Source organism: Gilliamella sp. X-57, from assembly GCF_057063565.1.
Map to the genome: position 1 here is coordinate 1 of NZ_JBXSQI010000012.1, position 87367 is coordinate 87367.

Here is an 87367-nt window from a genome sequence, read left to right on the forward strand (position 1 = left end):
TAGCACAAGCAAGGAGAATAACCGAAGAATGGTTAACGATTTATAATACCGAAAGACCGCATGAGGCGTTAAATAACATGACACCGATTGAGTATAAAACACTAAAACAAGCAGCATGATTTTCTACGTGAGTTGTGTACTAGGTTTGGGGTATTTACAGTTAATACATGATTCATAAATCATTAACCCATCTTCAGATATATCAAGATGAAATTGATTCACGGTTCCTGACGGATTTATATGCTCTAATAAATACATTTTTCTCTCTAAACTTTATATAATCATAATATACTTTTGAACTCATCAAGTTCACTTTGTGTTAATCTTTGCTACAGGTTAGTATTTTAATTCATTCAATGTTGAACGTTTTTCTTAGTGTTAGACATGTTATCAACAAATAAATTTTAATTTAATGATTTATTATAATTTATCTTAGTTTTATTTATTAGTAGTTCGCTTTATTACTAGATCAATCCATGGATTTGTGTTTTTTAACAATTGCTTATCTATAGAAAAATCGGCACTTGATTCAATAAGATGTAATAATGTCCACGCTAACCCATAACTTTCATCCTTACCAAAGAGTATAATTAGTTTAGTGGCTTCTTCGTTTGATAAGGGTGGTTGAATGCTATGTAAAATATTCTGATATTTCTGAATAAAGTCAATATCAGAACACGTTTCTGAAGGCAAAGGTCCCATTTTAATAAGTTCATTAACAGATTGTCTCATAAAGGTTCTAACCATGTTTTCATTAATTTTAGAAAGTTTATTTTGTAGTCTTTAAGAATATCTTTAATAAGTTTATCGATTTAGAACTAACTATGTCGCTTATATCTTTAATATAATTTTGCTTGCTTGCCTGAATAATAATCCAAAATCTTGTATTGTTGTTGTCGCAGCTTTGTATTCATAAGTTATTGGTAAATAGTTTCATGAAGATGATGTTGACCAGCTATATTTTGCTTGCAATGCCCGCCATTATCAATAACAGAAAACAATAAGCTAAATTGTGACATCCAAAGGTTGAATTTAATCAACAACTGAAATAAGGTAGCCCAAATAAAAAATGCTCTATATCATGTCAATCAAAGTCTAAAAATGCATCACTTTTATAATAAAACATGTAAGGCCTAAATAAATCATCTTTAGAATATTTTGGCTATAAGTTATGTGTGTAGATTGACATATTCCTCAAAAAAAATGCTGAATGACGGTGCAAGGATATCTGATATTTTTTTTGAGAAAAGATCATAATTAACTATTTGCCCATAAGTATCTTTTCTACAATCAACACACCAACATACATCGTCATCTTTAAAATAAATAACCGCCATATCTGATGGTAAGGTGTATTCATTGCGACACTGATAAGTATCATAACAAATTGCTCCTCCAGACTCAGCCAAGGCATCATTATCAACTATGCCTGATATTTCTTCTCCAACAATACCACCGCCACCTACTAATAAAATAAACTCTTTTAATTCATATGGTAACGATAATTTTAGCTTGTTTTCGAGTATATTAATTTGTGATGCATCACAAGCTCCAAGCCAATATACTTCGTCTTGAGCTTCATCATTTAAGCGCTTAATAAGACTGTTAATATCACTCATATAATTACCTCACACAAAATGCAATACACTATTACAGCATTACACAATTAGTTAAATTTTATAATAAGAAAAAACATATTAGGGAAATGCATTGTTATAGTAAAACACTTTGGAAAACTTAGATAGACACAAAAGCGCTAGTCAAGAAAGAGCAACAAGAGGATTTATTTTGCTCACCATACTCGCATTCAGGTAAAATGAATGCTGATAAATAATTTGTCTGTTAGGTTAATTTTGAACTACCTTTTTGTGTATTGCCAATGATTACGGCTATTTCAAATAGAAAAATTCAATGTTTGTTGCCCAAAATAAATATTAAACGGTATTTACAACTATTACTTTAGTTCATTTTTATATTTTCTTTTATTTATATGGTGACATGAGTCTATTGACTTCCTCAACTGTTAAACTAAAACAATCTATAGTATTCATGTGGATATTTATATTTAACTGTTTATTTATTCGTTTCAACCAATGGTAAAAATCAATAAAAATATTTTCATTATTTTTTGTTAATTCCATAAAACCTGAGTCTCCATGGGATAGCTCTAATGATTCTACGATACATCGAAAAATATCCTTATTTTTGATTAAATCATCAGCTTTAAGGTTCATTAATTCTTTTATTATTGATATTTCTGCTGAAATACCCATTATTGTAGGAAGAGATAAAATCTTGTGATTTATTTCTTTTAAATTCATATTAATTACCTTAATAAAATAATCCATCAAGGGAGAACATGCGCACTGTTAGTTTATGTGCTAGTTTATTTGTTTTATCTGTAATCTATCCTTTGTTCCTAGCTTGTATAGCTGTAACAAAAAATATCACTGATATATAATCTTTATTTGTATTGACTAAATCTTTCTATCCAGCCATTTTCTGTTAAAAGTTCACCAGATAAACCATCACTAATGTTAACAATGTTTTTTTCATTTTTACCATTTTTAGATATTAATAATCTCATATTTTCTTCATTTTGTTCTAGCATATTTAATGTATTGTAAATAACACTATCAATAACAATAACAGCAACTTTTTTTAAAATATCAATTTGATTTCTATCAAATATTTTTAGTTCATTATTTAATTTAACCATATTTTCAGATTTGATTTTACCCTGAACCATTGCTTCAAATTCGAAAATGGCTTGATCTCTAACATAACTAATAATCTTTTGACCAAAAATATCAAGTAATTCTTTATCTAACATATTAATCCTCCTTTTATATAGGCGCACCAAATCAGACAGTTCACAATCACAGTTTTTGTTTGACGCAAACAATTAACCCTTTGTTACAATTTATAGTAAAGCGTTAATCACTGGGATATTTGTCTAAATACCCCCGACTTGATGGATATTTTGTAAAAAAAGAAATTTTATTTTTATCGATAAATTGAATATCAAAAATTCTAGAACAATTTTTTTCCAAACCAATATCATACAAATATAATTTTTTCTCAATTTCATCCAAAAGTGATATTGCCATATCATTAATAATTGCATGACATTCATTAATAAAAAAAATTACTTCTTCCGGAAAATTAGACTCAATAATCACGCCTTCATAATAATAATCAAACTTGTCAATTTTGTTATATTCGATAAGAGCATATCTCTGTTTATCTCTAAATGAAATAATATAGTCTTTCATTATTACCCTCTAAATCCGTTGAAAATGCCGAACAGTTTATTTTGTTAGCATTAAAACTATTCATACTTTTTGAACGAATTAATATTGCATTATTTATTTCCAACTTCTCTTTAAATGGAGCATGAATAATAGCAAATCTGATTTTTTAAGATCTGTGATTTTGGTTTTATTTCATCTGTTAGTAATTGAATCAGCACGGTTAACTACAAGACAGAAGCATTTGGCAGATATTAATTTTGTTATAATAGAATAAGTTGCTATTCATAATATTTATTGCAAAATAGCGCCATTGTTCTCCGGTGAAAAATATTTTGGCCAAATGGTATACTTGTCATATATTGCCCCTATAAAACTTGCTTCATTTATTCTCATTGCATTTACATTTGCTCTTTTTAAATTACTTCCATTGAAATTTGCATTAAATAAATCAGCGCCTGATAAATTAGCTCTTTGTAAATTAGCATTTAGTAAAAAAGCGCCATTTAACTTGCAGTTCGACATCTGAGCATTTAATAATGATGCATTGATTAAATTTGAATTCATTAATAATGCATTGGCAAAATCAGCATTATCTAAAATACAATTTGAAAAATTTACACTCCGTAAATTAGCATATTTAAAATTAACATCACGCAATGAATATCCCGTAAATATAGCTGTATGTAATATCGAATTACTAAAATCAAAACCATCAAATGTTGTTACATCAAATTCTTGTGTGCTGCCAGATTCAAAATGAATGGTAATCATTAATAATTCTCCTAGTTACAGAGGTTAACTTTTGTTATAGACATAGATTTAATTTTTAGGATATTACTTGGTGCAAGCATTCCTTACCATAATACCTGAAAGTATGGTAATGTAAGCTGGTTTCTTATAGGATTTTTCGGTTTTAATGACAAGCGTAATTGAGTTGTTGTGTATAGCCGTTTAGATCGGTCTGCTCGATTAATCAGCCAATGTTGCTGTATTGGAAAAAAGCTAGGAGCAATTTAAGAAAGAGTAACCATTTCAACTTTTCCATCTGGTAATAAACAGATCACGATTCCTTTTCCTTCAAGTCGAACTCCATCACAAAATTGAGTTACATTCCAATCTTTTATTTTAGACAGTGCTAGCCAATCATCAAGTTTCCAGCTATTTATGCTACCAAGGATGACCATCTTTTTTCTAAAACCATGCATGTCAATATTTATACTTATTACCGTGTTATTTTCAGATAAAATACTGACATTGCCATATAGGTGATTAAATATTTTTGATTTTCTGTTTAGTCTTGCTACAGGTAATTCTGGTTCTCCCATCGTTTCATCAATAAGAGAATCAGATGAGCCGACATGCAATTTTTTGATGTGTAAGCTGTTAATAATATCTATTAACTCTATTTGTAAGATCGGTTCCCATTCTTTATTCATTATTAACAACCTATTCCCTATTCACCATAATCAATAAGCGTTTTAATTTCGTCTAATTCTTCGACGGTAAAACTTTTACACAGCAAAGAAATTAATTCAAAAAAATGGGATTCTATTTTCTGATATTCAATATCCATTAGCGATAAATCCTTGAAAAGACTTTATTCGCAATTGTTTAATAAAGTCTAGCATCTGAACGTGGTTCAATTTCTCTTTTTCCGAGTTTGTTTATTTTTTCTAAGATCAAGTCATAGCAATAAAAGGTATCGCCATTTTTTTTAAAAGTTACGCCTTCCAAACAAACTTTATATATTCCCTTCGGAATATCTGCATTATGCCAACCTGTATATTCTTCCCATTCCCAAAAAACAGACATGTCGGCAATATATAAGTTTCCAGTAACATTAAGATAAAAATATTTATCGCTGAATATAACCCGTCTATCCTCGTTATAGGGAGATTCATTTAAAAACAAACGAACAACATAACCACCATCATCAATGCCCATGATAGGTAACGCAATTCCCTTATCAAGCACAAAGTCGCCTTTGTCTGTTGTTGTAAATGTTTTAAGTATATTTTGCCCATTGTCTATTTTCCCACCAAAAGGGATCTGTATTCCTGGGTAGTCAAAAATAATTATACCGTTAAAATCAACATCAACGAATATTGTCTTAATCACATTTGCCTCCTACACCCATTTTAACAAATTGGATACTGAAAATTACCAAATAATCACGAAACGGTATAGAATCCTGAATATTTTTTACAAAAATATAACCCAAAGAGTGAACACCGCATTTTCATTAAAGTCCTTATCGCTTTCCGCTTCCATTCATTTGCGGGCAGATAGGTTTTGTACATGTTTGATTGATACGATGATTATCACCCATTTTAACCAATAGATATTGCAAATTATCAAATAATCATGAAACGGTATAGAATCCTGAATATTTTTTACAAAAAATATAACCCAACAAGTAAAAAGATAACCATTGCCAAATTACGGTAAGCAATGCAAATCATTCTACCCATAAACTATTTCAAGAATTTTATATCTTTTTGCGGTCACATTTCTTGCTACAATTTTACCCATTGATGAAGTGATTAGATAACCTTTTATATGAAAACAGAATCTAAATAGAAAATCACAAAGTACAAGTTTATTATAGAATATGAAGATAAGATCAACATCAAATTTTAACGGGAAAATGTACAAAATTTAGGATTTGCATATGTATAATAAAAATAAGTTTAGCGCGCTTGATATCAATCATTTTTTAGATCTAAATGAATATTATATCAAAGAAGATTTTTCATATGCTGAGATACCCGGAACGGCTAATATTTGTGGTTATCACATTATATTTTTTTATATTGACGATAAGATTGAGGTTTTATCCATTGATTCTGACGTTATGGATAATACTTTCCTGCTTGATAAAGCCAATCAAATTCTAAATTTTCTGGGTTTTGATTTTAAATTAGGATGTCCGTTTGTTTTAACTGATATGTTTAATCATAACTATATTTTTAAAGATCATATCTATGAAGATCATATGCGTTACTATTATGAAGTGGATGAACAATTAATTGTCCTTGGCATTACTTTTGCAGGAATTTTAGTGTCATTTGAGATAGTGAATACTCAGCGTATTATTGATAATCGTCTTGAATATCTAAAATCTTAAATATAATTTTTATATTTAAATCAATGACTAATATTAAAATATAATACTGTAAGTATCCGATATCTTATTTTTAATGCTCTTAATTCATGTTATTCCATTAAAAAAGAAAATAATATCTATTATTCTCCATTAAACTTATTTTTATCGACAAGATCCTTATCTTGCATCATGATAGGCATAGTTATATTATGGGTATAATGTAATATTATTTAAGGAATAAATTATGCTAAAGTCAATTGATCCAACTACTACCCATTCTTGGAAATCCCTTCAAGCTAGTTACCAAACAAATAAAGATAAAACCATTGCTCAACTTTTAAAAGAGGAGCCTAACCGAGTTGAAAAACTGAGTATTCCTTTTGACGATGAGTTTTTGGTTGATTTATCAAAAAACAGAGTAACACAAGAAACCCTAGAATTACTGTATAAACTTGCTGATGAATGTGATTTAACTGGTGCGATTAATGCTATGTATAGTGGTGAAAAAATTAATCGTACAGAAAATCGAGCAGTATTACATGTTGCATTGCGTAATGTATCAAATACCCCCATTTATGTTGATGGTAAGAATGTGATGGATGATGTTAATGCGGTCTTAGCTAAGATGGAATCATTCAGTAACAAAATCATTAGTGGCGAATGGAAAGGTTATACAGGTAAAGCGATTACTGATGTTGTTAATATTGGCATTGGCGGTTCAGATCTGGGGCCTCATATGATCACCGAAGCGCTACGTCCTTATAAAAACCATTTAAATATGCATTTTGTTTCTAATGTTGATGGTACACATATTGTTGAAGCACTTAAAGGTTTAAATCCTGAAACCACTTTATTTTTAGTGGCGTCTAAAACCTTTACTACACAAGAAACCATGACTAATGCACAAACGGCACGATCATGGTTACTTAATACGGCAAAAGACGATAAAGCGGTTGCTTTGCACTTTGTTGCACTATCAACTAATGCAAAGGAAGTTGAAAAGTTTGGTATTGATACCGCCAATATGTTTGAATTTTGGGATTGGGTCGGTGGACGTTATTCATCTTGGTCAGCAATTGGTTTATCAATAGTGTTATCAATCGGTTTTGATAATTTCAAACAATTTTTAGCCGGTGGGCATGCTATGGATAAACACTTCCAAAGTGCGCCAATTGATAAAAATATCCCAACTTTACTTGCGTTAATTGGTATTTGGTACAACAATTTTTGTGGTGCAGAAACCGAAGCGATTTTACCTTATGATCAATATATGCACCGTTTTGCGGCTTATTTTCAACAAGGTAATATGGAGTCAAATGGTAAGAGTGTGGATAGAAGCGGCAATAAAACACCTTATACTACCGGTCCAATTATTTGGGGTGAGCCGGGAACCAATGGTCAACATGCGTTTTATCAATTAATTCACCAAGGTACTAAACTTATTCCTTGTGATTTTATTGCACCAGCTATTAGTCATAATCCAGTTGGCGATCATCATCCTAAATTGTTATCTAACTTTTTTGCACAAACCGAAGCTTTAGCTTTTGGTAAAACAAAAGAGCAAGTTGAACAAGAATTTATTGCCGCTGGTAAAAACCTTGACGAAGTGAAGTCTGTGGTACCATTTAAAGCCTTTGATGGCAATAAGCCAACTAATTCAATATTAGTGAAAAAAATCACCCCTTATACCCTTGGTGCGTTAGTTGCCATGTATGAACATAAGATTTTTACTCAGGGGATTATTTTAAATATCTTTAGTTTTGATCAATGGGGAGTAGAACTAGGTAAGCAATTAGCGGGTCGGATTTTACCTGAATTGGCAGATGATAAACCAGTGAGTTCTCATGATGAATCTACAAACAACTTAATTAACCAATACAAAAAATGGCGTTAAGATGTTTTAGAAAATACCTATAGGTGAGTATAAAACAAAAACCTTCAGCTTAAGCTGAAGGTTTTTTTATAAGCAATATTTATTACTTTTTAATTCGCATTATTGGCGTTTTACCTGCTTCTACTGCACCTGATAGTTTGGTGAGTTCCACAATTGTTTCCATATTAGAAATAACCACAGGTGTTAATACGGATTTTGCTTTACTTTCAAGTAGTGGTAGGTCAATTTCAATAATGGTATCGCCTGCTTTAACTTGTTGGCCTTCTTCGGCAATTCGAGTAAAACCTTCACCTTTTAGTTCCACAGTATCAATACCAAAATGAACAAAAAGTTCAATGCCTTCATCTGATTCTAAAGCAAAAGCATGATTAGTTTCGAAGATTTTGCCGATTTTACCACTTAATGGTGCAACAATTTTATTGCCAGAAGGTTTAATTGCTACTCCATCACCAACGATTTTTTCAGCAAAAACCACATCTGGTACATCTTCGATTTTGACAATTTCGCCACTTAAAGGAGCAATAATCTCGATGCTATTTTTACTATCATCGGATACAAATTGTTTAATTTTATCGAATAGACCCATCATTGTCTCCTAACAAATTTGCTTTTCAGCAGTGTAATTTTCAATTAAATCAATAATTTCTTTAGCGGTTGCTTTTTCTAGCGCAGCATCAGCAAATTTCTTTGCCTCTTCATAATTCGTATTACGAATTAATTTCTTAATTTTAGGAATAGATACAGCACTCATACTAAATTCATCAAGTCCCATACCAAGTAATAAGATTGTCGCTCTTTCATCACCAGCAAGCTCACCACACATCCCTGTCCATTTACCTTCTTTATGAGAGGCATCGATCACTTTTTTAATCAATGTTAATACTGAAGGTGAAAGAGGGTTATAAAGGTGAGAGATCAGCTCGTTACCACGATCAACAGCAAGCGTATATTGTGTTAAGTCATTGGTTCCGATACTAAAGAAATCAACTTCTTTGGCTAAGTGATGTGCAATCACAGCCGCTGCTGGCGTTTCAATCATTACACCAATTTCAATATTTTTATCAAACGCTTTGCCTTCGGCATTTAATTGTTCTTTAAGAATATTGATTTCAGATTTTAATATACGAATTTCTTCCACAGAAATAATCATTGGGAACATAATACGCAATTTACCAAATGCTGAAGCGCGTAAAATTGCGCGTAATTGTGCATGAAGAACTTCTTTACGATCTAAACTGATACGAATTGCACGCCAGCCTAAGAATGGATTTTCTTCTTTTGGTAAGTGCATATATGGCACATCTTTATCGCCACCGATATCCATAGTACGGACAATTACCGATAAACCATTGGTTGATTCGGCTACTTCTTTATAAGCTTTAAATTGCTCTTCTTCATCAGGATAAGCTTCGCGATCCATAAATAAGAATTCAGTGCGGTATAGACCAACACCTTCGTAACCATTACGTTCAGCACCTGCAATATCACGCACTGTACCAATGTTGCCACAAATTTCTACTTGGTGACCATCAAGGGTTACAGCCGGTAGATCTTTTAATTTAGCCAATTCTTCTTTATCACTAATATATTTAGTTTGAACTTGTTTTAACTTTTCTTGAGTTGTGTGATCTGGATTGATATAAATAGCATTATTGATCGCATCTAAAATAACAAAATCACCTTGTTTGATTGCTTGAGTAGCATTTGATGTTCCAACAATAGCAGGGATTTCTAAAGAACGAGCCATGATAGAGGTATGTGAAGTACGCCCCCCTGCATCAGTAATAAAACCTAATACCATTTCTAAGTTTAGCTGAGCTGTTTCAGACGGCGTTAAGTCGGTTGCAACTAAAATACAAGGTTGGCTAATAGCACTCAAGTCAACAATTTCAATACCTAAAATATTTTTGAGTAATCGTTTACCGATATCACGAATATCTGCAGCACGTTCTTTTAGATATTCATCATCTAAATTTTCTAGTTCTTTAGCTTGAGTTTCAAAAACAGATTGAACAGCGGCATCTGCGCTTGAATGTTTACTTTGGATGCGCAAAATCACTTCTTGTTCAAGATCCTCATCTTCAAGAAGCATAATATGCCCTTCAAAAATAGCGGCTTTATCTTCGCCTAATGTGGATTTTGCGCGCTCCATAATTGCATGTAATTGCTCGCTTGATTTTTCTCGAGCTTCTTTAAACCGCGCAATTTCAGCGTCAATCTTGCTATCAAGAATCTGTCTATTGCTAATAACAATAGGTTCTTCTTTTAATAATAGCGCTTTAGCAAAAGCGATACCAGGGGAAACAAGTATACCTGAGACCATAACATTTAATCCTTATTCAATTTTAAAACCTTTCATAGCTAATCGGGAGTTATTATTCCAATTCAGGAATTAATTTTACTAAATGATCAACTGCGTCTTTTTCATCTTCACCTTCGGCAGCAATGGTAATGGTTGTGCCTTGTGATAAACCTAATGTTTGTAATTTAAATAGGCTTTTAGCGCTTGCACTTTTTCCATTAGATGTGACAGTAATTTCTGCATTAAAGTTTTTGGCTTCTTTCACAAATTGCGCTGCAGGGCGAGTATGAAGACCGTTAGATGCAGTAATGGTTACATCTTGTTTATACATATTATTTGACTCCCAAATATTTTTATTTCAGCGACCAATATAAATAAAAACCGCCTGAAAGGCTAGTAAGATTTCATATATCTTTTATATTAGGTCAATTGTATTAACTTTAATTGATAAAGATAGCCATATTTTGTCAGTATCGGTAGATACGGGTGACTTTATCGCTACACTTTTTAAATTCTACCTGTCCATGGATTCCATGTTTAATGTTTTCAAAAACGATTTCTTCACTGCCATCAAGCTTTGATGCGCGGATCTCTTCTCTACAGAAAGTTTCAAATCGCTGTAATTCTTGTTCACTATTACCTAATTTATAAGCTTTAGGTAAATTTTGACTGGTTACATCGGTGTGTATTTTATCTTGCACATCAAGGATAATGACGCCTTTATTCGATAACAATGAGCTACAGGCGGTTAATGATAATAATCCTGCAAGAAATAATAATTGCAAAGGCAATTTCACGATTAATCCCACAATGTTCAAAATAATTCCTTTATAAAGCACAGTAACCTGTTTATTATTTACAAGTGAATACGAATTATATACTAATAATCAGAGAAAGTGCAGGGTGCATTTTTTCCTGATGTAATAAGATTAGGGTGAAGTTTATGTCAAATATTATCAATTACGACGAATTTAATCGTCAACTAATCCAAAATAAAATCGGTATTACCGCAGCTGAGCTGCATGGTTTTTTGTCGGGTATATTAGCTGGCGGTAATTATGATGAAAGCTGGCGTCCATTGGTTGAAGATATGTTAAATAATGGTCAAAAAATGCCTGCATCATTAGATGAGAAAATTAGTCAACTTTACACGCATATCAAACAACAATTTTTTGATGAAGATTTTAGCTTTCAATTATTGCTTAGTGACAAAGATTTATATTCACAGCTTGATGATTTAGTTGGCTGGATAAATCATTTCTTACTTGGTATTGGCCTTGTGCAACCTAAAATCAATCATATCAAAGGTGATGTTGGTGAAGCGATTTATGACCTACGGCAAATTGTTACACTGGGTTATGATGAAAATGAAGATCAACAAGAGCTTGGTTTTGCTTTTGAAGAGATTAAAGAGTATGTTCGCATCACTTCTATGCTATGTTTTGATGAATTTAATGAGCCAGATATCATCCCAACAATCCATTAATAATTATACATTTTCAAGGTCATTACAATGATAAACACTGATATCAAAACAGAACTTTTGGCACGTCGAGAAAGATTATTAGCTCAAATGGTGCCAAATAGTATTGCACTTTTTTTTGCAGCTCCTGAAGCCGCGCGTAGTAATGACACCCATTATCCATATCGGCAAAATAGCGATTTTTGGTATTTTACGCTTTTTGCCGAGCCAGAAGCGGTTTTTGCTGTTGTTAAACAAAATGATAATACACCTAGATATGTATTATTTAATCGTAAAAAAGATACGCTTGCAGAAACATGGACAGGTTACCGTTTAGGTCAACAAGCCGCATTAGGCGCAATTTGGGTTGATAAGGCGCATCCCTTTGATGAGATAGATACAATATTACCTGATTTATTAAATGGCAAAACGGCGATTTATTATGCTGATCAACAGTATGCCTATGCCGATAAAATTGTTGATCGTGCCATGCGTATTTTACGACAAGGTAGTCGAATTAATCTTTCTGCCCCCAACAGCATGATTGATTGGCGACCAATAGTCCATGAAATGCGTATGTTTAAATCAGATTTTGAAATCAAAATTTTACGCCAAGCTTGTGAAATTAGTGCACAAGCCCATATTAGAGCAATGCAAAAGTGCAAACCATTAATGTTTGAATATCAACTAGAGGCTGAAATCTTACACGAATTTGCTTGGCATGGTGCACGCTTTCCATCTTATAACACTATTGTTGGCGGTGGTAATAATGGTTGTATTTTACATTATGAAAATAATAGTGAGCAGCTAAAGGATGGAGATTTAGTTTTAATTGATGCTGGGTGTGAATACCAATACTATGCAGGTGATATTACTCGTACTTTTCCTGTTAATGGTCAATTTAGCCAAGCTCAACATGAGATTTATGACATAGTGTTAGCAGCGCAATATCAAGCGATTGAATTATTTAAGCCCGGCACATCAATCATGGAAGTGAATAATCATGTGGTCAGAACGATGGTAGCAGGTTTAGTTAAATTAGGCATTATGCATGGTGATGTTGAAACGTTAATTGCCAATAAAGCTTATACCGCATTTTATATGCATGGTTTAGGACACTGGTTAGGCATAGATGTGCATGATGTGGGTAGTGGTCGCGATCGCATTTTAGCGCCAGGGATGGTATTAACCGTTGAACCTGGACTCTATATTAATCAAGACGCAGATGTACCAGCACAATATAAAGGTATTGGTATTCGCATTGAAGATAATATTTTAATTACTGAGACAGGAAATGATGTGTTGACCAGTAATGTGCCTAAAGATCCGCATCAAATTGAACAGTTGATGACAAACACACTTACTCATTAGTCACGCTATTGCCGTAATTTCTTCAACAGAAATTATGGCTCTTTTATTGCTGTCTATATCACTTGTTATTAGTTCAAACTAATTGATTTATCGCGGTTAAAAATAATTTTTATTTTCAAGTCTTTGGCCGCAATTGGCTTATATTTCCATGTTTTCATGGCATTAATCACGGAACGATTAAAGATATTATTAGGCTTTGCTTCTATAATTCGAATATTTTCAACTCGCCCATCACTGTTTACATCAAATAGCGCAACTACATAACCCTCTAAACGCATATCCAGTGCTCGGCGTGGATATTCAGGTTGGTTGCGCCGAATTGGCGAAGGATTACCAGAATATTGACGATTATCTGAAATCTGCGGTGCTACAGCAGTATTAGCAACGTTGTCGCTAATCACTTCTTGTCTCACTTGTTGACGTGATGCTTTTTGAGCAGGAGGGCGCTTTTTCTTTTGTTTTGGTTCTTTTTTGACGACAATTTCCTTTTTGGGCTCAACAGTAGTGTTATCGGGGATTTTTTCGAGAATAGGTTCAGGCTGTTCTTCTTTAACAACTTCAGGCTCAATAACAGGTTCAACGGGAATTTCTTCGATTGGTTTGTTATCGATCCGTTCGCTATTTTCCACGCCTTGAATTTCGGGGGTATTTTCTACTAATGATTGCTTTGGTGCAGCCAATTGCGAGATATCGACCATAATAGCTTTAATTGAATTATCACCTTCATCAACAACAATATTTTTAGCAAACAAGGCGGAACTAAAGATCAGTGCAAATAAGACAAGATGTGACAGTATAGATACCGATGTACATGCATAGGCATTTATAGGTTGTTTTTTCGTCGGACACAAAGGGACCTTGGCATTATCGATGTCTATATCAAAGTTAATCTTCATAATAATAATCATTTTTAACTTAAGGTCAGTATTCTAAATGAAAATGCTTATCATTTGTAGTGTTTTTTGAAATATGATAGATCACACCTTGTTGCATCATGATATTTATCAGATAATAGAAAGTAAATATCTGTTATTTATAATGGTTAGGCTGATGAATACTGCATCAATGAATCAAATACTCGATCTTGTTAAAGAAGATTTAATCAAAGTGAATCAAGCAATACAAGCAGAACTCAGTTCTGATGTGGCTTTGATAAATCAGTTAGGCAATTACATCATTAGCAGTGGTGGAAAGCGCATACGTCCAGTAATCGCGTTGTTAATTGCCAAAGCGCTCAACTATCAAGGTGATAAACATATTATTACCGCGGCTTTTATTGAATTTATTCATACAGCGACCTTATTGCATGATGATGTTGTTGATGAATCAGATTTACGCCGTGGCAAATCAACCGCTAATGCACTTTTTGGCAATGCCGCAAGCGTACTGGTTGGCGATTATATATATACGCGCTCTTTTCAAATGATGGTGCGTACCGAATCTTTTAAAGTATTGACCATTATGTCGGCGGCAACCAATGTGATTGCTGAAGGCGAAGTACAACAGTTAATTAATTGTAACGATCCTGATATCACCAAAGAACAATATTTAGAGGTGATTTATCGCAAAACAGCACGTTTATTTGAGGCAACCTCGCATTCGGCTGCGGTTCTAGCTGGAGCTAATGCGCAGCAAGAACTCGCTTTACAAGAATATGGCAAATTTTTAGGGACCGCCTTTCAAATCATCGATGATTTGCTTGATTATAGTGGCGATAGTAATGAAAAATTAGGTAAAAATTTAGGAGATGATCTCAATGAAGGTAAACCTACTTTACCGCTATTACATGCTATGCACCACACTAAAAATGCCCAAGATGCAGCATTAATTCGTCAAGCCATAGAGCAAGGTAATGGTCGACAATTATTAGATCGCATTTTGCAAATTATGGATGAATGTGGTTCGCTCGATTTTACGTTACAAACCGCTCAAAAAGAAGCGCAAAAAGCATTTGACGTTATTGCAATTTTACCTGATTCACCTTATAAACAAGCGTTACAAGATCTTGCCTTATTATCAGTAAAAAGAGAAAACTAATTCACCAATGAGCCAATAAATCAATAAAACCATGTGTTTTTTATACTCAAACACATGGTTTCCTGAAACTTCTTGTCATGAGTTTTATATACAACAACTTCAAACTTCAATTAAGGTAATTATTTATGCTAAAAAGGTCTTGGCCTGTTTTGTTAATTTTTATTTCGATGATTTCGGTTCAAGGCAGTGCGTCTATAGCCAAATATCTATTTCCGGTGTTAGGGCCAGAGGGAATGACAGCGTGGCGATTATTTTTTTCGGCAATTATGTTAGTGTTAATCTTCAAACCGTGGCGTAAAGCAATGACAAAACAAGCCCTGAAATATATATTTTTATATGGTATTTCAATTGGTTGCATGAATTTAGCGTTTTATAACGCAATCTCTAGAATTCCGCTTGGTATTGCTGTTGCCATTGAACTGACCGGACCGATTATGGTGGCGATGTGCGCTTCACAAAAAGTGCTTGATTTTATTTGGTTAGGTATTGCAATTATGGGGCTAGCTATGCTTTTACCACTAACTCAAGCATCAAGTAATTTAGATCCAATGGGTATTTTATTTGCGCTATTCGCGGGAAGTGGTTGGGCATGTTATATTTTATTTGGACGCAAAGCGAGTGATATTTATGGTCCAGCAAGTGTAGCGATTGGATCGGTTATTGCTTCGTGTTTTTTATTTCCTATCGGCATCTGGCAAACTGGCAGTGCCCTGTTCTCGTTGGAATTACTACCACTGATTTTTGTGGTTTCGCTATTAGCATCGGCCATTCCTTATGGTTTGGATATGATTGCACTACCCAAATTACCGGCGCAGACATTTAGTACATTAATGAGTTTATCACCTGTTTTTGCCGCACTTTCTGGATTCATTGTTTTGCATGAACAGTTAACCCACTATCAGTGGCTAGCCATTGTGTTTATTATTATATCATCGATAGGTACAGTACTTACAATGAGCAGACCAACAAAGGTTAAATCGATTAAACCAAGCAATTAAATTTGTCAATGGGAAATATTATCGCGCTGTTTATAAGCGCGATAATATTGCGGAAAAGTGATAGTGATAGATTGCTATCACTTATTTTAGTTGAAACAGGCTGTGATGATTTAACGAGGAGGGAATCCCATACCTCCGCCCATTAATCCTTTCATTTGACGCATCATCTTCATCATGCCACCGCCTTTCATTTTCTTCATCATCTTTTGCATATCTTCAAACTGTTTTAAGAGTTTGTTGACATCTTGCACTTGAGTGCCTGAACCTTTTGCAATACGGCGTTTGCGTGATCCTTTAATGATTTCAGGATTAGCGCGTTCTTTTAATGTCATTGAGCCAATGATAGCTTCCATTTTGATGGTGATTTTATCATCCATCTGCGCTTTGATATGATCAGGAAGTTGCCCAATACCTGGTAATTTAGCAAGCATTGCACCCATTCCGCCCATATTACGCATCTGCTTGAGTTGTTCTTGAAAGTCATTAAAATCGAACTTATCGCCTTTTTTCAGTTTTTTGGCGATTTTCTCTGCTTTTTCGCGATCAACATTATGCTGTAATTCTTCAATCAAAGAGAGCACATCACCCATACCTAAGATGCGCGAAGCAATGCGATCGGGGTAAAACGGCTCTAAAGCGTCAGTTTTTTCCCCCATTCCTAAGAATTTTATCGGCTTACCAGTAATATGCCGAATGGATAGCGCCGCACCACCACGCGCATCACCATCAACTTTGGTTAAAATTACACCGGTAAGTGGCAAAGCATCATTGAATGCTTTAGCCGTATTGGCTGCATCTTGCCCGGTCATGGCGTCGACCACAAATAATGTCTCAATTGGATTAATGGCTTGATGAAGCGCTTTGATTTCATCCATCATGTCGTTATCAACATGCAAACGACCCGCAGTATCGACAATAAGTACATCAAAGAATTGTAATTTTGCATGAGAAATAGCTTTATTTACAATACTGACCGGTTTTTCAGTAATATCAGATGGAAAAAACTCAACATCAATCGCTTTAGCCAGTGTTTCTAACTGTTTAATTGCAGCAGGTCGATAAACATCGGCAGACACTACTAGCACTTTCTTTTTCTGTTTTTCTTTTAGAAATTTAGCCAGTTTAGCAACACTGGTTGTTTTACCGGCACCTTGTAACCCTGCCATTAACATCACTGCTGGTGGTTGGGTTGCCAAATTGAGTGAACTATTGACTTCCCCCATTGCACTTGTGAGTTCATCTTGAACTATTTTGATAAATTCTTGACCTGGTGTTAGACTCTTGCTGACATCTAATCCAACAGCTTTTTCTTTAACTTGATTAATAAATTCACGAACCACAGGCAGGGCAACATCAGCTTCGAGTAATGCCATACGCACATCGCGCAACGCATCTTTAATATTGTCTTCAGATAGTCGTCCACGACCACTGATATTGCGGAATGTCTGTGATAAACGGTCGGTTAAATTCTCGAACATATTAACTCTCGTAATAAATAAAAAATTGTAATTATCATATCAGAAAATTTCAATAAGTCCCACGATCATAATTTTGCGCCGACTTGACACTAATTAATGTTCCTGTTCAAATGAGGAAAGATAGACAGTGCACACATTGACCATTTTGGTAATTAAAACAGCATAGATTAAAAAGGAGAACATTGAATATGGCAAAAATAATTAGTACTGATAAAGCGCCAGCCGCTATTGGGCCTTATGTTCAGGCCATCGATTTAGGTAATATGTTATTTGCCTCAGGACAAATCCCACTCGATCCTGCCACAGGTGACATACCAAGTTGTGTGAAAGAACAAGCCAAACAAAGTTTAGCCAATGTTAAAGCGATTGTCACAGCGGCAGGTTATCAAGTCAGTAATATCGTAAAAACAACTATTTTTTTAGCTGATATGAATGATTTTGCTGCGGTAAATGCGGTATACGAAGCATTTTTTACTGAAAATAATGCCTCTTTCCCTGCTCGCTCTTGCGTGCAAGTTGCTCGAATTCCTAAAGATGCTAAAGTCGAAATTGAAGTCATTGCTGCTAAATAAATTTGCTTACCTGATTAGCACCAAAAGGTGCTAATTTTTGTCAAAAAGTTTCAGGAAACCCTACGTTTTAATATAAAAAACAGGTTAAAACACATTATATTTTTAGTTATCTCATCTATTACTTTTTACTATCAAAAATACAGCCACTTTCTAACCAAAAATCAAATTAATTATTTATTGTTAAACTGTTATTTAATGATTGATTGCCAATAAAGTTGGTGTAATAATCTACAAATATTTATTGTTGTTTTTTGTGCCAAATGGATTGTGAACATGTTTGAAAAAGTAGAATCGTATGCAGGGGATCCCATTTTATCGTTAGTCGCTGAGTTTATGAATGATAGCCGAGATAATAAAACGAATTTAAGTATTGGTTATTATTATGATGAAAATAGCGTGGTTCCCCAATTGCAGTGTATAAAAACTGCTCGTGATGATATTTATCATCTCAATCAAGGTGCACAGCTATATTTGCCAATGAGTGGTTTGCCTGCGTATTGCCAATCAATTCAGTCTCTATTATTTGGTGAAGATCATTCGGCTTATAAAGATAAACGTATCGCAACGATACAAACGTTAGGTGGTTCAGGTGCTCTTAAAATAGGGGCTGATTTTTTATTTCGCTATTTCCCAAAATCTGAAGTATGGGTCAGCGATCCAACATGGGAAAATCATATCGCTATTTTTAGCGGTGCCGGGTTTAAGGTAAACAAATATCCCTATTTTGATGAGCAAACTTGTGGCGTAAAATTTGAAGCAATGCTTGAAACATTAAATCAACTACCGGCTAAAAGCATTGTGTTACTTCATCCTTGCTGCCATAACCCAACAGGGGCTGATTTAACACATACGCAGTGGGATAAAGTGATCGAGGTGTTAAAGGCCCGTGATCTTATTCCATTTATGGATATTGCTTATCAAGGTTTTGGCGAAAGTATTGACGATGATGCCTATGCGATTCGAAAAATGGCAGACACCGGATTGTGTGGATTTGTCAGTAACTCATTTTCGAAAACATTTTCACTCTATGGTGAACGTGTTGGTGGATTATCTGTTTTATGTGATAACAGTCAAGTCGCTGGGTGCGTATTAGGACAGTTACAAGCTACCGTTCGCCAGAATTATTCAAGTCCATCAGCTTATGGTGCGCAGTTAGTTAGTTATGTATTAAATCATCCTGAGCTTAAAGCGCAATGGTTTAAAGAAGTCGAATCAATGAAAAATCGCATTGTAACCATGCGATCAACTTTGGTTGAATTATTAAAAAAAGCTGTACCTGATCGTAATTTTGATTATTTGGTTAAACAGCGAGGCATGTTCAGTTATACCGGTTTTAATAAAGAGCAAGTTACACAATTGAAAGATAATTTTGCTGTTTATTTGGTGGGCAGCGGAAGGATGTGTGTAGCGGGTTTAAATCACCATAATATCTACCGTGTGGCAGAAGCATTTGCTACATTAAAATAAACATGTTACTAAAAGGAGTATATTTTATGTTCCATAAAGTGTTAATGTTAATATTAGGTATAGTAATGACAACTTTAGTTGTTGGGTGTAACACCGTTAAAGGTGTTGGTCAAGATGTTGAATCTGGCGGAAAGGCCATTTCACATACTGCCGAAAAAGTGAGTGATAAAATGTAACTAAGGTTATATATGTCTAGCAATATTTTCGCTTTTTAACTATTTTTAGAGTAAAAATGTTACGTATTTTGTCTATAGTTACATTGTTTTTACTTATTGGGTGCGGTTCGTTAAACTATCGAACTGCACCTTTAACGCTGGAAAATTGCCAGTATTCAAACCTATCAGGTCTTGAATTTTTATTAAATAAACTCCCCTCAAATACACAAAATTATCAACATGTTTATATTGCCCAGAGCCGAGCAAGCAAACATTTACCAAGTCATTATGCTGGAATAAAAGGTAAATTAACTGATCAAATTTTGGTGCGAGATTATCCCAAAGAAACATTTTGGCGAACACCAAATTTGTTCGAAAGGGCTTCTTTATATGATGATGGATACGATGACCTTTATATCAGTAAAGCTCAAAAAGAAGCGCGAGACCGTAAAGCCAAATTCGTAGTAAGACAAGCCGTGTTACACAATTGCCAAATCGTTTATATCGCTATTGATTCTTTAGCCAAAGATAGGGATAATCCTTTGCTAATTGAATCTAACGATTTATCAATTATTAGACAGGCACAAAAATGAGTGGCTGAATTACTCATATATAAAAGTCAGTGCGAGTCAAAAATACATTTGTTAATGGTCACCGTAGTAACGGTGCCTATAGCTCCATTATTAGTTAATTGTGTTAAGGAAATAAAATGACACCAAATTTAGAAAGTTCAACAAGTAGAAAAGTCAAAAAAGCGGTTATTCCTGTTGCTGGTTTGGGAACGCGCATGTTACCTGCAACTAAAGCAATTCCTAAAGAGATGCTCCCTATTGTTGACAAACCACTTATTCAATATGTGGTTAAAGAGTGTATTGCAGCTGGCATAACTGAGATTATTTTTGTAACCCACTCATCAAAAAACTCAATTGAAAACCATTTCGATACCAGTTTTGAATTAGAAGCCATGTTAGAAGCGCGTGTTAAACGCCAATTATTGCAAGAAGTACAAGGCATTTTACCTAAACATGTCACAATAACTAGCGTCCGCCAAGGTTTGGCTAAAGGGCTTGGTCATGCGGTATTATGTGCTTATCCTTTAGTTGGCGATGAACCGTTTGCTGTTGTTTTACCTGATGTGATTATTGATGAATACCAAAGTGACCTTACCAGCGATAATTTAGCCGCAATGATCAAAAATTACCATGAAACCAAACATAGCCAAATCATGGTTGAGCCAGTGCCAAAAGAATTAGTTTCTTCTTACGGTATTGTTGATTGTCGTGGTGAAGCGCTATCTGCAGGTAATGTTACACAAATGTACAGCGTTGTTGAAAAACCATCAGTTGAAGAAGCGCCATCAAACCAATCTGTGGTTGGACGTTATGTTCTATCTGAAAAAATTTGGCCCCTACTTGCCAAAACCCCATTAGGTGCGGGAGGTGAAATACAATTGACCGACGCAATTGCTATGTTACTTGAAGAAGATTGCGTTGATGCCTATTGCATCAAAGGTTGTAGCCACGACTGTGGTAATAAACTCGGTTATGTACAAACCTTTGTTCAATACGCAATGCGCCACAAAATCTTAGGTAGCGATGTTAAAGCGTGGTTAAAGACGCTCTAGTTTTAACAAATTAAACAATAATAAAAAGGGCGCAGTGTGCGTTCTTTTTATTAGTATGCTCTTATTCTATTTGTAGGCCATATAAATCCCCATCGGTAGTAAACTTTCCAATCAGAAAATTAGGCTGATATTTTTGTGTTATATTCAATTAACGTCAGGTTATTTAATGCTTGATAACATACGTTAGTAGTATCAGTGGTTAACTATTCTTCTATTATTTCTATTATTTCTTTTATTTGTTCCCGATTATTAAAAAACATAAATAGAATTGGTATAAAGTGTTTTCGAATATTTGTTATTTAATTTTAAATTTTATTTAAAATAATTTTTACAAAAAAGGGTAGCTAAATTTTTTTTTAACGTTATACTTCTGCCCTTACAATTAATTACCCCCAATTTATGGGAAAATGACTATAAAAAAATGATTTATCAAGAAAAAACTTGATGTATAGGATGTTATGCAGTACAACTTTTTTTATCAAATGTGGCAACATTATGCTTTAACTATTTCTAAATACTCTTCAGGCATTATTTGTACCCCCAACTCACTTAATAGATACACACAAGATTGTCGTAAATACTTGTTAATAGTTAACAAGTGGCTATGCTTCACCCTAAAGCAACGATTATTATTAACTAAACGCTCATTATCTTGTTTATCTACCTTGTCATTGCTATTGTCGTATTCATTAAATACACAGGCGTTATCGGCTGTTACAACAAATATAATTCAAGGTTCAGCACCTTATTTAACGTTTGATGGCGGAAAAACTAAAGCCACTACGACCGAAGATCTGTTAAGTATTACGTTATCTGATGGCACAACAATTACGCCTGCAAATAATACTTCAACTGCGAAAAAACCGATAGTCTTACCCAATGCAGAAGAAACTTTAGCGAATGTTGGCATGTTTGTACCAGCATCAAAAGACTCAATAGAATTAAAAGAACTAATTAATTCCTCCTATAACTTCTGGGGTGATGATGATGGTGATGGACAGGGAGAAAATGGTGTAACTGCAACTGGTAGCTTAAGTATTAGCTTCACAGATAGATATAACCAAAAAGTTAGTCGCAGTCATGTCTTAGATATTTGCGGAGCACCTTATAAAGTGGTGTTAAGTAGTACTGGTGGCATGTTAAAGACACAGTATGGCGTGCCTAATAGCAGCACTTTCGGCAAAAGTACAGTAAGTTACTTTATCACTCCAGTCTTAACTCCTAAAGTTTGCTACATTAAGGCGGGTGATCTAAGGTTAGACGTACATCAGTTCGCAGGTCCGGCCGGTATGTGGAATCCAGATAAAGGCTTTATCGCATCTGGTAACTTCCCGACCACAGGTATTAATGGTATATTTTTCGATTTATACATAGAAGGTAGTGGTCCACTGACTTGGCCAACTATCACTCAGGCAGGTATAACCGCCAAAATGAGACCCAATTCGGCAGGTAGCAGTGTGCGAATCACACTAACCGGTCCAAAGGTGAACGGAAATCGAAACGCAATTAGCAAACCAGACTTACCTCAGAAATTTGAATTAGTCGGTTACGATAGCAGTGGCAAATCAGTGATTAAATATGGATTTGAATTACAAAAGTGGTTTGTCAATCGCGGAGATAGATTTAATTTATTCTCATCACATGAAAACTGGTGTAAGACATTAGGTTATAGGGTTATGCAGGTGAAAGATGTCACCAATGCAAACTGTACAGGTTTACACAGCAGTTGCCAAGGCGCTAAACCATCATCGGCTAGAAACCATTACCATCGACGAATTGGTGGTGGCTTGCTTAGCGAGTGGGGTTACATGACAGAATACATGGATTTAGTAGGTTTACCTTCTGATAATGCATATTGGACAAGCGATGTAGTAGAGGGTAAAAAGCTTGTTGTTACCGCGGTTGGAGGTCAGGTTAAAACTAGAAATTCTAACGAAACTGCGTACGGAATGTGTGTCTATCCTTAAATTTTTAGCACTTAATCCTTGAACTACAGATGGAATAATATGTATTTAATTTACGTTAAGTAATTAAAGACAAATTGCCCCAGCTTGGGGGCAACCGATCAGTTTATATTAACGGATAATGCGCTTTTGCTGCTCAATAGCAATAAAAGCCTATCCATTCAACATAAAAAATAAAGCTAAAAGCATCTAAAAACCACCGCAATAATAAAAAACACTCAAAAAATGATTGAGTTACTTAAAATTATCGTAATAATCTCAATCAGATATCTTCGTGTTTTTATAGAAAAATACGCTATTTTTATAGCTTCAAAAAGTCAATATAACCATTAATCCCGCCGACTCCTCGGTGAGATTAAGCACGCCACATAAGGAAATTTGGCGTGCTTATGTTTTGTCAAGAACAAATTTGAACATTTGAGCAAAGCGAAGATGCGAGTATCAGGATGATAAGATTAAATATAAGTAGGCCTCATTCTGTAGCCAAGCGCGAGATTACTAAGGGGATTTGCTGATCCTCCATAGCTTGGACATTGTCAATGTTGCTATTTATTCCCCCAAAAATCTAACTACATATTTTAATTAAATAAATCTACCCTATAGAAATTCACTTCAACCGAGAGTTGAATTTAAGCACCATTAACAAAACTTTACAGAAACTTAAAAAAACTAGCCAAGAGTTCTTTAAACGGCTATAATTTCGCCGGTTTTAAGGGAGTAGCTTATTTAATGAACGGATGAACAGAAAAAAACGAAGTAAAATATAAATTTATTTGGCAGGTGAATCGTAATGCACTACTATATTAGGCATCAGTCGCCAAGCACTAGGCACTGGCAAACCTATGTTTTAAATTTACCCAATAATCCCATTAGACGAGTTTTTACACGAACCTCGTTTATATCTTCAAAGTTATCACTTAAATTATTATCGAAATTATCTCGAAAAGTCTCGCTGGCGTTGGTGCTGTTATTATTGTCGTATTCATGGAGTTTGCAGGCATTACCCGCTAATAATAGGCGAGCGGGTAATCGTAGTGATGCCATAATACTGCCACCGTCGCCATTAGAAGTTATCAAATTCGTAAGACCAGTTATTAAATATGGTGCAGATGGGTACGCCGGTCCTGCTGACATATGGAATCCCCATTATGGATTCCTAGTTCAATCAACCAATCCCGCATCATACGGGCTTAATTTCCCAACTACGGGCGCTGATGGATTATATTTTGATTTAATCATAATAGGAGAAGCAAATGACTTAAGATGGGAATCGCCAATTAGAGGGAGGGGGATCACAGTTACTGTGGCGAGAAGACCAATATTTAATAGCGATGGAGATGTCGAATATCGCGTTACGCTAAACGGTCAACATGCAAGAGCTCATATAAACAATCCTCATCCCCGTAGAATAATCGATGAAATAGTGTTGCCGCAGACCTTTGAGTTAGTGGGTAAAAATAGAAGTGGCGAGGAGATCGTAAGATATGGATTTGTGTTACAGAAGTGGTATGTCAACCGTGGACGTAAATTCGATACTTTTCAAAATCAATTATCTTGGTGTAGTAGTTTGGGTTATCGTATGGTACAGGTTAAGGACTTGACTAATTCAGCCTGTCGTGGTTCTGGCTCAGGTCCCCATTGCAGAGGGGCTATTAGTGCCACACCACACTCAACTGGTAATCATTACCAGCGTCGAATAGGCGCTGGTTTCTCCGCGGAGTGGGGAGATACGGGGATTTACACCCGCGCGGGCTTTGAGAACCACTTCTACTGGACAAGTGACACTGCTGGAGCTGACTACCAGTTCACTGTGTTCATGGGCGGCGGTTATATTGGTAACCACAGTTCTTTGCCGAATAACACTAATTACTATGGACTTTGTACCACTCCTTAGTATTTGATGCTTAGTTCTTAATCCTTAGAATGTGCTTGAGCTTATGATGCAAATAAAGGACAATCCATCCAAGCATCAAGAACCAAGCCCCCCGCGTGTTAGGCGGGGTATTGAGGAGACAGAGCGTACGAGTTTTCGCTTTTGCAAATAGATAGCAAAAAGCTTTTTCCTAAAATGAAAAACAAAATCTACCAATAACAAAATGAAAAACCATCCAATAAGCGTTTGAAGTTAATCCAAACATTAAAAAATAAATAAAATCGAAACTTTAAATGATCTATTTTTATAGGGGGATCTGTTGTTTTGACGGTGTTATTTTAGAAAAGCGTTACCGTTTTTAAATGTTCAATAAATAGATACTTTATAAAAATCAATTTGCTCATAGTCAAAAAATATAGCCTATGCTAGACTGAACCAAACTCTGAAGCTCTTTTGCCTAAGTGATATTTCAATTCATATGGTGGATTAGCCGCGGTATAGCACAGAAATGGCTATGCTTCCCGATTTGGATAAGGTGTTTAATATATATGCAATTAGTTGATAATTATCAGCGTCGATTTCAATATCTGCGTTTGTCGATTACCGAGCTGTGTAATTTTCAGTGTCAGTACTGTTTACCCAATGGTTATCGACCCAACAAGGCTCATAAATTTTTGTCGCTCAGTGAGATTAATAATGTTGTTGCAACATTTACTGAACTTGGTGTGCGTAAAATTCGGTTAACAGGTGGCGAGCCCACTTTGCGTCGTGATTTTATGGATATTTTGTCGATGATCTCTGCTTACCCCAGTGTGAAAGAACTCGCCATTACAACCAATGGTTCTCGTTTATTAAAAAATATTCATCATTGGCATCAAGCAGGTTTGAATGCGATCAATATTAGTATTGATAGTCTGTCTCCGCATTTATTTAAATTAATTACCGGTCAAGATAAGCTTAAAGAACTAATACAATGTGTGGACAGATCATTAGAAGTGGGTATAAAAAAAGTAAAAATTAATACCGTTTTGATGAAAAACAGGAATGATAATTTAGATGATTATTTGTCGTGGATTAAATGTCGCCCAGTAGAGTTACGTTTTATTGAGCTTATGGAAACGGGCGAAAGCCTTGATGTGTTTAATCGTTATCACCAGTCTGGTAGTTTGATTGAAACACAGCTAATTGCACAGGGTTGGCAATTGCAATCTAAAAATCCGCTATCAGGTCCAGCTAAAGTTTATGTCCATGGCGACTATCAAGGTAAAATTGGGCTGATTATGCCGTATTCAACAGATTTTTGTAAAAACTGTAATCGATTACGTGTATCATCAATAGGTAAGTTGCATTATTGTTTGTTTGGTGATGCAGCCGTTGATTTGCGTGATTTGCTCCAAAGTCCAGCGCAAAAGCAACAATTAATCGCAAGAATCTTTTCTTCGCTAATGATCAAACCAGAAAAACATCTGTTACATGCTCATAATGTCGGTATTACGCCTAATTTATCCTATATTGGTGGATAATTGGATATTTTGTTTTGGTACATTCATCAGTTGCCAATGCTGTATTGCCCAATCTAAAAGTTGCTGTTGTGTGGCATCTTGCCAATCTTTTGGCACACATTGCCCTAAAAATTGCAGAGCTTGAACGGTTAATGCTTTAAGATTGTTTAAATCAATCGGGTTGGCATGGTTTTGTTTTGATAGTTTATTGCCGTTGTTATCCAGTACTAGCGGTAAATGGCAGTAGCTTGGCACAGGAAAGCCGAACAGTTGATACAGTGAGATTTGTTTAGCGGTGACCGGTAATAAATCTGATCCACGCACAATTTCAGTAATGCCTTGCTGATGATCATCTAATACCACCACTAAATTATAGGCAAATAAGCCATCTTTACGACGAATAATAAAATCTTCTTGTGCGTTAGCTTTTTCAACGGTTTGTAGGCCACGAATTTGATCTGTAAATTGAAAAATAGGGTGATTTTGTTTTAAACGAATCGCAAATTGCTGTTTATTCTTAATAGATAAATGCCGTTCACGACAAAAACCATCATAAATACCATGGGTCAGACTTTGAATTCGCTGTCTAGTACAATCACAATAATAGGCTTGTTGATTATCGATTAGCGTTTGTAAAATAGCTTGGTAACGTTCACTGCACGATGATTGGTATAAAACTGCATCATCCCAATATAAATTTAGTGCTTCAAGAGTTTTTAATATTAGTGATGATGCCCCTTTGACTTCTCGTGGTGGGTCGATATCTTCAATACGAACCAGCCATTTACCGAGGCAAGATTTAGCTTGGAGATAACTTCCCAGCGCCGTTACCAATGAACCAAAATGTAATGGTCCTGATGGTGAAGGGGCAAAACGACCGATGTAATGCATAGGTCTAATTTGAGAATGATAGATGAAACAGGCGTTACATGCCCATCTGTTTTTCGCGAAGTTCCGCAAGCGTTTTACAATCGATACATAAATCTGCTGTTGGTCTTGCTTCTAAACGACGAATGCCAATTTCAACGCCACAAGATTCACAATAACCAAAGTCGTCTGATTCAATTTTCTTTAATGTTTTTTCAATTTTTTTAATCAGTCTTCTTTCTCTATCTCGAGCGCGTAATTCAAGGCTGAATTCTTCTTCTTGCGTTGCTCGGTCAGCTGGATCTGGAAAGTTCGCAGCTTCATCTTGCATGTGAGTAACTGTTTTACCCATTTCACCTTGTAGTTGAGCAAGCCAAGCTTCTAAAATAAGTTTAAAATGTTTTAATTGCTTAGGGTTCATGTACTCCTCGCCTTGTGCCTCTTTATAAGGCTCAAGCCCAGCAATTGAAAGCAGGCTAAGAGAAGATGTATTTACTTTTTGTTCCTTTTTCACAGCAATCCCCTTAAGTACAGATTATTTGAAAGCGCTAAACTATAGCAATAATTCAGCCATTGGCAAATTTTTTTTATCATTTTTTTTTACTTTAAATAAAAAAATAATGTAACCAATTGTTATTGATAAAATTAATTAAATATTCCACATTTTTAAATCATTTTTTGGGCATTTGGCAACTAAATCTTTTAACTTATCGTTGTCAGGTAAAATTAGGTTAGGAGCAATATCAAATAAAGGATAGAGCACAAACTCTCTATTTTTCATATGATAATGAGGGATTGTTAGCCTTTCACTCTGCATGACTAAATCATCATACAATAAAATATCGAGATCTAAGGTTCTTGCTCCCCAACGGTTGTCTTTGCGTACCCGTCCTTGCGCTTTTTCAATGGTTTGCAGTTCATCCAGCAGGGCAATTGGCGATAGGCTTGTCGTCAGTTTAATGACGGCATTAAGATAATCATTTTGATCTTGTGGGCCAAGTGGTTTGCTGCGATAAAAAGGGGAAATATCCATAACTGTCGTGTTAGGTAGCTGCTTTAATGCCGCAATTGCACGATTGGCTTGTGCCAATGGATCTTCAAGGTTACTGCCTAAGGCGATATAACAAGTTGACATAATGAGATGTTAAATTTTTGATTTGATTGTTTTTGTTGAAACCATTTTAACATATAAAATAATCGCTCCAAATGATTATATTAATGACTGACGCATTATGATTTTGGGTTATTAGAATATAACTACATAGTCTTTAACTTATAGCTGATGATAGGTTATTTTAGTTGTCTCGAAGTAAACTAATTTCCCTAATCGCTTATCGTATTTGCTTAGTTTGAGAGTTTTGCATGAATTTAGGTCAACAGTTAAGTTTTTTAATCCAAAATACGCCAATAATCAGTGACCCTCAAGTTATTGATTGTGCTATCAATGGGGTAACGGATTATTTTGCTTGCGCTTTACAAGCTTGCCATGAAGATGATGTTTATAAATTGCTAGCATGGATAGCGGATGAAGGTGGAAATGCGAGAGCTTGGTTAATTGGCCAAAAAAAGTTGGCTAGCGCAAGGCAAGCAGCACTTTTTAATGGCTTTCAAGCGCATTGTTTAGATTATGATGATGTACATTCAGATGTTCGAGGTCACCCATCTGCCGTTATTTTATCCGCACTCATTGCAAGTGTTCGATTAGATAATACTGAACAAAAGATTGATGGTAGGCGTTTTTTAACGGCTTATGTGATTGGTATTGAAGTGATGGCTTTATTGGGGCAAAGTGTCAATCCACAGCATTATGAAAAAGGTTGGCATACAACTATTACTTTGGGTGGGATTGCTGCGACTGCGGCTATTTGTTATCTCTATGATGAGCCTTTTTTATCACAAGCATTAACGTTAGCTGCGACTCAAGCATCGGGAATGCGTTTATTAATGGGTACGCCGATTAAGTTTTTGCATGCTGGGATCGCAGCCGAGCATGCCATACAAGCGGTTGAATGGTTAAGAGCGGGTATACATGCCGATCAGGATTTTTTAGATGATAAATTAGGTTTTTTGGCTATTTATGGGCAAGGTAATACGCGTTTTGATTTAAGTCATTGGGGCAAAACTTGGAAGATTGTAGATCCTGGATTATGGTTTAAAAATTATTCTTATTGTTCGGCTGCAGCTTATATTGCTGATGCGGGGCAATTGCTTTATCGGAATGCTAACTTTAGTGTTGATAAGATTGAGAGTATTACTATCTTTTTTTCTCCACCACAAAGTGATGCTGCTTTAATTTATCAAATGCCTTTGCTTGCTGAACAAGGGCGTTTTTCGGCTGAGTATGTTTTAGCATTAACCCTTTTAGGATTGCCACTTAGTTTTGAACAGTTTTCAGCAAAGCCTATTTCAAATGGCATAAAACAATTGATGCAGAAGATGAAACGCAGTTATCAAATACAACTTATACCCCATCCACAGGCGTATAATAAACGTTATGTTGTTGTTGAAATTATTAATTGCACCGGCGAAAAGTTGATTCAACGAATTGATATTCCAAAAGGTTCGCCAAACAATCCATATAGTCAGCGCGAATTATCATTGAAGATGGTCAAAGCCGTAGGCGACCAAAAGACAGCGGATAATTTATTGAAAGATATTCGTGCGCTTGCAATCGGTTTAGATTTGCATACATTTTTATTGTCGCATCTTTTTACGCTTTAACGATTAAAAACTAATGTTGTGGTTAAGTCAGTTTTTAATCGTTAAATTTCAAAATCAATTTCATCGGTCAATTGGCGCAAAAAACGTTGTGTTATTTCATTTTTTGGATTATCAATTATTGATTTTGCTGGTCCTTGTTCAACAATTACGCCATCTGCCATAAAGATAACTCGGTCTGCAACATACTTAGCAAACTCCATTTCGTGGGTGACGATAATCATTGTGATATGTTCTTTGGCTAGCTGTAGCATCACTTGTAATACTTCGTGTACACGCTCGGGATCGAGTGCGGATGTTGGTTCATCAAATAATAATACTTTGGGTCTGACCGCAAGTGCTCTTGCGATAGCAACACGCTGTTGTTGACCACCAGATAAGGTGATGGGATATTGTGTGGCGTAGGGTAACATACCAACGCGTTCTAATAATGATAAGCCAAGTTGTTCGGCCTCTTTTTTATCTTTCTTTTGTCCAACAATTAATGGATAGGTGATATTTTCTAATGCGGTTTTATTTTTAAATAAATTGTAGTGTTGAAAGACCATTGCAGATTGCTTGCGTAAATGGATTTCTTCTTTATTACTATAATGTTTAGCATCTAGCATTGCTGTGCCAATTTGAATGGTACCGTTGTTCGGTTTTTCTAATAAATTTAAGCAACGTAATAAAGTCGATTTACCTGATCCCGAAGGTCCAATAATTGCAACCACTTCGCCTTGTTTGATGTTTAGGTTGATCTCTTTTAACACTTCATTATTAGCAAAGCGTTTAGATAAATGTGATACCGTAATCATAACACTTCTCCTTAACGATGATAGGGGGCAGTGAGTTTCTGTTCTAACTGTTTTTGTATCCAAGAATAGATAACAACAGTCAACCAGTAAACAATACCTACAGCTAAATAGGTTTCAAAGTAGAGGAATGAGTTAGCGGTTAACATTTTTCCGGCTGCTAATAGTTCTTGCACGCCAACAAAAAAAGCGACAGACGAATCTTTAAGTAATGAGATAAACATATTACCGGTGTTGGGTAAAGCATTCACCATGGCTTGAGGCAGTATAATACCGCGATAAACTTGTATTTTACTTAATCCCACTGTTAGTCCCGCTTCTTTCTGCCCGTGATCAACCGACTCTAAACTTGCTCGGAAAATTTCGGCTAAATAGGATGAATATTTTAAACTAAAGCAGATAATGGCTGCCGTTGTTGCGCCCATTTGTTTTAAAACAGGAAAAATCTGCGGTAACCCATAATAAATAATAAACAGTAAAACAACGGATGGTATTCCTCGAAATAGTGAAATAAACAGTGCAAAAATCGAATCGATAATGATTATTTTATTGCTACGCAGTAATGCAATTGCCAGCCCTAATATAATGGCAAACATAATCGATACGATGGTAATAAAAAGGGTAACCGGCAGATAAGGCAATATCTGCGGAAACACATTTAAAAAATAGTTTACATTAAAATTCATAAGGTAATATCTTCGCCAAAATATTTAATTGCCAAATTTTTCAATATGCCATTAGTGCGTAACTTTTCGAGGGCTTGATTGAATTTTTCACGCAGTACTTGACCTTTTTCATCTTTACTAAATGGAAATGCGACTTGCTCAATAGTAATGGGTTCACCAACTAATTTGAACGGTAGATTTTTACGCTTAATTTCAGCTAGTAATATCGGTTTTGAATTGACATAGCCATCAACTCGTTGATACTCCGTGTCATACATTGCTCCATCTCGTGTTTCATAGGTTTTGATAGTGATTTCATTGTTAGGAAAGGCTTTTTTTAGATTGTTTATATGATTTGAGCCTAGCACACCAGCAATGGTTTTGCCTTTAAAATCAGATAATTGATTGATATCATTGTTATCTTTGTGAGTTACAATTTGGCTACCATAAAAGCTATAGGTGTTGGAAAAATCATATTTGGCTTGACGAGCAGGTGTAATTGCAACCGCATTGGCAATAGTATCTAACCGCCCAGAATCAAATTGTCCCATCAATCCACCAAATTCCGCAATGACCCATTCGACTTTATAGCCTAATTCTTTGGCAATCGCTTCGGTAACCTCAACATCAAATCCGACTAAATTGCCATCTTGTTTATAACCGTTTGGGTAGCTTTGTCCTGTAGAACCTACTTTAATAATATTTTGATCTGTGACTTGATGGTTGGATTGATTATCACAACCCATTAAGGTTAGACTAGTTAATAATAGAGCGGATAGTAACGAGGTTATTTTTTTCATTGTTTATTACTCCTTTTTTTCCATTCGGTATAGCTTTTATGATTTAAGATTTTTTCAAAATAGAGCGTGGTATGATCAGGCGTTAAATCCGCTTGCCCTATTTTTTTATAGCCTTTATTTATATATATTTGAGCAAGCCATGGATGATTTGCAGCAGTGCCTAACGTGACGGCGGGTAACTTTAGTTGGTTAATTAAAATTTGCTGTTCAACAAAATCCCATAATGCATTACCATAACCTTGGCCTTTATAACGTGGATCGGTTGCAAACCAACCTAAATGGGGTAACCCATAAGGTCCTGGGTTATTGCCCCACGGAAAGCGAATGCTTAAGGTTGATAGTAGTTCATCTTCTTTTTCAAATAGATACACGGCATTCGATGCAATATGCTCAGCAATCTGCGGTTGCGTGACTGTCGCTGCGGCAAAATGAATGCCTAATTGAGTTGTAGCTTGATAAGCACTATGCAGTAGTGCCTGATAAGCTGGAATATCTTTATCAGTCATTAAGCGAAAACTCATGCTAATACTCCACACTGTTGAGCATATTGAATGACTTGTGCGACTTTTTCAGGAGCAGAGCCAAGATAGTTAATTGGATCTAACCAAGTATCAAGTTCCGATTCGGTCAATGTTTGGTTCAAGCTTGGATCTTCTAATAATATCTCTTTAAATGGTCGATTTTGTTCAAACGCTTTCATAGCGCTTTGATAAACCAGCTGATGAGCGGTTTGTTTGCCTAATCGCTTACCAATTTCGAACATCACTTTTTCTGATAACAACAAGCCATTTTGCAGTGATAAATTGGCCAACATCTGATCAGCATTGACTTTAAGACCCTTAAGCACGGCAAGGGCTGTTTGCAGTTGCGCTGAAATGTAAAGGTTAATTTCGGGTAGTGCGATCCATTCGGCACGCCAGCTCATGGCATCGCGTTCATGTTCAACTTTCATTGATTCGTGAATTAACGCGACGCTTTTTAAAAGTGGAGCTGTCAAACTGGCTAGACCTTCTAATGCTGCTGGGTTGCGTTTATGTGGCATGGTGGTTGAGCCAATTTTTCCTGTCGAGAAAGGTTCTTCGACTTCGTTAATCTCAGTACGCATCAAGTTATAAAATTCATTACCTATTTTGCCTAATGTGCCACTGATTAGCGCGATGACTGATGCATATTCAGAAAAACGGTCACGAGCTGCTTGCCAACCGATATTAGGGGTATTTAGTCCGAGTAACGTTAATGCTCGCGATTCTACTTGTGGTCCTAGCTTGCCCATTGATGCATAAGTACAAATTGCGCCACTAATATTACCGACTAATACCCGTTGTTTGATTTCACTTAAACGTTGTAAGTGCCGAATAAATTCATCTAACCATACCGCAAGTTTAAAACCAAAGGTTGTAGGGAGTGCTTGCATGCCATGTGTACGGCCAACCATGGGTAAATATTGATACTGTTTGGCCAAACGTTTTAGCTCAAGTGCCACTAGTTTACTATCGCGTTCAATGATTGCAAATGATTGTTTTAATTGTAAAACAGTTGCGGTATCGACAATATCTTGTGTGGTTGCTCCGTAATGAATATATTGACCAGCATCACCGACTTGTTTTTGTAGTGCGTTAATGGTCGACATTAACGAGTGTTTGGCTTTAGCTGCTTCTTCGGCAATGTGTTCAATTGATAGTTTAGATGCATCAGCTTTGGCTATGATTGCATTGGCTGCTTCGGTTGGAATAACGCCTAGCTCGCCTTCCGCTTTAGCTAAAGCGACTTCGACGTCTACTTGTTTTTGCAAGCGATTTTGCTCTGACCAAATCGCTCTCATTTCGCTTGTACCAAAGTTATTGCCTAAAATTAAAAAATCTAAAATATGTGACGCCACCAAACTATCCTCAATCATGGTTATTATCCTGTTAAATAATTATTAGTAATTATTGAGAGATCGTCTAATAATCTGTTTGTCTATGGATATAACTAATTGGAATAAAAGGTTAATGGAAATGGGCATTTTGGTAATTTGAGTGATAATCAGGATACTTTTTGAGTCGTAAGGATGGGGTGCGCTAAACAACTTTATCTTTTTGTAAAACACTATAAAACAATTGATTTTGTTTTTTTGTTTTGTTCGCTTCATATTGTTAGCTATCGTTATTAATAATAGTTAAAAATAAAAGTAAAAAATTAGGATAAGCTAAGAAAAAATAACCAAAATAAAAACTTTTATTTTCTGTTTTTTGAATCGCTAATTATTTGCCAATTATGCTACATCGCCATTAAGGTACGTATCACGCTCGCGACTTACCCATTTATTTTAGGGCTGGCAACTTTGGTGAATTGTTAATTGAGACGATGGCGATCACTCGTTTTTATAAATTGAGATGCTGAAAATTCTCTGTTCATCACGAAACGGTATAGAATCCTGAATATTTTTTACAAAAAATATAGCCTAAAACGTGAATAGCTTTATGAATACCGCATAGCGAGCACACAACTTACCTAGAAAATGACGCTAACCATTTTCGTGTTTTATATTTAATGGTAGTTATGTTATTTAATGCTTAATCAGGTTTTTCGGTGCGATAAATGGGACTGACCTTAAAGCGGTTAGTTAAATTGGTGACGGTGATTTTTCTTTATAATGTAGGCGTCATACTGTTTATCTGGGATACGGCGTTATATATATACATTACAGTCGCTTTTCAAATTACAGTAAACAACGCAAGTAATTCTTACTGTTTATCTTTTATATAGACAAGGGATTTGAAAAAATATCAAAAATAAAAAACAAATAAAATCAATGATTTTTATGAATGCTTTTTAATAATCAAAATCATCTCAAATTTAAAAAACCAAAGAAAAACACTCTGGTTATTTTAGTGTTTTTCTTGTGACTTAAACAAATAGCATTAACAATATTCTGGTATTTGTTTATTACAATTTTTATAGCACTTGAACAATCGATTCACAAAGTCTGGACATGTTATCTAAAGTCATACCTGCCACATTGATACGCCCTGAATTAACAATATAGATACCATAATCATGGCGTAATTTGAGCACCTGTTCTTCGTTCAAACCACTGAACGAGAACATACCGTTTTGTTTGGCGATGAAGCTAAAATCTTGATTAGCCCCTTTATCTTGTAATGTTTTTACAAATAGTTGCCGCATGCGGTGAATGCGTTGTCGCATACCAGTTAATTCATCGATCCACTCTTCTTTTAATTCTTCATTGTTTAAAATGTAAGAGACAATTTTAGCACCATGGGCAGGTGGATTAGAGTAATTAGCTCGAATAATTGTTTTGACTTGACTAAAGGCACGATCGGCAATTTCAGCATTTGCAGCAATTAACGTGAATGCACCTACGCGTTCGTTATAGAGACCAAAATTTTTTGAATATGAGCTCGCAATCAGTAATTCAGGGTGGCTTTGCGTAAATAATCTTAATCCGTAAACGTCTTCTTCGACACCTGTTCCAAAGCCTTGATAAGCTAAATCAAATAGTGGTAACCAGCCATTTTTTAAGGCTAAATCCGAAATTGCTTGCCATTGTTCTGGGGTTGGATCGATACCCGTTGGGTTATGACAGCAGCCATGGAACAATACCGCTTCGCCAGCGACAACTTGGTTTAAGCTACTTATCATGGCATCAAAATCAAGAGTGTGTGTTTGTGCACTATAATAATGGTATTCACGGACTTCAAGGCCAGCAGCTTGAAATACACTACGGTGATTTGGCCAAGTTGGATTACTTACCCAAACACGTTTTACTTTGGTCCGGCGAGCTAAAAAATCCGCCATGATGCGTAAAGCCCCTGTTCCTCCAGGTGCTTGTGCGGTTCTTGCTCTTTCATTTTCGCGACCAAAAAGCAGAATTTGTGTTGCAAGATTGAAAGCGTTGACGCCATCAATAGCTAAGTAACTTTTGGTTGTTTCGTCATTTAATAAAAAATGTTCTGCTTTTTTCACACTTTCTAAAATAGGTGTTTTGGTGGTTTCATCTTTGTAAATACCAACACTTAAATTAATTTTATTGGTGCGTTCATCCTTATTATAAAGATCGGCTAACCCTAAAATGGGATCGGCTGGAGCTGCTGTTAAATATTCAAACATAATTCACCTATCTGATCTAATGACTTTCAACGCATTATATACACATTATTTTGTAAGATACAATTTTGATAATCGTTACTTTTGCAAAAGGTGTATACAAGTATTGTATTATTGCTAAACGACTATTGTTTAACATGTAACAATTAGCTTATCTAAAAAAGTGGTTAAATCGTGCGCTAGGATAGTTAATTCACCGGTAATCAAATCCTCTTTTACAATTTCGCCTGTTAAGTTATTGATGGCAATTATTTCGGTACTTTCATTCGTCGATGCGATAAAAATGGTTGGTATGCGTTTTAATTTTTTTTGTTGAGATAAATGAGCAATTAAATTTTGTTCTAACGTTGCAAAATCATCATCATTCCATGCTTGAATTAAGGTCAAATGGGTATTGGCAAATTGAGCTGTCATATTGCCAGCATATTGTGTGCCATAAAAAAAATGAGCGCAGGCGTGTAATGTGATGCCAATGACTTGTTCAGCAATTGTGAGATCTCTTGGTGGCTCCAATAAAAATGGTTGCCAATATACCGTAAGCTGTTGCGTTTTTAAAATGCAAGGCGAGGGGATAGCATGTAATTCTACGCTTGCTGGTGCGAAGGTGAATTGGTTAATCCAACGAGTAGTAAAATTAAGTAAAGCGATTTTGTCTGTAGAGCTCATAAACAAATATATCTCATATTCAAATTATCATGTTATTTAATCGTCATTATACTGATTAAGTTTTGCTATGCATAATCGCATCAACGTTTTATTTTTGTGAATTGGGTAATTTATAAGAAAGCTTGTAAAGCTGTTTTAGGTAAATAGACGTTTTAGTATAAAAATTTAAGCAAATCAATTGAGTTATTTATTATGTGGGCACAACAGTTGAAAATGTGAAAAATGACCGCTTAACTGTTTGTAAAACAGCCAGTTTAATTTGCTTGCTATCCTTGGCTGAAACGTTAATAATAGAGAGGGATAATTTTATCCTTGTAATGCAGCAATGGCGTTAGACATTACAGTTTGTCAAAATAAAATAGCGTAAGTAGAATCATTATAATTAGATAATATGTTTATTTTAAACAATTACATAAAGATTTAGTTTGTTTGCCAAAATCGGTAAAATACTGTGGGTTGCAAATTAACCATGTTCATAGCGTCAATAAATTATACAATTAGGTTTTTTGTAAAGTATTTAGTGCTTTTTAATTTAATATTTTGCTTAATGTATTATATTGATGTGGTGTAAGCGGTATCGGGTTCACATAAAATAATAACAAAAATAACATAAATAAAATAATGAATGCTGTATACGAATATTTAGTTAAGTACCATTATTCATCATTGTTAAAATAATCACTTATCAATAATAAGATTCTACCTACAGTTAATTAAGATTAATTAAGAGTGTAGAATAATGAAAAGAATGTTAATCAACGCAACCCAGCAAGAAGAGCTGCGTGTTGCGCTTGTTGATGGTCAGCGCTTATATGATTTAGATATCGAAAGCCTTGGTCATGAACAAAAGAAAGCCAATATTTATAAAGGTAAAATTACTAAAATCAATCCAAGCTTAGAAGCAGCTTTTGTTTCTTATGGTGGTGAACGTGATGGATTTTTACCTTTAAAAGAGATTGCGGAAAGCTATTTCCCATCTAATATTAGTGGTCGTCGTAGTATTAAACATCTACAAGAAGGTCAAGAAGTTCTTATCCAAATTGAAAAAGAGATTCGCGGCAAAAAAGGTGCAGCTTTAACAACCTATATCAGCTTAGCTGGTAGTTATTTAGTTTTGATGCCGAATGATCCTCGTGCTGGTGGCGTTTCGCGTCGTATAGAAGGTGAAGAACGAGCCGATCTTAAACGTATTATTGATGCTATCGAAAAACCTAAAGGTATGGGCGTGATAGCTCGAACCGCTGGAGTGGGTAAAAGCCAAGAAGAGTTACAACAAGATTTAGACGCATTAGTCAACTATTGGACTGCCATTCAAAATGAGGCCAAAAAGCATCCTGCGCCAAGTTTAATTCATAAAGAAAGCGATATTATTACGCGAGCATTTCGTGATTATTTGCGTGATGATGTCGGCGATATTTTAATTGATAATCCTAAAGTCCTTGAAATGGCTAAAAAACGATTAGCTGATTTAGGACGTGTTGAGTACGTTAGTCGCTTAAAACTTTATGAAGGGGATGTTCCATTATTTAATCATTTCCAAATTGAAGGTCAAATTGAGTCGGCATTCCAGCGTGAAGTTCGCTTGCCTTCTGGCGGTTCAATTGTGATTGATGCGACAGAAGCGCTCACCGCTATTGATATTAATTCAGCTAAATCAATTCGTGGTAGCGATATTGAAGAAACCGCATTTAATACTAACCTTGAAGCAGCCGAAGAAATCGCGCGCCAACTGCGTTTACGCGATTTAGGTGGTTTGATTGTTATCGATTTTATTGATATGACACCAATTCGCAATCAGCGTGAAGTAGAAAATCGCCTTAAAGAAGCGATGAAGACTGACCGTGCGCGTATCCAAACGACCCGTATTTCTCGTTTTGGTTTGCTCGAAATGTCTCGCCAACGTTTAAGCCCGTCATTACGCGAAGCAACTCATCATATTTGTCCGCGTTGTCAAGGAACGGGTACGGTTCGTGATAGTAATTCATTGTCTTTATCGATTCTTCGATTAATTCAAGAAGAAGCGATGAAAGATAATACTGTACAAATCGATGTCATTGTTCCAGTACCAATAGCAAGCTATTTACTCAATGAAAAACGTCGCGCTATCACTAATATTGAAAGCATGCATCCTGATGTCAAAATTGTGATTGCCGGTGATGAAGAGATGGAAACACCGCTTTATAAAGTGATTCGTAAGCGTAGAGGCGAAGAAACGGATGTACTAAGTTATAATCTTCCAAAACTGATTCGTGAACTTGAAGAAGAGGAAGATGAACAGCAAGCTGTGGAAGTTATTGTTGAACAAGCCGTATTATCAGGTCCTAAAGTTGAAGCATGTGTAGCGCCAAAAGAAAAAGTCGAGCCAAAAACGAAAAAATCAGGCAGTTTGTTTAGTGGATTCTTTGGTAAGCTACGTAAATTGTTTGTGACAGAAAAACCAGAACCTCAACCAGAGGTTAAACCCAAAACGGTAAAAAGACGAGATAATCAACGTTCCAACAATCGACGTCAACGCAATAACAGAAACAATAATGTAGCAGGCAATACTGTAGGCTCTACAGAGGAGAGCAAAGAGTCAAGTCGAAATAATCGCCGAGCTAAACAAAATAATAATGCAAATACTCATTTGTCAAACTCAGAAAATAATATTAAGGCAGATAGAGTTGCGGGTGAGGCGGTACAACCGAAGCAACGTGAAGCGAAACCAAGACGCCAACAACGCGCTTTAACTAAAAGTGTTCGTGTCAAAAATGCTGATACTACGATGCAAGTTGAACAAGAAAGAGTTATTATTCCTTCTTTGTTATTACCAATTATTGTCTCTGAACCCTCTAAAGACACTATTATTTCGGAATCTCAACCGAAGCGTCAACGCCGTGCGTCAAGACATTTACGAATGAATGGTCAACGTAATAATAAACGCCGTGTTCGTAATGTCGACCTAAAACAGTCGCCAATGCCGTTACCATTTGCTGCTGCGTCATTAGAATTAGCCTTAGGTCGAGTTGCTGTTGATTACAGTCAAATAACGAATGACGAACCAAATATTGTGGTACCTGTCATCCCTTCACTTTTACTTCCTGTCATTGTTAAAAATGAAGCGAGCCTAAATGACGCTGTTACTGTGGATGATGCATCAAAAAGTTCGTCATTGATTGATGCTAAAGAAGATTTTCAAGGTAGTCAGCAAAATAGTCATAATATTGATTTTGTCATTACTAATTCACAATCAATAGGTTATTCTTCTTCAGTAATGACTAAAGCACCCGCGCCAGAATATGTGACTTCTGCTATTGCCATAAAATCACGCGAAGAGTTAAATTATCGTTTTGAAGGTAAAGGTAATGCCGGTGGCCTAAGTGCTCAAGATCATGCTTATGCCGCAGCAAGTAAACCGGTGATTCCGGATAACCAATAAATAGATTAAAACGCGGTGATGTGATTATGTCGCCGTGTTTTATTTACTTATAATATCGATAAAGATAAACAATGATTATCTATATTTTCAAAAAAATAGTCACGTTTTTGTTTATTATCTGCGTGTTGGCTCAGATTAGCTTTTGTTTAGTCTATTTTACCCCTCATTCAACGTTTAACTTTAACAACCTAAGTTTTATTGATGCCTACAGTGTTTTTTTTAAGCAGTTGCTACAAGGCCAATTCAGATTATTAACTGGTGAAACGGTCCCGTTTTTTCATACATTATTGGCTACATTTGAACTTTGTATTCTCGCGTTATTTGTTGCTTTACTGATTGGATTACCTTTGGGTATTTTTCTTGGGCTTAGTAATTTTACTTGGTTAAATAGTACGATTCGCTTAGGATCTTTATTATTATATTCTTGTCCTATTGTTATGTTTGTAATTATCGTCATGTATTGGTTATCACCAACTTGGTCGGTATCGATGAATTTCGATGTGTCACCAGCAGTTGCCGGTACTTCGTTATTGGATATTTTTATTTCATCAAAGGCATTTCAATGGCAGGTATTATTTGAGCAGCTTCACTATTTGCTTTTGCCGATCATGATTTTAGCCATTCAACCAAGCATTATGACTATTCAATTAGTCAGTCAAAATGTAAAAAGTACCGCCCGGCAGAATTTTATCAAAATGGCAATTATTAGAGAAAGATCACCATTTAAAATTTTACGTCGGCACTTATTACCTAATGCTATTCCTGCGACCATTCCACAATTGACGTATAATACGACAACACTGTTGTTTTCAACTATGGTTATTGAAATTTTATTTAATCGAGTAGGACTAGGGCAATGGGTGATGATTGCTTATCACCATCATAATTATTTTATTATTTCTATTGCCATTCTAGCTTGTGGCACTGTTATCAGTTTATTAGCGCTATTAGGTGAAATTTCGGCAGTTGTTATTTATCCTTTGCGTCATAAGGAACATTATGTCTAGGCTAGCTAGGTTAATAAAAGGTCTAAAGTTAAGCTTTAGTCGGTTGCACAGCAATCTTTACTTAATTGTTGGCTTTTATGGCATATTGGCGATTACATTTGTAGCCTTATCAACTCAATGGTTTTTTCATGCTCATTTAAACCCTAGTTACCCAGCTTTATTGCCACCTGCTTGGTGGTCTAGTGGTGATATCAATCATATACTCGGTACTAACGCGAAAGGACAAGATATTTTTAATTATTTGTTAATTGGTTATCGTTCAACCATGTCAATGACATTAAAAGCAGTATTTTATGTGGTTGCCATTGGTGGGGTAATTAATTATTTAATGTTTTTTATATCATTTATACGCCCTTTTGTATTGTTTGTTTTTAAATTCTGTATGGTTGTACCGCCGTTACTTGGTGTGATTGTGATTAGCTTATTATTAAAAGATGATATTACCAATATGTTATTGGTGATTGGGTTATCTTATTCCCCACGCTTTATTTACAATATTCATCAACGTGTTATCAACGAATGGAATAAAACGTATATTACGGCCTATAGACTTGATGGACTATCTTCGTTTTCAATTTTAAATCATTATATCCTACCTAACATTTTACCTATTTATGTGACCGAAATTGTTTCCTTATTTGGATCGGTTATTTTGTCAGTTACTACAATAACTTTTTTAGGCTTTGCTAATGATGTTTCCCGACCGGATTTGGGAATGATGATGTTTCAAATGAAAGATATCATTGCTATTAATTATTTGGCCTTTTTATCTCCAGGAATTGCAGTTTCAGCTACAATTATTTTGGTGTATTTATTCAACTTTGGATTATATGGCCGGCGAGCAGGAACTTAATTATGGCATTATTAGATATTCGAAATTTAACTATTGAGTTTATTACGCCAGAGGGTCTTTTGCGTGCAATTGATCGGGTTAATTTGAAGTTGTCAGAAGGTGAAATACGAGGCTTAGTTGGTGAATCAGGCTCAGGAAAAAGCCTTATCGCTAAAGCTATTTTAGGGGTAACTAATCATAACTGGAAGATTTCAGCTGATCGTATTTATTTTAATGATATTGATTTACTTAAACTCACGCCGAGACAACGCCGAAAAGTGATTAGTGCCAATATCTCAATGATATTTCAAGAACCACAATCTTGTTTAGATCCCTCTATGAAAGTTGGGCAACAGTTAATCAGTGCAATTCCAAGAAGAACATTTAAAGGGCATTGGTGGCAGCGATTATTTTGGCGTAAACATCGAGCGATTGAGTTATTGCATCGGGTAGGAATTAAGAATCATAAGGAGATATTAAAGTCCTATCCATTTGAATTAACCGAAGGCGAATGTCAGAAAGTCATGATAGCTATTGCGTTGGCTAATCAGCCAAAGCTACTTATTGCTGATGAACCAACCAATGCAATGGAAGCCACTACCGAAGCACAAATTTTTAGGTTGCTCGCTAGTATGAATCAAAATATGGGGACTACTATCTTGCTTATCAGCCATGATTTGCAAATGGTAACCAGATGGACTGACCGTATCAATGTCCTATATTGTGGACAAACCGTTGAAGTTGCTAATAGCGAAGATTTAATTAAATCACCTTATCATCCTTATACTCAGGCGCTGATTTATGCAATCCCTGATTTTGGCAAAGCAATGCCACATAAAAGTCCGTTAAATACTTTACCCGGTGTGATTCCATCATTGGAGCATTTACCAATAGGCTGTCGATTAGGACCACGATGTCCTTATGCACAAAAAAAATGTATTCAAGCACCCGAATTACTACCGATAAAAGATCGTTCTGTTGCTTGCCATTTTCCGTTAAATATTGATGAGTTACCATAAATAATAGGCATAAAAATGAATCCAATATTAAAAGTACGTAACTTATCAAAGCAATTTAAAATAGCTAAAGGGCTTTTTGGTCATTTACAAATTAATGCGGTTAATCCAATATCATTTTCATTAAATGAAGGTAAGACTTTGGCGATTATTGGGCAGAATGGATCAGGAAAATCGACCTTGGCTAAAATGTTAGTTGGTATGATAAAACCCGATAGTGGTGATATCTGGATTGCTGGTAATAAAGTTGAATACGGCGATTATAGTCATCGTTGTCAACTGATTCGAATGATTTTTCAGCATGTTGAAAGTTCATTTGATCCAAGGCTGCGTATTGGACAATTGTTAGAAATTCCACTTAAATATAATACCGATTATGATGCTCATGAGCGTGAAAAGCTAATTAGTAGTGTATTAAAGCAAGTTGGATTATTGCCCGAACATGCCTCTTATTATCCTTCTGTGATGGCAGCAGGTCAAAAGCAACGTGTAGCATTAGCAAGAGCTCTAATTTTAAAGCCTAAGGTCATTATTCTTGATGAGGCTTTGGCCGCGTTAGATATTTCGATGCGCTCGCAAATTGTTAATTTAATGCTGTCATTACAAGCTCAACAAAATATATCTTATGTCTATGTAACACAAGATATTGGTATGATGAAACATATTAGTGATGATATTTTAGTTATGCACAATGGCGATCTTGTTGAGTCTGGCAATACTGCTGAAGTATTGGCTTCACCATTAAGTGATATTACCCAAAAATTGATAAATAGTTATTTTGGTGAGGCGTTGACTGCTGATACATGGCGGACTGATACGCGCACTTTTTAGCTCATAAAGTTAGCTATTATTTGTATTTTAGCGTGTGAGGTAATGATCACTTTCTTTGGATTATGCACCTGTTTTTAATCTGATTATTATAATGATTTTGTTAAATAAAAAATCTCGACAAATAAACTAAAAGGCACTATATTTAGCTATATAGATTTCTAGACGTCTATTTTGTGTTAAAACTAATTTATCGTTTTTAGGAGCTTGTGTTATGCCTATTTGTATTCCTGACTCATTACCCGCTGTTGATGTGTTACGTAATGAAAATATATTTGTTATGACCTCATCACGAGCTAATAATCAAGAAATTCGTCCACTAAAGCTTCTTTTTCTAAACCTCATGCCTAAAAAAATAGAGACTGAAAATCAATTTTTACGCTTACTTTCTAATTCATCTTTACAAGTTGATATTCAGTTATTGCGTATTGATCAACGTGAGTCAAAAAATACACCCGTTGAACATTTAAACAGTTTTTATTGTGATTTTGATGATATTCGTGAACAGAATTTTGATGGACTAATTATAACCGGTGCTCCACTAGGAAAAGTGGCTTTTTCGGATGTTGTATATTGGCCTAAATTAACCGAAATTATTGCTTGGGCAAAAGATCATGTCACCTCAACAATGTTTGTTTGCTGGGCGGTTCAAGCTGCATTAAATGTCTTATACGATTTACCTAAATTCACTCGAGCACATAAGTTATCAGGTGTTTATCAGCATCAAATTGTTCAACCTAATGCAATTTTAACGCGTGGTTTTGATGATACCTTTTTAGCACCTCATTCGCGTTATGCTGATTTCCCAATTGATAAAATTAGAAATTACACAGATTTATCCATTTTGGCAACGTCTGATATGACAGGACCTTACTTAATGGCAACTCCTGATAAACGTATGGCTTTTGTGACAGGGCATCCTGAATATGATTCATTTACATTAGCTAATGAATATTTTCGTGACTTGAAGTCAGGTATTAATCCAGATATCCCGTATAATTATTTTCCTGATAATAACCCCGATGTTGAGCCAAAAGCAACGTGGCGTAGCCATGCTTATCTATTATTTAGTAATTGGCTTAATTATTATGTTTATCAATTAACACCATATGATTTGACCACCCGTAATTTGACCATTGATGATTAATTCATCCACTGCTTTTTTCTATCTCATTATTGTCGGATGTGATAAGTTTAGCGGATAACTTAATAGCCAATAATAATATTGATAATATTATTATTGGTGTGATATAAGGCTGAACTATGCTGATAGGCTTGATAAATAGGATTTCTGAATGTAACCAATAGTGGGTATAAAAAATTGCAATAATTGATGACAGATGATCAGAATGTCTTTTCAGTTATAGAATCAAACTTGTAACCAAAATGTCACAGGACCATCATTAATTAATGATACTTGCATGTCGGCGGCAAATTCACCCGTTTGAGTGGTTATTTTTTGTTGACATTGCTTGACAAAAAACTGATAAAGTCTTTTTGCTTCATCAGGTTTAGCGCCTTTAGTAAAACTTGGGCGCATCCCTTTTTTGGTATTGGCAGCTAAAGTGAATTGAGACACAACTAATACTTCGCCATTAGCTTGGTTCACATTTAGATTCATTTTTCCGTCATTATCACTGAAAATGCGATAGCCTAATACTTTTTCACATAAACGAATTGCTTTTTGCTCATCATCATCTTGTTCAACACCGAGTAAAATCAGCAACCCCTGATTAATCTGTCCAATAATGTTATTATCTACTGCAACACTTGCTTGTTTTACTCGTTGAATTAAGGCGATCATAAATTAATTACTCCGGTAAAGGGGGATTATCAACAACAGGCTTTTTTCGTCGATTATAGTCAGTTAAGGTTGCTGCAAACTCGGCACCGAACAAAACAATACACCAAGAAAAGTAGATCCAAACTAACATAATGGGAATGGATGATACTACACCGTAAATGATTTGATAAGTAGGGAATGAAGTAACATATAACGCAAATGCTCGTTTACCTAATTCAAATAATATTGCAGCGATAATAGCACCAATCATTGATTCTTTAAAAGGTACAGATTCGGTAGGAATAATGCTATAGAGTAACCAAAACCCAACCACAGAAATAAAAAATGGTAAACAATTAAGTAGTATATTACCCGTTGCTGCCGTTGATAACCATTGCATTGAAAAGATGTAAGAGCTTACGGCCACACTAGATCCAACTAAAATAGGACCTAAGGTTAGTATCGTCCAATACATAGTTAGATTGTACATGAAAGCGCGTTTTCGTTTGGTTTTCCAGATACGATTAAGTGCTGTATTAATTGAGTTGATAAGCAATAGTGAGGTCACAATCAACCCTATTATGCCAACAAATGTCATTTGTTTAGTATTGGTGATGAATTGCTCTAGATAATTTTGGATAGTATCACTGGCGGTAGGGACAAGATTATTATAAATTAATTGTTTTAATGAATGACTAATTTCATTAAACATTGGAAACGCAGACAATAAAGAAAAAATAACGGTAATAAGCGGTACTAGCGCAAGTATCGTCGTATAAGCAAGTCCTGCAGAAGAGGTTGTTAGACGATCTTGGTTAATACGAGTCCATAACATTTTCGTAAAAAGTTGTATTTGCTGAAGTGCTTTCATTGTCTTTTTTCTAGTTAGAAATAACACAATCATTAATCCCATTACTATTTAATGAGTTTAATACCTTATTTGCTTCTTGTTTACTGCTATATGGCCCTACTGTGACTCGATATAATTGACCTGAAGATATATTGCCACTAAAGCCTGTCATTGCAAGTTTAGCTTTTAGTGTATCAGCATTGGATTTATCCTTAAATGCGCCACATTGTAGTAGCCATTTAGTCATAGTTTGTGATGTGGCATTTGATGACTGATTTTTCGTCGCTGTATTTTCTTGCGAGGAAGGTGTAATTGTACGAGTGCTATTGACAAAGCTATCTAAGATTTGTTGTCTTTCTCTAGCAATTGAACTTGATGTGGAACCATAGTTTGCATTAGGCGTTTCTAATTCTTTAAGATATGTCCAACGCTCTTGGGGTTGTTCGGGTAATGTTATCACTGGAGGCTGAGTTTTTGCTTTTGGTGGTTTAACATTTTTTTTAGGGGCATTATTTACAACAAAATAGAGAATCGCGGAAAATAGAATAATGACAATAATCGCCAAGAATATCATCAAATTAGGCTTGTTTCGTGACTTATTTTTTTTAGGTTGGCTCTTTTTTCTCACATAATCACGCTGAACCACAATAGACTCTCTTCTATTATTTTATTAACATTGCATAAACAGTTAGTATACAAATAAAAAAAGTGGCTTACACCACTTTTTGTCATTTTCTTTAACTATGATAGTTAACAGATAAAACTGTTAAGCTAATGCTTTAATGTGTTTAATTAAATTCGCTTTATGACGTGCTGCTTTATTTTTGTGGATTAAGCCACGAGCCGCTTGACGGTCAACAACTGCTTGCATGTCTTTGAATGCTACTTCAGCTGTTTGTTTATCACCAGCTGCAACAGCGGCGTAAACTTTTTTAATATAAGTACGCATCATTGAACGGTTACTAGCATTATGTTTACGACGTTTTTCGGATTGAACCGCACGTTTCTTAGCTGATTTGATATTAGCCAAAGTCAACTCCCAAGTTTGTATAAAAATTACATATTAATAAGGTGGCAAAATATGCCTGATTTTCTCTCTTTTGTCAATGCTGTTGCATAAAAAATATGATCGGTAATTTTTATCTCTATAATAAATGTTTACTATTCGACCAATAAAGCCTATAACCTAAAAAGAAATTTTATGTTAGAATATCGAAAGTTTTATTTTTATTCTATTTTATAAGAGGAAGTATCATGTCTATTATTAGAATGCAAGATCTTGATCTAAAAGGAAAACGTTTATTCATTCGCTCAGATCTTAATGTGCCGGTTAAAAATGGTAAGGTCACTTCCGATGCGCGTATCAAAGCATCATTACCTACTATTGAAGATGCCATCAAAAAAGGTGCTAAGGTAATGGTTACCTCTCATATCGGTCGACCAACAGAAGGCGAATATAACCCTGATTTCTCTTTACAACCTGTTGTTGATTATTTAAAAGAGCATGTGTCATTCCCTGTTCGTTTAGTAAAAGATTACCTAGATGGTGTTGATGTTAAAGAAGGTGAATTAGTTGTTCTTGAAAACGTCCGTTTTAATGTTGGCGAAAGCAAAGATGATGAAACTTTATCTAAAAAATATGCCGCTCTTTGTGATATTTATGTGATGGATGCATTTGGTACTGCTCACCGCGCTCAGGCATCTACTCATGGCGCGGGTAAATTTGCTCCAGTTGCTTGTGCCGGACCATTACTAGCGGCAGAACTTGATGCTTTAGGTAAAGCCCTTGATAATCCTGCTCGCCCAATGGTTGCGATTGTTGCTGGTTCAAAAGTATCAACTAAATTAACTGTGCTTGATTCGCTATCAAAAATTGCTGACCAAATTATTGTGGGCGGTGGTATTGCGAACACCTTTATTGCCGCAGAAGGTTATAATGTAGGTAAATCTCTTTATGAAGCAGACTTAATCCCAGAAGCTAAAAAATTAATGGCTAATTGTGAAATTCCAGTTCCAACCGATGTGCGTGTTGCAACTGAATTTAGTGAAACAGCAGTAGCTACTGAAAAATCAGTTCAAGATGTTAAAGAAAATGAACAAATTCTTGATTTAGGTGATAAATCAGCAGAGGTATTAGCAAATATCATCAAAAATGCAAAAACCATTTTATGGAATGGCCCTGTCGGTGTTTTTGAATTTGCTAACTTCCGTCGTGGAACTGAAATTGTTGCCAAAGCGATTGCTGATAGCGAAGGATTTTCAATCGCTGGTGGTGGTGATACATTAGCTGCAATTGATCTATTTGGTATTGAAGACAAGATTTCTTATATTTCAACTGGTGGCGGTGCTTTCCTTGAGTTTGTTGAAGGTAAAAAGCTACCTGCTGTTGCAATGTTGGAAGCGAGAGCGAAAGCGTAGTATTTAAGTTCAGTAAAAGGATGAGTCAATTACTCATCCTTTAATTTTTTTAAATAAATTTATAGGTAATAAAATGGCTACTAAGATTTCTGATGTTGTTAAACCTGGTGTTGTGACTGGTGATGATGTTCAAAAAGTGTTTCAAATCGCTCGCGATAATAACTTTGCATTACCAGCAGTAAACTGTGTTGATACAAATACAATCAATGCGGTTATTGAAACTGCTGCTAAAGTTGGATCACCAGTCATTGTTCAATTTTCAAATGGTGGCGCTCAGTTTATTGCAGGTAAAGGTCTAAAACTTGAAGGACAAGAATGTGCAGTCTTAGGTGCGATTTCTGGTGCAAAACATGTTCACCTTATGGCTGAAAAGTATGGTGTGCCAGTTATTGTACATACTGATCATTGTGCTAAAAAATTACTACCATGGGTAGATGGATTACTTGACGCTGGTGAAACGCACTTTGCAAAAACAGGTAAACCACTGTTTTCTTCCCATATGATTGATCTTTCAGAAGAGTCACTAAAAGATAACATTGATATTTGTTGTCAATATCTTGCTCGTATGTCTGCAATGAAAATGACATTGGAGTTAGAATTAGGATGTACTGGCGGCGAAGAAGATGGTGTTGATAATAGTCATATGGATAGCTCAGCGCTTTATACTCAACCAGAAGATGTGGCTTATGCTTATGAGCGTTTAAGTGCGATTAGTCCTCGTTTTACTATTGCTGCGTCATTTGGTAATGTGCATGGTGTTTATAAACCAGGTAATGTTAAATTAACACCAAAAATTCTAGATAACTCACAAAAATATGTATCAGAAAAGTTTAACTTACCTGCAAAATCATTGAATTTTGTTTTCCATGGCGGTTCAGGTTCAACGCCAGAAGAAATTGCTGAAGCAGTCAGTTATGGTGTAATCAAAATGAATATTGATACAGATACCCAATGGGCTAACTGGGCAGGTGTTTTAGATTACTACAAAGCAAATGAGGCATATTTACAAGGTCAATTAGGCAATCCAGAAGGTATTGATGCTCCAAATAAAAAATACTACGATCCGCGTGTATGGCTACGCAAAGGTCAAGATTCTTTAATTGCTCGTTTAGAACTTGCATTCAAAGAGCTTAACGCAGTTAACGTTCTTTAACATTATTGGTATTAAGACTAAAAGCAAGGTATTTGCCTTGCTTTTAATTTATCTGTTCTTAAATAAATCTTGCTTTTTTATTTGGGTTATAGGATAATCTTGCCCTCATTTAACTTAGGGGAGCTGTCTATTTATTAATAGTTATTATTAATAGAGGCGTTTGCACCCGAGCAAAGGAAACTAAAAATGGCAAAAAAAGTACAAGCTTACATCAAGTTGCAAGTTGCAGCTGGTGCAGCGAATCCTAGTCCACCAGTTGGTCCAGCTCTTGGTCAGCACGGTGTTAATATCATGGAATTCTGTAAAGCGTTTAATGCAAAAACAGAAAGCATGGAAAAAGGATTACCAATCCCTGTTGTAATTACAGTATATTCAGACCGTTCATTTACATTTGTAACTAAAACGCCTCCAGCTGCAGTTTTATTAAAGAAAGCCGCTAAAATCAAATCTGGTTCAGGCGAACCTAACAAGAAGAAAGTAGGTAAAGTGACAAGTGCGCAAATTCGCGAAATCGCTGAATTAAAAGCTGCAGATATGAATGGTGCTACCATTGAAACGATGATGCGTTCTATTGAAGGAACAGCTCGTTCAATGGGTTTGGAAGTGGAGGGTTAATCAATGGCTAAATTATCTAAGAAAGCTAAACTTATCCGCGAAAAAGTGAATGCGACTAAGCAATATGAAATTAATGAAGCTATCGCGTTATTAAAAGAACTCGCTACCGCTAAATTTACAGAAAGTGTTGACGTTGCCGTTAATTTAGGTATTGATTCACGTAAATCAGACCAAAATGTTCGTGGTGCAATTGTACTGCCACATGGTACTGGACGCAGTGTGCGCGTTGCTGTCTTTACTCAAGGCGCAAATGCAGAAGCAGCTAAAGAAGCGGGTGCTGAATTAGTAGGTATGGACGATCTTGCTGATCAAATTAAAAAAGGCGAAATGGATTTTGATGTTGTTATTGCATCACCTGACGCTATGCGTGTTGTTGGTCAATTAGGTCAAATTTTAGGACCTCGCGGTTTAATGCCAAATCCTAAAGTTGGGACTGTTACCCCTAACGTTGCTGAAGCTGTAAAAAATGCTAAAGCGGGTCAGATTCGTTACCGTAATGATAAAAATGGTATTATCCATACAACTATCGGTAAAGCTGATTTTGATGCAGATAAGCTTAAAGAAAATTTAGAAGCATTACTTGTTGCGTTAAAACGTGCAAAACCAGCATCTTCTAAAGGTGTATTTGTTAAGAAAGTGAGTCTTTCAACTACAATGGGCGCTGGTGTTGCTATTGATCAAGCAACATTAAATGCAACTGTTTAATCATTTTTATCGTTAAACAAAGAAATCGGTTGGTGTCTGGCCTTAACCAGACCCCGTCCAAGACCGTAGGTGTAGTTGAAGTTTAACTACTTAATTTTCCTACGTAGACGGTGACAGAACCTGATAAGATATATATAGAAGGATTCTGCTCATCGTGGTTGTGCTAGTTACATTTGTAGCTAGTGAAAATTAGTCTAGGCTTTTGCCTAGTATAATCCAGGAGCAATACCAATGGCACTAAATCTTCAAAATAAACAAGAAATTGTTGCTGAAGTTAATGAAATCGCCAAAGGTGCGCTATCTGCAGTTGTCGCTGATTCTCGTGGCGTGACTGTAGAAAAAATGACTGCATTACGTAAATCTGCTCGTGAAGCGGGTGTTTATATGCGTGTTGTTCGTAATACGCTATTGCGCCGTATTGTTGAGGGTACTCAATACGAGTGTTTAAAAGATACGTTTGTTGGTCCAACTCTAATTGCATTTTCAAATGAGCACCCAGGTGCTGCAGCGCGTCTTTTTAAGGCGTTTGCGAAAGAAAATGACAAATTTGAGATTAAAGCCGCAGCCTTTGAAGGTGAGTTAATTACTGCAGCGAACATTGATCGCTTAGCAACATTACCTACTTATGAAGAAGCATTAGCTCGCTTGATGTCAACCATGAAAGAAGCCGCAGCTGGCAAATTGGTTCGCACTCTTGCGGCGGTTCGTGATCAAAAAGAAGCTGCTTAATTGTCAGTTTGATTATGAATATTATCAATTAAAAAAATGTAAATTTAGGAAACTATATTATGTCTATCACTAAAGAACAAATTTTAGATGCAGTTGCTGAAATGTCTGTTATGGACGTTGTTGAACTTGTATCAATGATGGAAGAAAAATTTGGCGTTTCTGCAGCTGCAGCAGTTGCAGTTGCAGCGGCAGGTCCAGCTGAAGCAGCAGAAGAAAAAACTGAATTTGATGTAATCTTAAAAGATGTTGGTGCTAATAAAGTAGCTGTTATCAAAGCTGTTCGTGGTGCAACAGGTTTAGGCTTAAAAGAAGCTAAAGATCTTGTTGAATCAGCTCCAGCAACAGTTAAAGAAGGCGTTAGCAAAGCTGATGCAGATGAACTTAAAAAGGCACTTGAAGAATCTGGTGCAGTTGTCGAACTTAAATAAGTTTATCGATAATACGATAAATGGCTGGGGGTTTTATACCTCCAGCCTTTTTGCGCTATAATAAGTTAAAGAATTTTATTTGAAGATTATCAATAAAAGTAATATAGAAATAGTATATTTATTAAGCCTAATCAATTGATATTTATAGATATTTTCGATGAGGTGTCAGGTGCCATCAGTTAGCGATAGTACGCCTGATGAATATTTAATCATGCTAGAATAGCAGATAAGCAAGTTGAGGAACTAATGGTTTACTCTTATACCGAGAAAAAACGAATTCGTAAGAATTTTGGTAAGCGTCCACAAGTCTTGGATATACCGTATCTTCTTTCTATTCAACTTGATTCGTTCCAGAAATTTATTGAGCAAGATCCAGAGGGTCAATATGGCTTAGAAGCTGCGTTCCGTTCAATATTTCCGATAAAAAGTTATAGTGGTAACGCTGAGTTGCAATACGTGAGCTTTAAGATGGGCGAACCTGTGTTTGATGTTAAAGAATGTCAAATTAGAGGGATCACTTACTCAGCACCGTTGCGCGTAAAATTACGTTTAGTTATTTATGATAAAGATGCGCCAGAAGGAACAGTTAAAGATATTAAAGAGCAAGATGTCTACATGGGTGAAATCCCTTTAATGACGGACAATGGTACATTTGTGATTAACGGTACAGAGCGTGTAATCGTATCACAATTACATCGTAGTCCTGGTGTGTTCTTTGATAGTGATAAAGGTAAAACACACTCTTCTGGTAAAGTTTTATATAATGCTCGAATTATTCCTTATCGTGGCTCTTGGCTTGATTTTGAATTTGATCCAAAAGATAATCTTTTTGCTCGTATTGACCGTCGTCGTAAACTTCCAGCAACAATTATTTTGCGTGCGTTAGGTTATGAAACAGAAGAAATTTTAGATATCTTCTTTGAAAAAACTATTTTTGAAGTTAGCAAATCTAAGTTAAAGATGGATCTTGTTCCAGAGCGTTTACGTGGCGATACAGCGCTATTTGATATTGAATCAAAAGGTAAAATTTATGCTGAAAAAGGCCGACGTATTACAGCTCGTCACATTCGTGAATTAGAAAAAGACAAAGTTAGCAAAATTGATGTACCAGTTGAATATATCGTTAATAAAGTTCTTGCTAAAAATTATGTTGACGAAGCTACGGGAGAGGTTATTGCTTTTGCTAATACACCAATCTCATTAGAGCTATTACTTCAATTAACCAATGCTGGATATAAAAAAATAGAAACCTTATTCACCAATGATTTAGATCATGGTGCATTTATTTCTGAAACATTAAATGTGGATTCAACTCGTGATCGACTAGGTGCGTTAGTTGAAATTTATCGCATGATGCGTCCGGGTGAACCGCCAACAAAAGAAGCTGCTGAAGGGCTATTTGATAATTTATTCTTCTCTGACGAACGTTATGATTTATCCGCTGTTGGGCGTATGAAGTTCAACCGTTCTTTAGGGCGTGATGATATTGAAGGCGAAAGCGTTTTAACGAAAGATGATATCGTTGACGTAATGAAGAAATTAATCGCTATTCGTAACGGTCACGGTGAAGTTGATGATATCGACCATTTAGGTAATCGTCGTATTCGTAGTGTTGGCGAAATGGCAGAAAACCAATTCCGTATTGGTTTAGTTCGTGTTGAGCGAGCAGTGAAAGAGCGCTTATCTTTAGGTGATCTTGATTCACTAATGCCACAAGATATGATTAATGCTAAACCAATTTCAGCAGCGATTCGTGAATTTTTTGGTTCAAGTCAGCTATCTCAATTTATGGATCAAAACAATCCATTATCTGAAATTACGCATAAACGTCGTATTTCAGCATTAGGTCCAGGTGGTTTAACACGTGAACGAGCAGGGTTCGAAGTACGTGACGTACATCCAACGCATTATGGTCGTGTATGTCCAATCGAAACGCCTGAAGGTCCAAATATCGGTTTAATTAACTCATTAGCGGTTTATGCTCGTACCAATGAGTATGGATTTTTAGAAACACCATACCGTCGAGTGATTGAAGGTGTCGTAACTGACGAAATTAATTATTTATCAGCGATTGATGAAAGTGAATTTGTAATCGCTCAGGCAAACTCAAACCTTGATGAAGATGGCCGTTTTAAAGAAGATTTAGTAACTTGTCGTTTAAATGGTGAATCAGGCTTGTATAGTCCAGAACAAGTTCATTATATGGACGTATCAACCCAGCAAATCGTATCAGTTGGTGCATCATTAATTCCATTCCTTGAACATGATGATGCGAACCGTGCCTTAATGGGTGCGAACATGCAACGTCAGGCAGTACCAACGTTAAAAGCGGAAAAACCGTTTGTTGGAACGGGAATGGAACGTGCAGTGGCTGTTGACTCAGGGGTAACGGCTGTTGCTCGCCGTGGTGGTACAGTTCAATATGTTGATGCTTCACGTATTGTGGTTAATGTTAACGCTGATGAAATATATGCGGGTGAAACCGGTATTGATATTTATAACTTAACTAAATATACCCGTTCTAACCAAAACACTTGTATCAATCAAATTCCATGTGTGGAACTAGGCGAAAAAGTTGAACGTGGTGATGTGCTTGCCGATGGTCCATCAACTGACTTAGGTGAATTGGCATTAGGTCAAAACATGCGAGTGGCTTTCATGCCATGGAATGGTTACAACTTTGAGGATTCTATTTTAGTTTCTGAAAAAGTGGTACAAGATGACCGTTTTACATCAATTCATATTCAAGAATTATCTTGTATTTCTCGTGATACGAAGTTAGGCGCAGAAGAGATTACTGCGGATATTCCAAATGTTGGTGAAGCAGCATTATCTAAACTTGATGAATCAGGTATTGTTTATATCGGTGCTGAAGTTCAAGGTGGCGATATTCTGGTCGGTAAAGTAACTCCTAAAGGTGAAACACAATTAACGCCAGAAGAAAAATTGCTTCGTGCAATTTTTGGTGAAAAAGCATCTGATGTTAAAGATACTTCATTGCGCGTACCGAATGGTGTTTCAGGTACAGTTATTGATGTTCAAGTGTTTACTCGTGACGGTGTACAAAAAGATAAACGTGCGCTTGAAATCGAAGAGATGCAACTTAAACAGGCAAGAAAAGATTTAACTGAAGAACTTAAAATCTTAGAAGCTGCATTGTTTGCTCGTATTCGTGATGTACTAATTTCGGGTGGAATTAAAGCTGATAAATTAGATGCTTTACCACGTGAAAAATGGTTAACAATCGGTATTGCAAATGAAGATAAACAAGCTCAATTAGAACAGCTTGCTGAACAGCACGAAGAAATCAAAGCTGAATTTAATAAAAAACTTGAAGCTAAACGCATGAAGATCACACAAGGTGATGATTTACAACCGGGTGTGCTCAAAATTGTTAAAGTTTACTTAGCGGTTAAACGTCAAATTCAGCCAGGTGATAAGATGGCTGGTCGTCATGGTAACAAAGGGGTTATCTCTAAAATTAACCCAATTGAAGATATGCCATATGATGACAAAGGTCGTCCTGTTGATATCGTATTAAATCCACTAGGTGTTCCGTCTCGTATGAATATTGGACAGATCCTAGAAACTCACTTGGGTATGGCAGCTAAAGGTATTGGTCAGAAGATTGATGCGATGTTAAAAGAACAGCAAGAGTTAGCTAAATTACGTGAGTTTATTCAAAAAGCGTATGATCTTGGCTTAGGGGCTGCACAAAAAGTTAATGTAGCAGAATTTACTGATCAAGAAGTCATGAATTTAGCGCAAAACTTGCGTAATGGTATGCCTCTAGCAACACCAGTGTTTGATGGTGCCAAAGAGCAAGAAATTAAAGCCTTACTAGAGCTGGGTGATTTGCCAACTTCTGGTCAAATTACGTTGTATGATGGTCGTACAGGTGAACAATTTGAACGTCCAGTTACTGTAGGTTATATGTACATGCTTAAATTGAATCACTTAGTTGATGACAAAATGCATGCCCGCTCTACTGGTTCATACAGTCTGGTTACTCAACAACCATTGGGTGGTAAAGCTCAATTTGGTGGTCAACGTTTTGGTGAGATGGAAGTATGGGCACTTGAAGCATATGGTGCAGCTTATACCTTACAAGAAATGTTAACCGTTAAATCAGATGACGTAAACGGCCGTACTAAGATGTATAAAAATATTGTAGATGGTGATCATCGTATGGAGCCTGCGATCCCAGAATCATTTAATGTACTATTAAAAGAGATCCGTTCGCTAGGTATTAATATCGAGTTAGATGAAGAATAATTTTTGCTAACTTAAATGATTTCTATTTATAGGGATAACTTATTAGCAATAATAAGTTATCTAATTGGTTTAACTCCATAGGAGTCAATTGTGAAAGACTTACTAAAGTTTCTAAAAGCACAAACAAAAACAGAAGATTTTGATGCTATCAAGATAGGCCTTGCTTCTCCTGATATGATTCGTTCATGGTCTTTTGGTGAAGTTAAAAAACCTGAAACAATTAATTATCGTACGTTCAAACCTGAGCGCGATGGATTGTTTTGTGCGCGTATTTTTGGACCAGTAAAAGATTATGAGTGTTTATGTGGAAAATATAAACGTTTAAAACACCGTGGTGTAATTTGTGAAAAATGTGGAGTTGAAGTAACTCAAGCTAAAGTACGTCGTGAACGTATGGGGCACATTGAACTAGCATCACCAACTGCCCATATCTGGTTTTTAAAATCATTACCATCTCGTATCGGTTTATTACTTGATATGCCTCTTCGCGATATTGAGCGAGTGCTTTATTTTGAATCATTTATGGTTCTTGATGGTGGTATGACGAACCTTGAACGTGGTCAGATTTTAACTGAAGAACAATATTTAGATGCGTTAGAAGAGTTTGGTGACGAATTTGATGCTCGCATGGGGGCAGAAGCTATCCAAGAGTTATTACGTAATATTGATGTGCAAGCAGAATGTGAAGCACTACGTGATGAACTCGCTACCACTAATTCTGAAACTAAGCGTAAAAAGCTGACAAAACGTATTAAGATTATTGAAGCATTTATTCAATCAGAAAATAAACCTGAATGGATGATTCTGAACGTATTACCTGTATTGCCACCAGATTTACGCCCATTGGTTCCACTTGATGGCGGACGTTTTGCAACATCAGATCTAAATGATCTTTATCGTCGAGTTATTAATCGTAATAACCGTTTAAAACGTTTATTGGACTTGGCTGCACCGGATATCATTGTACGTAATGAAAAACGTATGTTACAAGAATCTGTCGATGCGTTATTAGATAATGGTCGTCGTGGTCGTGCAATTACTGGTTCAAACAAACGCCCATTGAAGTCACTTGCTGATATGATTAAAGGTAAGCAAGGTCGTTTCCGTCAAAACTTATTAGGTAAACGTGTTGACTATTCTGGTCGTTCTGTAATTACTGTAGGTCCATACTTACATTTGCATCAGTGTGGTTTACCGAAGAAGATGGCTCTTGAATTATTCAAACCATTTATTTACGGTAAATTAGAGCGTCGCGGTTATGCAACAACCATTAAAGCAGCGAAGAAAATGGTTGAGCGTGAAGATGCAATTGTATGGGATATCTTAGATGAAGTTATCCGTGAACATCCAGTATTACTAAACCGTGCACCAACATTGCATAGATTAGGTATTCAAGCATTTGAGCCGATTCTAATTGAAGGTAAAGCCATTCAATTACACCCATTAGTTTGTGCTGCGTTTAATGCTGACTTCGATGGTGACCAGATGGCGGTTCACGTTCCATTAACGTTAGAAGCACAATTAGAAGCTCGTGCGTTAATGATGTCAACCAACAATATTCTTTCGCCGGCAAGTGGTGAGCCTATCATCGTTCCTTCACAGGACGTGGTTTTAGGTCTTTACTATATGACTCGTGATAAAGTCAATGCCAAAGGTGAAGGCATGATATTAACCGGTCCTAAAGAAGCTGAAAAGCTATATCGTTTAGGTCTAGTTGAATTGCATGCCAAGGTTAAAGTCCGTATTACTGAAAGCCAACGTAACAGTGTAGGAGAGTGGGAAGATACTACCTCGGTTGTTGATACAACGGTTGGTCGTGCAATTTTATGGTTAATTATGCCAAAAGGGATGAGCTTCTCTGTTATCAATCAACCTTTGGGTAAAAAAGCCATCTCTAAAATTTTAAATATCTGTTATCGCCAATTAGGCATGAAAGATACGGTTATTTTAGCTGACCAAATCATGTACACTGGATTTGCTTATGCGGCGCGTTCAGGTGTATCAGTTGGTATTGATGATATGGAAATTCCAGCGAAGAAATCACAAATCATCAACGAAGCTGAAATCGAAGTTGCTGAAATTCAAGAGCAATTCCAATCTGGTTTAGTAACTGCAGGTGAACGTTATAACAAAGTTATCGATATTTGGGCTGCCGCTAATGAACGCGTTGCTAAAGCGATGATGGATAACTTATCAACTGAAAAAGTAATTAACCGTGAAGGCGAAGAAGAAGTTCAATCTTCTTTCAATAGCATTTACATGATGGCCGACTCTGGTGCGCGTGGTTCTGCAGCACAGATTCGTCAGCTTGCTGGTATGCGTGGCTTGATGGCAAAACCAGATGGTTCGATTATCGAAACGCCTATCACTGCGAACTTCCGTGAAGGATTAAACGTACTTCAATACTTTATCTCTACGCATGGTGCGCGTAAAGGTCTTGCGGATACTGCTTTAAAAACAGCGAACTCAGGTTATTTAACTCGACGTTTAGTTGATGTGGCACAAGATTTAGTGGTGATTGAAGATGACTGTGGCACCTTAGAGGGTGTGGTGATGACACCTGTTATTGAAGGCGGTGATGTTAAAGAGCCACTTCGTGAACGAGTGTTAGGTCGAGTCGCGGCTGAAGATGTATTAAAACCTGGTAGTGCAGATATCTTAATCCCACGTAACACATTGCTTGATGAAAGTAAATGTGACTTACTTGAAGCAGAATCTGTTGATAGCGTTAAAGTGCGTTCAGTGGTTTCGTGTGATACTGATTTTGGTGTGTGTGCAAAATGTTATGGTCGTGACTTAGCACGCGGTCACTTGGTCAATAAAGGTGAAGCGATCGGTGTTATTGCGGCGCAATCAATCGGTGAGCCAGGTACACAGTTAACCATGCGTACGTTCCACATTGGTGGTGCGGCATCGCGAGCGGCTGCTGAATCAAGTGTTCAAGTTAAAAACAAAGGTAGCATTAAATTAACTAATGCTAAATTTGTAACTAACCCAGACAAGAAACTGGTAATTACCTCACGTAATGCTGAATTAACCATTATTGATGACTTAGGTCGAATGAAAGAAACCTACAAAGTGCCTTATGGTTCGATTTTAAGTAAAGGTAATGGTGTTGCGGTTGATGCGGGTGAAACAGTGGCTAACTGGGATCCACATACTATGCCAGTTATCTCTGAAACTAAAGGTTTTGTTCGTTTTGTGGATATGGTTGATGGTCAAACTATTACTCGTCAAACTGATGAATTAACTGGTTTATCATCTATTGCAATATTAGATGTAGCAGAACGTACAGGTGTAGGTAAAGATTTACGTCCAGCCATCAAAATTGTTGATGCTAAAGGTGATGATATCTATCTTGCTGGTACAGAAATGCTTGCGCAATACTTTTTACCTGGTAAAGCATTAGTACAGTTAGAAGATGGTGCTGAAATCAATATTGGTGATACACTTGCTCGTATTCCACAAGCATCTGTTGGTACCAAAGATATCACCGGTGGTTTACCTCGTGTTGCTGATTTATTTGAAGCACGTAAGCCAAAAGAACCGGCTATCTTGGCTGAAATTGACGGTATCATTTCATTCGGTAAAGAGACAAAAGGTAAACGTCGCTTAATTATCACGCCATTAGATGGTAGTGAACCATATGAAGAGATGATTCCAAAATGGCGTCAACTTAACGTGTTTGAAGGCGAACAAGTTGGCCGTGGTGATGTGATTTCTGATGGTCCTGAATCTGCGCATGATATTTTACGTCTACGTGGCGTTAATGCGGTAACTCGATATATTGTTAACGAAGTTCAAGAAGTTTATCGTCTACAAGGTGTAAAAATTAACGATAAACACATTGAAGTTATCGTACGCCAAATGTTACGTAAAGCAACGGTTATTCATCCGGGTGGCTCACGCCTACTTGAAGGTGAACAACTTGAAGTTTCACGTTTGAAGATTATCAACCGTGAACTTGAAGCGCAAGGTAAAGAACCAATTGTTTATTTACACGATTTACTTGGTATTACTAAAGCATCACTAACGACTGAGTCGTTTATTTCTGCGGCTTCGTTCCAAGAAACAACTCGCGTCTTAACCGAAGCAGCTGTGGCTGGTAAAAATGACGAATTACGTGGTTTAAAAGAAAACGTAATTGTAGGTCGATTAATTCCAGCTGGTACGGGTTATGCTTACCATAAAGAACGCTTACGTAAACGCGCAATGCCATCAACTGATGAGGTTCAAACAACAATTTCAGCGGAAGAAGCAACTGCTAATTTAGCTGAATTACTAAACTCTGCTGAAGAGAATCAATAGTCTCATTAGGTTTAATTTACAAAATAGCACGCATGGCGTGCTATTTTTTTGCTATGCTTAAAACTATAAAAGGAGATTGGTATGTATATTGTAATGAACCGTTTTAAAATTAAACGGGGTCGCGAAGATACATTTATTGAAATATGGCGAAATCGTGATAGCCATCTGAAAGAAATGAAAGGGTTTAACCGTTTTTACTTTTTACAAGGAAAAACAGAAGAAAATTATACACTATTTTCTTCATTTACTGAGTGGCAATCTAAGGCTGATTTTGAAGCTTGGGTTAATTCTGAACACTTTAAGCATACCCACCGTAATACGAATAACCGACCAAATAGCAGTGATATTTACTTAGAACCGGCACAATTAGAGTGTTTCGAAGTCATACTTGAATAAATGCGATATTAAGTATGATGAAAAAGCAATAAAGCTAAATATTCATCACTCAATAATTCATAAGTATTGTGAGCAATAATAAAACGATTTGAACGTAAAGAGCATAATAACAAAAATACAAGATATCTGGAATTTGGCTGAGTTAAAAAAATAATTACCGCATAATGGATTGATTTTATTTAAAATATAAGCATAAGAATTAAATAATATTAATAACCTATCAGAGTGTTTTTTGCAGAAAATAAACAGTTCTTTTTTAACATCCTCAGTTTACCGTTATCATCATTCTCGATATAAACGCAACTATCGTTCATCTCTATGAGTAAAATAAAAGTTAAAGAAATAGGCATTATGCTCTTTGAATAATGGCATCATCTGTAGGAATTACTCGCACTATTTACAGTAATTTGAGGAGTAACGCTAATGAATATACATAAAATACATAACTAACATCTTATCACTAGCAAGAGAGGGCTATGACATCATAAAGAAAATAACCGTCATCAATTTAGTTAAATACTATAACAAAACCTATCGGGGAAAAATGTTATAGGTAGAGACGAAAAATTCACCGTTACTTACAAATGAAAGAAGATAGCATACTATAGAATGTTTATTCGTCGGTATTGATGATTTTTTACGACAGCTGCGAGTATTTATCCAAATAAATCACAATTTAGCTCGGTACAGTTTCTACAAAACGCAGCATTATCCCAATGTCTTTACGCCATTGAATGTGCCTATTGAGATAACGGATACGAATATTAAGGTATAGACAAACATCTATTTGTTAAAGCAGTACAATAAAAATATTATAAATTAATTTTTTAAAAAAATACTTCAAAAAAATGGTAAAACAGAAAAAGTGATGCGCACTTTAATGGATATGCGGCATAATCAGCAAATATTCAAAGATTAAAAATAAATAAAACAAAAGTTTTGGTGATTTATTAACGTTTATTATATGGTTAAACTGCATAAAACGCTTTTGTATAAAGCACCTTATGAATTTTTAGAAGTTTATTTTAATTATCAAGTGTCAACAAATTGGCGTTTACCTACACATCATCTAATTAAAAAATTTATAGCAATAATTTTTATTTAATATATTTATCAGGATCGAATATTATGATCTAACTCACAAAATTGAATATGGATTATAACTAATACCCCCTTGTATTGATAACCACGCTCTCAATTTGTTAATGCGTTTAACTCATTTTATAACAAATTTCCTCTTGCTGATGGAAAAATTCTCTATCCACATTACCTCTTGTTTGATTTACGCTTAAAACATCTAATTCAAAACAATAAGAGATGAGTATTTGCTATGACTCAAATAAAATTTCGAATGATTGAAGATAATCTTGAACCAGAGTTAGTCACAAAACAAACCATTAACCTTATCAATAGCTGGTTAGCACAGCATCAAATTACTCAAAATGATGTTCAAAAAGCGATGCTGTTTTCACATGTAAAAGCAATGGTTGAGCGGGCAAAAACGTTAGAAAAATTACCTGAAGTTGACCCTGCATTATTTGATGAGCTTTCAGAAGAATCTTTAGCGCTCGCACGCAAAACAGTGAATTTATTTGATAATTTACCGATAGAGGAATCGTATTTATTGGCAATTCATTATGAAGTTGCTAAAGCAAATTAAAAGTTTATTAGACAAGTAAAAAACAATAATTAACAGGAGAAATATTATGGCTGACGTAGTCATTGTTATTGGCGATAGAATGGGAAAAGGGCAAAAAATTGCAGAAGGCATTAATTCTGTAGAGGGGTGTCGTGCAATTGTCATTTCTGGTATGGCAGCAGATATGAAGCTAGGCGATGTAATGAATAGCGAAAATGCCGATTTAGGGCTTTCTTTTTGCGGTAGTGGTGGAGCTGGTGCTATTACGGCACAAAATAAATATGGTTATTCACAACGGCATGGTATGCGATCAATTGAAGAGGGCGAAACAGCCATCAATGATGGGTGTAAAGTTCTCGGTTTTGGCTTTATGGACACAGAAGAGCTAGGGCAACGTGTTGCAAAAGCATTTCTGAAAAAATATCCACGCTCATAAGCGGAAAATCAGCATGAAAAAAAAAGAGCAGATACTTGTAAGAGTTAAAGGTCATGGTGATGCTAAGCAGCAAGCATTTGCTATTGCGTTAAGTCAGGTTCAGAAAGAGGTATTTAAAAATACCAATAATATTATGTTGCGAATTGATCCGATTGATATTCAAGTTGTATCAGCAATAGAAAAGACAACCATAGAACGTTTTTTGTTTGTTTTTTTGCCAAGAAAAAAGACTTTTTATGAAATCACACTTGATGTGTCTGTTAATGTAACTTTTGTTGATTTAAGTGATATTAAATTTCTCACTGAATAACATAATGTGAAAGGGAAGTTATGGAAATCTTAATTATTGCATTTAAGTCTATTATCATCGGTGGACTTTGTGGTTTTGGGGTTGGTGCAGGGGCTGCTCGAATGTTTCATGCGCCAACGTATCAAGGTATGGGAGCGTTTCGTACATTAGGTGAGCTTAACGCGTGTGAAGGTGATCCTGCGGCGCACTTTTCATTTGGTTTAGGGTTCTTTTTTAATGCATGGGCTTCATCAGTTGCTGCCGGCTCTTTCACCCAAGATGTCGATCATCGAATTATTCCAAACTGGGGGGCTGCTTTATTGATGATAAAAAATCGTCATCTTGCTGAAACTTTGCATGATCCTAAAAAAATGGCATTTGCTTGCGCATTTATCGGCGTGATTGTTGTATTGTTTTTAAATACAACTACGTCAGTGATCCCCGATTCGCTAAAAATTACTGCAACTAAAGTACTTGTTCCAGCGGCAAATTTACTGGTTGCAACTGTGATGCCTGTTATTTTTTGGTTAGCTGCATTAGATGCAGGGCGTCGTAGTGGCTTTTGGGGCACGTTATTTGGTGGGCTTGCGCAGTTGATTATGGGCAATGCGGTGCCTGGATTAGTATTAGGTATATTGATTGGAAAAGGCGTAGATGATAGTGGCTGGAATCGTGTGATGAAAATCATGTTAGCGGCTGTCATTATTCTCTTTGTAATAAGTGGATATTTCCGTGGTTTTGATATGAAGATGATTAACTCATTTAGGAATGGTCTATCTTATTGGTGTAAATAAATAGGGAACACATTATGAATACACAAGCAATAATCAATAAAAGTTTTTGGTATGGCGATTGGTCATTCCCTATTATTTGTGGACTGCTATCTGCCGGTATTTTTGCAGGAACGCATACTTTTTATGTGTATGGTATTGGCGCATTTAACGAAATCGCATTCGTTGCCATGCTTAAATCAGGTATGACGACTGGTGATTATGGTGCTGTTGCGGCCTTTGGTGCTAGCTTTTTATTTGCCCGCGTTATTGAAGGTTCATTAGTTGGTATATTGGATATTGGTGGTGCACTACAAACCGGTATTGGACTAGGTGTACCTGCGTTATTACTTGCCGGTGGCTATACATTACCTGTTGAAAACTTTTTTGTTGCATTAATTACTGGTTTAGTATTGGGAATACTAATTGGTTTAATGATTATTTTGATCCGTAAATTTACAGTTAATAGCGGTACAGGTTCAACTTTTGGTGCAGACGTTATGATGGGCGCAGGCAATGCTTCAGGAAGATTCCTTGGTCCAATGATTATTTTATCTGCTATGGTTGCTTCAATTCCTATTGGTATCGGTTCGTTATTGGGAGCATTACTTTTTTATGTATGGAAAAAGCCAATCACAGGTGGGGCTATTTTAGGCGCTATGATTTTTGGTGGTTTGTTCCCAATTCTATAATATTAATTACCCTATATAATTTAATAAATTACATAGGGAGTGGAATAACTTATGTATGATTTAATTATAAAAAATGCCAAACTCATTGATGAATCAGTCACCGATATTGCTATTGAGCAAGGCAAGCTTATTGCGATTGCCAATACTATTACGGGGCAATCTCGACGTGTTTTGGATCTAAAAACTAAACATTATGTTAGTTCAGGATGGATTGATTCTCATACGCATTGTTTTGCTCATTCGCCCATTTATCATGATGAACCAGATTTGATTGGGGTTAAAGCTGGTGTTACCGCTGTTGTGGATGCCGGTAGCGTTGGGGCTATTGATGCTGATGAGTTTTATCAATTAGCTCAGCAAGCTAATACGCATGTTTATTCTTTTTTAAATATTTCTAAAATCGGGCTATTAAGACAAAACGAGCTTGCTGACATACAAAATATTGATATGCCTTTATTTGATGCAACACTAGCTAAGTATCCCGATTTTATTATTGGCATCAAAGTGCGAATGAGTCGTAGTGTGGTGGGTGACAATGGCATCGAACCATTAGTGAAAGCCAAAGAAATACAAAAAAATAGTGGGTTACCTTTGATGATTCATGTTGGTAATAATCCCCCAGAGCTTGATGAAATTGCCAATTTGTTAACTAAAGGTGACATTATTACACATTGTTTTAATGGTAAACCTAATCAGATCTTGGATAAAGAGAATAATCTGCGAGAATCAATCAAACGAGCAATCGAGCGAGGGGTAATTTTGGATATTGGTCATGGCGGTGAAAGTTTCAGTTTTGCCGTGGCAGAACGCGCTAAATGTTTAGGTGTTTATCCTAACACGATCAGTTCTGATATCTATTCTAAAAATCGACTACAAGGTCCCGTTTTTAGTTTGGCCAATGTGATGACAAAGTTTATCTGCCTTGGTTATAGTCGAAAAAGAATTATTGATAGTGTAACACAAAATGCGGCACAGATTTTGCATCTTAAAAATAAAGGCGTTTTATCGGTTGGTTATGATGCGGATTTGACTATTTTTGATATCAAACAGCAGGCTGTTTCGTTATTAGATTCAGAAGGTGGAATTAGGAAAAGTGATGAGCAGTTTATCCCTTTGGCATCGATTGTGGCTGATGCTGCAAAACATTCAATAAGCATTGAAATAACAGAAGAAGGTAGTAAAAATGAGCTCAGAATCTCAAACTGAAAAAGATGTTTACAGTAAATATAACTTAAAAAGGGTAATTAATGCGTCAGGGCGAATGACAATTTTAGGTGTCTCAACGCCAAGACCAGAAGTGATTGACACAGTATTACATGGACTAAATGAATATTTTGAAATTAAAGATCTGGTGGATAAAACGGGACAATATATTGCTAAATTACTCAAAGTCGAAAATGCAGTAGTAGTATCGTGCGCTTCTGCTGGCATTGTACAAGCGGTTGCAGGTTTAATTATCAAAGATGATCGTGAACTGTTATTTAATTTACATTCATCAGACAAATATGTTCCTCGTGAAATTATTGTTCCTAAAGGTCATAACGTTAATTTTGGTGCACCAATTGGTACAATGATTGCTTTAGGTGGTGGGACTATGGTTGAAGCTGGATATGCCAATGAGTGTAAACCTGAGCATATTGAATCACTAATTAATTCAGATACTGCCGCAATTTTATATGTTAAGTCACATCATTGTGTACAAAAAAGTATGTTATCAGTCGCACAAACGGCTGTAATTGCTAAAAAATATAATATTCCATTGATTGTTGATGCAGCAGCGGAAGAAGATTTACAAATTTATTATCAACAAGGTGCTGATTTAGTTATTTATAGTGGAGCTAAAGCCATTGAAGGACCAACTAGTGGTTTAGTCATTGGTCGTCATCAAGCGGTGGAGTGGTTAAAACTACAGTCACAAGGTATTGGCCGCCCTATGAAAGTAGGTAAAGAAGGCATTTTAGGATTAACTCAAGCTATTGAGCTTTATGTTCGCAGCCCCAAACCGGAAACAGGACAACAGATGGTGACTAAAATGACACCATTTATTGAAAGTCTAAATACACTTGATGGCATATCGGCCAAAGTCGTTTGGGATGGAGCAGGACGTGATATTGCGCGCGCAGAAATAGTGTTTGATGCAAGCGTGATAGGTAAAACCGCCATTGAAATGATTGACCTGATGAAACAAGGCGAAATTGCAGTGTACTTTAGAGAATATAAAGCCAATGAAGGCAAAGTCGATGCCGATGTGCGTAGTGTGACATCAGCACAACTTGATATTATTTACAATAAAATTAAAAATATTATTCAAGGAGCAAAATAATGCAACTGAGTCCAAATTATTATAATGAGCGTGTTTGTTTAAATGTACTAGCGAATTCAATAGACAATGCAAAAGCAATTTATGAAGCTGCGCAAACCCATGTGGTTGTGGGTATTTTATCTAAAAACTATTCTGATAATAAAGCAGCGATTGCTGATATGAAAAAATATGCAGCAGCTATTGATAATGCTATCTCTGTGGGACTTGGTGCGGGTGATCCTAATCAATCAACAATGGTTTCAGAGATATCAGCCGTGCTTCAGCCACAACATGTTAATCAAGTGTTTACTGGAGTTGCGGCAAGTCGCGCATTATTAGGTCAAAAAGAAACTATCATTAATGGATTAGTTTCGCCAACGGGGGAAGTAGGTTTAGTGAATATTGCAACTGGTTCTATAAGTTCAAAGTTGCCAGCAGCTATCGTTCCTGTTGAAACCGCAATTGCTTTATTGAAAGATATGGGAGGAAGTTCAATAAAATATTTCCCTATGAGCGGTTTAAAGCATAAAGATGAATTTGAGTATGTGGCTAAATGTTGTGCTGAGCATGATTTCTATCTTGAACCAACAGGCGGTATTGACTTAGACAATTATGAGGCAATCTTAAAAATTGCTTTAGATGCAGGTGTGAAGAGAATTATTCCACATATCTATAGTTCTATCATTGATAAAGCAACAGGTGCAACACGTATCAGTGATGTCAAACAACTGTTAGCTATTACACAAAAACTAGTGGATAAATAATGGCATCTAAAGTGCTTTTTTATTATCGGCGATTAGCGTATTTATTTGATACCATAAAAAACGAAACACTACCTCAACGAGAGCTAGCCAATCGTTTTTCGGTTTCTACTCGCACAATTCGTACCGATATTTCAGCACTTAACGATATTTTAGGTGATTATGGTGCCCAAGTTGATTATACCAAAAATGTTGGTTACCAACTTGTGGTAACTGATCCTATTCGTTATGCCACATTACCTATCACTCAAGTGATTGAACAAGTTCCACGAACTAGTAAAGAAAGAGTTTTGGCTTTATTGATTGCTTTTTTAACTCAATCTAATTCTGTAAAGTTAGATGATATAGCCGGCGAATGGTTTTTAAGCCGTAGTACATTGCAAAATGATATTATTGAAGTTAAACAATATTTAGATAAATATAATTTATTTCTCGAAAATAGACCTTATTATGGCATGCGGCTAATTGGCGAAGAGTCGTCTATACGTGCATGTTTAACCGATATTTTATGGCAACGCTATATGGCTGAAGATCTCATTACAGTTAATAGATTGCGCAAAACGATTTTAAATAATATTGATTTAGAGTATCTTGAAAAAATTCTTCGAAATCAACTTGAACGTTTTGAATTAAAATTGAGTGCAGAAGGGCGAGGGTATTTACTTTATAGTTGTGCTGTTTCAATTACACGAATTACCCAAGGGCATGAGTTACTTGAGTATCAAGTTGATAAAATTAATACCACTGTTATCAGCGCAGTGAGTGAAATATCTGAAGATATTTCCTATTTTTTAGGTGGCGTGCTTTCTGATGCGGAATTTAATTATTTATGTGCTCAGATTTATTCTCGCACTATTATGGATTCGCCAAATCAGTCAAAAAGCTTGGCATTGATTAATCATATATTATCTTATATTAATAATACTTATCATTATAATTTATGGGAAGATAAAAAGTTACGTCAAGATATATTAATTCATATTTCATCAATGTTGTCGCGAATTAAATATCAAATCCGCACAACGAATCCTTTATTACGGGAGATAAAACAATATTATCCTTTTGCTTATGATATTACGTTATCTGCGCTTACTAACACTGAACAATATACTGAATCCAAAATGACGGAAGACGAAATTAGTTATTTAGCTGTACATATTGGTGTAGCCTTAGAGCGTAATTATAGTGCAGGACATGAAAGATATGCACAAATTTTACTTGTAAGTGAACTTGGTAATGCAGCTTTGCGTATGATTGAATCAAAAATTAAACGGGATTTTCCACATATTAAAATAAATCGAATCCTTTCTTATAGAGAATACGAGCAACTGGCAAATATTAAAGAAGATTTTGTTGTTTCAACCATTCGTTTAACAGAAAAAAATAAGCAAATAGTTAAAATTTCACCATTTCCGACGCCTTATCAGCTTGAACAATTGGGGCGGTTGGCAATGATTGATAGAACAATGCCTTATATTATTGAGCATTTTTTTAATGAAAAGTTTTTTTTCATTATTGAACAATCAATGACACAAAAAGACCTTTTAAAAAATGTTTGTAAAAAACTTAAGCAAGCGGGGTATGTAGATGTAGATTTCTATCCGTCAGTCATTGAACGAGAGTCAATAGTGTCCACACTATTAGGTGAAAATATTGCTATTCCCCACTCTGTCGGGTTGCTGGCTAAAAAAACCATAGTAACGACTATATTAGCTCCACAAGGTATCGTATGGGATAAGAATAAAATTGCTCATGTTATTTTTTTATTGGCAATCAGTAAAGATGAATATGAAAATGCAATGCGCATTTATAATTTATTTGTAAACTTTGTCAAAGAAAGATCAACTAAGCGTTTATTAGATAGCAAAACGTTTGATGATTTTTGTGCAATCGTTAAAGATAGCTTTGGTCGACTGCCATAATTGGTAGATAAGCATATTTATTGTTTTTAGACGTAAATCTTATTTTTACCGAAACTTTTTTACAAAAGTAAAAAAATATTCAGAATGAATATTAAGGTAATAATCAATGAGTAAAACGAATTATCTTGTTTGTGCCCATTGACGAAATCATGATTTAAAGGTAATATGCGCGCCTTACGGCATTGTGTAGTTTTTAGCTACACTACATAAATTTTTAAGGTAGCATGCATATTTTATGCAAAATAAATTGCCATTAACAATTGATCCAATTAAAGCGGCACAAAAAAGGCTTGATTATATTGGATATTATCCAGCTAAAAGTGTAACAAGGGTTGAAAGTCCGCAAAGTGATCTAGAGTGCAGCTTGTCTTTTGAATTTGATGAGCAACGGCTTTGTATTATTACAATTGATGCAAAAATGACGTTAGAACAAGTTTGTCAACGTTGTTTTAAACCTTTTATCACTGAAGTTCATGTGATGAATAAATTTAGTCCTGTTAAGAGCGATGCTCAAGCAGAGGCGCTACCGGAACATTATGAACCCGTTTTAATCAACGAGTTTGGCGAAGTAGATATATTAGCGTTACTTGAGGACGAAATTATTCTTTCGTTGCCAATTGCGCCGGTACATGATAGTAAACACTGCGAAGTGTCAGAGGCTGATATGGTATTTGGTGACATTCCAAGTGAGAATGAAAAACCGAATCCATTTGCAATTTTAGTTAGTTTAAAGAATAAGGGGTAAATCCATGGCTGTTCAACAGAATCGTAAAACTCGTGCAAAACGTGGTATGCGTCGTTCTCATGATGCATTAACTGTTGCTAATATCTCAGTTGATGAATCAGGTAAAACACATTTACGTCATCATGTAACCGCAGATGGTTATTATCGTGGTCGTAAAGTGATTTCTAAATAATTATTACCTAATTAGAAATCCTCAGGTGACATTTTGGATAATCTAACCATTGCGTTAGATGCTATGAGCGGGGACTTCGGTCCTCGTGTTGTTGTTCCTGCTACAATACAAGCGCTAAATTGTTATCCAAACCTTTCTATTTTTCTGGTGGGCGATCCAGCAGAAATTAGTCTTTTTTTGTCAAAAGAAAATGTAAAACTTGTCTCTCAATATCAGCAAAAGGGGCGGTTAATTTTGACCGAATCGACTACCGTTATAGCTAATGATATGAAGCCTGCTTATGCGATTCGCCATAGTCAAGGGTCATCAATGAGAATAGCGCTTGAACTGGTTAAAGATAACAAGGCTCAAGCCTGTGTAAGTGCTGGCAATACTGGCGCATTGATGGGGTTGTCTAAACTTTTATTGCACTCTTTAACCGGCATTGATCGCCCTGCCTTAGTTGCCACTATTCCTGCATTAAATAATCAAAGTACGGTGGTGCTGGATTTAGGTGCTAATGCTGAATGTGATAGTGATATGCTAGTACAATTTGCCATAATGGGTGAAATATTAGCTAAAACAGTACTAAAAATTGAAACGCCTCGGGTTGCCTTACTTAATATAGGTGAAGAAGACATCAAAGGATTGGATAAAATACGTGCAGCTGCTTCTATTTTAAAATCAAATGATCAGATTAATTATATCGGCTATTTAGAAGGTAATGAGCTTCTAACCGGAAAAACAGATGTATTAGTATGTGATGGCTTTGTTGGCAATGTGACGTTAAAAACAGTCGAAGGCTTAGTTAAAATTTTCATGTCTTCATTTAAGTTGTCCCTTGGTAATAATTCATTATTAATGAAACTATTAAGTAAATGGTTACAGAGAAAGTTCTCAAAAAATTTTGGTTATTTGGAACCTGGACGATATAATGGTGCTTGTTTGCTTGGACTTCGAAGTATTGTGATCAAAAGTCATGGTAGTGCCAATCAAAAATCATTTTTTGCAGCAATTGAACAAGCTATTTTGGCTATACAAACAAATATACCTGAGAAGATAGCAATGAGCCTTTCTTCCGCACTACCCAAGAGCGAATAATTAGATGTATACAAAGATATTAGGAACTGGAAGTTATCTTCCAAAACAGATAAGAACTAATGCAGATCTTGAAAAAATGGTCGATACTAGTGATGAATGGATCACAACACGTACTGGTATCAAAGAAAGACGGATTGCAGAGCTAAATGAAACTGTAACGAGTATGGCTTATGAAGCTGCTATAAATGCAATTGAAATGGCCAATATCGCTAAAGAAGAAATTGGTATGATTATTGTTGCAACGGCAACTTCGGCCAATGCATTTCCAAGTTCAGCAACAGAATTACAAGCGAAATTAGGTATTAGTGATGTTGTTGCATTCGATGTATCTGCCGCTTGCTCTGGATTTGTTTATGCGCTTGATATTGCCGATAAATATATTAAAAGTGGTACAATTAAGAATGCCTTAGTTGTTGGTTCAGACATGTTAACTCGTGGTGTTGATCCAAATGACCGAGGGACTATTATCATTTTTGGTGATGGTGCAGGAGCGGTTGTTGTTGGTGCATCAGAAGAGCCGGGTATTATTGCTTCACATCTTCATGCTGATGGTCGTTATGGTGACTTATTAAAATATCCATATGTTGATCGCCGTGATATAAATGATCCAGTTTACATGACCATGCATGGCAATGAAGTGTTTAAAGTGGCGGTTAAAGAGCTTTCAAATTTGGTTGATGAACTTTTAACTGAGAATGCGTTTAACAAAGCTGATTTAGATTGGTTAGTACCACATCAAGCTAATTTAAGAATTATTTCAGCAACTGCAAAACGCCTAGATATGGATATGAGTAAGGTCATTGTCACATTGGATAAGCAGGGTAACACCTCTGCCGCTTCTGTGCCTTGTGCTTTAGATGCTGGCGTGCGAGATGGTCGAATTCAACGGGGTCACCTAATTTTATTAGAAGCCTTTGGCGGTGGATTTGTTTGGGGTTCTGCGCTAGTTAGATTTTAGTTTACAATGTATTTTTAATGATCAAGGATTTAAATAATGACCAAATTTGCAATGGTATTTCCAGGACAAGGCTCACAAGCTGTCGGCATGTTAAAAGATTTTGCTGATGATTTCTCGATTGTGAAATCCACATTTGATGAAGCTTCTGAAATGCTTGCTTATGATTTGTGGGATTTAGTACAAAAAGGTCCAACAGAAGAGTTAAATAAAACTTGGCAAACGCAACCAGCGCTACTTGCTTCATCTGTTGCAATATTTAGAGTGTGGCAAAGTGTTAATGGTGCTCAACCTGATTTTATGGCAGGTCATAGTTTGGGTGAATATTCGGCATTAGTTTGCGCTGGTGTGATTGATTTCAAAGATGCAATTAAATTGGTTGAATTACGTGGAAAGCTGATGCAAGAAGCAGTACCAAGTGGTACGGGGGCAATGTATGCCATTATTGGATTGGATAACGCATCCATTAGCAAAGCATGTGAACAAGCAGCACAAGATCAAATAGTTGCTCCTGTAAATTTTAATTCTCCGGGGCAAGTTGTTATTGCAGGTAATAAAGAAGCCGTTGAACGTGCTGGCGCATTATGTAAAGAAGCTGGTGCAAAACGTGCATTACCACTTGCTGTCAGTGTGCCATCACACTGCGCATTGATGAAACCAGCTGCTGATAAATTAGCAACGACGTTAAACGAGATATCATTTAGCACGCCAAAGTTTGCGGTTATTAATAATGTCGATGTTAAAGTTGAAACATCAGCAGAAAAAATCAAAACGGCATTGATTTCTCAGCTTTATAGCCCTGTACGTTGGACAGAAACTGTTGAATATATAGCAAAACAAGATGTAACACTTTTAGTTGAAATGGGGCCAGGTAAGGTGTTAACAGGCTTAACTAAACGTATTGTAGATACACTTTCTGGTTTGGCAGTTAATGATAAAGCATCATTAGAAATGGCATTAGAAAACACAAAGTAAAGGATAAAAGAGGTAGTTATGAATCTATCAGGAAAAATTGCTTTAGTTACCGGTGCAAGTCGAGGAATTGGTAAAGCAATAGCAGAAAAATTAGTTTCATGTGGTGCAACGGTTATAGGTACAGCCACAACTGAAAAAGGTGCTGAAGCGATTGGCCAATACTTAGGAAAAAATGGAAAAGGCTTTACTTTAAATGTAACAGATGAAACATCAATTGAATCTGTGATTAGTGCAATAAAAGCTGAATTTGGTGATATTGACATTCTAGTCAATAACGCAGGTATTACGCGTGATAATTTATTAATGCGAATGAAAGAAGATGAATGGCAAGATATTTTAGATACTAATTTAACATCCGTTTTTCGTTTATCTAAAGCATTAATGCGTGCAATGATGAAAAAACGCTATGGCAGAATTGTTACTATTGGCTCAGTAGTTGGTACAATGGGGAATGCCGGCCAAGCTAACTATGCGGCTGCGAAAGCAGGATTAATTGGTTTTAGTAAATCATTAGCTCGCGAAGTGGCATCTCGTGGTATTACGGTTAATGTTGTTGCACCTGGTTTTATTGCAACTGATATGACTGATGCATTGACTGAGGAACAAAAAGCGTTAACATTAGCGCAAGTTCCTGCAGGGCGTTTAGGTGAGCCAACAGAAATCGCTAATGCGGTTGCCTTTTTGGTTTCAGATGAAGCATCTTACATTACTGGTGAAACTTTACATGTCAATGGTGGCATGTATATGGTGTAATTGGCTAGAATAGTGTAAAATGGGTCAACACTTTGATGTTTTGAATAAGAAATAAGCAATTGGGTTGAAAAATGATTGGCATCTTTTTCAACATTTTATAAACTTACATTCACCGCCACTTTCGGCGATTTTTATAGGAAAAAAAAGAGTATGAGCACTATTGAAGAGCGAGTTAAGAAAATTATTGTTGAGCAACTTGGTGTAAAAGAGGAAGAAGTTAAAAACGAATCTTCTTTCATTGAAGATCTTGGCGCTGACTCTCTTGATACGGTTGAATTAGTTATGGCTTTAGAAGAAGAATTTGATACTGAAATTCCTGATGAAGAAGCTGAAAAAATTACAACTGTTCAATCAGCAATCGATTATATTACTGCAAATCAATAAGGTTAGCAGAGTTTTCATAATAGGCGGTCAAATGATCGCCTAGTTTGTATTTGTGTTTATAATTTTTAAACTAAAGAAAACTTGATATAAATCCTTAGAAAACTCGAAATAAAATTTTCAATGATTCAAATTTCATTTCAATCCTTTCCTGGAGGACAATGTGTCTAAACGCAGAGTTGTTGTTACTGGAATGGGCATGATATCTCCTGTAGGTAATACAGTTGAATCCACTTGGCAAGCTTTATTAGCTGGACAAAGTGGCGTTGAACTCATAGAGCACTTTGATACTGCCCCTTTCGCAACGCGCTTCGCAGCGATGGTTAAAAACTTTAATGGCGAAGATTATAATATTTCACGCAAAGATGCGCGTAAAATGGATTATTTTATCCAATATGGTATCGCTGCTGGTATGCAAGCAATGCAAGATGCTGGCATTGAGATCACGGAAGAAAACGCAAAACGTATTGGCTGTGCTATAGGTTCAGGTATTGGTGGACTTGGATTGATTGAAGAGAACCACAGTGCATTAGTCAATGGTGGACCGCGTAAAATCAGTCCTTTTTTTGTACCATCAACAATTGTTAATATGATTGCTGGTCATTTATCCATTATTTATGGATTAAAAGGGCCAAGTATTACTATAGCAACAGCATGTTCTTCTGGTGTGCACAATATTGGTCATGCTGCACGTATGATTGCTTATGGTGATGCAGATGCGATGTTAGCTGGTGGGGGAGAAAAAGCTAGTACTCCACTTGGTATTGGTGGTTTTGGTGCTGCTCGTGCATTATCGACCAATAATGATGATCCTAAAGGTGCAAGTCGTCCATGGGATAAAGATCGTGATGGTTTTGTGCTTGGTGATGGTGCTGGTATTATGTTCTTAGAAGAATATGAACACGCCAAAAAGCGAGGAGCTAAAATCTATGCTGAACTGGTTGGATTTGGTATGAGTGGTGATGCTTATCATATGACTTCACCTCCAGCTGATGGCAGTGGTGCGGCTTTAGCAATGCAATGTGCACTGCGTGATGCAGGCATTAACCATGAGCAGGTTGGCTATATCAATGCTCATGGTACATCGACACCCGCTGGCGATAAAGCTGAAACTGAAGCCGTAAAAAGTATTTTTAAAGAAAATGCCAACAAAGTTATGGTTAGTTCAACTAAATCAATGATAGGTCATTTATTGGGTGCTGCTGGAGCGGTTGAATCTATTTTCACTGTACTTGCACTGCGTGATCAAGCTGTGCCACCAACAATTAACCTTGATAATCCTGATGAGGGTTGTGATCTTGATTATGTTCCGCATACAGCACGTCAAGTTAAGAATTTAGAATACGCACTTTGTAATTCTTTTGGTTTTGGTGGAACCAATGGTTCAGTATTATTTAAGAAAATCTAATTTCTTGTTATCCGCCGATAATATCTATTGGCGGAATATCTTTAATAAATGGTTTTTCACTTATAAATCTTATCATGAAAAGAACCTTTATCTTTTCTCAGTTTGAACTAACAATTAAAGAGAATAAGAATATCCCTCTTGCTTGTGTTATAATTTCATAATAACTTTATAGCTTCACTTCTGGTAATTATGGCGGAACCTAAATTTATTCATCTTCATTTGCATAGTGATTTCTCGATGGTTGATGGAATTGCGAAAGTTGGCACATTAGTAAATGAAGTGAGCAAGTTACAGATGCCGGCTTTTGCGATCACAGATTTTACTAATCTTTGTGGATTAGTTAAGTTTTATGGTTCAGCAATGTCAAAAGGTATTAAACCGATCATTGGTGCAGATCTTGCTATTAGAAGTTCTCAAATGCCTGATGATATTTATCGTTTAACTCTTTTAGCAGCTAATAATCAAGGATATCAAAATCTTACTTTGTTGATTTCTAAAGCTTATCAGCGAGGATATGTCGGTGATTTGCCAGTTGTTGATAATGACTGGCTAATTGAGCATCGAGCTGGATTAATTGTATTAGCAGGGCGAGAAAGTGATATTGGGATCGGTATTGTTCGTAATAATCAAATAATCGTTGATAATGCTATTAATTTTTATCTTGAAAATTTTGGTGAGCATTTTTATTTTGAATTAGTACGCACTAAACGAACCAATGAAGAGCTATTTATTCATCGAGCTGTGAATTTGGCTGAACAATATTCGTTACCCGTTGTTGCAACTAATGATGTTCGATTTTTGAAATCTTCTGATTTTGATGCTCACGAGATTCGTGTCGCTATTCATGATGGTAATACGCTAGAAGATCCTTCTAGACCTAAAAACTATTCGGCAGAGCAATATCTACGTTCAGAACAGGAAATGTGCGAACTATTTTCTGATATTCCTGAAGCACTGGAAAATAGTGTTGAAATAGCTAAACGCTGTAATGTTTCTATCCGATTAGGCGAATATTTTTTACCTAAATTTCCAACCGGAGATATGTCTACTGAAGACTTTTTAGTGCATAAATCACGTGAAGGGTTAGAAGAAAGGCTAGCGTTTTTATTTCCCGATCCAGCAATTAGAAAGCAAAGACGACCAGAATATGACGAGCGCTTAGAAACCGAATTAACAGTAATTAACCAAATGGGTTTTCCTGGTTACTTTCTGATTGTCATGGAGTTTATACAATGGTCAAAAGATAATGATATTCCAGTAGGGCCAGGGCGAGGCTCTGGTGCTGGCTCGCTAGTTGCGTATGCTTTGAAAATTACCGATTTGGATCCACTTGAGTTTGATTTACTTTTTGAACGTTTTTTAAATCCAGAACGTGTTTCAATGCCAGACTTTGATGTTGATTTCTGTATGGAAAAACGCGATCTGGTTATTGATCATGTCGCTGATATGTATGGACGAGATGCGGTTTCTCAAATTATAACCTTTGGTACCATGGCAGCTAAAGCAGTAATCCGAGATGTTGGAAGAGTGCTTGGGCATCCTTATGGGTTTGTCGATCGTATTTCAAAATTAATACCTTTAGATCCAGGTATGACATTAGCCAAAGCTTTTGAAATTGAGCCTCAGTTACAAGAGTTATATGATAATAATGAAGAAGTCAAATCATTAATCGACATCGCACGGCAATTGGAAGGTGTAACCCGAAATGCTGGTAAGCATGCCGGTGGTGTTGTGATCTCACCAACTAAGATTACTGATTTTTCACCAATTTATTGTGATCCAGAAGGCCATCATCCAGTTACTCAATTTGATAAAAATGATGTGGAATATGCAGGTCTTGTGAAATTTGACTTTCTAGGCTTACGGACATTAACCATTATTGATTGGGCAATCAAAATGATTAATGAACGTCAGCTGCGAGAGGGTAAAGAAAAAGTAGATATTACTCGAATTCCTTTAGATGATGAAAAATCTTTCGAATTATTATTAAAAGCTGAAACTACAGCGGTGTTCCAACTTGAATCCCGTGGCATGAAAGATTTAATAAGACGTTTAAAGCCTGACTGTTTTGAGGATATGATCGCTTTAGTCGCATTATTCCGTCCAGGTCCCCTACAATCAGGTATGGTCGACAATTTTATTGACCGAAAACACGGACGAGAAGAGGTTTCTTACCCTGATATTAAGTACCAACACGACTCATTAAAACCTATTTTAGAACCCACTTATGGTATTATTTTATATCAAGAACAAGTTATGCAAATCGCACAGACTCTTTCAGGTTATACACTGGGAGGTGCTGATTTATTGCGCCGAGCTATGGGTAAGAAAAAACCTGAAGAGATGGCAAAGCAACGTTCTATTTTTAAAGAAGGTGCTGAAAAACAAGGCGTTGATGGTGAGCTGTCGATGCGAATATTTGATTTGGTTGAAAAATTTGCCGGATATGGTTTTAATAAATCTCACTCGGCAGCTTATGCACTTGTTTCTTATCAAACTTTATGGTTAAAAACTCACTATCCTGCCGAATTTATGGCTGCGGTTATGACTGCCGATATGGATAATACTGATAAAATTGTTGGTTTGGTTGATGAATGTTTACGGATGGGGTTAAAAGTCAATCCTCCTGATATCAATAGTGGCCTGTATCACTTTCATGTAAATGATAAAGGTGAGATTGTTTACGGTATTGGAGCTATAAAAGGTGTCGGTGAAGGGCCTATTGAGGCAATTGTTGAAGCACGTAACAGTGGGGGATATTTCAAAAATATTTTCGAACTTTGTGCTCGAACTGATATGAAGAAGATCAATCGTCGAGTACTTGAAAAACTCACTATGGCAGGAGCTTTTGATAAATTAGGACCGCATCGAGCGGCTATATTGCATAGCATTAATGATGCAATGCAAGCGGCAGATCAATATGCTAAAGCGCAAGATATTGGTCAAGAAGATATGTTTGGTGTTTTGGCGGAAGAGCCTGAACAAGTTGAGCATGCTTATGCTGCAGTTCCCGAATTACCCGATCAAGTTTTGCTTGATGGCGAACGTGAAGCGTTAGGACTTTATTTAACGGGGCATCCAGTAACACAATATTTAAAAGAATTAAACCGTTATACCGGAGGACTGAGAATTAGTGAAGCTTCTCCAACGGGTTGGGGTAAGATGGTTACTTTTGCTGGTATTGTTACTGATGCTCGGGTTCGCATTACTAAAAAAGGTAAAAAAATCGGTTTGTTCACCTTGGACGATCGTTCTGGGCGTATTGACGGTATGCTTTTTGCGGAGTCTTTAGATAATTTCGGGCATTTACTTGTAAAAGATAAGATCTTAATTGTTACCGGTCAAGTTAGTAATGATGATTTTAATGGTGGTTTTAAAATATCAGTGCGCGATATTGCTGATCTAAAAGATGCTCGAGCTAAATATGTAAAAGGATTGTCGATTACTTTAACTGAAAGCGAAACAAATCAAGCAATATTGCAGCGTTTACAACAATTGTTTGAACCTTATCGGCATGGCAGTGTGCCAGTTAACTTATATTATCATCGAGATGATTTAGTTGTTAGGATTCAATTTGGCACGACATGGAGGATCATTCCTGAAGATGCTTTGATAGTTGAGTTAAAGACATTACTTGGTATTGACCGTATTGAATTTGATTTTGAATAATTTAAATAAACTTATGAATAGCAGTTTGATTATTAACATTGGTGAATAAAAAAACTGCTTCTATTAAGTTTATGTAGCTAAATTTTGGAAAAGTTGAAGCCTATTAATATAAATATAGGTGACTTCAATGAGTATTACATAGTAGAATTGGTTTAATTTTATCTTCAGAATTAGTCAGTATACTATTGAATAGTGTATTTTTTAAAGTACCGAATGAATTAAGAGGCAATTACAAACGTTATGAACAATTTTTTGGAATTTGAAAAGCCGATCGCGGAATTAGAAGCAAAAATTAATTCCTTAAAGAATATTGATTCACAACAAGTTGAATTAGATATTAATTTAGATAAAGAGATTAAGCAATTACATAAAAAAAGCCGTGAATTAACAAAAAAAATATTTGCTAATTTAACCCCTTGGGAAATTGCACAACTAGCTAGACATCCAAATCGTCCTTATACATTGGATTATATAAAAGAAATTTTTACTGATTTTGATGAATTAGCCGGTGATAGGGCTTATGCTGATGATAAAGCAATTGTTGGTGGCATTGCACGTATCGATGGGCGGACAGTGGTAGTTATTGGTCATCAAAAAGGTCGTGAAACTAAACAGAAGATTTATCGAAACTTTGGTATGCCAGCCCCAGAGGGTTATCGTAAAGCTTTACGGTTAATGCAATTAGCCGAACGTTTTAAATTACCAATTATCACTTTTATTGATACTCCTGGGGCGTATCCTGGTATTGGTGCTGAAGAACGGGGTCAAGCAGAAGCTATTGCACGTAATTTAAGAGAAATGTCACGCCTTAAAGTGCCCACCATTTGTACAGTCATTGGTGAAGGTGGATCTGGGGGAGCACTAGCGATTGGTGTAGCAGATAAAGTAAACATGCTTCAATATAGTACTTATTCTGTGATCTCACCAGAAGGCTGTGCTTCTATTTTGTGGAAAAGTGCTGATAAAGCTCCTGTTGCTGCTGAAGCCATGAATATGACAGCAGATAATTTATTAAAGTTAAATTTGATTGATTCAATCGTGCCTGAGCCACTTGGTGGGGCTCACCGAGATTATACCGCTATATCTGTTTCACTCAAAACCCAGCTACTTAGTGATCTTGATGAACTTGAAAGTATGGATTTATCTGTATTACTAGAAAGAAGATTTCAACGTTTGATGAACTATGGTTATGTAAGATAATTTAAATCAGGGACAGTATAATGAAAAAATCGACAGGATTACTTCGTATCTTTAATGCGACGAAATACTCTTTAAAAGGTTTAAAATCAGCCATTAAACATGAGGCTGCATTTCGTCAAGAGTTAATTGTATTGGGTTTGGCTTATGTCATTGTAATGCTGGTTGATTTTTCTATTTATGAACGCATCTTATTACTTGGTTCGATCGGTGTTGTGATGATCACCGAGTTAATTAATAGTGCAATTGAGTGTGTTGTTGATCGTATCGGCCATGAAAGACATGAGCTATCTGGCCGAGCGAAGGATTATGGTTCAGCAGCTGTATTTTTATCGTTATTATTGACTGTGATCTTATGGATTTATTTATTTTCTTGTCACTTTTTTCCGTGATTTTTTATTGAAACATATACTTTCCTGAAAGTTTTTGACAATAGATAACTAATAAAACTATTCAGAAACGAGTTCTTTAATAATAAAACTTCCAGTCTTTTCACTATCTAACGTTGTTTTTAGCCATGGCATAACTATACTCATTTGTTCATGTAATTTCCATGGTGGGTTAATTACTATCATCCCTGATGCGGTCATGCCTTTTTGGTTATTGTCTGGTTTTATTGCTAGCTCAAACTGTGAAATTCGTTTAATACCTAAATTCACAATGCCATCAATCATTTTTTGCGTTTGACTACGAGATACTACAGGATACCAAATTAAATAGATACCAGTAGCAAAACGCTTATAGGCTTCAAACAGTGCTGTAGGTATTCTTTGATAATCGTCTTTTATTTCATAGGAAGGATCGATCAATATTATCCCACGGCGTGAATTTGGTGGTAACTTCGATTTTAATTGAGAAAAGCCATCTTCACGTAATACTCTTGTTCGTTTATCTTTATTAAATTCTTGTTTTAATAAAGGATAATCGGTTGGATGTAATTCGGTGAGATTGAGCTTGTCTTGCTCACGTAATAATTGCTTAGCAATTAATGGTGAGCCAGGATAATATTTTAATTCATCAAAAGGATTATATCGTCTTAGTACCGATATATAGGTATTGAGCAATTGAGGGATATTTGATTGTTGCCAAATCAAATTAATTCCTAATAAATATTCACCTGTTTTTGCAGCATGTTCACTCTTTAATAGGTATCGGCCAGCGCCTGAATGTGTATCTAAATATAAAAAAGGTTTTTCTTTTTCTTTTAATGATTCAATACAGAATGTTAAAACAACATGTTTTAATACATCCGCATGATTACCAGCATGATAACTATGACGATAGCTTAACATTATAAATTCTCCTTCTTTTGTTCATTTTTTTGCATATAAAAGGTCGTTAAAGCTAAACAAAGAAGGCAGGGGATTTCCATTAATTCTTCTATTAAATCTTTTCGATCCCTTGTTATAACTAATAATTCATGGCCAATGCGGCGGTGTTCTGCAATATCAGCTATACCCAAGAATAAAAAAGCTAAAAATATATGCCAAACTGGAATTTTTTCGAATTTGTAGCGACGAACAATTTCTCGGCGAATTGTAGGTAAAAATATACTGAGTATTGGAAGTGCTATTAAAAAACTAGCAATAATTTTATAGTAAAAACGCGGTACTTCAGGAAAAAAGTCTCGCCCCCAACTAATTCCCCGACCAAAAAGCATCAACCACCAAAATATTGTCCAAATCCAAAATTTATATAGCTCTGAATGTTCAGCTATTTTTTTTGCATAACAATAGGTATAGCAGCACATAAATAATAAAAAGAGTGATTGAACATGTTCAATAAGAGTAACGGTAAGTCCATTATATAAAGGTATAAAGAAATTACCTATAATATAAAGAATAATACCAAGAATAACAATCGATAAGGAACTTTTGTAAAAATGGAAATCTAATTTACACATATAATATTTTAATATTAATTAGCACGTTTAAGTTTGAGTATAGTACCGCATTTACGACATAAATAACTAGCTTTATTATTTTGAATTTTATTGTGTCTTATAGATGTTAGGTGATGTTGTTGACACTTGCAGTTGTATAAATAAGTATTGCGTTGAACTGTAAAATGATGAGTTGTAGTTGGGATTTTGCCTAATATTTTGGACATAATATATTGCCATTGTTTACCGTGTGGCTTTACTTTTCCAAATTCCTTAAAAACAATTAGATGTGCCAATTCATGAGGTACAACTTCCTCAATAAAATGTGTACCATTTTCTAACAACATTATTGAATTAAGTTGAATTTCCCAACGTATTAAAAAGGCACTACCTGCAATGCTACCTTTGGGCTTATAGACAATTTTAGGTTCTTTATATTGAGTATGTAGAAGTTGATTGGCTTGTATTAAGTGAGTTCTTAAACAAGCCATTACCTGATTATGTAAATAAATTGGGATGCGTTTATAATCCTGCTGCATCTCGAAGTAGTGCTGCTTTATCGGTTTTTTCCCAAGGGAAGATATCTCGCCCAAAATGACCATAACTTGCAGTTTGTTGGTAAATTGGCTGAATGAGGTCAAGCATCTGAATCAATCCATAAGGTCTTAAGTCAAAAAATTCTTTGATAAGTGAAACAATTTTATGGTGCTCGATTTTTTCAGTGCCAAAAGTATTAATATAAATTGATGTAGGATTGGCAATACCAATTGCATAAGATATCTGTAATTCACATCTGTCAGCAAGTCCAGCCGCAACAATATTTTTGGCAACATAGCGTGCAGCATAAGCTGCTGAACGGTCAACTTTTGACGGATCTTTTCCTGAAAAAGCACCACCGCCATGATGTGCGGCTCCGCCATAAGTATCTACAATAATTTTGCGGCCAGTTAACCCACAATCTCCCATTGGACCGCCAATAACGAAGCGTCCAGTTGGATTAATAAAGTATTTTGTCCTTGAAGTTAACCATTCGGTTGGTAATGTAGGTTTAATGATTTCTTCCATAACAGCTTCATGTAATGCTTTTTGTTCAATGGCTTCTGAATGCTGTGTAGATAAAACGATAGTATCAACCCCTTTTATTTGACCGTCTTGGTAAATTAATGTGACTTGGCTTTTTGCATCGGGCCTTAACCAAGGAAGTGTGCCATTTTTTCTGACTTCCGCTTGGCGGCGCATTAAATCATGAGCATAACTTATGGCTGCAGGCATAAAATTTGGCATTTCATTGGTCGCATAACCAAACATAATGCCTTGGTCGCCCGCCCCTTGTTCTAGTGGATCTTTTCTATCGACACCTTGATTGATGTCAGGAGATTGTTTGCCAATAGCATTCAGCACCGCACATGAATTTGCATCAAATCCCATTTCAGAACTGGTATAACCAATATCATTAATGGTTTTTCGAGTTAATTCCTCAATATCTACCCAAGCTGAAGTCGTGATTTCACCACCAACTAAAGCCATACCCGTTTTTACATATGTTTCACAAGCAACACGCGCTTTTGGGTCTTGCTTTAATATTGCATCAAGTACGGCATCAGATATTTGATCGGCAATTTTATCTGGATGACCTTCTGAAACAGATTCTGAAGTAAATAAAAATTCTGACATGGATACTTTCCTTAAATTAATTTTGCATAATGATTGAAATATAAAATTCAACTTTAATGTATTTATTTTAGCAGTTTTACCATCTAGACGTCTAGCTTATAATTTATCGAAAAAAATGCAGCATTGTGGTTTAGCTAAAATTACTTGCTTTAATTTTTAATCAATTTACGATATTGCGCGTTTCTAATTTATTATTTAATAACCTATAGCTAAAAATGAGCATCACAAAACAATTTCCTTCAGTTTTAGTATTTGATTCAGGTATTGGTGGTTTATCTGTTTATAATGAAATCTATAATAAAATACCTAATGTACATTATATTTATGCATTCGATAATGAAATGTTTCCTTATGGAGATAAATCGTCAGAATTGTTAATTAATAGAGTAAATTCGGTCATTGAAGCTGTTACTCAATTTTACTCAATTGATTTAGCGGTCATTGCCTGTAATACTGCTAGCACTATCTGTTTGCCTAGTTTGCGCTCTAAATTTTCGTTTCCTATCATTGGTGTTGTACCTGCGATTAAACCAGCTAGTTTGCTTACTAAAAATAAATGTATAGGGTTATTAGCAACCAAAGCTACAATTAAAAGAACGTATATAATAGATTTAATCCGGCAATTTGCAACGCATTGTACTGTTCAGTTGTTAGGCCTCTCAGAATTAGCACTTATAGCCGAAAATAAATTACAAGGTGGTACTGTAGATATGCAACAACTGAAAGAATTAATGCAACCTTGGCTTGAATTACAAACAATCCCCGATACAATAGTGCTTGGTTGTACGCATTATCCTTTTATTAAAAAAGAATTACAGATGATTTTTCCTCAAGCTACCTTTATAGATTCAGGCAATGCGATTGCAACAAGAGTTTATAATTTGTTAAATGATAAATACGTTCTGAATCAAAAACCTTTATCTGCATCTGAAAATATTGTACTGAGTACCAACTATAATCAGTCTGTAGAAAAATTGATTAAAAAATTATCTGATTATAATCTTAATAAATATCATACTATTAAAGTTTCTGATGTTTGAATATTGCGCTAACGAATAAATATTTAATCTTTTTTGCTTGCTAAAAAAAAAGAAGCCTCTATAATGCGCATCCACTGACACGCAGTCAGCGACAAGCAGGCGGTGAGTGAGTTAAAAATAAGATCGAAAATTTGAAAAAAGATCTTGACGAATAAAAAAGTGTAGCGTAATATACGCAGCCCTTG

Annotated in this window: 84 protein-coding genes, 1 pseudogene and 1 riboswitch; of the genes and pseudogenes, 53 read left to right on the forward strand and 32 right to left on the reverse strand. The window is 35.8% G+C overall.

Annotated features, from left to right (window positions below; translation table 11 throughout):
* Positions 1-119, forward strand: a 119-nt coding sequence (locus ACYIAL_RS06620) for an integrase core domain-containing protein (RefSeq protein ID WP_483750756.1), incomplete at its 5' end; no start/stop codon positions are given.
* Between the two features lie 319 nt (positions 120-438).
* On the opposite strand, the gene ACYIAL_RS06625 is transcribed toward ACYIAL_RS06620, so the two are convergent.
* The 8 genes from ACYIAL_RS06625 to ACYIAL_RS06660 all read right to left on the reverse strand — a co-directional run bounded on the left by ACYIAL_RS06625 (position 439) and on the right by ACYIAL_RS06660 (position 5372).
* The gene (locus ACYIAL_RS06625; RefSeq protein ID WP_483751275.1) at positions 439-732 is read right to left on the reverse strand and encodes a hypothetical protein; all 294 of its coding nucleotides are present in this window, start codon (positions 730-732) and stop codon (positions 439-441) included.
* Positions 733-1169: 437 nt separating this feature from the next.
* On the reverse strand, positions 1170-1619 hold the full coding sequence (locus tag ACYIAL_RS06630) for an SMI1/KNR4 family protein (protein WP_483751276.1): 450 nt from the start codon (positions 1617-1619) through the stop codon (positions 1170-1172).
* Positions 1620-1982: 363 nt separating this feature from the next.
* Positions 1983-2321 (reverse strand): hypothetical protein, encoded by a 339-nt coding sequence (locus tag ACYIAL_RS06635; RefSeq protein ID WP_160430434.1) that lies wholly within the window; start codon positions 2319-2321, stop codon positions 1983-1985.
* A 143-nt stretch (positions 2322-2464) separates the two neighbouring features.
* Complete coding sequence (locus tag ACYIAL_RS06640; protein WP_483751277.1) at positions 2465-2833, reverse strand: hypothetical protein; 369 nt, start codon at positions 2831-2833, stop codon at positions 2465-2467.
* Between the two features lie 103 nt (positions 2834-2936).
* The gene (locus tag ACYIAL_RS06645) at positions 2937-3275 is read right to left on the reverse strand and encodes a hypothetical protein (RefSeq protein ID WP_174797563.1); all 339 of its coding nucleotides are present in this window, start codon (positions 3273-3275) and stop codon (positions 2937-2939) included.
* A 270-nt stretch (positions 3276-3545) separates the two neighbouring features.
* Positions 3546-4025, reverse strand: a complete 480-nt coding sequence (locus tag ACYIAL_RS06650) for a pentapeptide repeat-containing protein (protein ID WP_065639011.1) — start codon at positions 4023-4025, stop codon at positions 3546-3548.
* 242 nt (positions 4026-4267) lie between these two features.
* A complete protein-coding gene (locus ACYIAL_RS06655) occupies positions 4268-4699 on the reverse strand; it encodes a hypothetical protein (RefSeq protein ID WP_483751278.1) in 432 nt (143 codons plus the stop codon).
* A gap of 166 nt (positions 4700-4865) precedes the next feature.
* On the reverse strand, positions 4866-5372 hold the full coding sequence (locus ACYIAL_RS06660; protein WP_483751279.1) for a hypothetical protein: 507 nt from the start codon (positions 5370-5372) through the stop codon (positions 4866-4868).
* Between the two features lie 553 nt (positions 5373-5925).
* On the opposite strand from ACYIAL_RS06660, the gene ACYIAL_RS06665 reads away from it, so the two are divergent.
* Together ACYIAL_RS06665 and pgi are read left to right on the forward strand one after the other, a co-directional pair.
* Positions 5926-6381, forward strand: coding sequence for a hypothetical protein (locus tag ACYIAL_RS06665; protein ID WP_483751280.1), 456 nt, complete (start codon positions 5926-5928; stop codon positions 6379-6381).
* A 223-nt stretch (positions 6382-6604) separates the two neighbouring features.
* Positions 6605-8254 (forward strand): glucose-6-phosphate isomerase, encoded by a 1650-nt coding sequence (gene pgi / locus ACYIAL_RS06670; RefSeq protein ID WP_483751281.1) that lies wholly within the window; start codon positions 6605-6607, stop codon positions 8252-8254.
* Between the two features lie 82 nt (positions 8255-8336).
* Here the strand turns inward: pgi and crr are convergent, their stop codons facing one another.
* The 4 genes from crr to ACYIAL_RS06690 all read right to left on the reverse strand — a co-directional run bounded on the left by crr (position 8337) and on the right by ACYIAL_RS06690 (position 11353).
* Positions 8337-8840 (reverse strand): PTS glucose transporter subunit IIA, encoded by a 504-nt coding sequence (gene crr, locus ACYIAL_RS06675; protein WP_065639007.1) that lies wholly within the window; start codon positions 8838-8840, stop codon positions 8337-8339.
* Positions 8841-8849: 9 nt separating this feature from the next.
* A complete protein-coding gene (gene ptsI / locus ACYIAL_RS06680) occupies positions 8850-10577 on the reverse strand; it encodes a phosphoenolpyruvate-protein phosphotransferase PtsI (RefSeq protein ID WP_483751282.1) in 1728 nt (575 codons plus the stop codon).
* A 52-nt stretch (positions 10578-10629) separates the two neighbouring features.
* Positions 10630-10887: a phosphocarrier protein Hpr gene (gene ptsH / locus ACYIAL_RS06685; protein WP_160430425.1), complete on the reverse strand. Its 258-nt coding sequence runs from the start codon at positions 10885-10887 to the stop codon at positions 10630-10632.
* Between the two features lie 136 nt (positions 10888-11023).
* A complete protein-coding gene (locus ACYIAL_RS06690; RefSeq protein ID WP_160430424.1) occupies positions 11024-11353 on the reverse strand; it encodes a hypothetical protein in 330 nt (109 codons plus the stop codon).
* 146 nt (positions 11354-11499) lie between these two features.
* Between ACYIAL_RS06690 and ACYIAL_RS06695 the strand changes: the two genes are divergently transcribed.
* The gene (locus tag ACYIAL_RS06695) at positions 11500-12042 is read left to right on the forward strand and encodes a UPF0149 family protein (protein WP_483751283.1); all 543 of its coding nucleotides are present in this window, start codon (positions 11500-11502) and stop codon (positions 12040-12042) included.
* Between the two features lie 30 nt (positions 12043-12072).
* The gene (pepP, locus tag ACYIAL_RS06700; RefSeq protein WP_483751310.1) at positions 12073-13389 is read left to right on the forward strand and encodes a Xaa-Pro aminopeptidase; all 1317 of its coding nucleotides are present in this window, start codon (positions 12073-12075) and stop codon (positions 13387-13389) included.
* 68 nt (positions 13390-13457) lie between these two features.
* Here the strand turns inward: pepP and ACYIAL_RS06705 are convergent, their stop codons facing one another.
* The gene (locus tag ACYIAL_RS06705; RefSeq protein ID WP_483751284.1) at positions 13458-14285 is read right to left on the reverse strand and encodes a TonB family protein; all 828 of its coding nucleotides are present in this window, start codon (positions 14283-14285) and stop codon (positions 13458-13460) included.
* Positions 14286-14439: 154 nt separating this feature from the next.
* On the opposite strand from ACYIAL_RS06705, the gene ispB reads away from it, so the two are divergent.
* Together ispB and ACYIAL_RS06715 are read left to right on the forward strand one after the other, a co-directional pair.
* Positions 14440-15426 (forward strand): octaprenyl diphosphate synthase, encoded by a 987-nt coding sequence (gene ispB, locus ACYIAL_RS06710; RefSeq protein WP_160430420.1) that lies wholly within the window; start codon positions 14440-14442, stop codon positions 15424-15426.
* 125 nt (positions 15427-15551) lie between these two features.
* On the forward strand, positions 15552-16424 hold the full coding sequence (locus ACYIAL_RS06715; RefSeq protein WP_483751285.1) for an EamA family transporter: 873 nt from the start codon (positions 15552-15554) through the stop codon (positions 16422-16424).
* Positions 16425-16534: 110 nt separating this feature from the next.
* Here ACYIAL_RS06715 and ffh read toward each other — a convergent pair whose 3' ends face one another.
* Complete coding sequence (gene ffh / locus ACYIAL_RS06720; protein ID WP_160430418.1) at positions 16535-17902, reverse strand: signal recognition particle protein; 1368 nt, start codon at positions 17900-17902, stop codon at positions 16535-16537.
* Positions 17903-18090: 188 nt separating this feature from the next.
* Here ffh and ACYIAL_RS06725 point away from each other — a divergent pair, with 188 nt between their 5' ends.
* The 8 genes from ACYIAL_RS06725 to moaA all read left to right on the forward strand — a co-directional run bounded on the left by ACYIAL_RS06725 (position 18091) and on the right by moaA (position 27080).
* Positions 18091-18474 (forward strand): RidA family protein, encoded by a 384-nt coding sequence (locus ACYIAL_RS06725; RefSeq protein WP_483751286.1) that lies wholly within the window; start codon positions 18091-18093, stop codon positions 18472-18474.
* 273 nt (positions 18475-18747) lie between these two features.
* Positions 18748-19941: an amino acid aminotransferase gene (locus ACYIAL_RS06730; RefSeq protein WP_483751287.1), complete on the forward strand. Its 1194-nt coding sequence runs from the start codon at positions 18748-18750 to the stop codon at positions 19939-19941.
* Between the two features lie 44 nt (positions 19942-19985).
* A complete protein-coding gene (locus ACYIAL_RS06735; RefSeq protein WP_202115353.1) occupies positions 19986-20117 on the forward strand; it encodes an entericidin A/B family lipoprotein in 132 nt (43 codons plus the stop codon).
* 56 nt (positions 20118-20173) lie between these two features.
* A complete protein-coding gene (locus tag ACYIAL_RS06740; RefSeq protein ID WP_483751288.1) occupies positions 20174-20689 on the forward strand; it encodes a hypothetical protein in 516 nt (171 codons plus the stop codon).
* A gap of 116 nt (positions 20690-20805) precedes the next feature.
* Positions 20806-21720: a UTP--glucose-1-phosphate uridylyltransferase GalU gene (galU, locus tag ACYIAL_RS06745; protein ID WP_160430414.1), complete on the forward strand. Its 915-nt coding sequence runs from the start codon at positions 20806-20808 to the stop codon at positions 21718-21720.
* A 458-nt stretch (positions 21721-22178) separates the two neighbouring features.
* Positions 22179-23687 carry a hypothetical protein gene (locus ACYIAL_RS06750; RefSeq protein ID WP_483751289.1) on the forward strand — a complete coding sequence of 503 codons (1509 nt, stop codon included), beginning with the start codon at positions 22179-22181 and terminating at the stop codon, positions 23685-23687.
* Positions 23688-24474: 787 nt separating this feature from the next.
* Complete coding sequence (locus tag ACYIAL_RS06755; protein WP_483751290.1) at positions 24475-25578, forward strand: hypothetical protein; 1104 nt, start codon at positions 24475-24477, stop codon at positions 25576-25578.
* A gap of 407 nt (positions 25579-25985) precedes the next feature.
* Positions 25986-26111, forward strand: a riboswitch (molybdenum cofactor riboswitch).
* Positions 26106-27080 carry a GTP 3',8-cyclase MoaA gene (gene moaA, locus ACYIAL_RS06760; RefSeq protein WP_483751291.1) on the forward strand — a complete coding sequence of 325 codons (975 nt, stop codon included), beginning with the start codon at positions 26106-26108 and terminating at the stop codon, positions 27078-27080. Its footprint overlaps the riboswitch before it by 6 nt.
* Here the strand turns inward: moaA and gluQRS are convergent.
* The 3 genes from gluQRS to folK all read right to left on the reverse strand — a co-directional run bounded on the left by gluQRS (position 27060) and on the right by folK (position 29061).
* On the reverse strand, positions 27060-27950 hold the full coding sequence (gene gluQRS / locus ACYIAL_RS06765) for a tRNA glutamyl-Q(34) synthetase GluQRS (RefSeq protein WP_483751292.1): 891 nt from the start codon (positions 27948-27950) through the stop codon (positions 27060-27062). The genes moaA and gluQRS overlap by 21 nt on opposite strands.
* Before the next feature lie 34 nt (positions 27951-27984).
* Positions 27985-28440, reverse strand: a complete 456-nt coding sequence (gene dksA, locus ACYIAL_RS06770; RefSeq protein WP_065586606.1) for an RNA polymerase-binding protein DksA — start codon at positions 28438-28440, stop codon at positions 27985-27987.
* 135 nt (positions 28441-28575) lie between these two features.
* Positions 28576-29061 carry a 2-amino-4-hydroxy-6-hydroxymethyldihydropteridine diphosphokinase gene (gene folK, locus ACYIAL_RS06775; protein ID WP_483747650.1) on the reverse strand — a complete coding sequence of 162 codons (486 nt, stop codon included), beginning with the start codon at positions 29059-29061 and terminating at the stop codon, positions 28576-28578.
* Positions 29062-29288: 227 nt separating this feature from the next.
* Here folK and ACYIAL_RS06780 point away from each other — a divergent pair, with 227 nt between their 5' ends.
* Positions 29289-30647 (forward strand): MmgE/PrpD family protein, encoded by a 1359-nt coding sequence (locus ACYIAL_RS06780; protein WP_483751293.1) that lies wholly within the window; start codon positions 29289-29291, stop codon positions 30645-30647.
* A 41-nt stretch (positions 30648-30688) separates the two neighbouring features.
* On the opposite strand, the gene ACYIAL_RS06785 is transcribed toward ACYIAL_RS06780, so the two are convergent.
* The 7 genes from ACYIAL_RS06785 to syd all read right to left on the reverse strand — a co-directional run bounded on the left by ACYIAL_RS06785 (position 30689) and on the right by syd (position 37679).
* Positions 30689-31441, reverse strand: a complete 753-nt coding sequence (locus ACYIAL_RS06785; RefSeq protein ID WP_483751294.1) for an amino acid ABC transporter ATP-binding protein — start codon at positions 31439-31441, stop codon at positions 30689-30691.
* Positions 31442-31452: 11 nt separating this feature from the next.
* Positions 31453-32124 (reverse strand): amino acid ABC transporter permease, encoded by a 672-nt coding sequence (locus tag ACYIAL_RS06790; protein ID WP_483751295.1) that lies wholly within the window; start codon positions 32122-32124, stop codon positions 31453-31455.
* Complete coding sequence (locus tag ACYIAL_RS06795) at positions 32121-32903, reverse strand: amino acid ABC transporter substrate-binding protein (RefSeq protein WP_483751296.1); 783 nt, start codon at positions 32901-32903, stop codon at positions 32121-32123. The genes ACYIAL_RS06790 and ACYIAL_RS06795 overlap by 4 nt, the downstream gene beginning before the upstream one ends.
* Positions 32900-33424 carry a GNAT family N-acetyltransferase gene (locus ACYIAL_RS06800; protein ID WP_483751297.1) on the reverse strand — a complete coding sequence of 175 codons (525 nt, stop codon included), beginning with the start codon at positions 33422-33424 and terminating at the stop codon, positions 32900-32902. The genes ACYIAL_RS06795 and ACYIAL_RS06800 overlap by 4 nt, the downstream gene beginning before the upstream one ends.
* Positions 33421-34782, reverse strand: a complete 1362-nt coding sequence (purB, locus tag ACYIAL_RS06805) for an adenylosuccinate lyase (RefSeq protein WP_483751311.1) — start codon at positions 34780-34782, stop codon at positions 33421-33423. Before purB ends, ACYIAL_RS06800 begins: the two co-directional genes overlap by 4 nt.
* 1058 nt (positions 34783-35840) lie before the next feature.
* Positions 35841-37016, reverse strand: a complete 1176-nt coding sequence (locus tag ACYIAL_RS06810; protein WP_174797515.1) for an amino acid aminotransferase — start codon at positions 37014-37016, stop codon at positions 35841-35843.
* Positions 37017-37145: 129 nt separating this feature from the next.
* Positions 37146-37679: a SecY-interacting protein gene (gene syd, locus ACYIAL_RS06815; protein ID WP_483751298.1), complete on the reverse strand. Its 534-nt coding sequence runs from the start codon at positions 37677-37679 to the stop codon at positions 37146-37148.
* 739 nt (positions 37680-38418) lie between these two features.
* Between syd and rne the strand changes: the two are divergent.
* The 7 genes and pseudogenes from rne to metA form a co-directional block, all read left to right on the forward strand.
* A pseudogene (gene rne / locus ACYIAL_RS06820) lies at positions 38419-40770 on the forward strand (ribonuclease E); the annotation flags it as partial.
* 162 nt (positions 40771-40932) lie between these two features.
* Positions 40933-41097: a hypothetical protein gene (locus ACYIAL_RS06825; protein ID WP_483751312.1), complete on the forward strand. Its 165-nt coding sequence runs from the start codon at positions 40933-40935 to the stop codon at positions 41095-41097.
* 287 nt (positions 41098-41384) lie between these two features.
* Entirely contained in the window at positions 41385-42104 is a 720-nt protein-coding gene (locus ACYIAL_RS06830; RefSeq protein WP_483751299.1) for an ABC transporter permease subunit, read from the forward strand.
* Positions 42097-42957 (forward strand): ABC transporter permease subunit, encoded by an 861-nt coding sequence (locus tag ACYIAL_RS06835; protein WP_483747642.1) that lies wholly within the window; start codon positions 42097-42099, stop codon positions 42955-42957. Before ACYIAL_RS06830 ends, ACYIAL_RS06835 begins: the two co-directional genes overlap by 8 nt.
* Before the next feature lie 2 nt (positions 42958-42959).
* Positions 42960-43955 (forward strand): peptide ABC transporter ATP-binding protein, encoded by a 996-nt coding sequence (locus tag ACYIAL_RS06840; protein WP_483751300.1) that lies wholly within the window; start codon positions 42960-42962, stop codon positions 43953-43955.
* Between the two features lie 15 nt (positions 43956-43970).
* Positions 43971-44783 (forward strand): peptide ABC transporter ATP-binding protein, encoded by an 813-nt coding sequence (locus ACYIAL_RS06845; protein WP_483751301.1) that lies wholly within the window; start codon positions 43971-43973, stop codon positions 44781-44783.
* Between the two features lie 211 nt (positions 44784-44994).
* Positions 44995-45927 carry a homoserine O-succinyltransferase MetA gene (metA, locus tag ACYIAL_RS06850; RefSeq protein WP_483751302.1) on the forward strand — a complete coding sequence of 311 codons (933 nt, stop codon included), beginning with the start codon at positions 44995-44997 and terminating at the stop codon, positions 45925-45927.
* Positions 45928-46149: 222 nt separating this feature from the next.
* Here the strand turns inward: metA and dtd are convergent, their stop codons facing one another.
* The 4 genes from dtd to rpsT form a co-directional block, all read right to left on the reverse strand.
* On the reverse strand, positions 46150-46584 hold the full coding sequence (dtd, locus tag ACYIAL_RS06855) for a D-aminoacyl-tRNA deacylase (RefSeq protein ID WP_483751303.1): 435 nt from the start codon (positions 46582-46584) through the stop codon (positions 46150-46152).
* 7 nt (positions 46585-46591) lie between these two features.
* Positions 46592-47434 (reverse strand): virulence factor BrkB family protein, encoded by an 843-nt coding sequence (locus ACYIAL_RS06860; protein ID WP_483751304.1) that lies wholly within the window; start codon positions 47432-47434, stop codon positions 46592-46594.
* A gap of 10 nt (positions 47435-47444) precedes the next feature.
* Complete coding sequence (locus ACYIAL_RS06865; protein WP_065638978.1) at positions 47445-48059, reverse strand: SPOR domain-containing protein; 615 nt, start codon at positions 48057-48059, stop codon at positions 47445-47447.
* Positions 48060-48179: 120 nt separating this feature from the next.
* Positions 48180-48443 (reverse strand): 30S ribosomal protein S20, encoded by a 264-nt coding sequence (rpsT, locus tag ACYIAL_RS06870; RefSeq protein ID WP_065638977.1) that lies wholly within the window; start codon positions 48441-48443, stop codon positions 48180-48182.
* Between the two features lie 224 nt (positions 48444-48667).
* On the opposite strand from rpsT, the gene pgk reads away from it, so the two are divergent.
* The 29 genes from pgk to ACYIAL_RS07015 all read left to right on the forward strand — a co-directional run bounded on the left by pgk (position 48668) and on the right by ACYIAL_RS07015 (position 82978).
* Complete coding sequence (gene pgk, locus ACYIAL_RS06875) at positions 48668-49831, forward strand: phosphoglycerate kinase (RefSeq protein ID WP_174797504.1); 1164 nt, start codon at positions 48668-48670, stop codon at positions 49829-49831.
* Between the two features lie 73 nt (positions 49832-49904).
* Positions 49905-50984, forward strand: coding sequence for a class II fructose-bisphosphate aldolase (gene fbaA / locus ACYIAL_RS06880; RefSeq protein WP_065638975.1), 1080 nt, complete (start codon positions 49905-49907; stop codon positions 50982-50984).
* 186 nt (positions 50985-51170) lie between these two features.
* Positions 51171-51599 carry a 50S ribosomal protein L11 gene (gene rplK, locus ACYIAL_RS06885; RefSeq protein WP_034884321.1) on the forward strand — a complete coding sequence of 143 codons (429 nt, stop codon included), beginning with the start codon at positions 51171-51173 and terminating at the stop codon, positions 51597-51599.
* A gap of 3 nt (positions 51600-51602) precedes the next feature.
* Positions 51603-52304: a 50S ribosomal protein L1 gene (gene rplA / locus ACYIAL_RS06890; protein ID WP_065638974.1), complete on the forward strand. Its 702-nt coding sequence runs from the start codon at positions 51603-51605 to the stop codon at positions 52302-52304.
* A gap of 231 nt (positions 52305-52535) precedes the next feature.
* Positions 52536-53033, forward strand: a complete 498-nt coding sequence (rplJ, locus tag ACYIAL_RS06895) for a 50S ribosomal protein L10 (RefSeq protein ID WP_065638973.1) — start codon at positions 52536-52538, stop codon at positions 53031-53033.
* 59 nt (positions 53034-53092) lie between these two features.
* Complete coding sequence (gene rplL / locus ACYIAL_RS06900; protein WP_034884317.1) at positions 53093-53461, forward strand: 50S ribosomal protein L7/L12; 369 nt, start codon at positions 53093-53095, stop codon at positions 53459-53461.
* A 246-nt stretch (positions 53462-53707) separates the two neighbouring features.
* Positions 53708-57736 (forward strand): DNA-directed RNA polymerase subunit beta, encoded by a 4029-nt coding sequence (gene rpoB, locus ACYIAL_RS06905; RefSeq protein ID WP_483751305.1) that lies wholly within the window; start codon positions 53708-53710, stop codon positions 57734-57736.
* Between the two features lie 90 nt (positions 57737-57826).
* Positions 57827-62044, forward strand: coding sequence for a DNA-directed RNA polymerase subunit beta' (rpoC, locus tag ACYIAL_RS06910; protein WP_174797502.1), 4218 nt, complete (start codon positions 57827-57829; stop codon positions 62042-62044).
* A gap of 81 nt (positions 62045-62125) precedes the next feature.
* Positions 62126-62440: an antibiotic biosynthesis monooxygenase family protein gene (locus ACYIAL_RS06915; RefSeq protein ID WP_174797501.1), complete on the forward strand. Its 315-nt coding sequence runs from the start codon at positions 62126-62128 to the stop codon at positions 62438-62440.
* A gap of 1330 nt (positions 62441-63770) precedes the next feature.
* Complete coding sequence (locus ACYIAL_RS06920; protein ID WP_483747635.1) at positions 63771-64100, forward strand: transcriptional antiterminator; 330 nt, start codon at positions 63771-63773, stop codon at positions 64098-64100.
* Between the two features lie 46 nt (positions 64101-64146).
* On the forward strand, positions 64147-64515 hold the full coding sequence (locus tag ACYIAL_RS06925; protein WP_174797499.1) for an SFCGS family glycine-rich protein: 369 nt from the start codon (positions 64147-64149) through the stop codon (positions 64513-64515).
* A gap of 13 nt (positions 64516-64528) precedes the next feature.
* Positions 64529-64825, forward strand: a complete 297-nt coding sequence (locus tag ACYIAL_RS06930) for a DUF4312 family protein (protein WP_483751306.1) — start codon at positions 64529-64531, stop codon at positions 64823-64825.
* A gap of 20 nt (positions 64826-64845) precedes the next feature.
* Entirely contained in the window at positions 64846-65598 is a 753-nt protein-coding gene (locus ACYIAL_RS06935) for a DUF4311 domain-containing protein (RefSeq protein ID WP_483747633.1), read from the forward strand.
* Positions 65599-65612: 14 nt separating this feature from the next.
* A complete protein-coding gene (locus tag ACYIAL_RS06940; protein WP_483747632.1) occupies positions 65613-66266 on the forward strand; it encodes a DUF4310 family protein in 654 nt (217 codons plus the stop codon).
* Between the two features lie 51 nt (positions 66267-66317).
* Positions 66318-67472 (forward strand): amidohydrolase/deacetylase family metallohydrolase, encoded by a 1155-nt coding sequence (locus ACYIAL_RS06945; protein ID WP_483747631.1) that lies wholly within the window; start codon positions 66318-66320, stop codon positions 67470-67472.
* The gene (locus ACYIAL_RS06950) at positions 67450-68589 is read left to right on the forward strand and encodes a DgaE family pyridoxal phosphate-dependent ammonia lyase (protein ID WP_483751307.1); all 1140 of its coding nucleotides are present in this window, start codon (positions 67450-67452) and stop codon (positions 68587-68589) included. Before ACYIAL_RS06945 ends, ACYIAL_RS06950 begins: the two co-directional genes overlap by 23 nt.
* Positions 68589-69332, forward strand: a complete 744-nt coding sequence (gene dagF, locus ACYIAL_RS06955; RefSeq protein WP_174797493.1) for a 2-dehydro-3-deoxy-phosphogluconate aldolase — start codon at positions 68589-68591, stop codon at positions 69330-69332. The genes ACYIAL_RS06950 and dagF overlap by 1 nt, the downstream gene beginning before the upstream one ends.
* Positions 69332-71251, forward strand: a complete 1920-nt coding sequence (locus tag ACYIAL_RS06960; protein WP_483747629.1) for a BglG family transcription antiterminator — start codon at positions 69332-69334, stop codon at positions 71249-71251. Before dagF ends, ACYIAL_RS06960 begins: the two co-directional genes overlap by 1 nt.
* Positions 71252-71486: 235 nt before the next feature.
* Positions 71487-71996, forward strand: coding sequence for a 23S rRNA accumulation protein YceD (yceD, locus tag ACYIAL_RS06965; protein WP_174797492.1), 510 nt, complete (start codon positions 71487-71489; stop codon positions 71994-71996).
* Between the two features lie 4 nt (positions 71997-72000).
* Positions 72001-72168, forward strand: coding sequence for a 50S ribosomal protein L32 (rpmF, locus tag ACYIAL_RS06970; RefSeq protein WP_025316508.1), 168 nt, complete (start codon positions 72001-72003; stop codon positions 72166-72168).
* 33 nt (positions 72169-72201) lie between these two features.
* Positions 72202-73248 (forward strand): phosphate acyltransferase PlsX, encoded by a 1047-nt coding sequence (gene plsX / locus ACYIAL_RS06975; RefSeq protein WP_174797491.1) that lies wholly within the window; start codon positions 72202-72204, stop codon positions 73246-73248.
* A 4-nt stretch (positions 73249-73252) separates the two neighbouring features.
* Positions 73253-74206 carry a beta-ketoacyl-ACP synthase III gene (locus tag ACYIAL_RS06980; RefSeq protein WP_483747628.1) on the forward strand — a complete coding sequence of 318 codons (954 nt, stop codon included), beginning with the start codon at positions 73253-73255 and terminating at the stop codon, positions 74204-74206.
* Positions 74207-74242: 36 nt separating this feature from the next.
* Positions 74243-75178, forward strand: a complete 936-nt coding sequence (fabD, locus tag ACYIAL_RS06985; protein ID WP_483747627.1) for an ACP S-malonyltransferase — start codon at positions 74243-74245, stop codon at positions 75176-75178.
* 18 nt (positions 75179-75196) lie between these two features.
* Positions 75197-75931 (forward strand): 3-oxoacyl-ACP reductase FabG, encoded by a 735-nt coding sequence (fabG, locus tag ACYIAL_RS06990; RefSeq protein WP_483747626.1) that lies wholly within the window; start codon positions 75197-75199, stop codon positions 75929-75931.
* Positions 75932-76081: 150 nt separating this feature from the next.
* Positions 76082-76315, forward strand: coding sequence for an acyl carrier protein (gene acpP / locus ACYIAL_RS06995; RefSeq protein ID WP_034910452.1), 234 nt, complete (start codon positions 76082-76084; stop codon positions 76313-76315).
* Between the two features lie 160 nt (positions 76316-76475).
* Positions 76476-77720 (forward strand): beta-ketoacyl-ACP synthase II, encoded by a 1245-nt coding sequence (gene fabF, locus ACYIAL_RS07000; protein WP_174797487.1) that lies wholly within the window; start codon positions 76476-76478, stop codon positions 77718-77720.
* A 189-nt stretch (positions 77721-77909) separates the two neighbouring features.
* Complete coding sequence (gene dnaE / locus ACYIAL_RS07005; protein ID WP_483751308.1) at positions 77910-81389, forward strand: DNA polymerase III subunit alpha; 3480 nt, start codon at positions 77910-77912, stop codon at positions 81387-81389.
* A 240-nt stretch (positions 81390-81629) separates the two neighbouring features.
* Positions 81630-82589 (forward strand): acetyl-CoA carboxylase carboxyl transferase subunit alpha, encoded by a 960-nt coding sequence (accA, locus tag ACYIAL_RS07010; RefSeq protein WP_174797485.1) that lies wholly within the window; start codon positions 81630-81632, stop codon positions 82587-82589.
* Between the two features lie 20 nt (positions 82590-82609).
* Positions 82610-82978, forward strand: a complete 369-nt coding sequence (locus tag ACYIAL_RS07015; RefSeq protein WP_194240631.1) for a diacylglycerol kinase — start codon at positions 82610-82612, stop codon at positions 82976-82978.
* A gap of 57 nt (positions 82979-83035) precedes the next feature.
* Here ACYIAL_RS07015 and ACYIAL_RS07020 read toward each other — a convergent pair whose 3' ends face one another.
* From ACYIAL_RS07020 to metK, 4 genes are read right to left on the reverse strand one after another with little or no spacing between them, the layout of a single operon-like run.
* Positions 83036-83878: a 23S rRNA (adenine(2030)-N(6))-methyltransferase RlmJ gene (locus tag ACYIAL_RS07020; protein WP_483751309.1), complete on the reverse strand. Its 843-nt coding sequence runs from the start codon at positions 83876-83878 to the stop codon at positions 83036-83038.
* A complete protein-coding gene (locus ACYIAL_RS07025; protein ID WP_483747624.1) occupies positions 83878-84489 on the reverse strand; it encodes a hypothetical protein in 612 nt (203 codons plus the stop codon). The genes ACYIAL_RS07020 and ACYIAL_RS07025 overlap by 1 nt, the downstream gene beginning before the upstream one ends.
* Before the next feature lie 14 nt (positions 84490-84503).
* Complete coding sequence (locus ACYIAL_RS07030) at positions 84504-85007, reverse strand: SprT family zinc-dependent metalloprotease (protein ID WP_174797482.1); 504 nt, start codon at positions 85005-85007, stop codon at positions 84504-84506.
* Complete coding sequence (gene metK, locus ACYIAL_RS07035) at positions 84991-86142, reverse strand: methionine adenosyltransferase (RefSeq protein ID WP_174797481.1); 1152 nt, start codon at positions 86140-86142, stop codon at positions 84991-84993. Before metK ends, ACYIAL_RS07030 begins: the two co-directional genes overlap by 17 nt.
* 215 nt (positions 86143-86357) lie before the next feature.
* On the opposite strand from metK, the gene murI reads away from it, so the two are divergent.
* A complete protein-coding gene (gene murI, locus ACYIAL_RS07040; protein ID WP_174797480.1) occupies positions 86358-87182 on the forward strand; it encodes a glutamate racemase in 825 nt (274 codons plus the stop codon).
* The last annotated feature ends 185 nt before the right edge of the window (positions 87183-87367 follow it).

Coding starts and splice junctions, on each gene's coding strand:
- rpmF (WP_025316508.1), top strand. CDS start 72,001: ATGGCTGTTCAACAGAATCGTAAAACTCGTGCAAAACGTGGTATGCGT.
- ACYIAL_RS06920 (WP_483747635.1), top strand. CDS start 63,771: ATGACTCAAATAAAATTTCGAATGATTGAAGATAATCTTGAACCAGAG.
- gluQRS (WP_483751292.1), bottom strand. CDS start 27,950: ATGCATTACATCGGTCGTTTTGCCCCTTCACCATCAGGACCATTACAT.
- ACYIAL_RS06950 (WP_483751307.1), top strand. CDS start 67,450: ATGAGCTCAGAATCTCAAACTGAAAAAGATGTTTACAGTAAATATAAC.
- ACYIAL_RS06960 (WP_483747629.1), top strand. CDS start 69,332: ATGGCATCTAAAGTGCTTTTTTATTATCGGCGATTAGCGTATTTATTT.
- ACYIAL_RS06635 (WP_160430434.1), bottom strand. CDS start 2,321: ATGAATTTAAAAGAAATAAATCACAAGATTTTATCTCTTCCTACAATA.
- ACYIAL_RS06630 (WP_483751276.1), bottom strand. CDS start 1,619: ATGAGTGATATTAACAGTCTTATTAAGCGCTTAAATGATGAAGCTCAA.
- ACYIAL_RS06860 (WP_483751304.1), bottom strand. CDS start 47,434: ATGAAAGCACTTCAGCAAATACAACTTTTTACGAAAATGTTATGGACT.
- ACYIAL_RS06640 (WP_483751277.1), bottom strand. CDS start 2,833: ATGTTAGATAAAGAATTACTTGATATTTTTGGTCAAAAGATTATTAGT.
- ACYIAL_RS06935 (WP_483747633.1), top strand. CDS start 64,846: ATGGAAATCTTAATTATTGCATTTAAGTCTATTATCATCGGTGGACTT.
- ACYIAL_RS06845 (WP_483751301.1), top strand. CDS start 43,971: ATGAATCCAATATTAAAAGTACGTAACTTATCAAAGCAATTTAAAATA.
- ACYIAL_RS06915 (WP_174797501.1), top strand. CDS start 62,126: ATGTATATTGTAATGAACCGTTTTAAAATTAAACGGGGTCGCGAAGAT.
- ACYIAL_RS06940 (WP_483747632.1), top strand. CDS start 65,613: ATGAATACACAAGCAATAATCAATAAAAGTTTTTGGTATGGCGATTGG.
- ACYIAL_RS06695 (WP_483751283.1), top strand. CDS start 11,500: ATGTCAAATATTATCAATTACGACGAATTTAATCGTCAACTAATCCAA.
- ACYIAL_RS06755 (WP_483751290.1), top strand. CDS start 24,475: ATGCACTACTATATTAGGCATCAGTCGCCAAGCACTAGGCACTGGCAA.
- fabD (WP_483747627.1), top strand. CDS start 74,243: ATGACCAAATTTGCAATGGTATTTCCAGGACAAGGCTCACAAGCTGTC.
- crr (WP_065639007.1), bottom strand. CDS start 8,840: ATGGGTCTATTCGATAAAATTAAACAATTTGTATCCGATGATAGTAAA.
- ispB (WP_160430420.1), top strand. CDS start 14,440: ATGAATACTGCATCAATGAATCAAATACTCGATCTTGTTAAAGAAGAT.
- ACYIAL_RS06810 (WP_174797515.1), bottom strand. CDS start 37,016: ATGTTTGAATATTTAACAGCAGCTCCAGCCGATCCCATTTTAGGGTTA.
- ffh (WP_160430418.1), bottom strand. CDS start 17,902: ATGTTCGAGAATTTAACCGACCGTTTATCACAGACATTCCGCAATATC.
- rplJ (WP_065638973.1), top strand. CDS start 52,536: ATGGCACTAAATCTTCAAAATAAACAAGAAATTGTTGCTGAAGTTAAT.
- ACYIAL_RS06785 (WP_483751294.1), bottom strand. CDS start 31,441: ATGATTACGGTATCACATTTATCTAAACGCTTTGCTAATAATGAAGTG.
- accA (WP_174797485.1), top strand. CDS start 81,630: ATGAACAATTTTTTGGAATTTGAAAAGCCGATCGCGGAATTAGAAGCA.
- ACYIAL_RS06735 (WP_202115353.1), top strand. CDS start 19,986: ATGTTAATATTAGGTATAGTAATGACAACTTTAGTTGTTGGGTGTAAC.
- fabG (WP_483747626.1), top strand. CDS start 75,197: ATGAATCTATCAGGAAAAATTGCTTTAGTTACCGGTGCAAGTCGAGGA.
- dtd (WP_483751303.1), bottom strand. CDS start 46,584: ATGATCGCCTTAATTCAACGAGTAAAACAAGCAAGTGTTGCAGTAGAT.
- ACYIAL_RS06790 (WP_483751295.1), bottom strand. CDS start 32,124: ATGAATTTTAATGTAAACTATTTTTTAAATGTGTTTCCGCAGATATTG.
- ACYIAL_RS06930 (WP_483751306.1), top strand. CDS start 64,529: ATGAAAAAAAAAGAGCAGATACTTGTAAGAGTTAAAGGTCATGGTGAT.
- rplA (WP_065638974.1), top strand. CDS start 51,603: ATGGCTAAATTATCTAAGAAAGCTAAACTTATCCGCGAAAAAGTGAAT.
- metK (WP_174797481.1), bottom strand. CDS start 86,142: ATGTCAGAATTTTTATTTACTTCAGAATCTGTTTCAGAAGGTCATCCA.
- ACYIAL_RS06715 (WP_483751285.1), top strand. CDS start 15,552: ATGCTAAAAAGGTCTTGGCCTGTTTTGTTAATTTTTATTTCGATGATT.
- dagF (WP_174797493.1), top strand. CDS start 68,589: ATGCAACTGAGTCCAAATTATTATAATGAGCGTGTTTGTTTAAATGTA.
- rplL (WP_034884317.1), top strand. CDS start 53,093: ATGTCTATCACTAAAGAACAAATTTTAGATGCAGTTGCTGAAATGTCT.
- rpoB (WP_483751305.1), top strand. CDS start 53,708: ATGGTTTACTCTTATACCGAGAAAAAACGAATTCGTAAGAATTTTGGT.
- ptsI (WP_483751282.1), bottom strand. CDS start 10,577: ATGGTCTCAGGTATACTTGTTTCCCCTGGTATCGCTTTTGCTAAAGCG.
- ACYIAL_RS07015 (WP_194240631.1), top strand. CDS start 82,610: ATGAAAAAATCGACAGGATTACTTCGTATCTTTAATGCGACGAAATAC.
- ACYIAL_RS07025 (WP_483747624.1), bottom strand. CDS start 84,489: ATGTGTAAATTAGATTTCCATTTTTACAAAAGTTCCTTATCGATTGTT.
- syd (WP_483751298.1), bottom strand. CDS start 37,679: ATGAGCTCTACAGACAAAATCGCTTTACTTAATTTTACTACTCGTTGG.
- murI (WP_174797480.1), top strand. CDS start 86,358: ATGAGCATCACAAAACAATTTCCTTCAGTTTTAGTATTTGATTCAGGT.
- ACYIAL_RS06780 (WP_483751293.1), top strand. CDS start 29,289: ATGAATTTAGGTCAACAGTTAAGTTTTTTAATCCAAAATACGCCAATA.
- ACYIAL_RS06705 (WP_483751284.1), bottom strand. CDS start 14,285: ATGAAGATTAACTTTGATATAGACATCGATAATGCCAAGGTCCCTTTG.
- dnaE (WP_483751308.1), top strand. CDS start 77,910: ATGGCGGAACCTAAATTTATTCATCTTCATTTGCATAGTGATTTCTCG.
- ACYIAL_RS06980 (WP_483747628.1), top strand. CDS start 73,253: ATGTATACAAAGATATTAGGAACTGGAAGTTATCTTCCAAAACAGATA.
- metA (WP_483751302.1), top strand. CDS start 44,995: ATGCCTATTTGTATTCCTGACTCATTACCCGCTGTTGATGTGTTACGT.
- ACYIAL_RS06625 (WP_483751275.1), bottom strand. CDS start 732: ATGAGACAATCTGTTAATGAACTTATTAAAATGGGACCTTTGCCTTCA.
- moaA (WP_483751291.1), top strand. CDS start 26,106: ATGCAATTAGTTGATAATTATCAGCGTCGATTTCAATATCTGCGTTTG.
- ACYIAL_RS06725 (WP_483751286.1), top strand. CDS start 18,091: ATGGCAAAAATAATTAGTACTGATAAAGCGCCAGCCGCTATTGGGCCT.
- ACYIAL_RS06750 (WP_483751289.1), top strand. CDS start 22,179: ATGCAGTACAACTTTTTTTATCAAATGTGGCAACATTATGCTTTAACT.
- ACYIAL_RS06650 (WP_065639011.1), bottom strand. CDS start 4,025: ATGATTACCATTCATTTTGAATCTGGCAGCACACAAGAATTTGATGTA.
- ACYIAL_RS07030 (WP_174797482.1), bottom strand. CDS start 85,007: ATGCAGCAGGATTATAAACGCATCCCAATTTATTTACATAATCAGGTA.
- ACYIAL_RS06825 (WP_483751312.1), top strand. CDS start 40,933: ATGACTAAAGCACCCGCGCCAGAATATGTGACTTCTGCTATTGCCATA.
- ACYIAL_RS06835 (WP_483747642.1), top strand. CDS start 42,097: ATGTCTAGGCTAGCTAGGTTAATAAAAGGTCTAAAGTTAAGCTTTAGT.
- ACYIAL_RS07020 (WP_483751309.1), bottom strand. CDS start 83,878: ATGTTAAGCTATCGTCATAGTTATCATGCTGGTAATCATGCGGATGTA.
- ptsH (WP_160430425.1), bottom strand. CDS start 10,887: ATGTATAAACAAGATGTAACCATTACTGCATCTAACGGTCTTCATACT.
- ACYIAL_RS06730 (WP_483751287.1), top strand. CDS start 18,748: ATGTTTGAAAAAGTAGAATCGTATGCAGGGGATCCCATTTTATCGTTA.
- folK (WP_483747650.1), bottom strand. CDS start 29,061: ATGTCAACTTGTTATATCGCCTTAGGCAGTAACCTTGAAGATCCATTG.
- ACYIAL_RS06740 (WP_483751288.1), top strand. CDS start 20,174: ATGTTACGTATTTTGTCTATAGTTACATTGTTTTTACTTATTGGGTGC.
- fbaA (WP_065638975.1), top strand. CDS start 49,905: ATGGCTACTAAGATTTCTGATGTTGTTAAACCTGGTGTTGTGACTGGT.
- ACYIAL_RS06795 (WP_483751296.1), bottom strand. CDS start 32,903: ATGAAAAAAATAACCTCGTTACTATCCGCTCTATTATTAACTAGTCTA.
- pgi (WP_483751281.1), top strand. CDS start 6,605: ATGCTAAAGTCAATTGATCCAACTACTACCCATTCTTGGAAATCCCTT.
- ACYIAL_RS06945 (WP_483747631.1), top strand. CDS start 66,318: ATGTATGATTTAATTATAAAAAATGCCAAACTCATTGATGAATCAGTC.
- pgk (WP_174797504.1), top strand. CDS start 48,668: ATGTCTATTATTAGAATGCAAGATCTTGATCTAAAAGGAAAACGTTTA.
- ACYIAL_RS06645 (WP_174797563.1), bottom strand. CDS start 3,275: ATGAAAGACTATATTATTTCATTTAGAGATAAACAGAGATATGCTCTT.
- ACYIAL_RS06840 (WP_483751300.1), top strand. CDS start 42,960: ATGGCATTATTAGATATTCGAAATTTAACTATTGAGTTTATTACGCCA.
- acpP (WP_034910452.1), top strand. CDS start 76,082: ATGAGCACTATTGAAGAGCGAGTTAAGAAAATTATTGTTGAGCAACTT.
- galU (WP_160430414.1), top strand. CDS start 20,806: ATGACACCAAATTTAGAAAGTTCAACAAGTAGAAAAGTCAAAAAAGCG.
- ACYIAL_RS06665 (WP_483751280.1), top strand. CDS start 5,926: ATGTATAATAAAAATAAGTTTAGCGCGCTTGATATCAATCATTTTTTA.
- yceD (WP_174797492.1), top strand. CDS start 71,487: ATGCAAAATAAATTGCCATTAACAATTGATCCAATTAAAGCGGCACAA.
- ACYIAL_RS06925 (WP_174797499.1), top strand. CDS start 64,147: ATGGCTGACGTAGTCATTGTTATTGGCGATAGAATGGGAAAAGGGCAA.
- ACYIAL_RS06800 (WP_483751297.1), bottom strand. CDS start 33,424: ATGAGTTTTCGCTTAATGACTGATAAAGATATTCCAGCTTATCAGGCA.
- rplK (WP_034884321.1), top strand. CDS start 51,171: ATGGCAAAAAAAGTACAAGCTTACATCAAGTTGCAAGTTGCAGCTGGT.